Source organism: Collinsella sp. AM10-26 (genome assembly GCF_003472525.1).
Lineage (GTDB): Bacteria > Actinomycetota > Coriobacteriia > Coriobacteriales > Coriobacteriaceae > Collinsella.
The window spans coordinates 115,343-230,120 of sequence record NZ_QRMC01000003.1; the positions used below are offsets into that span (position 1 = coordinate 115,343).

Annotated in this window: 107 protein-coding genes, 6 tRNA genes, 1 pseudogene and 1 riboswitch (2 of these 115 cut by a window edge); of the genes and pseudogenes, 87 read left to right on the forward strand and 27 right to left on the reverse strand. The window is 58.9% G+C overall.

What is annotated here, in order from left to right:
- The 3 genes in view from coaE to uvrB are tightly spaced (at most 51 nt apart) and all read left to right on the forward strand, a layout consistent with a single transcriptional unit that may run on beyond the window.
- Positions 1-253, forward strand: partial view of a dephospho-CoA kinase gene (coaE, locus tag DW123_RS03490; protein WP_118273462.1) — the final stretch only. Its footprint begins 389 nt before the window's first position; only the last 253 of its 642 coding nucleotides appear in the window; its start codon lies off the left edge, out of view; it ends in the stop codon at positions 251-253.
- Positions 246-827: a lytic transglycosylase domain-containing protein gene (locus DW123_RS03495; protein ID WP_117763877.1), complete on the forward strand. Its 582-nt coding sequence runs from the start codon at positions 246-248 to the stop codon at positions 825-827. Before coaE ends, DW123_RS03495 begins: the two co-directional genes overlap by 8 nt.
- Positions 828-878: 51 nt before the next feature.
- Entirely contained in the window at positions 879-3,119 is a 2,241-nt protein-coding gene (uvrB, locus tag DW123_RS03500) for an excinuclease ABC subunit UvrB (protein WP_118099047.1), read from the forward strand.
- Between the two features lie 65 nt (positions 3,120-3,184).
- Here the strand turns inward: uvrB and DW123_RS03505 are convergent, their stop codons facing one another.
- From DW123_RS03505 to DW123_RS03515, 3 genes are all read right to left on the reverse strand, one after another.
- A complete protein-coding gene (locus tag DW123_RS03505) occupies positions 3,185-4,825 on the reverse strand; it encodes an NAD(P)/FAD-dependent oxidoreductase (RefSeq protein WP_117743844.1) in 1,641 nt (546 codons plus the stop codon).
- An 80-nt stretch (positions 4,826-4,905) separates the two neighbouring features.
- Complete coding sequence (locus DW123_RS03510; protein ID WP_118273463.1) at positions 4,906-6,177, reverse strand: NAD(P)/FAD-dependent oxidoreductase; 1,272 nt, start codon at positions 6,175-6,177, stop codon at positions 4,906-4,908.
- Complete coding sequence (locus DW123_RS03515; RefSeq protein ID WP_117763873.1) at positions 6,178-7,008, reverse strand: Mrp/NBP35 family ATP-binding protein; 831 nt, start codon at positions 7,006-7,008, stop codon at positions 6,178-6,180.
- Positions 7,009-7,268: 260 nt separating this feature from the next.
- Here DW123_RS03515 and uvrA point away from each other — a divergent pair, with 260 nt between their 5' ends.
- The 47 genes from uvrA (at position 7,269) to folB (ending at position 56,561) form a co-directional block, all read left to right on the forward strand.
- Entirely contained in the window at positions 7,269-10,148 is a 2,880-nt protein-coding gene (gene uvrA / locus DW123_RS03520; RefSeq protein ID WP_118273464.1) for an excinuclease ABC subunit UvrA, read from the forward strand.
- A gap of 134 nt (positions 10,149-10,282) precedes the next feature.
- On the forward strand, positions 10,283-10,783 hold the full coding sequence (ybaK, locus tag DW123_RS03525; RefSeq protein WP_117735354.1) for a Cys-tRNA(Pro) deacylase: 501 nt from the start codon (positions 10,283-10,285) through the stop codon (positions 10,781-10,783).
- 3 nt (positions 10,784-10,786) lie between these two features.
- On the forward strand, positions 10,787-12,469 hold the full coding sequence (murJ, locus tag DW123_RS03530) for a murein biosynthesis integral membrane protein MurJ (RefSeq protein ID WP_233540157.1): 1,683 nt from the start codon (positions 10,787-10,789) through the stop codon (positions 12,467-12,469).
- Positions 12,470-12,475: 6 nt separating this feature from the next.
- Complete coding sequence (uvrC, locus tag DW123_RS03535) at positions 12,476-14,416, forward strand: excinuclease ABC subunit UvrC (protein ID WP_118273465.1); 1,941 nt, start codon at positions 12,476-12,478, stop codon at positions 14,414-14,416.
- 364 nt (positions 14,417-14,780) lie between these two features.
- Positions 14,781-16,394, forward strand: coding sequence for an ABC transporter substrate-binding protein (locus DW123_RS03540; RefSeq protein WP_117735352.1), 1,614 nt, complete (start codon positions 14,781-14,783; stop codon positions 16,392-16,394).
- Positions 16,395-16,551: 157 nt separating this feature from the next.
- On the forward strand, positions 16,552-17,508 hold the full coding sequence (locus DW123_RS03545; RefSeq protein ID WP_022094871.1) for an ABC transporter permease: 957 nt from the start codon (positions 16,552-16,554) through the stop codon (positions 17,506-17,508).
- Positions 17,509-17,511: 3 nt separating this feature from the next.
- Positions 17,512-19,527, forward strand: a complete 2,016-nt coding sequence (locus tag DW123_RS03550; RefSeq protein ID WP_117735351.1) for a dipeptide/oligopeptide/nickel ABC transporter permease/ATP-binding protein — start codon at positions 17,512-17,514, stop codon at positions 19,525-19,527.
- Positions 19,528-20,355, forward strand: a complete 828-nt coding sequence (locus tag DW123_RS03555) for an ABC transporter ATP-binding protein (protein WP_006236159.1) — start codon at positions 19,528-19,530, stop codon at positions 20,353-20,355.
- Positions 20,356-20,435: 80 nt separating this feature from the next.
- The gene (locus DW123_RS03560) at positions 20,436-21,413 is read left to right on the forward strand and encodes an acetylxylan esterase (protein ID WP_118273466.1); all 978 of its coding nucleotides are present in this window, start codon (positions 20,436-20,438) and stop codon (positions 21,411-21,413) included.
- Positions 21,406-22,257, forward strand: coding sequence for an acetylxylan esterase (locus DW123_RS03565; RefSeq protein WP_117794686.1), 852 nt, complete (start codon positions 21,406-21,408; stop codon positions 22,255-22,257). Before DW123_RS03560 ends, DW123_RS03565 begins: the two co-directional genes overlap by 8 nt.
- Positions 22,258-22,325: 68 nt before the next feature.
- Positions 22,326-23,246: a dihydrodipicolinate synthase family protein gene (locus DW123_RS03570; RefSeq protein ID WP_035138887.1), complete on the forward strand. Its 921-nt coding sequence runs from the start codon at positions 22,326-22,328 to the stop codon at positions 23,244-23,246.
- A gap of 171 nt (positions 23,247-23,417) precedes the next feature.
- Entirely contained in the window at positions 23,418-24,383 is a 966-nt protein-coding gene (locus DW123_RS03575) for an ROK family protein (protein WP_117735347.1), read from the forward strand.
- 70 nt (positions 24,384-24,453) lie between these two features.
- Complete coding sequence (locus DW123_RS03580; protein WP_022094877.1) at positions 24,454-25,140, forward strand: N-acetylmannosamine-6-phosphate 2-epimerase; 687 nt, start codon at positions 24,454-24,456, stop codon at positions 25,138-25,140.
- A 101-nt stretch (positions 25,141-25,241) separates the two neighbouring features.
- Positions 25,242-26,162: an RNase adapter RapZ gene (rapZ, locus tag DW123_RS03585; RefSeq protein WP_117735346.1), complete on the forward strand. Its 921-nt coding sequence runs from the start codon at positions 25,242-25,244 to the stop codon at positions 26,160-26,162.
- 6 nt (positions 26,163-26,168) lie between these two features.
- Positions 26,169-27,098, forward strand: coding sequence for a DNA-binding protein WhiA (whiA, locus tag DW123_RS03590; protein WP_117735345.1), 930 nt, complete (start codon positions 26,169-26,171; stop codon positions 27,096-27,098).
- A gap of 193 nt (positions 27,099-27,291) precedes the next feature.
- Complete coding sequence (gap, locus tag DW123_RS03595; RefSeq protein WP_117735344.1) at positions 27,292-28,317, forward strand: type I glyceraldehyde-3-phosphate dehydrogenase; 1,026 nt, start codon at positions 27,292-27,294, stop codon at positions 28,315-28,317.
- Between the two features lie 140 nt (positions 28,318-28,457).
- Positions 28,458-29,648, forward strand: coding sequence for a phosphoglycerate kinase (gene pgk / locus DW123_RS03600; RefSeq protein WP_117735343.1), 1,191 nt, complete (start codon positions 28,458-28,460; stop codon positions 29,646-29,648).
- Positions 29,641-30,408: a triose-phosphate isomerase gene (gene tpiA, locus DW123_RS03605; RefSeq protein ID WP_022094882.1), complete on the forward strand. Its 768-nt coding sequence runs from the start codon at positions 29,641-29,643 to the stop codon at positions 30,406-30,408. The genes pgk and tpiA overlap by 8 nt, the downstream gene beginning before the upstream one ends.
- Before the next feature lie 5 nt (positions 30,409-30,413).
- A complete protein-coding gene (gene gpmI / locus DW123_RS03610) occupies positions 30,414-31,967 on the forward strand; it encodes a 2,3-bisphosphoglycerate-independent phosphoglycerate mutase (RefSeq protein ID WP_118273467.1) in 1,554 nt (517 codons plus the stop codon).
- Positions 31,968-32,122: 155 nt separating this feature from the next.
- On the forward strand, positions 32,123-32,377 hold the full coding sequence (gene secG, locus DW123_RS03615; protein WP_117735340.1) for a preprotein translocase subunit SecG: 255 nt from the start codon (positions 32,123-32,125) through the stop codon (positions 32,375-32,377).
- Between the two features lie 290 nt (positions 32,378-32,667).
- The gene (locus DW123_RS03620) at positions 32,668-34,344 is read left to right on the forward strand and encodes an ABC transporter substrate-binding protein (protein ID WP_117735339.1); all 1,677 of its coding nucleotides are present in this window, start codon (positions 32,668-32,670) and stop codon (positions 34,342-34,344) included.
- Between the two features lie 155 nt (positions 34,345-34,499).
- Complete coding sequence (locus DW123_RS03625) at positions 34,500-35,537, forward strand: ABC transporter permease (RefSeq protein ID WP_117735338.1); 1,038 nt, start codon at positions 34,500-34,502, stop codon at positions 35,535-35,537.
- A 14-nt stretch (positions 35,538-35,551) separates the two neighbouring features.
- Positions 35,552-36,487 (forward strand): ABC transporter permease, encoded by a 936-nt coding sequence (locus DW123_RS03630; protein ID WP_117735337.1) that lies wholly within the window; start codon positions 35,552-35,554, stop codon positions 36,485-36,487.
- A gap of 2 nt (positions 36,488-36,489) precedes the next feature.
- Positions 36,490-37,581 carry an ABC transporter ATP-binding protein gene (locus DW123_RS03635; protein WP_117564867.1) on the forward strand — a complete coding sequence of 364 codons (1,092 nt, stop codon included), beginning with the start codon at positions 36,490-36,492 and terminating at the stop codon, positions 37,579-37,581.
- A complete protein-coding gene (locus DW123_RS03640; protein ID WP_022094888.1) occupies positions 37,581-38,609 on the forward strand; it encodes an ABC transporter ATP-binding protein in 1,029 nt (342 codons plus the stop codon). Before DW123_RS03635 ends, DW123_RS03640 begins: the two co-directional genes overlap by 1 nt.
- A gap of 590 nt (positions 38,610-39,199) precedes the next feature.
- Positions 39,200-39,289 (forward strand) — tRNA-Leu (locus DW123_RS03645).
- A gap of 59 nt (positions 39,290-39,348) precedes the next feature.
- On the forward strand, positions 39,349-41,694 hold the full coding sequence (locus tag DW123_RS03650; protein ID WP_118273468.1) for a GAF domain-containing SpoIIE family protein phosphatase: 2,346 nt from the start codon (positions 39,349-39,351) through the stop codon (positions 41,692-41,694).
- A gap of 81 nt (positions 41,695-41,775) precedes the next feature.
- Positions 41,776-42,522, forward strand: a complete 747-nt coding sequence (locus DW123_RS03655; protein ID WP_117735335.1) for an anti-sigma factor antagonist — start codon at positions 41,776-41,778, stop codon at positions 42,520-42,522.
- A gap of 105 nt (positions 42,523-42,627) precedes the next feature.
- Positions 42,628-42,703, forward strand: a tRNA-Gly gene (locus DW123_RS03660).
- A 35-nt stretch (positions 42,704-42,738) separates the two neighbouring features.
- Positions 42,739-42,812, forward strand: a tRNA-Cys gene (locus tag DW123_RS03665).
- 42 nt (positions 42,813-42,854) lie between these two features.
- Positions 42,855-42,930 (forward strand) — tRNA-Gly (locus DW123_RS03670).
- 130 nt (positions 42,931-43,060) lie between these two features.
- Positions 43,061-43,136, forward strand: a tRNA-Gly gene (locus DW123_RS03675).
- 3 nt (positions 43,137-43,139) lie between these two features.
- Positions 43,140-43,214 (forward strand) — tRNA-Val (locus tag DW123_RS03680).
- A gap of 156 nt (positions 43,215-43,370) precedes the next feature.
- A complete protein-coding gene (locus DW123_RS03685) occupies positions 43,371-44,000 on the forward strand; it encodes a 4'-phosphopantetheinyl transferase superfamily protein (RefSeq protein ID WP_147326617.1) in 630 nt (209 codons plus the stop codon).
- Positions 44,001-44,028: 28 nt separating this feature from the next.
- Positions 44,029-44,646, forward strand: a complete 618-nt coding sequence (locus DW123_RS03690; protein WP_118273469.1) for a TetR/AcrR family transcriptional regulator C-terminal domain-containing protein — start codon at positions 44,029-44,031, stop codon at positions 44,644-44,646.
- 321 nt (positions 44,647-44,967) lie between these two features.
- Positions 44,968-46,254 (forward strand): thiolase family protein, encoded by a 1,287-nt coding sequence (locus tag DW123_RS03695; protein WP_233502238.1) that lies wholly within the window; start codon positions 44,968-44,970, stop codon positions 46,252-46,254.
- A gap of 38 nt (positions 46,255-46,292) precedes the next feature.
- Entirely contained in the window at positions 46,293-46,715 is a 423-nt protein-coding gene (locus DW123_RS03700; protein ID WP_117583871.1) for a Zn-ribbon domain-containing OB-fold protein, read from the forward strand.
- A 105-nt stretch (positions 46,716-46,820) separates the two neighbouring features.
- Positions 46,821-47,054, forward strand: a complete 234-nt coding sequence (locus tag DW123_RS03705; protein ID WP_055251381.1) for an acyl carrier protein — start codon at positions 46,821-46,823, stop codon at positions 47,052-47,054.
- Positions 47,055-47,059: 5 nt separating this feature from the next.
- The gene (locus DW123_RS03710; RefSeq protein WP_117735332.1) at positions 47,060-48,067 is read left to right on the forward strand and encodes a phosphate acyltransferase; all 1,008 of its coding nucleotides are present in this window, start codon (positions 47,060-47,062) and stop codon (positions 48,065-48,067) included.
- A gap of 3 nt (positions 48,068-48,070) precedes the next feature.
- Entirely contained in the window at positions 48,071-49,183 is a 1,113-nt protein-coding gene (gene buk / locus DW123_RS03715; RefSeq protein ID WP_117735331.1) for a butyrate kinase, read from the forward strand.
- A 74-nt stretch (positions 49,184-49,257) separates the two neighbouring features.
- Positions 49,258-50,457, forward strand: coding sequence for an MFS transporter (locus tag DW123_RS03720; protein WP_117743879.1), 1,200 nt, complete (start codon positions 49,258-49,260; stop codon positions 50,455-50,457).
- A 100-nt stretch (positions 50,458-50,557) separates the two neighbouring features.
- Positions 50,558-51,028 (forward strand): hypothetical protein, encoded by a 471-nt coding sequence (locus tag DW123_RS03725; RefSeq protein WP_117763796.1) that lies wholly within the window; start codon positions 50,558-50,560, stop codon positions 51,026-51,028.
- Positions 51,029-51,593: 565 nt separating this feature from the next.
- On the forward strand, positions 51,594-53,816 hold the full coding sequence (nrdD, locus tag DW123_RS03730) for an anaerobic ribonucleoside-triphosphate reductase (RefSeq protein WP_118273470.1): 2,223 nt from the start codon (positions 51,594-51,596) through the stop codon (positions 53,814-53,816).
- A gap of 426 nt (positions 53,817-54,242) precedes the next feature.
- On the forward strand, positions 54,243-54,824 hold the full coding sequence (gene nrdG, locus DW123_RS03735; protein WP_117735327.1) for an anaerobic ribonucleoside-triphosphate reductase activating protein: 582 nt from the start codon (positions 54,243-54,245) through the stop codon (positions 54,822-54,824).
- A gap of 66 nt (positions 54,825-54,890) precedes the next feature.
- Complete coding sequence (gene folE / locus DW123_RS03740; RefSeq protein ID WP_117735326.1) at positions 54,891-55,448, forward strand: GTP cyclohydrolase I FolE; 558 nt, start codon at positions 54,891-54,893, stop codon at positions 55,446-55,448.
- 2 nt (positions 55,449-55,450) lie between these two features.
- Positions 55,451-56,032: an HD domain-containing protein gene (locus tag DW123_RS03745; protein WP_199406644.1), complete on the forward strand. Its 582-nt coding sequence runs from the start codon at positions 55,451-55,453 to the stop codon at positions 56,030-56,032.
- A gap of 43 nt (positions 56,033-56,075) precedes the next feature.
- A complete protein-coding gene (gene folB, locus DW123_RS03750) occupies positions 56,076-56,561 on the forward strand; it encodes a dihydroneopterin aldolase (protein WP_117735325.1) in 486 nt (161 codons plus the stop codon).
- Positions 56,562-56,567: 6 nt separating this feature from the next.
- Here the strand turns inward: folB and DW123_RS03755 are convergent, their stop codons facing one another.
- Positions 56,568-57,344: a M48 family metallopeptidase gene (locus DW123_RS03755; protein WP_158570737.1), complete on the reverse strand. Its 777-nt coding sequence runs from the start codon at positions 57,342-57,344 to the stop codon at positions 56,568-56,570.
- A 74-nt stretch (positions 57,345-57,418) separates the two neighbouring features.
- Positions 57,419-58,432: a dipeptidase gene (locus DW123_RS03760; RefSeq protein ID WP_117735323.1), complete on the reverse strand. Its 1,014-nt coding sequence runs from the start codon at positions 58,430-58,432 to the stop codon at positions 57,419-57,421.
- 120 nt (positions 58,433-58,552) lie between these two features.
- Between DW123_RS03760 and DW123_RS03765 the strand changes: the two genes are divergently transcribed.
- The 3 genes from DW123_RS03765 (at position 58,553) to DW123_RS03775 (ending at position 60,444) form a co-directional block, all read left to right on the forward strand.
- Positions 58,553-58,981 (forward strand): peptidylprolyl isomerase, encoded by a 429-nt coding sequence (locus tag DW123_RS03765; protein ID WP_117735322.1) that lies wholly within the window; start codon positions 58,553-58,555, stop codon positions 58,979-58,981.
- A gap of 3 nt (positions 58,982-58,984) precedes the next feature.
- Positions 58,985-59,563 carry an urease accessory protein UreE gene (locus DW123_RS03770; RefSeq protein ID WP_117735321.1) on the forward strand — a complete coding sequence of 193 codons (579 nt, stop codon included), beginning with the start codon at positions 58,985-58,987 and terminating at the stop codon, positions 59,561-59,563.
- Between the two features lie 83 nt (positions 59,564-59,646).
- Positions 59,647-60,444 carry an HAD-IIB family hydrolase gene (locus DW123_RS03775; protein WP_158550237.1) on the forward strand — a complete coding sequence of 266 codons (798 nt, stop codon included), beginning with the start codon at positions 59,647-59,649 and terminating at the stop codon, positions 60,442-60,444.
- A gap of 75 nt (positions 60,445-60,519) precedes the next feature.
- Here the strand turns inward: DW123_RS03775 and DW123_RS03780 are convergent, their stop codons facing one another.
- From DW123_RS03780 to DW123_RS03800, 5 genes are all read right to left on the reverse strand, one after another.
- A complete protein-coding gene (locus DW123_RS03780) occupies positions 60,520-60,900 on the reverse strand; it encodes a Fur family transcriptional regulator (protein WP_117799023.1) in 381 nt (126 codons plus the stop codon).
- A gap of 61 nt (positions 60,901-60,961) precedes the next feature.
- Entirely contained in the window at positions 60,962-61,363 is a 402-nt protein-coding gene (locus tag DW123_RS03785) for an acylphosphatase (RefSeq protein WP_117735319.1), read from the reverse strand.
- Between the two features lie 2 nt (positions 61,364-61,365).
- Positions 61,366-62,472: a Gfo/Idh/MocA family protein gene (locus DW123_RS03790; protein WP_117763795.1), complete on the reverse strand. Its 1,107-nt coding sequence runs from the start codon at positions 62,470-62,472 to the stop codon at positions 61,366-61,368.
- A 75-nt stretch (positions 62,473-62,547) separates the two neighbouring features.
- Entirely contained in the window at positions 62,548-63,033 is a 486-nt protein-coding gene (gene rnhA / locus DW123_RS03795; RefSeq protein WP_118273472.1) for a ribonuclease HI, read from the reverse strand.
- Between the two features lie 63 nt (positions 63,034-63,096).
- On the reverse strand, positions 63,097-64,035 hold the full coding sequence (locus tag DW123_RS03800; protein WP_117743872.1) for a LysR family transcriptional regulator: 939 nt from the start codon (positions 64,033-64,035) through the stop codon (positions 63,097-63,099).
- Between the two features lie 277 nt (positions 64,036-64,312).
- On the opposite strand from DW123_RS03800, the gene DW123_RS03805 reads away from it, so the two are divergent.
- The 3 genes from DW123_RS03805 to DW123_RS03815 all read left to right on the forward strand — a co-directional run bounded on the left by DW123_RS03805 (position 64,313) and on the right by DW123_RS03815 (position 67,106).
- Positions 64,313-65,623, forward strand: coding sequence for an O-acetylhomoserine aminocarboxypropyltransferase/cysteine synthase family protein (locus DW123_RS03805; RefSeq protein WP_117743871.1), 1,311 nt, complete (start codon positions 64,313-64,315; stop codon positions 65,621-65,623).
- 312 nt (positions 65,624-65,935) lie between these two features.
- Positions 65,936-66,712, forward strand: a complete 777-nt coding sequence (locus tag DW123_RS03810) for a hypothetical protein (protein ID WP_118273473.1) — start codon at positions 65,936-65,938, stop codon at positions 66,710-66,712.
- A gap of 187 nt (positions 66,713-66,899) precedes the next feature.
- On the forward strand, positions 66,900-67,106 hold the full coding sequence (locus tag DW123_RS03815) for a hypothetical protein (RefSeq protein WP_117735313.1): 207 nt from the start codon (positions 66,900-66,902) through the stop codon (positions 67,104-67,106).
- A 108-nt stretch (positions 67,107-67,214) separates the two neighbouring features.
- Here the strand turns inward: DW123_RS03815 and DW123_RS03820 are convergent, their stop codons facing one another.
- Together DW123_RS03820 and DW123_RS03825 are read right to left on the reverse strand one after the other, a co-directional pair.
- Positions 67,215-68,129: a ketopantoate reductase family protein gene (locus DW123_RS03820; RefSeq protein ID WP_233540159.1), complete on the reverse strand. Its 915-nt coding sequence runs from the start codon at positions 68,127-68,129 to the stop codon at positions 67,215-67,217.
- Positions 68,130-68,254: 125 nt separating this feature from the next.
- A complete protein-coding gene (locus DW123_RS03825) occupies positions 68,255-69,025 on the reverse strand; it encodes a cyclase family protein (protein WP_117794480.1) in 771 nt (256 codons plus the stop codon).
- A gap of 162 nt (positions 69,026-69,187) precedes the next feature.
- On the opposite strand from DW123_RS03825, the gene DW123_RS03830 reads away from it, so the two are divergent.
- From DW123_RS03830 to DW123_RS03850, 5 genes are all read left to right on the forward strand, one after another.
- A complete protein-coding gene (locus DW123_RS03830) occupies positions 69,188-70,378 on the forward strand; it encodes an aldo/keto reductase (protein ID WP_118273474.1) in 1,191 nt (396 codons plus the stop codon).
- Between the two features lie 95 nt (positions 70,379-70,473).
- Positions 70,474-71,343 (forward strand): deoxyribonuclease IV, encoded by an 870-nt coding sequence (locus tag DW123_RS03835; RefSeq protein WP_117735309.1) that lies wholly within the window; start codon positions 70,474-70,476, stop codon positions 71,341-71,343.
- A gap of 143 nt (positions 71,344-71,486) precedes the next feature.
- On the forward strand, positions 71,487-72,347 hold the full coding sequence (locus tag DW123_RS03840) for an ABC transporter substrate-binding protein (protein ID WP_118273475.1): 861 nt from the start codon (positions 71,487-71,489) through the stop codon (positions 72,345-72,347).
- A gap of 167 nt (positions 72,348-72,514) precedes the next feature.
- Positions 72,515-73,825 (forward strand): ABC transporter permease subunit, encoded by a 1,311-nt coding sequence (locus tag DW123_RS03845; protein WP_118273476.1) that lies wholly within the window; start codon positions 72,515-72,517, stop codon positions 73,823-73,825.
- Between the two features lie 12 nt (positions 73,826-73,837).
- A complete protein-coding gene (locus DW123_RS03850) occupies positions 73,838-74,590 on the forward strand; it encodes an amino acid ABC transporter ATP-binding protein (protein ID WP_117629740.1) in 753 nt (250 codons plus the stop codon).
- Between the two features lie 155 nt (positions 74,591-74,745).
- Here DW123_RS03850 and DW123_RS03855 read toward each other — a convergent pair.
- Together DW123_RS03855 and DW123_RS09850 are read right to left on the reverse strand one after the other, a co-directional pair.
- Positions 74,746-74,844: pseudogene (locus DW123_RS03855) on the reverse strand (flavodoxin domain-containing protein); the annotation flags it as partial.
- 46 nt (positions 74,845-74,890) lie between these two features.
- The gene (locus DW123_RS09850; RefSeq protein WP_199570182.1) at positions 74,891-75,070 is read right to left on the reverse strand and encodes a DUF3793 family protein; all 180 of its coding nucleotides are present in this window, start codon (positions 75,068-75,070) and stop codon (positions 74,891-74,893) included.
- A 33-nt stretch (positions 75,071-75,103) separates the two neighbouring features.
- Between DW123_RS09850 and DW123_RS09855 the strand changes: the two genes are divergently transcribed.
- A complete protein-coding gene (locus tag DW123_RS09855; protein ID WP_118273478.1) occupies positions 75,104-75,373 on the forward strand; it encodes a heavy-metal-associated domain-containing protein in 270 nt (89 codons plus the stop codon).
- 134 nt (positions 75,374-75,507) lie between these two features.
- On the opposite strand, the gene DW123_RS03870 is transcribed toward DW123_RS09855, so the two are convergent.
- Together DW123_RS03870 and DW123_RS03875 are read right to left on the reverse strand one after the other, a co-directional pair.
- Positions 75,508-75,933: a hypothetical protein gene (locus tag DW123_RS03870; protein ID WP_233540162.1), complete on the reverse strand. Its 426-nt coding sequence runs from the start codon at positions 75,931-75,933 to the stop codon at positions 75,508-75,510.
- A complete protein-coding gene (locus DW123_RS03875) occupies positions 75,926-77,431 on the reverse strand; it encodes a DNA repair protein (protein ID WP_233502232.1) in 1,506 nt (501 codons plus the stop codon). Before DW123_RS03875 ends, DW123_RS03870 begins: the two co-directional genes overlap by 8 nt.
- Positions 77,432-77,669: 238 nt before the next feature.
- Between DW123_RS03875 and DW123_RS03880 the strand changes: the two genes are divergently transcribed.
- Entirely contained in the window at positions 77,670-78,194 is a 525-nt protein-coding gene (locus tag DW123_RS03880) for an iron-containing alcohol dehydrogenase (RefSeq protein WP_233540166.1), read from the forward strand.
- Positions 78,195-78,393: 199 nt separating this feature from the next.
- Entirely contained in the window at positions 78,394-80,088 is a 1,695-nt protein-coding gene (gene pgi, locus DW123_RS03885) for a glucose-6-phosphate isomerase (RefSeq protein ID WP_117763779.1), read from the forward strand.
- 141 nt (positions 80,089-80,229) lie between these two features.
- On the opposite strand, the gene DW123_RS03890 is transcribed toward pgi, so the two are convergent.
- The 3 genes from DW123_RS03890 to DW123_RS03900 all read right to left on the reverse strand — a co-directional run bounded on the left by DW123_RS03890 (position 80,230) and on the right by DW123_RS03900 (position 83,098).
- Complete coding sequence (locus DW123_RS03890; protein WP_117763778.1) at positions 80,230-81,534, reverse strand: VirD4-like conjugal transfer protein, CD1115 family; 1,305 nt, start codon at positions 81,532-81,534, stop codon at positions 80,230-80,232.
- Positions 81,527-82,144 (reverse strand): ATP-dependent Clp protease proteolytic subunit, encoded by a 618-nt coding sequence (locus DW123_RS03895; protein WP_117763777.1) that lies wholly within the window; start codon positions 82,142-82,144, stop codon positions 81,527-81,529. The genes DW123_RS03890 and DW123_RS03895 overlap by 8 nt, the downstream gene beginning before the upstream one ends.
- A 63-nt stretch (positions 82,145-82,207) precedes the next feature.
- Positions 82,208-83,098 (reverse strand): hypothetical protein, encoded by an 891-nt coding sequence (locus tag DW123_RS03900; protein ID WP_118273480.1) that lies wholly within the window; start codon positions 83,096-83,098, stop codon positions 82,208-82,210.
- An 866-nt stretch (positions 83,099-83,964) separates the two neighbouring features.
- On the opposite strand from DW123_RS03900, the gene deoC reads away from it, so the two are divergent.
- The 3 genes from deoC (at position 83,965) to DW123_RS03915 (ending at position 86,355) form a co-directional block, all read left to right on the forward strand.
- Complete coding sequence (deoC, locus tag DW123_RS03905; protein ID WP_117743505.1) at positions 83,965-84,639, forward strand: deoxyribose-phosphate aldolase; 675 nt, start codon at positions 83,965-83,967, stop codon at positions 84,637-84,639.
- 149 nt (positions 84,640-84,788) lie between these two features.
- Positions 84,789-85,631 carry a Cof-type HAD-IIB family hydrolase gene (locus tag DW123_RS03910; RefSeq protein WP_118405612.1) on the forward strand — a complete coding sequence of 281 codons (843 nt, stop codon included), beginning with the start codon at positions 84,789-84,791 and terminating at the stop codon, positions 85,629-85,631.
- A 64-nt stretch (positions 85,632-85,695) separates the two neighbouring features.
- Entirely contained in the window at positions 85,696-86,355 is a 660-nt protein-coding gene (locus DW123_RS03915) for an HAD family hydrolase (RefSeq protein WP_369831507.1), read from the forward strand.
- A gap of 263 nt (positions 86,356-86,618) precedes the next feature.
- Here the strand turns inward: DW123_RS03915 and DW123_RS03920 are convergent, their stop codons facing one another.
- Positions 86,619-87,401: a TatD family hydrolase gene (locus DW123_RS03920; protein WP_117743502.1), complete on the reverse strand. Its 783-nt coding sequence runs from the start codon at positions 87,399-87,401 to the stop codon at positions 86,619-86,621.
- Positions 87,402-87,414: 13 nt separating this feature from the next.
- Positions 87,415-88,212, reverse strand: a complete 798-nt coding sequence (locus tag DW123_RS03925) for a ThiF family adenylyltransferase (RefSeq protein ID WP_118273482.1) — start codon at positions 88,210-88,212, stop codon at positions 87,415-87,417.
- Between the two features lie 298 nt (positions 88,213-88,510).
- On the opposite strand from DW123_RS03925, the gene DW123_RS03930 reads away from it, so the two are divergent.
- The 3 genes from DW123_RS03930 to ettA all read left to right on the forward strand — a co-directional run bounded on the left by DW123_RS03930 (position 88,511) and on the right by ettA (position 91,350).
- On the forward strand, positions 88,511-88,789 hold the full coding sequence (locus DW123_RS03930) for an autorepressor SdpR family transcription factor (protein ID WP_022094448.1): 279 nt from the start codon (positions 88,511-88,513) through the stop codon (positions 88,787-88,789).
- Positions 88,782-89,486 carry an SdpI family protein gene (locus tag DW123_RS03935; protein ID WP_117763770.1) on the forward strand — a complete coding sequence of 235 codons (705 nt, stop codon included), beginning with the start codon at positions 88,782-88,784 and terminating at the stop codon, positions 89,484-89,486. Before DW123_RS03930 ends, DW123_RS03935 begins: the two co-directional genes overlap by 8 nt.
- 184 nt (positions 89,487-89,670) lie before the next feature.
- Positions 89,671-91,350, forward strand: a complete 1,680-nt coding sequence (gene ettA / locus DW123_RS03940; RefSeq protein WP_117763769.1) for an energy-dependent translational throttle protein EttA — start codon at positions 89,671-89,673, stop codon at positions 91,348-91,350.
- 214 nt (positions 91,351-91,564) lie between these two features.
- Here ettA and DW123_RS03945 read toward each other — a convergent pair whose 3' ends face one another.
- Together DW123_RS03945 and DW123_RS03950 are read right to left on the reverse strand one after the other, a co-directional pair.
- The gene (locus DW123_RS03945) at positions 91,565-92,872 is read right to left on the reverse strand and encodes a hypothetical protein (RefSeq protein WP_117763766.1); all 1,308 of its coding nucleotides are present in this window, start codon (positions 92,870-92,872) and stop codon (positions 91,565-91,567) included.
- Positions 92,873-93,011: 139 nt separating this feature from the next.
- Positions 93,012-93,974 carry a hypothetical protein gene (locus DW123_RS03950; protein WP_118273483.1) on the reverse strand — a complete coding sequence of 321 codons (963 nt, stop codon included), beginning with the start codon at positions 93,972-93,974 and terminating at the stop codon, positions 93,012-93,014.
- Positions 93,975-94,148: 174 nt separating this feature from the next.
- Here DW123_RS03950 and DW123_RS03955 point away from each other — a divergent pair, with 174 nt between their 5' ends.
- The 12 genes from DW123_RS03955 (at position 94,149) to DW123_RS04010 (ending at position 106,205) form a co-directional block, all read left to right on the forward strand.
- Positions 94,149-94,418: a hypothetical protein gene (locus DW123_RS03955; RefSeq protein WP_117735274.1), complete on the forward strand. Its 270-nt coding sequence runs from the start codon at positions 94,149-94,151 to the stop codon at positions 94,416-94,418.
- Positions 94,411-94,689 (forward strand): DUF4160 domain-containing protein, encoded by a 279-nt coding sequence (locus tag DW123_RS09860; RefSeq protein ID WP_117735273.1) that lies wholly within the window; start codon positions 94,411-94,413, stop codon positions 94,687-94,689. The genes DW123_RS03955 and DW123_RS09860 overlap by 8 nt, the downstream gene beginning before the upstream one ends.
- A 240-nt stretch (positions 94,690-94,929) precedes the next feature.
- Complete coding sequence (locus tag DW123_RS03965) at positions 94,930-95,766, forward strand: PRD domain-containing protein (protein ID WP_117794494.1); 837 nt, start codon at positions 94,930-94,932, stop codon at positions 95,764-95,766.
- Between the two features lie 281 nt (positions 95,767-96,047).
- Positions 96,048-97,472: a PTS transporter subunit EIIC gene (locus DW123_RS03970; RefSeq protein WP_158570739.1), complete on the forward strand. Its 1,425-nt coding sequence runs from the start codon at positions 96,048-96,050 to the stop codon at positions 97,470-97,472.
- 72 nt (positions 97,473-97,544) lie between these two features.
- Positions 97,545-98,426 carry a Nif3-like dinuclear metal center hexameric protein gene (locus tag DW123_RS03975; protein WP_117794496.1) on the forward strand — a complete coding sequence of 294 codons (882 nt, stop codon included), beginning with the start codon at positions 97,545-97,547 and terminating at the stop codon, positions 98,424-98,426.
- Between the two features lie 173 nt (positions 98,427-98,599).
- The gene (locus tag DW123_RS03980) at positions 98,600-100,603 is read left to right on the forward strand and encodes an NAD(+) synthase (RefSeq protein WP_118273485.1); all 2,004 of its coding nucleotides are present in this window, start codon (positions 98,600-98,602) and stop codon (positions 100,601-100,603) included.
- Between the two features lie 118 nt (positions 100,604-100,721).
- Complete coding sequence (locus DW123_RS03985; RefSeq protein WP_118273486.1) at positions 100,722-101,885, forward strand: pyridoxal phosphate-dependent aminotransferase; 1,164 nt, start codon at positions 100,722-100,724, stop codon at positions 101,883-101,885.
- 201 nt (positions 101,886-102,086) lie between these two features.
- Positions 102,087-103,037 (forward strand): L-lactate dehydrogenase, encoded by a 951-nt coding sequence (locus DW123_RS03990; protein ID WP_089573042.1) that lies wholly within the window; start codon positions 102,087-102,089, stop codon positions 103,035-103,037.
- 114 nt (positions 103,038-103,151) lie between these two features.
- Positions 103,152-104,312 carry a DUF2974 domain-containing protein gene (locus DW123_RS03995; RefSeq protein WP_117735269.1) on the forward strand — a complete coding sequence of 387 codons (1,161 nt, stop codon included), beginning with the start codon at positions 103,152-103,154 and terminating at the stop codon, positions 104,310-104,312.
- A 111-nt stretch (positions 104,313-104,423) separates the two neighbouring features.
- The gene (locus DW123_RS04000; protein WP_118273487.1) at positions 104,424-105,428 is read left to right on the forward strand and encodes a nucleoid-associated protein; all 1,005 of its coding nucleotides are present in this window, start codon (positions 104,424-104,426) and stop codon (positions 105,426-105,428) included.
- Between the two features lie 85 nt (positions 105,429-105,513).
- On the forward strand, positions 105,514-105,864 hold the full coding sequence (locus DW123_RS04005) for a hypothetical protein (protein WP_117794499.1): 351 nt from the start codon (positions 105,514-105,516) through the stop codon (positions 105,862-105,864).
- Positions 105,861-106,205 (forward strand): type II toxin-antitoxin system RelE/ParE family toxin, encoded by a 345-nt coding sequence (locus DW123_RS04010; RefSeq protein WP_117794500.1) that lies wholly within the window; start codon positions 105,861-105,863, stop codon positions 106,203-106,205. The genes DW123_RS04005 and DW123_RS04010 overlap by 4 nt, the downstream gene beginning before the upstream one ends.
- Before the next feature lie 118 nt (positions 106,206-106,323).
- On the opposite strand, the gene dapD is transcribed toward DW123_RS04010, so the two are convergent.
- Genes dapD through dapA form a run of 3 tightly spaced genes read right to left on the reverse strand, consistent with a single transcriptional unit; the run spans position 106,324 to position 110,125 of the window.
- Positions 106,324-107,043 (reverse strand): 2,3,4,5-tetrahydropyridine-2,6-dicarboxylate N-acetyltransferase, encoded by a 720-nt coding sequence (dapD, locus tag DW123_RS04015; protein ID WP_117763758.1) that lies wholly within the window; start codon positions 107,041-107,043, stop codon positions 106,324-106,326.
- Positions 107,044-107,082: 39 nt separating this feature from the next.
- Complete coding sequence (dapB, locus tag DW123_RS04020) at positions 107,083-107,823, reverse strand: 4-hydroxy-tetrahydrodipicolinate reductase (protein ID WP_199406643.1); 741 nt, start codon at positions 107,821-107,823, stop codon at positions 107,083-107,085.
- Positions 107,816-110,125 (reverse strand): 4-hydroxy-tetrahydrodipicolinate synthase, encoded by a 2,310-nt coding sequence (gene dapA / locus DW123_RS09730; protein ID WP_147336100.1) that lies wholly within the window; start codon positions 110,123-110,125, stop codon positions 107,816-107,818. The genes dapB and dapA overlap by 8 nt, the downstream gene beginning before the upstream one ends.
- 65 nt (positions 110,126-110,190) lie before the next feature.
- A riboswitch (Lysine riboswitch) is annotated at positions 110,191-110,359 on the reverse strand.
- A gap of 144 nt (positions 110,360-110,503) precedes the next feature.
- On the opposite strand from dapA, the gene DW123_RS04030 reads away from it, so the two are divergent.
- From DW123_RS04030 to DW123_RS04050, 5 genes are all read left to right on the forward strand, one after another.
- On the forward strand, positions 110,504-111,691 hold the full coding sequence (locus tag DW123_RS04030; protein WP_233540163.1) for an N-acetyldiaminopimelate deacetylase: 1,188 nt from the start codon (positions 110,504-110,506) through the stop codon (positions 111,689-111,691).
- A gap of 2 nt (positions 111,692-111,693) precedes the next feature.
- A complete protein-coding gene (locus tag DW123_RS04035; protein WP_147351606.1) occupies positions 111,694-112,017 on the forward strand; it encodes a hypothetical protein in 324 nt (107 codons plus the stop codon).
- 164 nt (positions 112,018-112,181) lie between these two features.
- Positions 112,182-112,625: an FxLYD domain-containing protein gene (locus DW123_RS04040; protein WP_117735262.1), complete on the forward strand. Its 444-nt coding sequence runs from the start codon at positions 112,182-112,184 to the stop codon at positions 112,623-112,625.
- Between the two features lie 48 nt (positions 112,626-112,673).
- A complete protein-coding gene (locus DW123_RS04045; RefSeq protein WP_117735261.1) occupies positions 112,674-113,096 on the forward strand; it encodes an XRE family transcriptional regulator in 423 nt (140 codons plus the stop codon).
- 71 nt (positions 113,097-113,167) lie between these two features.
- Complete coding sequence (locus DW123_RS04050) at positions 113,168-114,559, forward strand: protein kinase (protein WP_118273488.1); 1,392 nt, start codon at positions 113,168-113,170, stop codon at positions 114,557-114,559.
- A 56-nt stretch (positions 114,560-114,615) separates the two neighbouring features.
- On the opposite strand, the gene DW123_RS04055 is transcribed toward DW123_RS04050, so the two are convergent.
- On the reverse strand, positions 114,616-114,778 hold the 3' portion of the coding sequence (locus tag DW123_RS04055; RefSeq protein WP_118099004.1) for a glucosaminidase domain-containing protein. The gene runs 971 nt beyond the window's last position; 163 of the gene's 1,134 nt are visible here — the last part of the coding sequence; its start codon lies beyond the right edge, outside the window — the gene reads right to left on this strand; the stop codon is at positions 114,616-114,618.

Here is a 114,778-nt window from a genome sequence, read left to right on the forward strand (position 1 = left end):
CTTGGCTGATGAAATTCTGGTCATCAGCGCTCCTTTGTCAGTTCGTCGCGAGCGTGCTATACAACGTGGCATGGAGCCATCTGATTTCGATGCCCGCTCTGCTTGCCAGCCCGATGAGTCTGCGCTGTGCGATCTTGCCACAACGGTTATTGATAATGCGGCAGGCGATAACTCGCTCTTTGATCAACTGGATGCATGGCTTGCGCGCCATGGGTTCGGGGATGTTGTGGATAAGGAGGAGACCGTTGCCTAAGACACGTTTCCTTACTTGGTATCGCCTTATACCGCTGGCTGCCGTTTTTGTCTTTGGCCTTATCTCATTCGTTTACTCGTATGCTCCTGCTGCTTTTTTTAAACCGCTGTATCCGATTGACTACGAGGCGTATGTAAAGCAATCCAGCATTTCGCATAATTTGGATCCGTATTTGGTGTGCGCTGTCATTAAGTCTGAATCGAATTGGGATCCCGAGGCCGAGTCGAATCAAGGTGCTCAGGGATTGATGCAGCTGATGCCCGAGACTGCCCAGGATATGATCGCCAAGGGCCTTGTCGACGGTGGCGAGTATTCGGTCGACAACCTTAACGATCCGGCAACGAATATCGAGTTTGGCTGTGCGTATCTTTCGTATCTTCTAGCGTATTTTAACGGGTCGACTGACAGTGCCATTGCCGCCTATAACGCCGGCATGGGCAATGTCGACGGATGGGCGCAGCAGAGTACGTCGCTTCATAATGCAATTACCTTTCCCGAGACGCAGGCGTATCTGATTCGTGTCAATAATGCCTGGGTTCGCTACAAGACCCTCTATCCCGATCGGTTCGTATAGGACTATGCCTGCCGCCTGCGTATGCTGCAGATATATGAGTTAGGAGTATCCATGGCGGAATTTGAAGTAGAACGCGTTGGTGGTGAACTTAAGCGCTTTGGCGTTGAAGGCTCTGACGTGCCGTTTAAGGTCGTGTCTCCCTATGACCCTGCAGGCTCTCAGCCTAAAGCCATTGAGTCGCTTGTGCAGGGTGTGAGGGACGGAGACCGCTATCAGGTTTTGCTGGGCGTGACTGGTTCGGGCAAGACCTTCACGATGGCAAAGACTATTGAGGCCCTGGGAAAGCCGACGCTGGTCATGGCTCCGAATAAAACGCTCGCCGCTCAGCTTGCGAGCGAGCTCAAAGAGTTCTTTCCCAACAACGCTGTGGTCTACTTCGTCTCGTACTATGACTACTATCAGCCCGAGGCGTATGTGCCGCAAAGCGATACCTATATCGAGAAAGACTCCTCGATTAACGAAGAGGTCGAGATGCTGCGACATCAGGCGACTGCATCGCTGCTCTCTCGACGAGATGTGATCGTCGTCGCATCGGTCTCGTGTATCTATGGCATTGGCTCTCCTGAGGACTATGCGGGCCTAGCCCCGAACGTCGACAAGAAGGTGCCGCTCGAGCGTGATGACTTTATCCATGCACTTATCGACATTCAATATGATCGCAATGACTATGACCTTGCACGCGGCACGTTCCGCGTGCGCGGCGATGTTGTCGACGTGTATCCGCCTTATGCCGAGCATCCTTTGCGGTTTGAGTTCTTTGGTGACGAGGTCGAACTGATTGCCGAGATCGATGAGGTCACCGGTGAGATGCTTCGTGAGTACGAGGCCATCCCCGTATGGCCGGCCTCGCACTATGTGACCGAGAAGCCGAAGGTCAAGGCGGCTCTGAAATCGATCAGCGAAGAGTGCGAGAAGCGCGTGGCGGAGCTCAAGGCGACCGACAAGTTGCTCGAGGCGCAGCGTCTGCAGCAGCGCACCGATTATGATCTTGAGATGCTCGAGACGATGGGCTTTTGCAACGGCATCGAGAACTACTCACGTCATCTGGACGGTCGCAAGCCGGGTGAGCCGCCGTTTACCCTGATCGATTACTTTCCTAAGGACATGCTCTGCATCATCGATGAGAGCCATGTGACGGTGCCGCAGATTCGCGGCATGCACGAAGGTGACCGCTCGCGTAAGGTGACGCTGGTGGAGCATGGTTTTCGCCTGCCCTCGGCGCTCGATAACCGCCCGCTTCGTTTCGATGAGTTTGAGGCAAGGATCCCCCAGTTTATCTATGTTTCGGCCACGCCGGGTGACTATGAGCTGCGAGTGAGCCAAAATGACGTTGAGCAGATCATTCGTCCGACCGGTCTGCTCGATCCCAAGATCGACGTTCGTCCGGTCCGAGGCCAGATTGACGATCTTGAGGACGAGATTCGCGAGCGCGTTGCCCGCAAGGAGCGTGTGCTGGTGACCACGTTGACCAAGCGCATGGCCGAGGACCTGACCGACCACCTGCTTGATGCGGGCATTAAGGTCAATTACATGCACTCCGATACGGCGACGATGGACCGTGTCGAGATCCTGCGAACGCTGCGCGAGGGCAAGATCGATGTTCTCGTTGGCATCAACCTGCTCCGCGAGGGTCTAGACCTTCCCGAGGTCTCGCTGGTGGCAATTCTCGACGCCGATAAGGAAGGCTTCTTGCGCAACCGCCGTTCGTTGATTCAGACGATTGGCCGCGCGGCCCGTAACGCCGACGGCGAGGTCATCATGTATGCAGACGTTGTGACCGATTCGATGAAAGAAGCCATCGAGGAGACGCAGCGCCGTCGCGAGATTCAGATGGCATATAACGAAGACCATGGCATTGTGCCCAAGACGGTCCGCAAGGCCATTAACGACATTTCGAGCTTTATTGCCGAGGCCGAAAAGACTGTGGGCTCGAAGGGACGCTCGAGAGGCGATTCACTGGGTCACGGTGCGTTCTATACACCCGACGAAAACGGCGAGGGCGCCGCGCCGGAGACGTCGGCACCCGAGCAGACGCTTGCCGAGCAGCTGGAAGGGCTACCGCACGACGAGCTCGTGCGGATCGTCGAGACCATGGAGGAAGACATGCGTAACGCCTCCGCCGCCATGGACTTTGAGGAGGCGGCGCGCCTGCGCGATGCCGTCGTTCAGATTCGGGCGATGCTCGAGGGTGCGTCTGAGGACGAGACGATCGAGCGCTTACGTTCGCAGGCCCGCAAGGGTTCCACGTTCGCATCGGGCAGAAAACGCCAGGGTGCACGGTTTAAGAAATAGCGAACAGGCCCCGAGTTCCCTGTGGAGCTCGGGGCCTGTATCCTTTGCGCGCTGGAATTCGTGCGCTAGAGGTCAGCGATCAGGGCTTCGGCACAACGGATGCCGTCGGTGGCCGCGCTCATGATGCCGCCGGCATATCCAGCTCCTTCACCACAAGGGTAGAGGCCCGGGGTCGACACGGCATGGCACGCTCGGTCTCGGGTGACGGTAACCGGTGAGCTCGAACGAGTCTCCACACCGGTAAGAACGGCATCGGGGCGGTCGTAGCCTCGTAGCTTTTTTCCGAGTAGGGGAAGTCCCAGGCGGAGCGACTCGACGATATGCTGCGGGAGGGCATCGTCGATCGCCGTCCAGGTCACGCCAAGTGGATAGGTTGGTTTTACCTTTCCGGGTGCCGTGCTGGCGCGTCCTGCGAGGAAATCTCCGACGAGCTGTGCCGGTGCGTTCCAGTTGGATCCGCCCAGGCGATAGGCAGCCGCCTCGCAGGCACGCTGGAGCTCGATGCCGGCGAGCGGGTCATCGTTGGGAAGGTCCTCAGGCGTGACGTTAACGAGCAGAGCGGCATTTGCGTTGCGTCCGTCGCGGGCATTGAGACTGGCCCCGTTGACGCACAGATGGCACGGTTCTGAAGAGGCGGCAACAACCTGTCCGCCGGGGCACATGCAAAACGAGAACACGCTGCGGCCGTTGGGAAGATGGGCAACAAGTTTGTAAGGGGCCGCCCCGAGCGCTGGATGTCCCGCCGAGGCTCCATATTGGGCTCGGTCGATGTCGCGCTGCGGATGCTCGATGCGAACGCCCATGGCAAAGGTCTTTTGTGCGAGGGTCACGTTGTGGTCCTTAAGGAGCTCAAAAATATCGCGAGCAGAATGCCCGCAGGCGAGGATGAGGTGCTTTGTCTCGATTGGCTCGCAAGCGGCGTCTTGGGACGATTGGACATCAATACCGGTGATGGCGCCAGACACGTCGATGCGAATGTCGACGAGCCTCGTTCGATAACGGACGACACCTCCGAGCTGCTCGATGCGCTGGGATATAGCGGTGACAACCTTGGGAAGGATGTCGGAGCCAATGTGCGGCTTGGCATCCCACAGAATATCGCGGGGTGCACCCGCTTCGACGAAGGTTTCGAGGATAAGGCGATGGGCGGGATTTTTGGTTCCCGTATTGAGCTTGCCGTCCGAGAAGGTTCCCGCGCCGCCCAGGCCAAACTGGATATTGCTCTCGGGGTCGAGGATGCGCTCCTTTAGAAAGAGGTCGATCGCCTGCGAGCGGCGAAATGCCGGGTCGCCGCGCTCGATGAGCAAGGGCTTAAGACCTGCTTCGGCGAGCGTAAGCGCAGCGAAAAGGCCGGCACATCCGGCGCCGACAACGACGGGGCGTTCTTTGGGTGCGCCGGAAACGGGGGAGGGGAATGAAGGCCCATCGTCTTCTATCGCGCGTACGCGCGAGCGGTCGCGCTCGGCAACGTTGCCGACCGCTTCTCGCTCGAGGTGGGGACTAGTCAGCTCAACACGAAAGCTCAGGATAAAATGGACGTCTCGTTTTTTGCGAGCGTCGATTGACTTGCGGTGGAGCTCGATGGACTTGATCTCGGAGTCCTTGCAACGTAGGACGCGCTTGGCGACTCGCTTGCCAACAATGAGGCAGGCATTTTCATCGCCGGCTTCATCGAGCGACGCGTTGACTTGGGTGATTTCGATCATCGAGGTCTCCTTAGAGGCAAGAAAGAGGCCGTCCGGTATCCCAGACGGCCCGAATGCGTTTTTGATTATAGACTGCGCGGCTACAGGCTGCTTGCAGCGCGAATGCCCGAGAGCCAGGCCCACGCAAGGTTAAAGCCTCCACAATCGGCGTCGATGTCGAGCGCTTCGCCGCAGACGTAAAGCGGGGCGTCGACAACGCTGCGCGCGCGTAAACTGGGTGTTGAGATGCTCTCGACAGATACGCCACCACGCGTGACCTGCGCAGAGCGTTCCTCGGCTGTTCCCTCGACGAGCAACTTAAAGTGCTTGAGGATCGAGACCAGGTGGATGACATCATTGGAGCCTGGATGGCACTGCTCGAACGCTGTGCAGACGACGCGGGAGAGTTGCGGGGCGAGCATGCCGTCGAGCCAACGGGGATTGCGGGGCGAAAAGCTAGCGAGCAGCTCAACGCGCCGGTTGAGCGTATCGAGCAATTCGTCTTTGGAGAGGTCGGGGAAAACGTCGAGCAGGATCGTATCGCCGCGCTGGATACGACGGGAGAGGTTGAAGGCAGCGACGCCCGAGATGCCGAAGGTTCGAAACAGCACTTCACCGTCTTCGTGCCAGAGCTCACTATGGTTACGGGCGAGCGTCAAGCGGGCGCGGACGCGCAGGCCATCCAACGTCTTGAGTGCCGCCCGATCGCCAACGACCGTTGCCGAAACGGGGCAGAGGATGGGGCGCAGCGAAGTGAGGGGGAGGCGAAACGTATCGGCGATACCGGTGGGGCTGCCGCCCGTGGCGATAATTACGGCATGTGCCTGCAGGATCTCGTTCTTGCGAGGGACATCGGCGAGCGCTTTCCGAAGCGAGCGGAGCTCCGATTTTCGGTCGTCGTGCCTTTTTGCCTTGAGCGCCCGCGCTGGACGGTCTATTTGGAGTACCCAGCCTTCGGAAGCTTCGTGCGCCGAGGCAACGTTGGCTCCGCAGATTAAGGTGATACCTAGGCGGTCGCAAACGTTGAGAAGCGCGTCGCGAACCGATTCGGCGCGAAGGGAGCGCGGGTACAGTCGGCCTTCCTCGGAGGTTGTCATGATGCCCAGCGAGGAGAAGAAACCCATAAGCTCTTGTTCGGGCTGGGGGCCCATGACGGATTCAACGAATGCGGGGTGGTTATACCGCTGAGGATCAATCGATTCGTTGGAGAGGTTGCAGCGGCCGTTACCGGTCGCAAGGAGCTTAAGGCCGCAGGCGACATCGCGCTCAACGATGCAGACGCTTTTGCCAGCGCGTGCGGCCGTAATAGCAGCGGCGAGGCCTGAAGCCCCGCCGCCGATTACCAGGACGTCATAGAAGGCGCTCGCGTTCACTTAGGCCTCGTCGGTCTCGTGCGGGGTAATGGCCTCGACGGCAGAGACTGCCTTAGGCAACATGCCATCGGGCAGCGCGGTCTCGACCTCGCCCTTATCGCAGGCCTCGGCGAGTGCCGGATTAATGGGAAGCTGGCCCAAGATGTCGAGTTTATAGCGATCTGCGACCTCGGGGAGCTTGCTCTTGCCAAAGACCTCAATCTTCTTGCCGCAGTCAGGGCACTCAATATAGCTCATGTTCTCGACAATGCCCAGAATGGGGACGTTCATCTTCTCGGCCATGTTGACCGCTTTGGCGACGATCATCGAGACCAGATCCTGCGGGCTCGTGACGATGACGATGCCGTCGACGGGCAGCGACTGGAAGACGGTGAGCGCGACGTCGCCTGTTCCCGGAGGCATGTCGACCAGCAGGTAGTCGATGGGGCCCCACGAGGTCTCGCTCCAGAACTGCCTAATGGCGCCTGCGATGACCGGACCGCGCCAAAGGACGGGGTCGGTCTCGTTTTGGAGCAGCAGGTTGGAGCTCATGACCTTGACGCCGTGCTCGGAGATTTCGGGCAGCATAAGGTTGCCAAGGGCATGGACGTGGCGTCCGCTCATACCGAACATCTTGGGGATGGAGGGACCGGTAATGTCGGCATCGAGAACGCCGACCTTGTGACCGTGGCGGGCGAGCTCGGTGGCGATGGCACCGGTGACAAACGACTTGCCGACACCGCCCTTGCCGGAAAGCACGGCGATGACGCGCTTGACCTCGGACAGCGTGTTCTCCTCAAATTGCGACGGCGACGTTTGTCCGCCGGCGGCCTGTGCGTGTTCGCAACCCATGTATGACTCCTTTGTATATGTTGGGGACGGGGCCCCGCGATGTGACACGAGCGTCATTGTACCCTCGTTTGCGAGCGGGAGTCATTTGTGATGCGCGGCGGGCGATCGATGGCATTCGAAAGCATGGGTCGGGTATGCGACGTGCGCGTGTCAGATAAAGCAAAAGGTCTGAGAATCTTGTATTACGAACATCTGTGCGCGTTGAGTGCGCTAAACTCATCGACGGTGTGATTTGAAGTTATAGGAGGCAAGGAGCTTCCATGTCTGATTCCTCTATCGTTATTCGCGGTGCGCGTGAGCACAACTTGCGCGATATCGATGTATCCATTCCGCGCGACCAGCTCGTGGTCATTACCGGCCTTTCCGGCTCGGGCAAGAGCTCGCTGGCGTTTGACACAATCTATGCCGAGGGCCAGCGCCGTTATGTTGAGAGCCTATCGAGCTATGCTCGCCAGTTCTTGGGCCAGATGGACAAGCCCGACCTGGATTCGATTGACGGTCTGTCGCCTGCCGTGTCGATTGACCAAAAGACGACATCCAAGAATCCTCGATCGACGGTGGGTACCGTAACCGAGATTTATGACTACCTGCGACTGCTGTTTGCTCGCGTCGGTACGCCGCACTGCCCCGAGTGCGGTCGCATAATCGAGCGCCAGACGACCGATCAGGTTGCCGATAAAGTCCTGGCTGCGGGGGAGGGCCGCCGTGCGTTTGTGCTGGCACCGGTGGTGCGCGGGCGAAAAGGCGAGTATACTAAACTGTTTGAGGACCTTCGCGCCGAGGGCTTTAGCCGCGTGCGTGTCGACGGTGAAGTGCGCTCGCTCGACGATCCGATCGATCTGGACAAGAAGTTTAAGCACGATATCGAGGTCGTGGTCGATCGTATCGTGATCCGCGAGAACTCTCTGGGCCGTATCGCCGAGTCTGTTGAGCAGGCGACCGCGCTGGCTCACGGCAATGTAAACGTGTACATGCTGCCCGATCGTGATGCTCCCGAGGGGACCGAGGGCGAGCTGCTGGAGTATTCGTTGGCCTTGGCGTGCCCGGAGCATGGACACTCCATTGACGATCTTCAGCCGCGTGATTTTTCGTTCAACGCGCCCTATGGCGCGTGCCCCGAGTGCGATGGCCTGGGCTTTAAGAAGACGGTCGATGCCGAAGCGCTAATCGAAGACCCCTCGAAGTCGATCGCCGACGGGGTCTTTGGCAGCCTGTTTGGCAACTCTAACTACTATCCGCAGATTTTCGCTGCGGTCTGCAAACACTTTAAGGTGAGCGTCGGTACGCCGTGGGAGGATCTGCCTCCGCGGGTGCGTCGCGCGTTTTTAGACGGCATGGGCGACCAGAAGATTTCGGTCGACTATCAAAAGCTCGATGGGCGTCGCAGCCAGTGGGACACCAAGTTCTCGGGCGTGCGCAATATCCTGTACGAGCGCTATAACGAGACGACGAATGAGAACACCAGGGCGCGCTTGGAGAAGTACATTCGCGAGGAGCCGTGCTCGAGTTGCCATGGTGCTCGTCTGCGCCCCGAGATGCTCGCCGTTACCGTAGGCGGTAAGTCCATTTACGAGGTCTGCTGCCTGTCGTGCCGCGAGTCGCTCGAGTTTTTTGAGGGCCTGGAGCTTACCGAGCGCCAACAATTTATCGGCGGGCGCATTGTTAAGGAAATCCTGGAGCGCCTGCGCTTTCTGGTCGATGTCGGACTCGACTATCTGACCCTCGACCGTGCCTCGGCGACGCTTTCCGGAGGCGAGGCCCAGCGCATTCGCCTGGCAACGCAGATCGGCGCCGGTCTCATGGGTGTCCTGTACATTTTGGACGAGCCATCGATCGGCCTTCATCAGCGCGATAACGAGCGCCTGATCAAGACACTTGAGCGCCTGCGCGATATCGGCAACACCGTCATCGTCGTCGAGCATGACGAGGATACGATTCGTGCTGCCGACTATGTGATCGACATGGGCCCCGGCGCGGGCGTGAACGGCGGACACGTGGTCGCCGCGGGAACGCCTGCCGATATCATGGCGTGCCCCGATTCGATGACGGGTGCCTACCTGACTGGCAAGCGAATGATTCGGGTTCCCGACAAGCGCCGCAAGCCCGGTCGCGGCTGCCTTAAGATCACGGGCGCCCGTGCCAACAACCTCAAAAACGTTACCGCCAAGATTGAGTTCGGTACGCTTACGGTCGTTACCGGCGTGTCGGGATCGGGCAAGAGCTCCCTGGTTACCGACACCATCGCGCCTGCCCTTACGAATGCCATTCATCGCTCGACGCGTCCCGTGGGCCCGTACAAAAAGCTCGAGGGTATCGAGTGCATCGATAAGGTGATCGACATTGACCAGTCGCCGATCGGCCGCACACCGCGTTCCAATCCCGCTACGTACATTGGCCTGTGGGATGATCTGCGCGCGCTGTTTGCGAGTACACCGGAGTCGAAGGCGCGCGGCTACTCGCCCGGACGTTTCTCCTTTAACGTGAGCGGCGGCCGCTGCGAAGCATGCAAGGGCGACGGACAAATCAAGATCGAGATGCACTTCCTTCCCGATATCTATGTCCCCTGCGAGGTCTGCGGCGGCAAGCGCTATAATCGCGAGACGCTTGAGGTCACCTACCGCGGTAAGACCATCTCTGACGTGCTCGACATGAGCGTCACCGAGGCGCTGGCTTTCTTTGGCAATATTCCTCAGATTAAGCGTAAGCTCCAGACTCTGTATGATGTGGGCTTGGGTTATGTGAGCTTGGGCCAGCCGGCAACGACGCTTTCGGGTGGCGAGGCACAGCGCGTAAAGCTCGCCAAGGAACTCCACCGCCGTCAGACGGGTAAGACGTTCTACATTCTGGATGAGCCGACGACCGGTCTCCATTTTGAGGATGTCCGCCAGCTACTCGACGTGCTGCAGCGCCTGGTCGATGCGGGCAACACGGTTCTGGTGATCGAGCACAATCTCGATGTCATCAAGGTTGCCGACCGTCTGATCGATATGGGCCCCGAGGGCGGCAATGGCGGCGGAACTGTCGTGGTCTCGGGTACGCCAGAGCAGGTCGCGGCATGTTCACAGAGTTACACGGGCAAGTTCTTGGCCCCGCTGCTCGAGCGCGACCGCGAGCGTCAAGCACAACTCGACGCCCAGTAAAGAGACGCCGTCATGCGAGAAGCGCCACCGATTCCTTTCGATTCGGTGGCGCTTCTGTGTGTCGAGATGACGTATGCGGCTACATTGGACATATACTTAGGCGTTACGTTCGAATGCGAGGGAAGGGACATGCCATGGCAAAGGCTGCAAAGACGCCGAAAACCAATGCGATGCGCGAGCTGGAAAACGCCGGCATCTCCTATATTCTCCATACGTATGAAGACGATGGCGATGAGTCGGCGGGTTTAGGCGTTGCAATTTCGGAACAACTTGGCGAGGAGCCTGGCCAGGGTTTTAAGACCTTGGTTTGCGTGGCGCCGTCCAATGAACACGTTGTGTGCTGTATTCCCGTTGCCGACGAGCTTGACCTAAAGGCCGCCGCGCGCGCCGCTGGCGAAAAGTCGCTGACCATGATGCATGTTAAGGACTTGCTTGCCGCGACGGGGTATGTCCGGGGCGGCTGCAGTCCAGTCGGCATGAAAAAACGCTTTCGGACGCTGATCGATGAGACATGCGTCCTTTGGGATACCATTTTTATCTCAGGCGGTAAGCGTGGCTATCAGCTTGAGCTTGCCCCCGACGACTTAGTTGCATTTTGCGGGGCGACGGTTGCCCCGATCACGAGAGAGGACTGAACGATGCCGCAGGAAGAATCGAAGCGCGGGGCTCACTTTGCAAAGCGTTCGGCTTCTCAGACGCCCGCGCCTGAGGCTTCTTCGTCGCGAGATGACACTGACGACATGGGCTCGTCGGACTACTCCACGGTTGGTCGTTCCGCCGGGCTTATGACCATCCTGACCATCGTGTCTCGCGTCACCGGTTTTATCCGCACGTGGGCAATGGCGGCAGCTATCGGCATGTCGCTACTCTCGTCCTCCTATCAGGTCGCCAACAACCTGCCCAATATGCTCTACGAACTCGTGATGGGCGGCATGCTCGTGACGGCTTTTTTGCCCGTGTACATGGGCGTGAGGCGTGAGCAGGGTCGCGAGGCCTCGAACGAGTACGTGGGCAACCTGCTTGGCATTCTGCTTTTGGTGCTGGGTGGCATTTCGTTGCTGGGGACTGTGTTCGCCCCGGGCTTTATCTGGACGCAATCGTTCCTTTCGGGTGACGGCGGCAGCATGGATACCGCTGCGTTCATGTTCCGTTTCTTTGCCATCCAGATTCTGTTTTATGGTTTGGGCTCGGTGTTCTCGGGCGTTCTCAACGCACACCGCGACTACTTCTGGTCGACGTTTGCCCCGGTCCTCAACAATGTGATCGTCATTGCGAGCTTTATGGGTTTTGCGCCCGTGTCCGCACAGTTTGGCGAATGTGCCGGCATCATCTTGATTGCGGCCGGTACGACCCTCGGTGTCTTTGTTCAGATGGCATGTCAGATCCCCGCGCTTGGTAAGCACGGCGTGCATCCCCATATCCATATCGACTTTAAGGACCCCGCACTGCGCCAGACGATTGCGCTCGGTATCCCGACGCTGCTCGCCACGGTGTGCATGTTTGTCTCGACTTCTATCACCAACGCTGCCGCGCTGGTGGTCCAGCCCGAGACTGGTCCTTCCGTCATCGCCTATGCGCGTCTGTGGTACACGCTGCCCTACGCGCTGATTGCCGCCTCGCTTTCGACGGCGCTCTATACTGAGCTTTCTCACGACGCACAGGAGAAGGATTACGACAGCGTTCGCACGGGCATTTCGCGTGGCGTCGCCCAGATGCTGTTCTTCCTGATTCCGTTCACGCTGTACCTGATTGTCTTCGCGCGTCCGCTCAACATGATTTACTGTGCCGGCAAGTTTGATGAGTCCGGCGTGGCGCTGGTGTCCGAGTTCCTTGTCTACCTGGCGTTCTCGCTGCCGCTCTACGGCGTGGTCGTATTGATGCAGAAGAGCTTCTCTGCCTTGCTCGACATGAAGCCCTATAGCCGCTATTGCCTGTATTCCGCCATCGGCCAGGCCGGCTCGGTTCTGCTGTTTGGCGTTGTGCTGGGCTTCGGTATGCCGGCAATCGCGCTTTCGTATGTCGTTGACTACGTGATCTTGGTCGGTTGTTCGCTGTGGTGGCTGCGTCGTCGTCTGCGTGGCCTTCAGGTCAAATCTATCCTGCATGGCGGTTTCTTTGGCCTTTTGCTCGGTGGCCTGGGTGCTGCCGCAGGCGCCGGCGTCATGTGGGCGCTTGAGCACTTTGTCGGGGCACTTGGCGGCTCGATTCTGATTACTCTTGGCTACGTTTGCGTTGCGGGTGTCGTCTCGCTTGCTGTTACCTTTGGCCTTGCCGTCGTTCTTAAGATGCCCGAGGTCTCGGCGCTGCTTCGTCGCAAGTAGGTGCGCATGGTCGGTCACGACAACATTCCAACGCTTGCCGAGCAGGTTTCGCGCGTTCCCACGCAGCCCGGCTGCTACCTTTGGAAAGACGCCAAGGGCGATGTCATCTACGTGGGCAAGGCGAAAAACCTACGCGCCCGCATGCGTCAATACGTGACACTGCGGGATGAGCGTCAAAAGATCCCGCTGATGATGCAGCTGGTGGCGAGCTTTGACTATATCGTGGTGGAGACCGAGCATGAGGCGTTGGTGCTCGAGCGCAATTTGATTGGTCAGTACCATCCGTACTTTAACGTCGACCTCAAGGATGACAAGAGCTACCCCTTTATCGCCATTACAAAGGGCGACCTGTATCCCGCTATCAAATACACGCGTGAGCGTCATAAGCCGGGAACGCGCTATTTTGGACCCTATACCGATAGCCGTGCGGCACGTGAGACGATAGATACGCTGCGCAAGGTTATTCCCATTTGCTCCGCATCCTGTGCGGAGTGGCGTCGTTGCCGCCGTATCGTCGAGTCCCACAAGGGCGAGGAAGACATCGTCAATATGATTTGCGCGCAAAACGGGCGCCCCTGCTTTGACTACCATGTCGGGCGCGGACCGGGTGCGTGTGTCGGTGCGATTTCCCCGGCAGACTATGCCAAGAACGTCAAGCGTGTCGAGCGCTTTTTGTCGGGCCATCGCAAGGATGTCGTCGATGAGCTGACCTCCGAGATGACGGATGCCGCCGAGGCGCTCGACTTTGAGCGCGCGGCACGCGTCAAACGTCGTTTGGAGGTCATCAGGGGTCTGGACGATCGTCAGCAAGTCGTTTTTCCCTCCAGTGTCGATATCGATGTCATCGGTTTCTATCGCGAAGAGACCATCTCCGCCGCTTGCGTCTTCGTCGTTCGCGAGGGCCGAACAGTTCGCACCTGCGAGTTCATTCTCGACAAGGGTCTTGATGTTGACGAGGAAGAGCTCCAGTCGGGCTTTCTTAAACGCTATTACGATGAGACGGCTGATATTCCAGCTGAGGTCAACCTCTCCGTCGAGCTTGAGGATGCGGAGGCGCTGGGGGAGTGGCTTGCAGGCAAGCGCGAGCGTTCCTGCCATCTCCATAGGCCGCAGCGTGGCGAAAAGCACCGTTTGCTCGCTATGGCATCCAAAAATGCGCGCCATGCCCTCATGCGCTACATGATGCGAACGGGGTACGCTGACGACCGCACCAATCAAGCGCTCCTGGAGCTCGAAAGCGCGCTGGCGCTGCCGGCGCCGCCGATGCGTATCGAGTGCTTCGATATCTCGACGCTGCACGGAACCTTTACCGTCGCCTCGATGGTAGTGTTTACCAACGGGCGCGCTGACAAGAGCCAGTACCGTCGTTTTAAAATTCAGGCCGAATTGGACGAGGCAAACGACTTCGTGTCGATGTCCGAGGTTTTGGGACGACGCTACGCTCCCGAACGCATGGCCGATGAGCGCTTTGGCTCGCGGCCCGATCTGCTTGTTGTCGACGGCGGCAAACCGCAATTGACGGCTGCGATCAAACAACTTGAGGCCCTGGGGCTCGATATACCAGTTTGCGGCTTGGCAAAGGCCGATGAGGAGGTTTTCGTGCCTTGGGACGAGACGCCCGTCGTGCTGCCGACCGGGTCTGCTTCGCTCTATCTAATCAAACAGGTTCGCGATGAATCGCACCGTTTTGCAATTACATTCCATCGCGAGCTGCGCGATAAGGCCATGACGGTTTCGATACTCGATGACGTTCCAGGGGTGGGACCCACCAGAAAACGTGCCATTATGCGTCATTTTGGCTCGATGAAGCGTTTGCGCGCGGCGAGCGAGCAAGAGATCGCGGAAGTTCGAGGCATTCCTGCCGATGTCGCCAAAGCGGTTCACGAGACGCTCGTTGCGTGGGATGCCGAGCGTTCCGGGGCGGCGGCAAAGCAATCCGAAAACTAAACACGAGCCTAAACAGCTGATATACATGATTGCGCGATTTTCAACCATTTATTTCGCCATGATTGCCTGCTGGTTTCGGGTTTTATTAACGGTAAAACGTTTGACTAACCCAAGTGAAAACCCTGATATCCTGCGGGTTGACGAAGACTGATATCTCACCTCGTCGATACATACTGTCTGGCGAATCATTTGTCAATGAATTCGGTGAACGGTAGTAAATACCGTTCAAGCGGATGTATGTATCGGTCGCCGAGCGCGGCACCTCAGTTGGGTTCGTCGGTAGGTAAGGTATATATCGTCCGCAAGTTGCGCGGGGGCAAGTCTAGGTGCTCCCGAGTAAGATTCTCTATTGATAGGAGAAGAGATGGCCATCATCAACAAGGGTATGTCCAGGCGTTCGTTCCTCGGCCTCACCGGCAGCGTCGCTGCTGTCGCCGGCCTTGGTCTCACTGGCTGCGGTGGCAGCTCTAGCGACGAGGGTTCCGCTTCCGGCTCCACCGATTCCGCCAACCGTGGCGGCGGCGTGATCACCGCTGGTTCCGCTTACGCTCCGTCCAGCTTCGATCCCGCCACCACCGGTTCCGCTGTTGGCCTGGGTGCCAACTGGCATGTCATCGAGGGCCTCTACGGCATCGATTACCACGACTACAGCACTTTCAACGAGCTCGCTACTGACGATCCCAAGTCTGTGGATGACACCACCTTCGAGGTCACCATCCGTAAGGGCGCCAAGTTCTCCGATGGTACTGAGGTCACCGCTGACGACGTTGTGGCTTCCTACAACGCTTGCGCCGCTTCCGCTACCTATGCTCCGTTCTTCCAGCCTTTCGAGTCCATCGAGGCCAAGGACGCCAGCACCGTGACGGTCAAGACCAAGGTCCCCAACTTCTCCCTGCTCAAGGATCGTCTGGCCATCATCCGCGTTACCCCGGCCACCCAGGCCGAGGAGGATCGCGCCAAGCAGCCGATCGGCTCCGGCCCCTGGATGTACGATGCCATCTCCGACACCGAGATCACCCTGGTTCCCAACCCCGAGTACAACGGTGAGTATGCTGCCGAGGACGAGAAGATCCAGTACAGCATCCTGACCGACCCCACCGCTCGCGTCACTGCTCAGCAGGAAGGCTCCACGCTCGTCATGGAGCTCGTTACCGCTGACGCCGTCGATCAGCTCGAGAGCGCTGGCTGCAAGATTGACAACGTTCAGGGCTTCGGTACCCGCTTCATCATGTTCAACGTCGCCAAGGCGCCTTGGAACGACGTCAAGGTCCGTCAGGCCGTTATGTATGCGCTCGACACCGAGAAGATGATCAGCAACACCTTCGCCGGCCTTGCTACCGCCGCCAGCTGCTACCTGCCCAAGAGCTTTACCAACTATCATGAGGCCTCCACGGTGTACAAGACCGACGCCAAGAAGGCTAAGAAGCTCATCGAGGAGTCCGGCATCACCCCGGGCGCCATCACCCTGCGCACCACCGATAACGAGCAGATCAAGGGCATGGCTGCCCAGGTCAAGAACGACCTTGACGCTCTCGGCTTCGATGTGACCATCCAGACCGATACCTCGCCGGCCACCTACGCTGCCATCGACGGCGGCGAGGCTTACGATATCCTCCTTGCCCCTGGCGATCCTTCCTGCTTCGGCGCTGACCCCGACCTGCTGCTCAACTGGTGGTTTGGCGACAACGTCTGGATGCAGACCCGTTGCCCGTGGAAGGAGTCCGCTGAGTGGGAGAAGCTCCACGGACTCATGGACGAGGCTCTTGCCGCCGAGGGCGACGAGCAGCAGAAGAAGTGGAACGAGTGCTTCGACATCATCGCCGACAACGCCGTTCTGTACCCCGTTGTCCACGTCAAGACCGTCTCCGCTTCTTGGGACGATCCGTCCACCGCGCCCAACGGCGAGGCCCTCGATGGTTTCAAGGGCATCGGCACGACGAGCATGTCCTTTAAGGGCGTCGCGACCGTCAAGGCGTAAGACTCGCTTGAGTCTATATGCAGGATACCGGTCGTTGAGACCGTATCCTCATAGTTGAAACAAAGACCCGGGCGGCAACGATGTCGCTCGGGTCTTGTAATGAGTATCCGTACTCATATACCAGTTGGTCCTACCGACAAAAGAAAGGGGAGAGAACGTGAACAACTTTCTACGTTTGATTGGAAGGCGTCTTGTCGCGCTGCCGATCATGGCATTGGGCGTCACCGTCCTGGTGTTCTTCCTTATGTCGTTCTCCAAGACCGACCCCGCCTACACGGCGTTGGGTGACGGTGCCTCGCCCGAGGCGGTTGCCGAGTACCATGAGAAGTATGGTCTGGACGACCCCTGGCCCGTGCGTTATGTGCGCTATATGGGTGACTTGATCCACGGCGACATGGGCACCTACGGCGCTGCTCGCAACTCTGTTGCCAAGCGCATCTCCACGGCCCTGCCCGTCACGATGCAGCTGACCTTTATCGGTCTTGCCATCGGCGCGGTCGTTTCGTTTTTGCTCGGCGTCATCGCGGCGCTGTATCGCGATAAATGGCCGGACCAAGTGATCCGCGTCTTTTCCATTGCCGGCTTGGCAACCCCGTCGTTCTGGCTTGCCGTTCTGTTGATTTTGCTGTTCTCTTCCTACCTTAAGGTGCTCCCAGCATCGGGCGCCCTGCCTCACTTCACCACGAATCCGGCTGGTTATCTGGGACGCATGATCATGCCCGCCATCGCCTTGGCATTTCCGCTGACGGGCCAGATGACTCGTATCGTGCGTACCGCCATGGTTGAGGAGCTCGATAAGGACTATGTCCGTATGGCTCGCGGTGCCGGCGTTCCCGAAAAGGTCGTCGTCGGTATCAACGTTCTTCGCAATGCGCTGATTACCCCGGTCACCACCCTCGGCCTTAAGATCGGCTACCTCATGGGCGGTGCCGTCGTCATTGAGGTTATCTTCAACCTCCCGGGCATGGGTACCGCGATTCTGCAGGGCGTTCAGGGCAACGAGGCGAACTTGGTTCAGGGCGTCGTCATCGTCGTTGCTCTTGCCTTCATCATCATCAACATCGTGGTTGACATGCTCTACCTGCTCATCAACCCGCGCATCAGGACGGTGTAGATTATGGTAAAGATTCGAGAGAAGCAAACCGAACAGCTCGAGAAGGCTGCTTCCAAGGGGCTCAAGCTCGGTGGCTGGAAGAAGATGGCGCTATCTTCTAAGATTGCCGCCGTCGTGCTGGTGCTGGTCGCCCTGACTGCGATCCTGGCACCCCTGCTTGCCCCCTATAGCCCGGTCGATATTTTCACCGCGCGCCAGGCGCCTGGTGGCGGCTTTATCTTCGGTACCGACGACAAGGGCCGCGACATCCTTTCGCGTATGCTCTACGGCGGCCGTTACTCGCTGATCATCGGCTTTGGTGCTACCGCCATGGCTTTGGTCTGCGGCTCTGTTGTCGGCGCTCTTGCGGCGGTTTCGCGCAAGTCTGTCTCTGAGGCGATCATGCGTATCCTGGACATCATCATGTCCATCCCGGGTATCGCCCTCGCAGCCGTCTTCGTTTCCATCCTGGGCAATTCCGTGCCGTCGATCATCTTTGCGATCGGCTTTATGTACACCCCGCAGATCGCCCGTATCGTGCGCGCCAACATCGTGTCCGAGTACGGCGAGGACTATGTCCGCGCGGTCATCGTGTCCGGCGCCAAGGCTCCGTGGATTCTGATCAAGCATGTTCTGCGCAACTGCATCGCCCCGATCATGGTCTTTACCGTCACCCTGGTCGCAGACGCCATCATCTTCGAGGCTTCGCTGACCTTCATCGGCGCTGGCATCCAGGAGCCCACCGCTACGTGGGGCAACATTCTTGCCGACGCCCGCGGTGGCGTGCTCGCCGGCCGTTGGTGGCAGGCGCTGTTCCCGGGCCTGGCCATTATGATCACCTGTCTGGCGCTCAACATCCTGTCCGAGGGCATTACCGACGCTATGGCCGCCGCTCCCTCCGCTGCCCTGGATCCGACCGATTCTTCCAAGCGCCGCGAGGCCGACCTGCTGGTCTCCGACCCCGTTCGTGCCTACAAGGAGCAGGCTCAGTCCCTCTCCGCTCGCCTTGGCGCCCTGCGCGATGTCGAGCTCAAGCGTAACGACCGCCACGTGCCCGATGAGTCTGTCGAGCCGATCCTTTCGGTCCGCGATTTCTGCATCCAGTTTGAGCACCACGGTGATATCAACGTCGTCGACCATGTCAACTTTGATGTCCGCCCCGGTCAGACCATGGGTCTGGTGGGCGAGTCCGGTTGCGGTAAGTCCATCACCACGCTGGCCATCATGGGCCTGACCGATGAGGACGAGCATCTTTCCGGCGAGGTCCTCTGGGAAGGCCGTGACCTGCTCAAGATGAGCAAGAAGGAGTGGTTCGGCCTGCGCGGTACCGATATCGCCATGGTTTATCAGGACGCTCTGTCCTCGCTCAACCCCTCGATGCTCATCTCCGCTCAGATGAAGCAGCTCACCAAGCGCGGCGGCACCCGCAGCGCCGAGGAGCTCCTGGAGCTCGTTGGCCTCGATCCCAAGCGTACGCTCGAGAGCTATCCGCACGAGCTTTCCGGCGGCCAGCGTCAGCGCGTCCTGATCGCTATGGCCCTTACCCGCGACCCCAAGCTGGTTATCTGCGACGAGCCCACGACCGCTCTGGACGTTACCGTCCAGAAGCAGGTCATCAAGCTGCTCAACGATCTTCAGGCCAAGCTCGGCTTTGCCATGATCTTCGTCTCGCACGACTTGGCTCTGGTCGCCGAGGTTGCCCATAACATCACGGTTATGTACGCCGGTCAGGTTATCGAGCAGGCGCCCACCAAGGAGCTGCTCACCAACCCGATCCACGAGTACACCCGCGGTCTTCTGGGCTCCGTTCTGTCCATCGAGAGCGGTTCGGGCCGCCTGCACCAGGTGCCCGGCGCCGTTCCGAGCCCGCGCGATTTCCCCAAGGGCGATCGCTTCGCGCCCCGCTCGAGCCATCCGCGCATTGGCCTGGACACCCGTCCGGTCTTCAAGCGCGTACCTGGCACCGAGCACTTCTATTCCGAGCTCCCCGACGAGGTGCTCAAGGCAAATGGTTTGACCCCTCACGCGGAGGTGATGTAGATGAGCGAGACCGCAGTCAACGGCGTCGAGCCGATCATCTTCCTTGATGATGTTCACGTCACCTTTAGGACCCGTACCGGCTCGATTCTGCACCCCAACCTGGTTCACGCCGTCCAGGGTGTAACGATTAAGCTCATGCCCGGACAGACCATCGGCATCGTCGGCGAGTCCGGTTGCGGCAAGTCCACCACCGCCAACGTCATGTGCGGCCTGCAGGCCCCCACGAGCGGCAAGGTCTACTTTAAGGGCAAGGACGTTACCAAGCGTACCGCCGAGGACCGTCGCCACATGGGTCGCGTCATCTCGGTCGTGTTCCAAAACCCGGCCACGGCGCTCAACCCCCGCATGGTCGTTCGCGAGCAGTTGCTCGACCCCATGCGCGTCCACAACCTGGGCACCGAGGCAGAGCAGGAGAAGCGCGTCAAGGAGCTCCTGGAGCTCACCGGTCTGCCCAGCTCTGCCGCCGAGGTTCTTCCCGGCCAGCTTTCGGGTGGTCAGCGCCAGCGCGTGGCAATTGCCCGTGCCCTGTCGCTGAACCCCGACGCTATCATCGCCGATGAGCCCACCTCGGCTCTGGATGTTTCGGTCCGCGCGCAGATTCTCAACCTGCTGACCGACCTTAAGAAGGAGCTCGGCCTAGCCATGGTGTTCATTAGCCATGACATCCAGACGGTCCGCTATATTTCCGACGACATCATCGTCATGAATGGTGGCAAGATCGTCGAGCAGGGCGAGGCCAAGCAGGTCTTCCAGCACCCCCAGGACCCCTACACCAAGATGCTGCTCGGCGCTGCGCCGTCGCTGCTGCACCCCAAGCTCGGCGAGTAAGTTCGCTTTCCCTCCCGTGCGCCCGGTTCCCTTGCCGGGCGCACCTCCGTTGCGATTTCGAAAGGTTGGGTTCACGAGCCATGCCAAGTGCTCAGGAGCTACAGCAGCAATTTGGTGAATATCGAGGCGCCATGCCCCGTCCATCAGATTTCGATTTCTTTTGGAAAGATCGCATGGCCGAGGCCGACGCCGTTGGGCTTGACTATGCGATTGAGGCGGCATCGGTCGCCGATGCTGTGACTTGCCAGCTTTTCGACCTCTGGTTTACCGGTATGTGCGGCGCCCGCCTGCATGCCAAGTACCTTAAGCCCGTCTCGGACGAGCCCGTGCCATTGGTGCTTCAGTTCCATGGGTATCCGGGTGCAAGCCGCAGCTGGTTTGAGCAGGCGTCGTTTGCTGGTATGGGCATGGCGCTGATCGCTCTCGATTGTCCTGGCCAAGGAGGTCCCTCCGAGGACATTGGTGGATTTGAGGGCACAACGGTCGCGGGCCATATCGTCGCCGGTATCGACGGCGACCCGGCCAACCTCTACTATGTCCGCTTGCATCAGGACATCCGCATCCTATGCCGTATCGTTCGCGAGCTCGAGGGCATCGATTTTGCCCGCGTATTTGTGAATGGCGCATCGCAGGGCGGCGGCTTGGGTATTGCGACCTGCGCGCTTAACAGCGAGCTTATCAATCGCGCCGCCATCCTCTATCCCTTCCTGTCGGATTTCCGCCTGGTCTGGGATTTGGATGCCGATGATATTGCCTACGAGGGCCTTCGCTATTGGTCGCGCTGGTTTGATGAGGACTCGATTCGTATTGATGAAGCCTATGCAAAGCTTGCGTACTTCGACTCCAAGAACTTCGCCCCCATGGTCAAATGCCCTGTGCTGTTTGGCACGGGAACTGCCGATATCGTTTGCCCGCCGGCAACGCAGTTTGCGGTCTACAACAACCTGACCTGCGAGAAACGCCATGAGTTCTTTGAGGGCTTTGGCCACGAGGAGATTCAGGACTTTGACGATCTGATCATTCCGTTTTTCTGCAAGGGAGGGGAGGCTCATGTCTAAGTGCGAAAGCAATGTCGATGAGCTGATTGTCCCCGAGCTTACGGGGATTCCCGGGACGGTTTCGTCAAAGCTCTCCGATTTCCGGGATTGGCGCGGCGATACTTCGGTGGATATTTCCGATTTGTGTACAGCCGTATCGAATCCTGAGGTTTGCGGGTTGACCGTTACGGCGATTGATTTCGCCAATCCGTGCGCGTGCTACTCCGAGGTCTCCTTTGAGGTCGGCGGGGATGTCGTACACGGCCGCTTGATTGAGCCCGCTGGTCGTGCCCGAGTATCTGAGCGTGTGCCGTTGTGCCTGATGTTCCACGACATCGATCGGCCTGTGCGCGGCTGGCATCACATGACGAGATTTGCCGCCATGGGGTATGCCGTCCTCGCGCTGGATGACGATGTTGCTGGTGCGGACGACCTGCAGCGGGGGATTTCTTCGCCCGCTTTTGTCGAGCGCGTCCGTTGGGGTTGCGCGCTGGCGAAGGTGGCGCGCAATCTTGATGGCATGGACCCCGACCGCATCTTTGCATGGGGCGAGGGTCTTGGCGGCGGAGTCGCGCTGGCGGTTTCTGCTCTGGACGAGCGGGGCCTCGCCTGCACGGCGGTTGCCAATCCGCTTCCTGGCGGTCTCGAGGCGCTGTCGTCTCGGGTGCGCGGATCGGTGCTCATGGGCACGTCGCTTATGGATACCGTGAGCGATCCCAAGGATCAGTTTGCCGTATTCAACGGTCTTGAGTGTGACCGGAGGCATATCATCTATGCAAAATACGCTCACGAGCGCATCAATGCGTTCGAAAACGAAGTCGTCGACTTTTTTAACCAAACGTTCTACTCGTGTTCTTTGGCCTAGACGGCCTGGACACTGCCAACAAGAGTGGGTGGCATAGGGCCGCCCGCCAGACAACTAAGGAGATTCTTGTGGCAACTCAGAAATTCACCGGCGTTATCCCTCCCGTCGTTGTTCCCGATACCGAAGATCACCAGCTTGACGTTGCCTCCTTTGAGCGCAGCATCAACCGCATGATCGATGCTGGCGTCGATGGCCTGTTCTTCTTGGGATCCTCGGGCGAGGTCGTCTTCTCCACCGACGAGCGCCGTCGCCAGATTATCGCCGAGGCCGTCCGTATCGTCGACCATCGCGTTCCCGTTCTGGTCGGCATCATCGATACCGAGACCGAGCGCATGATCGAGCACGGCAAGGTCGCCCAGGAGCTGGGCGCCGATGCCCTCGTCGCCACCTGCCCGTTCTATGCCCTGCAGGGCATGACCGAGGTCGAGGAGCACTTCCGCATCCTGCACGAGGAACTCGACCTGCCCATCTTTGCCTATGACATTCCCGTCTGCGTTCACACCAAGCTCCCCTGGAAGCTCCTTGCCAAGCTCGGCGCCGAGGGCGTTCTGGCCGGCGTCAAGGATTCCTCGGGTGATGACATCTCGTTCCGCTACCTCGTTCAGGAGAACGAGAAGAACGGCCATCCGATGAGCATTCTCACCGGCCACGAGGTTGTTGTCGACGGCGCCTACCTCGGTGGCGCCGACGGTTCCGTCCCGGGTCTCGCCAACGTTGAGCCCGAGGGCTACGTGCGTCAGTGGAAGGCCGCTCAGGCTGGTGACTGGGCTACCGTCAAGGCCGAGCAGGATCGCCTCAATGAGATTTCGCACATCTGGGATGTCACCTCGGGCGTCCAGGGCTATGCCGGTGGCGTCGGCGCCTTCAAGACCGCTATGAACCTCATGGGTATCTTCGACAGCCCGACCATGCCGCGCCCGGTGAAGGCCATGACCGGCGAGAACGTCGAGGCGATTAAGAAGGTCCTCCAGGACAACGGTCTCCTGTAAAGCTTTCCCAGGCACCCGATCTTGGGGCTCAAGTGGTCGGGCGTGACCCATTAGGTCAACGCCCGACCACTTTCACCCCAACCTCGGGCACCTGGGAAACCTTTACTAAGTTGCGGCGATAACACCGCCTTCATTTCCTGTAGTTGTTTTTTATCTCCTAAGGAGAGCGACATGGAGAACAAGTACGTTTGCTCCGTCGATATCGGCGGCACCAAGATTGCGACTGCCATTATGGAGTATCCGACTGATGGCGGCGTGCCCCATCCGGTCTTTGAAGCTGAGGTTCCCACCGAGGCCCAAGAGGGCGGCGAGGCCGTCTTCCAGCGTATCGAGGCGTCCATCAAGGCTGCTCTCGAGGCGAATCCCGATGTCGAGGTCCTTGGCGTCGGTATCGGTGCCGCCGGCGTCGTCGATCCCAAGACGGGCGCCATCGCGTATGCCAATGAGATCATGCCCGGCTGGTCCGGCGTTCAGTTGGGGCCACGTCTGCGCGAGGACCTCGGTCTTCCCGTTGCCGTTGTAGGCGACGTGCAGGCTCATGCTCTGGGCGAGGCCCACTGGGGCGTCGGCAAGGGCAAGTTCTCCGTCTTGTGTCTTGGCATCGGTACGGGCATCGGCGGCGCATATGTCGAGAACGGCCGCGTGATGCAGGGCTTCCATGGTGCTGCTGGCCATATGGGCCACATCGAGTGCTCGGCTGCCGCCGGCATTCCCTGCGCCTGCGGGCGTTCTGGCCATCTGGAGTCGGTTGCTTCGGGCACTTCCATTGGTCGAATGTATGACGAGCGCTTTGGTCGCGTTGACCCCAGCCGTCCTTCGGTCGGCCGCGACGTAAACGACCTGTGCCGTGCGGGCGACGCAAAGGCGACCGAGGTCATCCATGACGCCGGCTTTGCGCTGGGTGCCAGCTTGGGCTCGCTCGCTAACATCCTGGACCCTGAGGTCATCGTGCTTTCGGGCGGCGTGATTCACCAAGGTCCCGATTGGCGTTCGCAGACATGGAAGGATTCGGTGCACGAGGGCTATGCCAGCCAGGCGCTCGATCCGCTTCAGGACACGCCGATCCTCATCGGTTCTCTGGAGGGCGATGCTCCGCTCATCGGTGCCGCTGAGCATCTTCTCGCCTCGTTGAAGTAAACGTATCTGCTGTAGGAGCCTCCCGAGACAACACGCCTCGGGAGGCTGTTCTGAGAAAGGTTGCAGCCTTATGACCGTCGATCCTTTGATTCAATCCCTGAAGGGCAAGCTCGTCGTGAGCGTTCAGGCGTATATGGGCGAGCCGCTTCGTACGCCCGAGACCATGGCGCAAATGTCTCGCGCTTGCGAGCTCGGCGGAGCCGCCGCTATTCGCTGCCAGGGCCTTGCCGACATTGCCGCCATTAAGGGTCGCTGTGAGGTTCCCGTCATCGGCCTGTGGAAGGATGGGCACGAGGGCGTCTACATCACGCCGACGCTGCGTCACGCCCGCGCCTGCGTCGCTGCCGGTGCCGATATCGTGGCGATCGACGCCACCGATCGTCCGCGCCCCGATGGCAAGACGGTCGAGGATACCTTCCGCCCGCTGCACGAGGAGGGTGTGCTCCTGATGGCGGACTGTGCCACCATCGAGGACATTCGCCGTGCGGTTGATATGGGCTTCGACCTGGTATCCACCACGCTCTCTCATGGTGTCGCCGCCATCGACTGCACCATGGCCGATGGCCCCGATCTGCCACTCCTGCGTCAGGCGACCGAGGAATTCCCCGGCCTTCCCATCATTTGCGAGGGTCGCGTGCATACGCCCGAGGAGGCTCGCGCCGCGATCGATGCTGGCGCCTGGGCCGTTGTCGTCGGCACCGCCATCACGCACCCCACGAGTATTACGAGTTGGTTCAAGGCTGCGCTTGAGGCGTAAGACAGGCCTCGTATCCGCTCGGGGCGGTATACTCAATATAGGCAATTGACCGCGCGGGATCCGGGTTGCTGGGTCCCGCGCTTGTTTTTAGGAGGCAGCACATGCAAAAGGGAGATGCCATGGATGCGGCGGAGCGCTCGGAGCGCATCCCCGATATCGTCATCATCACCGGAATGTCCGGATCGGGCCGAACGCAGGCCATGCATGTGTTCGAGGACATGGGTTACTTTTGCATCGACAACTTGCCTCCGCGTCTGATCGCCCAGCTTGCCGAACTCGTCGGCATCAATACGGGCGTGGGCAGGCATCTTGCCGTCACCTGCGATTTGCGTAGCCAGGGACTGTTTGACGAGTTACTCGATGCGGTCGCTGCGCTCGAAGAGCGCGAGATGAGCTGCGACATCGTGTTCCTGGAGGCTTCTGACGAGGTGCTGATCCGTCGTTATAGCGAAAACCGCCGCCGCCATCCCATTGCCAAGCCGGGGGAGACTACGGCCGACGCGATTCAGCGCGAGCGCCTGCAGCTGCAGGGTGTGCGCGATCGAGCCGATATGATCATCAACACGAGCCGCCTGCGCACCTCTGCCCTGCGCAACAAATTGCGCATGGCGTTCTCCGAGTTGTCCGACCAGCAGCTCATGGACGTTCACGTGTTCTCGTTTGGCTTTAAGCACGGTATGCCCGTCGAGGCAGACATCATGATCGACGTTCGCTTCCTGCCCAATCCGTTCTACGATCCCGAGATGCGCACCATGACCGGTCTCGATAAGAAAGTCTCCGACTTTGTTCTGGACCATCCTAAGACCCAGGAGTTCTGGAAGGCCTGGACGCAGCTGCTCGATACGGTCATGCCCGGCTATATCGCGGAGGGCAAGCCGCAACTTTCTATTGCCATCGGTTGCACGGGCGGCCAACACCGCAGCGTTGCCATCGCCGAGGCCACGGCACGTTATTTGGAAGGCGCCCAGTATCACGTGAGCATTTCCCATCGCGACCTGTCGCGCGCGAACACGAAAGCATAGGCCTGCATGTCGTTTACCGCGGAGGTGCGTGACGAGCTCGCGCGCTGCGAACCCGAATGTGAATACTGTGATTTGTCGACGCTTGCCGCCCTGACGCGTGTGAGCGGTACACTTTCGCTGGCCGGCTCCGGGCGGTATCGTTTGACGGTCGCGACCGAGACGGGCGCCGTCGCGCGCACGATGATCACACTGACGCATCGCATCCTTAAGCTCAAAACGGAATTCACCGTTCGTAAATCGGTCTTGCATAAGGTCCGTAACTATCTCATTACCCTGCCCGATCAACCCGACCTGGACAAGGCTCTGGTGCTGCTGGGCATTCTCGACCGCAGGGGAGGGCTCGTCGCCGGTGTTCCCCGGCACATCGTTGCCCGTCCCTGCTGCAGGCTTGCCTACATCCGCGGCGCGCTCATCGCTGGCGGTTTCGTGGCCGATCCCCGCGGCGACTTTCATTTGGAGATCGCGGTGCAGGGCGAGCAGTATGCCCGGGGACTCTGCGATCTATTGGAGCAGATCGGGGTCCATGCGCGCGTTAACGCGCGGCGCGGATCCTTTGCTGTCTACATTAAGAGCGCCGAGGAGATCGAGCATCTTTTAAAGCTGATTGGTGCCAAGCGCAGCGTTGCCGAGATTGAGGAAGCGCGCGCGGTCAAGTTGGTTAAGAACGATGTGAACCGTCGCGTGAATGCCGAGCTCGCCAACCAGACCAGAAGCGCCGGTGCTGCCCAACATCAGCTTGCGTTGATCGATGAGCTCGAGCAGCGTGGCCTTCGCGATGAGCTTCCGGATGCATTGGCGGTCTTTTGCGACCTGCGCGAGCGCTACCCCGATCTGTCGCTGCGTGATTTGGGGGAGATGGCTGACCCTCCCTTGTCGAAGTCGGCCCTCTACCATCGAGTTTTGAGGCTTGAAAAGCTCATTGAAGCAAACAGGTAGTTTAAAGTATCGACTTATATACGGATTTAGCTGCTATTTTATTCTTTAAAACGTTTTAACGTAAATTTGATTTTCAATTTCGACCATTCTCGTGAAATTCAAGTCCAAAAAAAGGTATATTAGGCGAGTGGTTAGTTTGTGGGCCTCAACGGCAGGCGCTGTAGCTTGCGGGGGCCTTACGAAAGGAGACACAATGGCAGTAAAGGTTGCTATTAACGGCTTCGGTCGCATCGGTCGTCTGGCCTTCCGTCAGATGTTCGGTCATGAGGGCTCCGAGATCGTCGCTATCAACGACCTCACCTCTCCCGACATGCTCGCTTACCTGCTGAAGTACGACTCCACGCAGGGCAACTACGCTCGCGATCACGAGGTCGTTGCTGGCGAGGATTCCATCACCGTTGACGGCAAGGAGATCAAGATCTACAAGGAGGCCGACGCCAACAACCTGCCTTGGGGCGACCTCGACGTCGACGTCGTTCTCGAGTGCACCGGCTTCTACACCAGCAAGGCTAAGGCTCAGGCCCACATCAACGCTGGCGCCAAGAAGGTCGTCATCTCCGCTCCGGCTGGCAGCGATCTGCCCACCATCGTGTACAACGTCAACCACGAGACGCTGACCGCTGAGGACAACATCATCTCTGCTGCTTCCTGCACCACCAACTGCCTCGCCCCGATGGCCAAGGGTCTGAACGACTTCGCTCCCATCGTGTCCGGCATCATGACCACCATTCACGCCTGGACTGGCGACCAGATGCCGCTCGACGGCCCGCAGCGCAAGGGCAACAAGCGTCGTAGCCGCGCCTGCGCCGTCAACATCGTCCCCAACTCCACCGGTGCTGCCAAGGCTATCGGCCTGGTTCTCCCCGAGCTCAACGGTAAGCTCATCGGTGCCGCTCAGCGCGTCCCGACGCCGACCGGCTCCATCACCAACCTCTACGCTGTCGTTGACAAGAAGGTCACTGTCGACGAGGTCAACGCTGCTATGAAGGCCTACGCTGCCACCATCTCTGAGACCTTCGGTTACAACGAGGACGACATCGTCTCCACCGACATCATCGGCGAGACCCACGGCTCCATCTTCGACGCCACTCAGACCATGTGCTCTGACCTCGGCAACGGCCAGACCCTCGTTCAGGTCACCTCTTGGTATGACAACGAGAACTCTTACACCTCTCAGATGGTCCGCACCATCAAGTACTTCGAGAAGTTCGTTGCTTAATTTAGCTTTTAGCGAATAGCTCGTTGAGCGTCTAAAGAAGGGCGCGGCCTTATAGGGCTTACACCCTAAGGTCGCGCCCTTTTTATAGGAAATCGTCTGCCGTAATGGAAGGCAGACACGTACGAAAGGTAGAAGCAAACATGGCCTTTACCAAGAAGACCGTCCGCGACATCGATGTCGACGGCAAGCGCGTTCTCGTCCGCGTTGACTTCAACGTGCCTATCAAGGATGGCGTCGTTGGCGACACCACCCGCATCAAGGCTGCCCTGCCCACCATCAACTATCTCGTTGAGCACAATGCTCGCGTCATCCTCATGAGCCACCTCGGCCGTCCCGAGGGCACCGGCTTCCAGCCCGAGCTGTCCCTCGAGCCCGTCGCCAAGAAGCTTGCTGAGCTCTCTGGTCTCGACGTTGCCTTTGTCGCCGACACCTACGGCGAGAAGGCTGCTGAGGCTGTCGCCGCCGTCGAGCCGGGCAAGGTCCTCGTTCTCGAGAACGTCCGTTTTGACAAGCGTGAGAAGAAGAACGATCCCGAGATCGCCAAGATCCTCGCTTCCTATGGCGACGTCTTCGTCCTCGATGCCTTCGGTACCGCTCACCGCGCCCAGGGTTCCGTTGTGGGCCCCGCCGCTTACCTGCCCGCAGTCGCTGGCTTCCTGCTCGAGAAGGAGGTCGACACGCTGACCGGCATCTTCGCCGAGCCCGAGCGCCCCTTCGTCGCTATCGTCGGCGGTTCCAAGGTTTCCTCCAAGATTGGCGTTCTCGATCACCTCATCGACTCCGCTGATACCCTGATCATCGGTGGCGGCATGGCCTACACCTTCTTCCTGGCTCAGGGCCTGACCGTCGGTCAGTCCCTCAAGGAAGAGGACTGGGTCGAGCGCGCCGGCGAGATGCTCAAGAAGGCCGAGGAGAAGGGCGTCAAGATCCTGCTCCCCATCGACAACCGCGTTGCCGATCACTTTGGCGAGGACGCTGTCCCCGAGGTTGTCGCTTCTGACGCTATCCCCGATGACCGCGAGGGCATGGACATCGGCCCCAAGACCGAGGAGCTCTACGCCGAGGCCGTCAAGGGCGCCAAGACTGTGTTCTGGAATGGCCCCATGGGCGTCTTCGAGTTCGACAACTTCGCTCACGGCACTCAGGCTATCGCCGAAGCTGTCGCCGAGGCCGACTGCACCTCGATCATCGGCGGCGGCGACTCTGTCGCAGCTGTCAACAAGTTCAACCTGGCCGACAAGATGAGCTGGATCTCCACCGGTGGTGGCGCTTCCATGGAGCTCGTCGAGGGTAAGGCCCTGCCCGGAGTGGAGGCGCTTCTCGATGCCTAATCGCACCCTTCTTATCGCTGGTAACTGGAAGATGAACAACGACGTCGCCGAGGCCGCCAAGCTCGCCGACGAGCTGGCTCAGGCTCTGCCCGAGGTTCCGGCTGGCGTCGAGGTGCTCGTGTGCCCTCCGACCATCGACATCACCACGGTTCATGACCGCATTCAGGCTGCCCCCATTGCCCTCGGTGCACAGAACGTGTACTGGGAGGCCAAGGGTGCCTTCACCGGTGAGTCCTCTTGCGATATGCTCAAGTCCGCTGGCTGCACCTACTGCATCATCGGTCACTCCGAGCGTCGCGACTACTTCCACGAGACCGATGAGGACCAGAACAAGAAGGCCAAGGCTCTCGTTGCCGCTGGTCTTGTTCCCGTCTTCTGCTGCGGCGAGTCCCTCGAGGTCCGCGAGGCTGGCACCTATGTCGAGCACGTCGTGAACCAGGTCAAGGCTGGCCTTGCTGGTCTTGAGATCACCTGCCCCAAGCAGGTCGTCGTCGCTTACGAGCCCATCTGGGCCATCGGCACCGGCAAGACCGCTACCGCTGAGGACGCCCAGGAGGTCTGCGGCGCTATCCGTGAGACCCTCAAGGAGATGTTCGGCGAGGAGCTCGCTAACGGCATCCGCGTTCTCTATGGTGGTTCTGCCAAGCCCGGCAACATCGCCGAGCTCGTCGCCAAGCCCGACGTTGACGGCGCCCTCGTGGGCGGCGCTTCGCTCAAGGCTGCCGACTTCGCCTCTATGGTCGTCAAGGCAGGCGAGTAGGACATATGGCACAGCGTCACCTTCCTGCACTCCTGATCATCATGGATGGCTGCGGCCTGGCTCCGGCCGATGGCGAGAACGCCGTCGCCGCTGCCAAGACGCCCTTCCTTGATAGCCTGTACGAGAAGTATCCTCACACCACGCTCGGCGCTTCGGGCGAGGACGTGGGCCTTCCCGACGGCCAGATGGGCAACTCCGAGGTGGGCCACCTCAACATCGGTGCCGGCCGCATCGTCTTCCAGGAACTTTCGCGCATCAACAACGCCATCAAGGATGGCTCCATCGCCAAGAACGAGGTTTTCGTCAAGGCTATGGACGATGTCAAGGCCGAGGGTAAGACCCTTCACCTTATGGGCCTTATGAGCCCTGGCGGCGTTCACTCCCACATGAACCACGTCGAGGCTCTGGTCAAGATGGCTGCCCAGCATGGGATCAAGACCGTTCGCGTTCACGCCTTTATGGATGGCCGCGACGTCGATCCGCAGTCCGGTGCCGGCTACATGAGCGAGTTCTGCGCCTTCCTGGCTAAGATCTCCGAGGAGACCGGTTGCGACGCTCGTGTTGCCACCGTCTCGGGCCGTTATTGGGCCATGGACCGCGATAATCGTTGGGAGCGCATCCAGCGCGCCTACGACGTCATGGTCAACGCGTCCGATGCCGATACCGACCCCGTTGCCGGAATCAAGGCCTACTACGAGAAGGACCCGCGCGGCGACGAGTTCGTCGAGCCCTTCGCTGCCCACAACGAGGGCATCCACGAGGGCGACGCGGCCATCTTCTTCAACTTCCGTCCCGACCGCGCCCGTCAGATGACCCGCGTTTTCACGGACAAGGAGTTCGACGGCTTTGAGCGTGAGCAGATCAAGCTTTCGCACTTTGTGACGATGACCGAGTACGATCCGACGTTTGACGTTGAGGTCGCCTTCCCCAAGACGTTCCCCGAGAACGTCCTGGCCGACGTCATCGCAGCCAATGGCTTGAAGCAGCTGCACACCGCCGAGACCGAGAAGTACGCCCACGTGACGTTCTTCCTCAACGGTGGCATCGAGGAGCCCAAGGAGGGCGAGGAACGCGTGCTCGTCGCTTCCCCCAAGGTTGCTACCTACGATCTGCAGCCCGAGATGAGCGCTCCCGAGGTTACCGAGAAGCTCGTCGCCGCTATTAACGAGGATCGCGCTGACTTCTACATCGTGAACTTCGCGAACTGCGACATGGTTGGTCACACCGGCGTGTTCGATGCTGCCGTCAAGGCTGTCGAGGCCGTTGACGAGGCTCTCTCCAAGGTTGTCCCGGCGATTCTCGCCAAGGGCGGCTTTGCGCTGATCACCGCCGACCATGGCAACGCCGACCACATGTTTGACGTCGCTACCGACGGTTCTAAGCATCCGTTTACGGCTCACACCACCAACCGTGTGCCGTTCATCATCGTTGATGAGAAGGCCAAGCTTACCGGTATCGAGGACGGTCGTCTCTCCGATATCGCTCCGACCATGCTCACCATTGCTGGTCTTGAGCCTTCCGCCGAGATGACGGGTCGCGTGCTCGCCACCGAGGCCTAAAGAAAACAACTAACGTTTTCTTGTAAGGGGGTTGTCCACGTCCGGGCAACCCCCTTTTGCGCTATTTCCACCCCGTCCCCAAATGGCAGATGGGGGAGTGCTTGAGGTTGTGGTACAGTACTGGAGTTTGAATTGTTCTATTAAGGAGCTTATCTATGGGTCCGTTCCAGATTCTTCTGTTTGTCGTTTGGGCTGTGTCTGCCGTGGCGCTGACGATTCTCGTTCTGATGCACTCCGGTAAGGGCACCGGTGTTTCGGATATGATCGCTAGCTCTCTGTATAATTCCACCTCTGCCACGGGCGTTATGGAGCAGAACCTGGACCGCCTGACCGTTATCATGGCTGTCGTGTTTGCCGTGTGCGTCGTGCTGTGCATGTTCTTCTTCCCCCAGGGCATCGTGGGCTACTAAGCTCGAGTTGCATATACGCTTGAAAAGGGTTCCGCAAGTGCGGGACCCTTTTTGTTTACATGTTTGTAACAGGGTCAAAATATCCCCACATACTTCGCCTAACTAAAGAAATTCTCGACCGTTAACCGGAATCAGCGCCAAATTGTGCATAAAATGCGCTACTGTATTGCAAACGTTGGCCCGCATTGCATAACCAGCCATAACGGCGGACCGCGTTTGAATGGTTCGATCGGGTTGTCTCGACGTTGCCCAATCGAATTCACTTTGTCCTATCTCATAAGGAGGATGGCATGGCTGATTCTATGTTCCACCAGCCCGTTATGGGTCGTCGCGCCTTTGTTGGCGGCACCCTTGCTGCGAGCTCCATGGCTTTTCTTGCCGCATGCGGCAAGAAGGGCGGCGACGCTTCCGGTTCTGAGTCCGGTTCGACGCTGAACTTCTACATTAACAACCCGGTTTGCATCGACCCCTACAACGTCCAGGAGGATCAGGGCACTCAGGTCAACTACCAGCTGTTCGACGCTCTGACCACCTACGACAACGAGAAGGGCGAGATTGTCCCGCTGGCTTGCGAGTCCTTCGAGGCCAACGATGACGCCACCGAGTTCACCTTCAAGATCAAGAAGGCCAAGTTCCACAACGGTGACGACGTTACCTCCAAGTCCTTCAAGCTCGGTTGGGAGCGTCTGGTCAACACCAAGTCGGCCATCGCTACCGAGTATGGTCCTTCCGAGGTCTCCTATCACCTTTCCATGGTCGAGGGCTATGACGATCTGCTTGCCGGTAACGCTACCGAGCTCAGCGGTGTTACTTGCCCCGACGATGAGACCCTCGTCGTCAAGCTGTCTTCCGCTTACGCCGACTTCCCCTTCGTCGCCTCTCACCCGGCTCTGGCCCCGGTTCCCGAGTGCGCCGAGTCCGATGTCAAGAGCTTCTACCTTGCCCCGATCGGTAACGGCCCGTTCATGATGGACGGCAAGTGGGAGGATGGTCAGGAGATCAACCTCAAGAAGTTCGACGATTACTATGGCGACAAGGCCAAGATCGATGGCATTCACTTCCAGGTCATCAAGGACATGGAGACCGCTTACAAGGAGTTCCAGGCCGGTAACCTCGATGTCTGCGACGTTCCCGTTGCTCAGATCGACGCCGCCAAGAAGGATCGCGGCGTGTCCAAGGACGGCTACACCATGGGTGACGGCGAGCGCATGCTGCTCGGCGCCGAGCCTTCCACGTACTACCTGACCTGCAACAACACGGCCGAGCCGTTCAACAACGCTGACCTGCGTAGGGGCATCTCCCTGGCCATCAACCGTGAGGCCATCTGCAAGACCATCTTCAAGGGCACCCGTACCCCCGCTGACGGCATCGTTCCTCCGGGAATCGCCGGCTACAAGGAGGGCGCATGGGAGTTCTGCGAGTACAACGTTGATAAGGCCAACGAGTACCTCGACAAGGTTGCTCCTGCCGGCGCCAACGGCGACCGCGGCATCAACGTGACCCTGTCCTACAACCAGGACGGTGGACACAAGGAGATCATGGAGTCCATCATCGGTGACCTCGCCAAGGTGGGCGTTACCGCTACTTCCGATACCCCTGAGTGGTCTGCCCTGCTCGAGCAGTATCAGAACTTCAACTATCAGTTTGGTCGTCTGGGCTGGATCGCCGACTACCCGATTATGGACAACTTCCTGTACCCGTTGTTCCACTCCGACTCCCTCGGCGGCGACAACCGTTCCGGTTACAGCAACCCCGAGTTCGACGCTAAGGTTGACGAGGCTCGTACCACGGTTGACGACGATGAGCGTATCGCCAAGATGCAGGAGGCCGACGCTATGGTCGCTGCCGACTGCCCGGTCATCCCGGTGATGTTCTACACGCACACCATCGCCGGCTCCGATCGCATCAAGCACCTCTATGTTGATCCGCAGAAGCACGCCGATCTGGGTACCGCTGAGCTCGCCTAAGAGTTGCAGCTTCCGTGAGGGTCAAGTATTTACGTAGACCTCATGGGAAACATACAGTTCCCCCTAACCTGGGGTAAACTGGCTGATGGTAATTTTGGGATGCCGGTCTGGCGATCGGCATCCCATTTAGGTTAATCCCTAGATAGGGGAGTGGTATGGGTAAGTACATCGTTAAACGTGTGCTTCAGTTCATCCCGGTGTTTTTGGGCGTCACGCTGATTCTGTTCGCCCTCCAGAATATCGTGCCGGGAGATCCGATCAAGCTGATCGGTGGAGACAAGGCTCTGTCCCCCGAGGTGGAGCTTCAGCTTCGCGTTCGCTATCACCTGGTCCAGTCGGACGAGGATGGCAACGCGATTCTTGACGAGAACGGCGACCCCGTTCAAACGTCGCTCGTGGACCGTTACTTGTATTACATGAACGGCCTGCTTCATGGCGATCTGGGCAATTCGTATCAGCGCAAGCTGCCGGTTACGGAAATCTTTGCCCAGAAGTATCCGTATACGGTCAAACTTGCCGCGTGCGCCATCGTGCTCGAGGCAATCATGGGTATCGGTGCGGGTATCATTTCGGCAGTAAAGCGTTACTCCTTCTGGGATATTTTGGTAACGCTGACCACGTCGATCCTCGTTGCCGTTCCTGCCTTCTGGCTCGGCATGTTGTTGCAGCTGTTCTTTGGTGTCATCCTCAAGGATGCCACCGGCGGCGCGTTCTCCATGCCGATCTCGGGTGCTGGTGGTTCCAGCTCTCAGTATCAGGATTGGATGCACTATGTGCTTCCGACCATTACGCTGGCTTCGGTTTCGACCGCCTATGCTGCCCGCATCATGCGCTCGCAGCTGCTCGACGTCATGAACCAGGATTACATCCGCACAGCAAAGGCCAAGGGTCTCTCCAATCGTGCGATCATCATCAAGCATGCGCTTAAGAATGCACTCATCCCCGTCGTTACCTATATTGGTGTCGACTTCGGCGCCATGCTTTCGGGCGCCATCCTGACCGAGACGGTCTTTAACTGGCCCGGTATTGGCTATGAGGTCTACCGCGCCATCAGCATGCGCGACTGGCCCATCGTTATGGGCGGCGTTACGCTCATCGTTGTCGTCGTTATGGTGATCAACCTGCTCGTCGACATTAGCTATGCATTCCTCGACCCGCGCATCCGCCTTGGCGGTCCGTCGGATAAGGCTTAAGGGAGGTACGTCTCATGCAGGAAACTGATTCTCAGTCTCAGGGGCAGGCTACCGCCACCAAGGCCGCATCTGCTCCCGCCAAGTCCCGCACGCTGTGGGGCGACGCTTTCAAGCGTCTTCGTAAGAACAAGCTCGCCGTTATCGGTGTCTGCTGGATCATCATCGTTGTTGTGGTTGCCCTGACCGCCGATTTGTGGGCTAAGCCCTGGCTCGGTTCGCCGACGGCCTCCGACTCGACTACCATGGCCGAGACTTCGCTGTTGGCTCCGTGTGCCGAGCACCCGTTTGGCACCGACTCCCTTGGTCGTGACATTCTCGTCCGTGTTATCTACGGTGCACGCGTTTCGCTTTCCGTCGGTATTATGGCCACCGCCATCTCCACGGTGATCGGTCTGGTCATGGGCGCCCTCGCCGGTTTCTATGGTGGCATCTGGGATACGATCATCATGCGCTGCGCGGACATCTTCCTGGCGTTCCCGTACGTCCTATTCGTTGTCGCCATGATCGCCGTTATCGGCCGTGGTCTTCAGAACGTCTTTATCGCCATCGGTATTCTCGGCTGGCCTTCGATTGCGCGCGTCTTCCGATCCGCGATCCTGACGGTCAAAGAGAACGACTATGTTGACGCCGCTCGCGCTATGGGTGCATCCGATGCCCGTATCGTTATGCGCCATATCTTCCCGAACTCCGTTGCTTCTATCGTGGTCTATGCGACCATGAACATTGGTGGCGCTATTCTGACCGAGTCCGCTCTGTCCTTCCTTGGCATGGGCGTTATCCCGCCTACGCCTTCGTGGGGCTCCATGATTCAGGACGGTCAGCAGTATCTTCTGACTGCTCCCTGGATGATGATCATGCCCGGTCTGGCAATTCTCTCGACGGTGCTCGCCTTCACTCTGCTTGGTGACGGTCTGCGCGACGCCCTCGACGTCAAGATGAAGGACGCATAAGGATGAAGAAGAACAAGAACTATGTGGACCTGAAGGACCAGCCGGTTCCCGAGGGCCAGCATCTGCTCGAGGTCGATGACCTTAAGATGTATTTCCACACCGAGGATGGCGTCGTTCGCGCCGTCGATGGTGTGTCCTACACGCTCGATCGCGGTGAGACCCTGGGTGTCGTCGGTGAGTCCGGCTCTGGTAAGTCCGTGACCGCCATGACCATCATGGGCCTTATCTCGATGCCTCCGGGAAAGATTGAGGGCGGTGACGTTCGCTATCGCGGTCGTTCCATCCTCGAGATGACCGAGGAAGAGATGCAACACATTCGCGGTAACGATATCGCGATGATCTTCCAGGATCCTATGACCTCCCTTAACCCGGTCTATAAGATCGGTAAGCAGGTGGGCGAGGGCCTTCGTCTGCACCGTGGCTACTCCAAGCAGGAGGCGCTCAAGCGTGCCACCGAGCTTTTGGACCTCGTTGGTATCCCCGAGCCCGAGAAGCGCGTCAACGAGTATCCGCACCAGTTCTCCGGCGGCATGCGTCAGCGTGTCATGATCGCTATGGCTCTTGCCTGCGATCCCGATATTCTGATTGCCGACGAGCCCACGACTGCTCTGGACGTTACCATTCAGGCTCAGATTATCGAGCTCATGCAGGAGATGCAGGAGAAGAACGGCAACGCCATTATCATGATTACCCATGACCTAGGTGTTGTCGCCGATATGGCCGATAAGATCATGGTTATGTACGCCGGTCGTCCCGTCGAGTTCGGTACTGCTGAGGAAATCTTCTACGAGAGCCGCCATCCCTACACCTGGGGTCTTATCCGCTCCATCCCGGAGCAGGCTATCGATGAGAAGAAGCCGCTTACGCCGATTCACGGCAACCCGCCCTCGCTCATGAACCTGCCCGAGGGTTGCGTGTTCTCGCCTCGTTGCCCCTATGCGACGGACAAGTGCCGCAAGCAGCGCCCCGAGCGCGTTGTTACCGAGTCTGGTCATTACTCTGCGTGCCACTACTCCGGTGACCCCGAGTTCCTCAAGAACGCTCCTGAGACGTCCCGTACCCGCAAGGATTCCAAGAAGGGAGGCGAGGCGTAATGGCAGATACCAACGAGCGTACTCCGCTGCTTAAGGTCGAGCACCTCTCTAAGGAGTTCCCCGCTGAGTCCGGCATGTTCGCCAAGCGCTTCTCCAAGCGTGTCGTCTCTGCTGTGAATGACATTTCGTTCGAGATTTATCCGGGCGAGACCTTTGGCCTGGTCGGCGAGTCTGGCTGCGGTAAGTCCACCACGGGCCGCACCATCATGCGCCTGACCAAGCCGACGGCAGGCAAAGTGTTCTTCCAGGGCAAAGACGTTGCCGAGATGAGCAAGCACGAGATCAAGGATATGCGTCGCGAGATGCAGTTCATCTTCCAGGACCCCTATGCTTCGCTCAACCCTCGCATGACCATCGGCGAGATTGTTTCTGAGCCCATGACCATTCATGGCGTGGGTACCAAGGAAGAGCGTATCGAGCGCGTCCGCGAGCTGCTGGACGTCGTCGGTCTGAACCCCGAGCACATCAACCGCTATCCGCACGAGTTCTCGGGCGGCCAGCGCCAGCGTGTCGGCATCGCCCGCGCGTTCGCTCTGAAGCCCAAGCTGATCATCTGCGACGAGCCCGTCTCTGCACTTGACGTATCCATTCAGGCCCAGGTTCTGAACCTTCTTAAGGAGCTCCAGGACAAGTTCGGTACGGCTTATCTCTTCATTGCTCACGACCTCTCTGTCGTGCAGCACATTTCTGATCGCGTTGCCGTTATGTATCTGGGCAAGATGGTCGAGGTTTCGGACTGGAAGACGCTCTACAGTGAGCCGCACCACCCGTACACGCAGTCGCTGCTGTCTGCTGTGCCGGTGCCCGATCCGGATATCCAGAAGACCCGCAAGCGCATCATTCTCGCTGGCGATCCGCCGTCGCCGCTGGATCCGCCGACCGGATGCCGTTTCCACACGCGCTGCCCGATCGCGCAGGGCATCTGCTCCGAGAAGCTTCCTGAGTTTAAGGAAGTTGCCCCGGGTCACTGCTGCGCGTGCCACTTCGCCGAGCCGTTCCCGATCAAGGAATCGCACATCGACCTGTAGTCGGTTGTTATTGTCCGGGCCCGCCCTGGTGTTACTTTTCAGAACGTCCTCGGACATGTCGGAAGCCCCGCTGCGCGCTACGCGCTGCGGGGCTTCCTCCGTCCTGCGGAGTGTTCTGAAAAGTAACACCAGGGCGGGCCCTACGTTAACTCGGCAGGGGGAGTGCGATTCCTCGCTCGCTCACTTAATCTAATGGGAAAGTTAGTGAGGCCGGAGCTTTAGCTCCGGCCTCCCCATATAACGGCTCGGCAAAGCCGAGCCACTAAATTTATACCAGCCCCAGAACATGTTTGAGAACTGTGCTTGAAGAACGTGGACATAGGTCCCGAATCGGTGTTGCCTCCCGGCGCATTCCGCAGGGGGAGCGATATTTTGCAGCACGAAGTGCAAAGCAAAATATCGCTCATGCCCGAGGACGCGCCGGGAGGCAACACCGATTCGGGACCGGACATACGAATCTACCTGCGCATTTACAAATTTGTAAACTTTTTTGAAAAAAGTGCTTGCGCAGCTCTCGAAACATAGGTTATTATCTTCCTCGTTGAACGCGCGGGTCCAACAAAACGAACCGCGAATCAACAACATAGCATGTCGGAGTGGCGGAATTGGCAGACGCGCTAGCTTGAGGTGCTAGTGACCGCTTTTTGGTCATGCGGGTTCAAGTCCCGCCTCCGACACCATCGCATTTGAGGAGCCTCTTCGGAGGCTTTTTTGTTACCGATAGACGGTGAGGTTCACGATGGAAACGCTTGAGCGCAACGAGTGGGCAGACGTTGCCCAGTTGGTCGAGATCACGAGCGATGCGGTCATCATCTGCGAGCTCGACGGAACCATTTTGCATGTGAATAATCGATTGCTCGACCTGATGTGTGAAGAGCGTCCCGATGTGATCAATGGCGACGTTAAAGATCTCTTGTACTCTTCGGCATTTGAGCGCGCGACAGAGCACCGTCTTCCGTTTGAGATCAATGGAACCGAGAGCGAGTTGATGCTCAAGCTAAGCGACGGTTCCTTTATTCCCGTCCTCGTTCGTGCCGGCTCGGTTGCACCGCCTCGCATCTTTGGCCGCCGCGCGCCGCGCGTCCTGGTGGCGCTCCATAGCATCGAAGAACAGTATTCGCACGATCGTCAGCTCAAGCGCGCACTTTCGGAGCTCAGGGTGGCGAATAAGCGCCTCTCGGGCACGTTGTCGGTCATTATGAGCACGGTGGGCTCCGATGAACTACCTAGTTTGCTGGATACCGTTTTGAATCAGCTCGTGGGGACGCTCGATGCATCGGGTGCTGCTATTTATTTTTCTGAGAGCGGCGGGTTTAAGCTTCGCGGCGTTTCTAAGGAGCTGCATGACAGCTACCTGCCCGAGTTTATGCCGTATGGCGCAGGCATCCCGACGTATGTGCTTCGCGAGTCGCGTGCGTGCCGCTTGTCGATTCAACAGGACCTGGAGGGCGATCGAGTCGCCTCGGGTATGTTCATGGACTTGGACAATCGTTCTAAGCACCTGCTACGCGTGCAAGATATGCCCCCATATCGTAGCGAGATCTGCCTTCCCGTGTTTTACGGCACTCAGGTTCTTGGCGTATTGGAGGTCGGTTGGAAACGTCCGCAGGCGCCGCTTGCCTATGACGTCAACGTGCTCGAAGTCATTTGCGATTACCTGTCCATTCAGCTGGTCGGCATGGCATCGAGCCTGCGTTCGCGTCGTACGGCAGAGCTCGGCCGCTCGCTCAATGTGCTGCGTGATGAGTTGTTTGCCTATCTTGATGATCCTGTTGCCGCCTCGCGTGCCGTGTCGTCGGAAATCTGCGCCGTGCTCAATTGTCATTTCTGCCCCGTGGAGTATGATGCGGGCCTCGAATCCTATGTCATCGATTTTGAGGGCGGCAGTCGTGTGGCGTTGCCGGGCAATCCGGAGTCGCTCTTCTTTTCTGTCACGACGCCAGCGGCGCGCCTGGGGGCAACTTCTGATGGGTTCGAGACATCGGTGCTGGGCGGGACGAGCGCTGACGATCTTAAACACGTGCGTCTAACGCGTGTGGACGAATCCACGCCTATGGGTACATGGCTGAGGGCTCACGGCCTGCCGTGCCAGGGACTATATGTCGACTCTGGTATCGAGGCGGGGCGCTATCGCTTGGAGGCGGATGGCAAGCGAAGCAACGATGCGATTGTTCCCGCTGATGTCGCCAAGGGACCGACGACGCGCGCCTTGCTGCTCCGCGATGGCAGCCAGGAGCCAATCGACGATCTCGAATACGACTACATGGTGCATTTGGCGCACGACTTTGAGTTGATCTATGAGGGCGAGTCTCAAAAGCGCGAAGAGCGCCATATCGCTCAGACGCTTCAGATTGGCATGAGAAATTCGCTTAGTGACGTTCCGGGTATCGCAACCGATTCGGTATACCTATCGGCAACGAATTCGGCGTTGGTCGGCGGCGACTTCTATACGCTTGTTCGTCTTCCCGACGATTGCGCCGTTATGATTTTGGGTGATGTGTCCGGCAAGGGAATCGAGGCGGCGTCGATGTCGGCGCTCGTTAAGACAGCGTTGACGGCTTATGCCTGGGAGGGCGCGGGGCCCGCACGCATGGCCCGCTCGCTCAATAGTATGCTCATGGGCTTTTCGAGGGTCGAGACGTTTGTGACGGCGTTTATCGCCAAGATCGATCTTAAAGCGGGCCGAGCTACCTATTGCTCGGCGGGACATCCTCCCACCATGGTCATCAGACCGTCGTCGACGCCGCTTGGCGGCACGGAAGCCCGAGGGGGAGAGGTGGAGCTCCTTGGGTGTCAATCGGGCGTAATCGGTGCCTTTGAAAGCATGGTGTACGAGACGGGCGCCTTTACGTTCGCTCCTGGTGACATGCTCTTTATGTATACCGACGGAACGATTGAAGCACGCGATCGCTCGGGTGCTTTCTTTGGCGAGCAGCGCCTTCGCGACCTTCTGCTCTCTGTCTCGGGTGAGGGCGTATCGGGAATCTGCGGTAAGGTCTTGGGCGAGCTTGACCGCTTTACCGAGTCGGCGCTGGACGATGACATCGCGCTGGTTTCCCTTGAATTTTTACGAGGTCGATCGTAGACCGCGACGCTTGACGGGCAAAATCTTCGCAGTTACAGATACGTATGCATCGAGCGAACTCTTTTGGGGAACCATGGTCGTATGAATGAGTGGAATGACATAGCGGTTTTGACGCCACCGGGCGATATCGACATCGCCTCGGTGACCGCGTTGCGCCGACGGTTGGATAATTTGATCGGCCGGGGCGTGCGTCGTGTTGTCATCAATTGCCAGACTGTGAGCTTCATCGATTCGACGGGCTTGGCGTTTTTGCTCACGCGTGCCAGGGAGCTCATGAGGCGCGAGGGCTTGCTTTCGCTTGTTAATGCGTCCGATGAGGTTGTTCGCTTTTTGGAGATTGCCCGACTTGTCGACATCCTCCATGTTGCAGGGCCGCCGCGCGAGTCAATTCCTGCCATTCCGGTGGGGGAGTTGCCGCGCTGGAGCAAGAGCGTCGAGGTGCGCCAGGGCATCGAGAATCTTCCGTACTACCGACACCGTATTGCCGAGCTGCTTGAATCGCTTCCGCTGCGTCGTGACGAGCGCTATGACGTCGCATTGGCATCGGGCGAGGCGCTGGGCAACGCGTATGACCATGCGGACGGTATCGGATGCATCCTGACGGTTCAGGCCTACGGCGATCGCGTCGTGATTGAGGTCGTCGACCGTGGGGCGGGCTATTCGATCGACGGGTCGAGTGAGCCGGTTACGACTGAGGAACGCGGGCGTGGAATCAAGCTCATGCGCATGTTGGTCGACAACGTGGAGGTTGCCCGTCGTACGGATGGTGCCGGTACGCGCGTTCGGATGGTCAAGCTGTTTAGCGGAACGTTGGAATCGTGCGCCTAGTAAATCGTTTTGACATGTTTATCTGCCAAGAGCATGTGGCGGACAACTTTTTTGAAAAAAGTACTTGCGTCTTTTGGGCAACTCGCGTAAATTAATAACCCGCAAGCGGACATGGCTCAGTTGGTAGAGCACAACCTTGCCAAGGTTGGGGTCGCGGGTTCGAGCCCCGTTGTCCGCTCCATTGCATTTCCGGACCGTCTCAAGCGGTCCTTTTTCGGCGAAGTGGCCAAGTGGTAAGGCAGAGGCCTGCAAAGCCTTTACCCCCGGTTCGAATCCGGGCTTCGCCTCCAGGCAACATCCGGGCGCTCCGGCGCCCGTTTTGTTTTACATATGCGGACATGGCTCAGTTGGTAGAGCACAACCTTGCCAAGGTTGGGGTCGCGGGTTCGAGCCCCGTTGTCCGCTCCAAGCGCAACAGCCCGACTACCACGGTAGCCGGGTTTTTTCGTACCCGTTGTTTGGCCTCGAACTTTTTCCAAATTATTCGAAAATAGTTCTTGCATTTGGGTGGATCATCCCGTATATTAAATCCTCGCAGGCGGACATGGCTCAGTTGGTAGAGCACAACCTTGCCAAGGTTGGGGTCGCGGGTTCGAGCCCCGTTGTCCGCTCCATTTGGGCGTTTAGCTCAGGGGGAGAGCGCTTCCCTGACACGGAAGAGGTCAGAAGTTCAAATCTTCTAACGCCCACCAAATGTTCGCAGCTCAGAGGCTATGTCCTCTGGGCTGTTTTGTTTTGGTCGCCAAATGGGTCGCCAAATCGCCGGCAAAAGGTACCTCGATTCATGAAAGAGCGGTTCTGAGCGTCTGTTTAGCCTTGTCATCTCAATCGAGTGGGGGTTGACCATTTTGAATATAACCGTACATCTCGTTGATGTTTCTGCGATCGATCTCGGCGAGACCGTTGATATGGCATTAATCGCGGGACGCTATGCCTTACGTGCTTCCAACGGTGATCTCCCAATTGCGTCTCGGAGGGAAGCTGCAGGCGTGGGTCTGCTGCTTCGCGACGCCCTGGGTGTCTTCGACGACACCCAGCTTGCGCGTTCTGCTTTCGGCAAGATCGAGCTTGCGGATGGGGAGGCGCCCTCTATTTCCATTTCACATGGTGGAGGCATGGTTGTCCTCGCTGTTTCCGATGTTGCTCGGTCGGTTGGAGGACCTATTGGCGTGGATATCGAGGCGATCGATGAGATTGCTCCCGTTGCGGTTGGGCGTATGGTGAACGATGACGAGCGCGCGTGGATTAACGCTGCTCCCAATTTGCAAGAACGCAATCTTCGCATGAGTCAGACGTGGACGAGCATCGAGGCCATCCTCAAGGCTGAAGGCGTGGGGTTTTCGATTGACCCTCGCAAAGATGGCATGCCCGGCGGATGGAATACTTCGTCGGTGACATACGGTCGCTGTCTCATCTCTTGTGCGGCACGCTCTAAGCCTCGTATCGTCGTCAAGGAGCATGCCTTTCGGGTAGCATAGGAGCCAATCGCCAATAGGGAAGGCCGCCATGTCACTGAACGCTCAAAACGATATTGCTTCACGGATCGAGGATGCCGTCTTTGAACTTATGGCGACAACTCCGGTGCAGTCGATTAAGGTGGCCGAGGTACTTCGCCTTGCCCATACATCCAAATCGACGTTCTATCGCTGTTATCGCTCTGTCGATGATGTGGTTAAACGTTTTGAAGATGAGCTGCTCCAGAATATGCAGGACATCAATGATGTTGCGCTGGAGGCTCGCTTTGGCGATGCGCAGCTGGACCCTACGCCCACGATGATCAAGCGCATGGAGATCCTCAAGACTAATCGCTCGAAAGTTTTGGCGCTTAACAGCGATAACGGCGACCCCGTGTTTGCTCACAAGGCAACGATCTTTATGCATGACTATTTTCGCAATCGGCTTCGCTCGACATTTTCCGATGAAACGGACCTCGACCTGTATCTAGCATTTGCGCTTGCGGGCCACCATAACCTCATTCAGTATTGGCTCGAGGCCCGGCCCGACCTTGAGGCGCGCACCGTTGCCGCCGCCCTCAATCGCATGTTCTACGCACCGCTCTTTGTCGACGATGCATCGCGTCATCGACACCCACGTATTCCCGATTTTGAAAGGCCAGTCGCGTGAGCGGTCGATATTTGGGGATAAACGGTTGTATTCAGGGCTAGTTTTAGATATCTCTGATCATTAGCTCAAATAATACGAGTCCGTTTATCTGCTATTTGGAACGCTTAGCCCCGATGCGTCCCATATGATGGGACACATCGGGGCTTTTTGTCTCACGTGTCTCGTTTAACCCCTCATAAACTAAAGCTACGTTCAAAAGAACCACTGCAGTAGTTCAACGTGTGACGGCACAGAAAAGCCGCGAGCGCTCTCTCACCTTCGCTCGCGGCCGGACTGCGCCATCACTCCGTACACCTTCACATGATTAGGATGTGATATTCAGTGGTTACGCTCGGAAAGAACATGCGCAGCGTCTCGATTGTAGGCGTGGGCTGCACCCCGTTCAAGGATTTTGAGGAGCATCCCGAGACCCAGGGTATTGGCGAGGGCGAGGCGTTTGGCTATGCGGCCCTCGAGGCAATTGCCGATGCCGGTCTTGAGCCCCGCGATATCGACTTTTTCTATCACGGCAGCGCCAATCCGTATCTCGTTGGCGATTGCATTACCCCCAACATGCAGGTTGCCGATTGGTTTGGCGTTCGTGCCAAGGGCTCCGTCCATCATTCCGAGGCTTGCTGCACGGGTTACGTCGCCCTTGAGCAGGCCGTGATGGCGGTTGCTTCCGGTGCTTACGACGTTGTCCTTACGGGTGCCTGCGATTTGGCTTCGACTCTTCCCGTCGAGCATATGCCCTCCCATATTCGTCAGGACTTTACGCTCGACGTCATGATTCCCTCGCTCGATAAGATCTATGACCGCGCGTATGGTCGCCCGCTCGACGGCGCCTTTGGCGTGTCGTTCGACAACTGGATCAACGAGTATTCGATGCAGTACGACCTTACCGCCGATCAGATTGATGACGCCCTGAACGGCCTTACCAAGAGCCTTCGCCGCGGTGCCGTCCTGAATCCCCTTGCCTGGTACGAGACTACGGTCGAGGAGGACGCGAAGGCAGCCGGGTTCGATACCGCCGACGAGTATCTCAAGAGCATGTATAACCCGCGCGTTACGCAGTACCTGCGAGTTACCGGCTTTGAGAAGAAATGCGACGGTGCCGCAGCTGTTGTCGTGATGCCCACGGAGAAGGCCAAGGCCATGGGCGTGCCGTATGCGCCTATTGAGGTTTTGGGTACGGGCGCTTCTGCGGTCGAGGCCGGCCTGCTTCACAACGAGCACTGGGCTACCGAGCTTGCCGCCAAGCAGGTCTACGACCTTACCGGCGTGAGCCCCGACGAGATCGACCTGTTTATGTGCAATGACTTCTTCCTTGCTTCCGAGATCGTCTCGGCTGAGGAGTGCGGCTATATTCCGCGCGGCGAGGCTTGGAAGTACGCGATCGATGGTCGCACCGCTTTTGACGGCGATAAGCCCATCAACCCGCACGGTGGTCGTTGCAACTTCGGTCACGCCCATGGTGCATCCGGCATCGCCGATATCGTTGAGGCCGTCAAGCAGATGCGTGGCGTCGCCGGTGCTACCCAGATGAAGAAGGTTCCCGAGACGGCGTTCCTGCGCGGTTTTGGCGGTTCTCAGAACGTGCGCTGCCAGATTCTTCGTACCGTCGCCTAAGCGACCGCGGTTTTCGATTTCCCATAAGGAGTATTCTCATGCAACTCAAAGATATGGAGCCCGTGGTCAAGAAGTTCTACACGGGTCTTGAAGAGGGCATCTATTGGGCGCGCCAATGCCCCGAGTGCGGAGCCGTCGAGTTTCCGCCCCACCTTGCCTGCAATGCCTGCGGCTATCACAAGACCGATTGGGTCCAGGTTTCCGGTCACGGCCATCTGATCGATTTTACCTTGCCTGGTCCGCAGAACGACAAGCCCTACCTTAAGGAGTATGGCAAGTACGCCTACGGCGCCGTTGATATCGACGAGGGTTCTCAGTACACCTACGTCATCTACGGCATTACCAAGAAGAAGGCCCCCGAGATTCGCGCCAAACTCATGGCGGGCGAGACCGTTGGCGTCCATGCCAAGGTCATCGACCGTCCGGGCTACAAGGAGCTTACGTTCGAGCTTGACGACTAAGTTTTCACCCTTGTAACAATTCGATTCCTCTCTTAGGCCACGGCGGGACCCATGTCTCCAGCCCGCCGTGGTCGCCCCTCTTTTTTATCTTAGAAAGGCTTTGCCATGAACGAAGAACTCACTCAGCAGATCTGCGATTTTGCCAAGTCCGCCTACAACTATGACGGCGATGTGACCCCCGAGACGACGTTCGAGACCCTGGGCAAGGGCTCGATGAAGATGATCGCCCTGACGTCCATGATCGAGAACGAGCTCGATGCCGAGGTTCCCGTTCGCGAGGTCATGGTCATGAAGACCATCGGCGAGCTTATCGAGCGCACTGCCGAAGAGATGGAGTAACTGCCATGGACCTGATGCAGACCCTGCGCGAGCAGGCTGCCGCCAAGCCTATGCGCGTTGCTTTTCCCGAGGGCGAAAACGAGACCATGATGCAGGCGGTCGCAAAGATCGCCGCCGAGCATCTTGCCGAATGCGTGCTGGTTGGCGACGGCGGTAAGCTCAAGGAGCTTGCCGACGAGCGTGGTATCTCCCTTGACGGCATCGAGATTGTCGATGTGACCGACGAGGAGGCGAACGCCGCTTGTTGCGAGCGCTACCTTTCTCATCCGGATTGCAAGTTTAAGCCCAAGGGCGCTGCGCGCCGTATGACGCGTCCGCTTGAGCGCGCCCTGATTTTGCAGGTGCTCGGCGATGTCGACGTTATGTTCGCCGGTATCGATAACGCTACGGGCGATATCATCCTGGCGGGTCAGGCCATCGTCGGTCTTGCTGACGGGGTGGACACTGTGAGCTCGTGCGGTATCGCCGACATTCCCAACTGGAACGGCGGCGAAGGTGGCCTTTTGGCTTTTGGCGATTCTGCCGTTTGCGTTGACCCCACGAGCGAGGAGCTTGCCTCGATCGCGATTTCGTCGAGCGAGACGGTGCGCTCTCTGACCGGATGGGATATCCGTTGCGCGTTGCTTTCGCATTCGACTGACGGTTCGATGGACAATGAACTTGTCGACAAAGTGCGCCGTGCTCGCGAGATTGCCAACGATCGCCGTCCCGATCTTGCCATCGACGGCGAGTTCCAGTTTGATTCGGCAATTAACCCCAAGGTTGCGGCCAAGAAGGTGCATCGTGAGTCCGCTGTTGCGGGCCAAGCCAACGTGGTCATCTGGCCCGATATCAACGTGGGCAATATCGGCGTCAAGATCATCCAGAATCTGACCGGCGCCAATGCTTACGGTCCCATGCTTCAGGGCTTCAAGAAGATCGTGTGCGATTGCTCGCGCTCTGCGCCCGTCGATGAGATCGTCGGCAACGTGGTGATGAGCTGCGTGCGCGCTCAGGCGCTTAAGGAGGCTTAAGGTATGTCCGATAAAAAGACTCCCTGGCGCATCCTGGTAATCAACCCGGGTTCCACTTCCACGAAGGTGGGCGTTTTTGAGGGCGATGAGTGCAAGCTCAGTAAGAACGTTGCGCACGATGCGAAGGACCTTGCCCAATTCGACGGGGTTTCGGCTCAGATGCCGTATCGCTGCGATCTGATTCTCGGGGCACTGGAGGAGGCGGGCCTAAAGCTCGAGGTCTTTGATGCTTTTGTCGGTCGCGGCGGTGGCTTGCTTTCGCTGCCCGGTGGTACGTATGCCATCAATGAGGTCATGCTCGAGCATGCTCGCGTTGGCGCAAATGGCATTCAACACCCGGCGCAGCTGGGACCCCAGATTGCCTACGAATTTGCCGTGAAATGTGGCAAGCCCGCCTTTGTGGTGAATCCTCCCGATACTGACGAGCTGTGCGACCTCGCACGTATGACGGGCATTAAGGGCGTGTATCGAAACGTGCATCTGCACGCCCTTAATCTCAAAGAGACCGCCATCCGCCATGCGGCAAAGCTCGGTTGCCCCTATGATGAGTGCAACTTCATCGTTTGCCATATCGGCGGCGGCATCTCTATCTCGGCTCATCTTAAGGGCAAGATGGTGGACGGCAACGACATCGTCGGCGGCGAGGGCCCCATGGCACCGACGCGCTGCGGATCGGTTCCCGCGATCGAGGTCGCAAAGTACACCGCGGAACACGGCCTTGATGTCGCCCGTGCCCATTGCATGAAGACCGGCGGTTTTGTCGATCTTTTGGGTACCTCCGATGCCATCGAGGTGTGCGAGCGTGCCGCTGCGGGCGATAAGGCTGCAGCTCGCGCCTGGGATGCAATGGTTTACCAAATCTGCAAGTGGATTGGCGAGATGGCCTGTGTGCTGAAGGGCGACGTCGACGGCATCTTGCTCGGAGGTGGCATGGTCCACAGCAAGGAGCTCGTTGCCTCGATTGAGGAATGCTGCTCTTGGATCGCCCCCGTGTCGGCTTATCCCGGCGAGTTTGAGCTCGAGGCGATGGCGTCTGGCGCTTGCCGCGTGCTCGATGGTGTCGAGGAAGCGCTCGTGTACAGCGGAGAACCCGTGTTCACCGGATTCAACGACTAATAGTGCTGTGTTTGGGGCGGCCGCTGGTGATGCCTGGCCGCTCCGACCCTTTTCTTTAAGTGTAAGGATGGATCATGGATAAAAGCAAGATCAAGTACCTGGTGGGCATTTATGCTGCCGCCATGTGCATTATGGGCATGTTGGTGCCCGTCCCCATCGTGGCCTCTGTCGCGGCGGCGTTTCCCAACGAGAACATCGCTGCCGTTCAGATGATTATCGGCATCATCCCGTTGATGATGGCGCTGTCCGCCATGCTCGTGTCTTCCCAGCTCGCTTCGCGCGTGTCCAAGAAGAAGACGACGCTCGTCGGTCACGTTATCGTGATGCTGGCAGGCGTCTCGGTGCTGGTGTTCCACGACTCGCTCGGCCAAGTCTTAGCGGCTTCTGCTGTCATGGGCCTTGGTCTCGGTGCCGTGCAGAATTCAACGGACGCTCTTATCGCGGATTACTTTGGCGGAAAGCAGCGTTCGTTTGTCATGGGCATCTACTCCACCTTTGTTGCTCTTGGCGGCATTATCTGGACCATGGTGTCCGGTATTTTGGGTTCCGCCGAATGGTTTCATAGCTATGCGGCGTACTTCATCATGATCATTTTCATCGTGATTGAGGCTGTTTGTCTTCCCGAGGGTCATCTTGAGCCCAAGCGCAAGGTCAATGTGTTTGCCAATATGCCTAAAGAGGTCGCGATTATCACGCTCATGAGCTTTGTGTTCGTACTCACGTTCCAGCTCTTCAGCTCCAACGTTTCGCTGCTTGTTGTGGGTCGCGGCTTTGGCGGTACCGTGGAGGCCGGTCTTGCCTCTACCGTTATGACCGTTGCCGGTATTGCGGCTGGTCTTTTGGTCGGTCCGCTGTTTGCCAAGTTTAAGAACCTGGCTATGCCGATTGCGTGGGGCGTGACGCTCGTTGGCCTGGGCCTGACGCTGGTTGCGCCCGCCTTTATGGTGCTGTGCGTTGCGGGCTTTGTCGTTGCGCTAGGCAAGGAGACCTACGTGCCGCTGGAGGGCAATTTTGCCGCCGGCAACTCTGCCCCCGAGGGACGTGCGTTTAACCTTGCCATTGGCATGGCCGGCATCAACTTTGGCATGGCACTGTCTCCCATTGTGTTTGAGGCCGTGACGTCGCCGTTTGGTGCGACGATTGACCAGAAGTTCATCGCCGGCATGATCGTCTGTGCGGCTTGTGTCGTCTTTGGCGCCATCAAGTATCGCAAACTCACCCCGGCCCAGCTTGCCGAGGCCGAGAAGATGGCGGCCGGCGGCGAGGCGGAGTAGCCGTTCGAGTAGTTGCTTTGCCGCACATCATGTTTTATCGGGGCCGCCGACATATGCCGGCGGCCTTCTTTCTATCAATGACTTTGAAAGGCTTACGGCTATGAAGTTACCTGTCAACCGCGTTACCGGTATTCTCAACGGCTTCTTTAACCCGCTATTGCTCTGCGCGTTTCTCCCCATCATTGAAGGGGCGCCCGGCTTGGATCTGACGAGCCCCACGGGCTTTTGGGGACAACTCATCGTGGCCACGGTGATCGCCGAGGTTCTGAGCGCACTCCCGCTGTTTGGCAAAACGGTTGGTATGTGCCTGGACTTTTTTGGTTTTGAGCGGGGGAGTGCGTCACACAAGATCGCCGGTACGGTCATCGGTGCCACGCTCCTTTTTATGGTAATCGGTTTTGGCGAGATTGCCTTCCGGGGAGGATTCGGAACGATTGAAGGCCGTACGTTCTTCGCGCGTTGGGCAGGTCTTGTCACAAAGGGGTGGGCTTTTGTGGTTATCGCCGGCGTGCTGCTCGATCCCTTTACAGCGGCTCTCGGCCGCATGGCAGCTCGCGAAGAGAAGAAATAGTTCCTCGTCTATCGAATGCCGGCGGACGGGGTGCCGGGGCTGCAGTCTTCCGAGCGTTTGCAGTCCTGTCACTCCGTCCGCCGGCATTCGACCGCAACATGTTGGTCAAGCATAATCTTTTGGATTCTTTTGGCGTGAGCGGCTTGGTTTTGGTAGGATTTGTCGGCGGCTTGACTAAGGGGGTTTTATAACTGCCATGCAGGTAGCCGTGTTGGTAACGTTTTACCGACTTGCCAAGAGCCCCTCATAATTTATGTGTCTGCAAAATGACCAATTGCTTTGACCTGCTAAAACACTATATGTTGTGTTTGATCTAAAAAAAGAATACAGGATATAGATGCGTCTTTGTCGTATGATAGATGGCGGACAGAGAACGAAGACCTTAACTGCCTCTTTTGAACGTGTCCCTGAGCCGCTTGATCGGCTCCTGGGCATGTCCGCATGGAGGCATATGGTTTATCGAGAACACAGATTGCGCGACGGCGCCGCAAGACAGGGGCACGCCCTGCCGGGCATCGTTTGGCTCTGAAGCGCAATGAGACTACGACGCGAAAGAGGCAAGAGGATGAAGATCATCAAGCGCAGCGGCACCGAGGTCGTCTTTGACATCGAAAAGATCGTCAATGCCATCCGCGCCGCAAACTTGGAGGTCGAGGAGAGCTCTCGTCTAACCGACCGTCAGGTGGTTTATGCGGCACAAAACGTTGCCGAGGCATGTGAGAATGCCGGACACACCGTTTCGGTCGAGGAAATCCAGGATTTGGTCGAGGACGAGATCATGCGTCTCGACTGCTACGAGGTTGCCCGCCACTACATCATCTATCGCTATGTTCAGAGCCTGAAGCGCCAGAAGAACACGACCGATGACAAGATTCTGTCGCTCATCGAGTGCAACAACGAAGAGGTCAAGCAGGAGAACTCCAACAAGAACCCGACCGTCAATTCCGTCCAGCGTGACTACATGGCCGGCGAGATCTCCAAGGATCTGACTCAGCGTGTGCTGCTGCCCCAAGAGATCGTGGATGCCCACAATGAGGGCCTGATCCACTTCCACGATTCCGACTACTTTGCCCAGCACATGCATAACTGCGACCTGGTGAACCTGGAGGATATGCTCCAGAACGGTACTGTTATCTCGGGTACGCTGATTGAGAAGCCGCACAGCTTTTCGACGGCCTGCAACATCGCGACGCAGATCATCGCCCAGGTTGCATCCTCCCAGTATGGCGGCCAGTCCATCTCGCTGACCCATCTCGCCCCCTTTGTTGAGGTGAGCCGTCAAAAGATTCGCGGCGAGGTCGCCCGCGAGCTCGAGGAGCTCGGCGTTTCCGCATCCCCCGAAAAGGTCCGCGAGGTTGTTGAGGACCGTCTGCGTGACGAGATCCGTCGCGGCGTCCAGACGATTCAGTATCAGGTCGTGACCCTTATGACCACCAACGGTCAGGCGCCGTTCGTGACGGTCTTCATGTATCTCAACGAGGCTCGTTCAGCGCAGGAGAAGCACGACCTTGCCATGATTGTGGAGGAGACGCTCCGTCAGCGCTATGAGGGCGTTAAGAACGAGGCCGGCGTGTGGATCACTCCGGCGTTCCCCAAGCTTATCTACGTGCTCGAGGACGATAACGTTTACGAGGATTCCCCGTACTTCTACCTGACTCAGCTGGCTGCGAAGTGCACCGCCAAGCGCATGGTGCCCGACTACATCTCCGAGAAGAAGATGCGCGAGCTCAAGCTGTCGAAGGGCGAGACCGCGGGCAACGGCGACTGCTATACCTGCATGGGTTGCCGCAGCTTCCTGACGCCCGACCGCTCCGGTAACGGATTTAACAACGTGGCCAACGCGCTTAACTATGACCCGAACAAGCCCAAGTACTACGGTCGCTTTAACCAGGGCGTTGTGACCATCAACCTGCCCGATGTCGCGTTGAGCTCGCATCAGGACATGGATAAGTTCTGGAAGATCTTCGACGAACGTCTTGAGCTGTGCCATCGCGCCCTGCTGTGCCGTCATGAGCGTCTGATGGGTACGCTTTCGGATGCCGCACCGATTCTTTGGCAGTACGGCGCCCTGGCGCGTCTGAAGAAGGGCGAGACGATCGACAAACTGCTCGTGGGCGGATACTCCACCATCAGCCTGGGCTATGCCGGCCTGTATGAGTGCGTCAAGTACATGACGGGCCACAGCCACACCGAGAAGGAGGGCACGCCCTTTGCCATGGCCGTCATGCAGCGCATGAACGACAAGTGCGCCGAGTGGAAGGCGGAAAGCGATATTGACTTCTCGCTGTACGGGACCCCGCTTGAGTCGACGACCTACAAGTTCGCCAAGTGCCTACAGCGTCGTTTTGGCATCATCCCAGGCGTGACGGACAAGGGCTACATCACCAACAGTTACCACGTCCACGTGTCCGAGGAGATCGACGCATTCGACAAGCTCAAGTTCGAGGGCATGTTCCAGCAGCTTTCGCCGGGCGGTGCCATCTCCTATGTCGAGGTTCCCAACATGCAGGACAACCTCAAGGCTGTCATCCGCGTGATGCAGTACATCTACGACAACATCATGTACGCCGAGCTCAACACCAAGAGCGACTACTGCCAGGTGTGCGGCTACGATGGCGAGATCAAGATTGTCGAGGATGACGGCAAGCTGGTGTGGGAGTGCCCCAGCTGCGGCAACCGCGACCAGGAGAAGATGAACGTCGCCCGTCGTACGTGCGGCTACATCGGTACCCAGTTCTGGAATCAGGGTCGAACCGAGGAGATCCGCGACCGCGTGCTGCATCTCTAATAACCATCCCAGGCTGTCCCGTAGCGATGCCCCGGACCTTTACTCGCTATTTCGGACAGTCCTGGCTCACGACGGAGGCGCCACTGGCGCCTCCTGTTCGTGCGGAACTCATATCGAGCAAAGGTCCGGGGCCTCGCTACGGGACAGCCAAGTTGATGTAGCTGAGATGCAGCATGCGGTCTGCTCACCCCTCGAAGTTCTTAGCGGAAATGAGTTGACTTGCAACAACGCTTTGCTTGCGATGACGGTTGAGCTGCAACCCAGTTTTTATTGGACCTCGAACCCTATGCTCGATGTTCGCTTCGTTCATTGAGTTACCCTTTGCATGAGGCCGGGACATATCGTCCCGCCCGCAGTTTCGCAGGCCGCAGGCCGAGAATGTTTGAGGACGGGATGATATGTCCCGGCCTCCCGGGAGAGTTACCTATGAACTATGCGAACATTAAGTATTTCGACATTGCTGATGGGGAAGGCGTCCGCACTTCTCTGTTTGTGAGCGGGTGCCGTCGTGGGTGCAAGAATTGCTTTAACTCCGTCGCGTGGGACTTTGCCGCGGGCGAGCCGTTCGATCGTGCCGTCGAGGACAAGATTATCGAGAGCCTCGATCATCCCTTTATTGACGGCCTGACGATTCTGGGCGGCGAGCCTATGGAGCCCGAGAATCAGGCGGGGCTCGTTGAGTTTGTTGAGCGTGTTCGTGCCGCTTATCCTGCGGGGTCAGGAAAGACCATTTGGTGTTTTACCGGCGACGTGCTCGAGGAGCTTATGCCGGGCGGTCGCCACCATACCGAGGCAACGGATCGTATCCTTGCCTGCCTCGATATGTTGGTGGATGGCCCGTTTGTTCAGGATCTGTACGATATCTCATTGCGCTTTAGGGGTTCGAGCAACCAGCGCGTGATCGATATGAACGCTACGCGTGCCCGTGCTGAGCGCGAGGGCGTTGCGCTTTGTGATGCGGTTGAACTTTGGCGTGATGATCCGGTCTATTCGACCCATACTATGTAGCTTGTGGTCGATGCCGGAGGGCGTGGTACCATAGCGCGAACGTGAAATCGGAAAAGTGAGGCCCAGATGGTCGATCAGGAAAAAGTCGAGGCCGCCATTAAGCTGTTGCTTGAGGGCATAGGCGAGGACCCAACTCGTGAGGGCCTGCTGGAGACCCCGGCGCGCGTTGCCCGTATGTATGGCGAGATTGCCGGCGGTATGGACCAGAGTGCCGAGGAGCATCTGTCCAAAACTTTTGCCGTCGCTTCGAACGATTTGGTTATCGAGCGCGACATCACGTTTTACTCGCTGTGCGAGCACCATCTGCTGCCGTTTTGTGGCAAGGCTGCGATCGGCTATATCCCTAACGGTCGCGTGGCTGGGCTTTCTAAGCTTGCTCGCACGGTTGAGGTCTACGCCCGCCGTCTGCAGCTGCAGGAGCAGCTGTGCGCGCAGGTTGCCGATGCCCTCATGGATTATCTCGCTCCCCAGGGAGCGATTGTGCTCATGGAAGCTGAGCATATGTGCATGACCATGCGCGGCGTGCAAAAGCCTGGCACCAAGACCGTGACGCTCGCTCGCCGCGGCGTCTTTGAGACCGATCCCGCGCTCGAGGAGCGGTTCTTTAGGATGCTGGGCCGCTAGCCATGAGAGTCGTCAACGACTTTACATCGAAGACCGATGAGGGAACGTCGCGTCGCGGCTTTATGGCTTCGGGCCTGGCCCCTTTTGGATCCATGCCTCGCATCGATTACATTTGTGCCAACGGGCTGTTCCGGCGGCACCTGGGCAATATTGCACAGCTGGAATCGGGGCGCATCTTCTGCCGCCACGGTATTGACCATCTTCTCGATGTCGCTCGCATTATGTGGATCAAGAATCTCGAGGAACAGCTCGAATTTGACCGCGAGGTCATCTACGCCACGGCACTTCTTCACGATATCGGCAAAGATGAACAGTATGAATCGGGTATATCCCATGATGTTGCAAGCGAGCGCGTCGCTGATGCAATACTCGCCGGCATGCCCGGTGACGTGGCGTTTGAGCCGGCCGATACCGCAGCCATTAAGACGGCCATTTTGGGCCATCGAAAGTTGCGCGTGAACAGCCAACCGCTTGAGCGTCTGCTCTATGCAGCCGACAAAGCGTCGCGTGCCTGCTTTGCATGCCCCGCGCGCAATGCTTGCAATTGGAGCGATGATAAAAAGAACCTGTCGATTCGCGTGTAGTTAGTTTGCGCGGTCGGGGTTCTAAACGAAGGAGACGATCGCGATGAGTAACAAGAAACTGCCCGAGAATGCAACCAAGGTTGAGGGTGCCGAGCTCGCCCGCCGTGGAAGGGGCGAAATATCCACCGCAACGGCGGTGCCTCACGTGAGCTATGACGATTTGCGCCATGCCGATCGTATTGTCATTGACGGCCTTGAGGTTTTTGCCAACCATGGCGTGTATCCCGAGGAGAACGCGCTGGGTCAGAAGTTCATCGTTTCTCTGGTGCTCTATGCCGACCTGCGCGCGGCGGGGGAGCACGATAACCTGGATGCCTCGATTGACTATGGCTCGGTGTGCCACGATGTCGATGGCTATCTGCGCGAGCATACGTTTAAACTCATCGAAGCGGCAGCCGAGGGGACAGCCCAGATGCTGCTACGTCGTTACCCCCTGCTGCTTGGTGTGCGCATCAAGCTCGATAAGCCGTGGGCTCCTGTTGGCCTGCCTCTGGCAAGCTGCGGCGTCGAGATCGAGCGCGTGCGCTAACCGGTTCTAATACGTCTCTATGGGTGGCTGCTTGAGCCGCTGCGACAGGGCTCTATTGTTGGGGCAGTACGTGTCGAGCAGGGTGTGGAACCGCTGGTTGTGGCTCGGCTCGAGTAGATGGACGAGCTCGTGGGCAACAACCATGTCGAGGCATTCGACAGGGTAGGCGGCGAGCTCGCGCGCGATGCGAATGGCGCCGGATTTGGGCGTGCAGGAGCCCCAGCGCGTCTTCATACTGCGCACGGAGGCGCGGGAGACGGCGACGCCCATTGCGATTTCGTATGCGTGCACAATATCGCGCAACGCTGCGGTGACCTCGGACGTATAGAGCTGGTCGATGTGGGTTTGGAGCTCGTCGGACGTTAGGCCGTCGAGGATTGCGCACCGCTTGGCCTGTGGGCCTTCGTTCGATTCGTCGGTACCCATAAAACTTGCGAAGGTGGCCTGCTTGGGCCGCGGTGCGGGTGATGCAAAGTTATGATCGAGCGCGTCCTGTACCGTGATGGGCTTGCCCCAAAGCGCAATGATGGACGAGGGACTGCGCGGCTCTCGCGCCGTCGCCTGACGTTGCTCGCGCTGGACAGGTCGGCTGATAATCCAGGCGCTGTTGCGCTTCACAAACGCTTCGATACGCTCGCGGCTGGCGCCGATCGGTGCGCTGGCGTGGACCTCGCCGCTCGATGTGACGCGTAGGTTGAAGTTCTTGACGCGCTTTTTGGTAACGACGACGGGGATGGGCGTCCCATCCGGTCGGGATACGGAAATCGTAAACTGCTGCGTCAAAAGCGGTCCTTCAGATTGGGGACGGGCTGGCATGTCGACCGTTCGGCATGCCGGCCCGCTCAGGGGATGTGAAATTAATAACGCTCAAAGAAGGCAAGTGCGTTGTCGCTGCAGAGCTTCTGCATCACGGTCTTGCCAAAGTGCTTGGAGAGCATGTTCTGGAATTCTGGCATCTTGCTGGCATCGGAGAGGAAGGCGGGTACCTTGGCGCCGTCCCAGTCGCCGCCGAGCGCGATGACGTCCTCGCCACCCAGGTCAAGCCAGTGTTCGATATGCGCCGCCAGCTGGTCGAAGGTGACGTCCGCGGCGGTCTCGTCGGTTGCGCTGTTGGATAGGAACTCGCTGCAGTAGTTGAGGCCGACGATGCCGCCCATGTCGCGAATGGTGCGGAACTGGTCGTCGGTGAGGTTGCGCTTGACGCCGCAGACGGTGCGGGAGTTGGAGTGGCTGGCGACGAAGGGGCGCGTGGCGCGGGCGACAACCTCGTTAAAGCACTCATCGTTGAGGTGGGAGACGTCGAGCACCATGCCGGCGTGCTCCATCTGCGTAAGCGCCTCGATGCCGGCGGCGGTGAGGCCGGCGTGGGTGTCGTGGCCGCTCGCGAGCGGTCCCTGCGCGTTCCAGCTAAGCGAGGACATGAGTACGCCCAGGCTCTTGAGCACCTCGATCAGCGCGGGGTCCTCGGCAAAGAACGTGGCGTTTTCGATGGTATGGATGCAGGCGACCTTGCCGTCTTTGAGCGCGGGGCGAATGTCTGCGGCGCTGCGCACGTTGACCATACGGTCGTGATTGAGCATGGCCTGGCCGCTCATGTGCGCCATGATCTGCGCCTGGAAACGCGCTGCGTGGGCGGCGGGAATCTCGTCGGGGACAAACGTGGCGAAGCACTGTGCCCACGGCGTGTTGCCGATCTTTGCGAGCGAGATGGCGCAGGCGTTGCCCTCGATGAGGTCGAAATCTTGCGGATGCGTTTCGTCGCCGGGGAAATAACCGTCGGTGCCGGCGGTAAAGCGCAGGTCGAGATCGAGCGTGGCCCAGCCGATGCGGTCGGCGGTGTCGCAGTGTAGGTCGAATACGGGATATGCCATGGTTCCTCCGGTTGCAGCGTTTCTTTGCAAACTGTCTTTGAATTGTATGACTAGGGTATAGTTAGCGCCATATGTTCACGGCGGCCCGCGTTGTGCGCCGCCCTTATCACGGAGGTTACCATGTCCAACCAGGGCAAGAAGGTCAAGACCCATTATCGCGGCACGCTCGACGACGGCACGCAGTTCGATAGCTCCTACGATCGCGGCGAGCCGCTGGAGTTCACCTGCGGCGCCGGTCAGATGATCAAGGGCTTCGACGCCGCTGTTGTCGACATGCAGGTGGGCGAGAAGAAGACCGTGCACATTCCTGCTGCCGATGCCTACGGCGAGCACAACCCCGAGATGGTTCTGACCTTCCCGGCCGAACAGGTTCCCGACATCGAGCAGATCGAGAAGGGCATGAAGCTCTTCCTGTCCACGCCGAGCGGTATGCCCGTCCCCGCCGTGGTCATCGACGTAACGCCCGAGGCCGTGACGCTCGACGCCAACCACGAGCTCGCCGGCAAGGACCTCAACTTTGATATCGAGCTCGTCGAGGTCGAGGACTAGTTGATGCCCGCGGACCTGGTAGCTACGGAGCGCTTGGGAAATCTCAACGACCCGTCCTATGAACTTTTGCTTCGTCGGGAGCTGGGCGGTGTCTTTGAGACTGACGAGCTGCTGCTCGATTGGGACCAGGCTGACACACGCGCGTTTGCGGGCATGACGGAGCTGGGGCGCACGGTGAATGTCCAGCTGGATGCCGCCGACGTTGAGCGCCTTGCCGACGGCGACGTGCTCGCTGTCGACCGCACGGGTGCGTTGCCCGTGGCGGTTGTCGTGCGTCTGCGTAGCGCCGAGGTCTATTTGGTCGAAGTTGACCGCATGGACCCGATTGCGCTCGCGCATGCGTGCTGGGAGATCGGCAATATGCACGCGCCGCTTTTCCGAGGCGACTCGGACGAGCATACCGTGCGCATGTATACGCCGGTGCAGCCTGTTTTGGGCCGCATGCTCCGGGGTATTGAAGGCGTTCGGCTCTCGGTGGTTACCCGTGAACTCGATGCGGGCCGGCGCTTTGCGTCGAGTGCGGCGGATGCCGTTGTGAGTATGGCTCCAGACTTTACGATCGTAAAAAAGGCGCGCGATTAACGTGTGTATGAGTAAGACGGACTTTGAGAGGCAACTATTCAAAGTTCGTCTTTCTGTTGATGAGATGCTGTGGGGGAAAGCATATGGGTCTTGAAGGAATCAAGCTGATTGCATGCGATTTGGACGGCACGTTGCTGCATCCGGGGGAGCGCGAGCCGCGTTCCGAGGCCTTTGAGCTCATCGACGAACTGCATCGTCGCGGTATCGTGTTTATGCCGGCGAGCGGCCGTCAATATGCGAGCTTGCGCTATCTGTTTGCCCCGGTGGCCGATGAGCTCGCCTATGTATGCGAAAACGGAGCCCTGGTGATGAGCGAGGGGCGTGCCGTTGTCAAGCGTTCCATGGAGCGTAGCCTTGCTATGGATATCGCGAATGCCGTGGTTGCGTATCCCCATGCCGACGTGACCCTTTCGTGTGAGGGACACCTCTACACCATGAGCGGCAACGATGCGTTCGTCGACCATTTGCGCTATGAGGTCCACTGCGATGTGGCGGTGGTCGACCGCCCCGAGGACATCGACGAAGACGTCATTAAGATTGCCTTCCAGACGCCCGAGGCGGAGCAGCCGGCGGCGCTGGAGTATTTCGTGCGTCGCTTTAGCGACCGGGTCGATGTGATGACGTCGGGAACCGAATGGACGGACTTTATCGGCTTTGATTCGGGCAAGGGGTCCGCGCTTGCCGATTATGGCCGTGCGCTGGGGATCTCATCCAACGAGATGATGGCATTTGGCGACAATGAAAACGACCGCGACATGCTCAACGTGGTGGGTCATCCCTGCCTGATGGAGAACTGCAACCCCACTATGCGCGGTATCAATGACCGCGTCCGCTATGTGCGTACGGTCGAAGAAGAGCTGCATCGCTTGCTTGCTGAGTAGATATTTGGGACATGCCTAGAAATCTACTTTTGCCGTAATCGGTGGAAAGGTAGATTTTAAGGCATGTCCCAAAAACTACCTACAGTTAGGGCAGAGGCCCTCGAAGATCGTGTAGTGCGAGGTGACGTTCCAACCGATTTGTTCGGATGCCTTGGTATCGAGCTGGGCATCGAAGGGGAGCGGCACATCGATGACGCGGCCGCACGAGGTGCAGATGATATGCGCATGCGGCTCGATGGTGCGATCGAAACGGCTGCCGCCCGGCGTCTTGATGGAGAGAATCTCCCCGGCATCGGCCAAGAGGTTGAGGTTGCGGTACACCGTGCCGCGGCTGATCTTGTCGTCCTGTTCGCGCACGGCGTTGTAGATCTCATCGGCGGTGGGATGGTTATAGCTTTGGCGCACGGCATCAAGAACCAGCTTCCGCTGCTTGGTGTTTCTTCTTTGCACGGCCATGCGCCTCACCTCTTTTCCGTCACGGTAGGTAAGTAAATGATACCGTATTTAGCACACAATACTAATAGTGAGGGTCGAAACCATCTTCACCGGTAAGCGTGGCGCGGGCTTGTGCGTCCTCGAGGCGAAAACGAATGCCCATTCGCTCGTAGGAGGCGTGGAGTGCTTCGAGGTGAGACAGGATATTCGCAGGCGCGCCTTGTACCTCCATTTCGACCGAACCGTCTTCCATATTGCGTACCCAGCCGGTGAGTGTGTGTGCCTGTGCGAGATTGGTGTTGGTAAAGCGAAAGCCGACGCCCTGGACTTGGCCCTCCCACCGAAGAAAATAGCGCTGAGGGGCGTTTTGAGTGGCCGTGTCGCTTACCAACACCGTAAGCCTGCGCCGCAGTTCGAGCTCAACGCCGGACGGTTTTTGAGGCTCTCGATTGACGCCGGAGAAGAACTTGTCAAGAAAGCCCATCGCTAGGCCTGCTTCTCAGAGTCTGCGGGGAAGGCGATGCCGGCCTGCTGGCGCACGGCATCCATGATACGCAGCGAGACAAGCGTGACATCGCGATAGTGGCCAAGTTCATGGCGCCCGGCCGGCGTTTCCCAAATCTCTTCGTTGACGTTGTCGATGCCGCTGATGGCGGTGATAAAGTCGGCGAGCTCGTACTCCATGGTGTTATTCGATTTGGGCAGGTCGAGCACAATGCCGCTGTCATCCTGCTCGCGTGGGGCCTCGGTCGCCGATCCGCGCACGACGTCACCGCGATAGTCGATGCGTACGTTGCGGGGCGTGGACAGATGGTCGATCTGGATGGTGCCTCGCTCGCCTTCGATTTGCGAGGGCAGCAGGTCATTCGTGATCTTGGAATGCGCGAGTTCAACCGAGATGCGACCGCCGCCGTAACTGGCAAGGATGGAGCCGCAGCCGTCAATGGGCCCGTGCGTGAGCTTTTGCGTGGCAGGGTCGAGCAGCGTGGTCATGCTGGCGATGCCGGAGGGCATGCCGAAGATCTCGACCATGGGCTCGACGGTATAGACGCCGATGTCCATAAGGGAACCCGATGCCATGTGGCAGTCGAAGATATTGGTGGCGCGTCCTGCGAGAATCTCGTTGTAGCGCGAGGAGTACTTACCAAAGCGCAGCGAGGCGCGGCGAATGGGCGCGATTTCGCCCAGGGCGTCCTCGATGGCATGGAAGGCGGGGTCGTGGAGCGGGCGCATAGCCTCGAGGGCAACGACGCCGGCGGCCTCGGCGGCACGGAAGACCTCGAGCGCCTGTGCCTCGGTGGCGCAGAAGGGCTTTTCGACGATGACGTGCTTGCCACCGGCGATGCAGGCGAGCGCCTGTTTGTGGTGAAGTGCGTTGGGACTGCCAATATAGACGGCGTCGACGTCGTCGGCGGACGCAAGCTCGTCAAGTGCGGTGAAGTTACGCTCGCCGCCGTGCTTAGTGGTGAAGGCGGCGCCGCGATCTGCATCGCGCGAAAGCGTGCCCACAAACGCGGCTTGGTCGTTGGCGTTGACGACCTGGATAAAGTCGTCGGTAATCATGGATGTGCCGATGGTCGCTATACGCAGCATGTATCCCCCTCGTGCCGTTCGGTTTACAGGATGAGTGTAGCGCGAGGGGGCAGGAAATAGCGTGCGAAAACGCCGTTACAGGCCGCTCTCGATAAAGCCGGCGTCGATATCGAGGTTGCTGCCGTCGGCCGCCGTGGTGGCAAGCTCGTCGCAGCGCTCATTGAGCTCATGGCCGGCGTGGCCCTTAACCCAGATGAACTCCACTTTGTGCTTGCTCTTTGCGGTGAGCAGGCGCTCCCACAGATCGCGGTTCTTGACAGGCTGCTTGTTGGCGGTCTTCCAGCCGCGTTTTTTCCAGCCGTCGATCCAGTGCTTGTTAAAGGCGTTGACGACGTACTGCGAATCGGAATGGACTTCGACGTCGCAGGGGCGGTTGAGCGCCTCGAGTGCCACGATGACTGCCATGAGCTCCATGCGGTTGTTGGTGGTCTTGGCGTAGCCGCGTGAAAGCTCGGAGGTGAAGGTCTTGCCGGCGGGGTTGGTGTATTTGAGCACGGCGCCGTAGCCGCCGCGTCCCGGATTTGATCGGGCCGAGCCGTCGGTATGGATGATGACCTTCACATGGTTCCTTTCGTTAGGCGCTTCTCGCGTGGGTGTCCATTGTAGCGCCGCGTTCGGCGAGGGCTAGCAATCTATGATATCTATCCCGTCTCCAGATGGCTGGCTTTCGTGGATGATGCGGCCGAGCTCGTTGAGGTATTGCTGCAAGAGGGGAGAGGGCTTGCGCTCGTCGTGCATGATATAGCCCACATGCATCGTCGGGGCGTCTGCCAACGGGATCGATGCCATGCCCCATTGCATTTCATTGGAGAGGACGCCGGTCGACAAGGTGTAGCCGTTCGACGTGATGAGCAGGTTGGTGAGCGTTCCGCGGTCCGAGATGCGAATGTTTCGATCGCAGGGGATATAGCTAAACGGTTCCTCGGCGTAATAGAAGGAATTTGAGGTTCCCTGCTCAAAGCTGTAGCGCGTGTAGGGCGTGAGGTCGGCAAGCGATAGCTGGGCACGACGTGCGAGTGGGTGGCGTTCGCTCACGAAGACGTGGACTGTTGCATCGAAGAGGGGATGGAAGCTCGCGCGGGCGTCGGTAAAGGTCTTCTGCAGGACGCGGGCATTAAAGTCATCCAGATACAGAATGCCGATATCGCTGCGAAATGCGCGGACGTCGTCGATGATTTGCGACGTGGTGGTTTCGCGCATGATGAACTCGAACTTGCTGTCGCGGCAGCGCTCGACGACGTTGATAAAGGCCTCGACCGAAAAAGCGTAGTGCTGGGCCGAGATGGCAAGGCGCGCCTGGGGTGTGCCGCCGTCCTCGTAGCGGGCCTCGAGCATATCGGCCTGCTCTACGACCTGGCGCGCATAGCCCAAAAGCTCGGTGCCGTCGTTGGTGAGCGTGACGCCGCGGCTGGAGCGCGTGAAGATCTCCAGATGGAGCTCCTGCTCTAGGCTTTTGACGGCGTTGGAGATATTGGACTGCGCGGTATAGAGGCGCTGGGCTGCGGCGTTAATTGAGCCAGACTCCGCCACGGCGATAAGAAAACGAAGCTGCTGGAGGGTCATCGGCGCCCGTCCTTTCGATAGCTATCTAAAAAACCGATAACAGGTTAGCGCTTTTAAGTGATTGACCGAGCGATGCAACGCTCGTACTATTCAAAACACACAAATGCGGTAGGTAATTAAGACGACCACGGAACCGGGACGTCAAAAAGGGGGACCGCATATGCACTGCTTACCAAGACGAATGCCGGGCTCCTGTTTGCGCCCGTTGGCGTGATCAGGAGGCAGCGACTAACTTCTCTCACTCTTAGTTACTTTTTATTCGATCAAGGAGATCGTCATGAGCCAGTTCATCAACAACCCCGAGCACACCTTTGGTTTCGACACCCTGCAGCTTCATGTTGGCCAGGAGAGCGCCGACCCCGCATCCGACGCCCGCGCTGTGCCTATCTACCAGACCACGAGCTATGTGTTCCGTAACTCCCAGCACGCCGCTGACCGCTTTGGTCTTGCCGACGCCGGTAACATCTACGGCCGTCTGACCAACTCCACTCAGGGCGTCTTTGAGGATCGCATCGCCGCGCTCGAGGGTGGCGTGGCTGGTCTCGCTGTCGCTTCGGGTGCTGCCGCCATCACCTATGCCCTGCAGGCCCTCGCCCAGGCCGGTGACCACGTGGTCGCCCAGAAGACCATCTACGGCGGTTCCTATAACCTGCTGGAGCACACGCTCTCCCAGTTTGGTGTCGAGACCACCTTTGTCGACGCCCACAACCTGGACGAGGTCGAGGGTGCCATTAAGGACAACACCACGGTTATCTACCTCGAGACGCTCGGCAACCCCAACTCCGATATCCCCAACATCGACGCCATCTCCGAGATCGCCAAGAAGCATGGCCTTCCGGTCGTCGTCGATAACACCTTCGGCACCCCGTATCTGTTCCGTCCGCTGGAGCACGGCGCCAACATCGTCGTTCACTCTGCGACCAAGTTTATCGGCGGCCACGGCACCTCGCTGGGCGGCGTGATCGTCGACGGTGGCAACTTTGACTGGAAGGCGAGCGGCAAGTATACACAGATTGCCGAGCCCAACCCCTCCTACCATGGCGTTTCGTTTGCCGAGGCTGCCGGCCCTGCCGCCTTCGCGACCTATGTCCGCGCCATCTTGCTGCGTGACGAGGGCGCCTGCATTAGCCCGTTTAACGCCTGGGTCCTGCTCCAGGGCACCGAGACCCTGTCGCTGCGCGTTGACCGTCATGTCGAGAACACCAAGAAGGTCGTTGAGTTCCTGGCTGGTGACAGCCACGTCGCCAAGGTAAACCACCCGAGCCTGCCTGAGCACCCCGATCACGAGCTCTATCAGAAGTACTTCCCCAACGGCGGCGCTTCGATCTTCACCTTTGAGATTAAGGGCGGCCAGGAGGCCGCCTGGAAGTTCATCGATCATCTGCAGGTGTTCTCGCTGCTCGCCAACGTGGCCGACGTTAAGTCGCTCGTCGTGCACCCGGCTACCACCACGCACTCCCAGCTCTCTGCCGAGGAGCTCGCCGAACAGAACATCACGCCCTCCACGATCCGTCTTTCCATCGGTACCGAGAACGCCGAGGATATCATTTGGGATCTGAAGCAGGCTTTCGCCGCGCTGGACGAGTAAGGCGACTTGTGCAAGGACCCCTTGCGACTCGATAGGTATAACTGCATAAAATGCCTGCTCAAGGCGCCTGCGCAAGCAATGGTTGCGCAGGCGCCTTTTTTGCATAGGGAAGGCGATATTACAGGGTTTTTGGCATGCTTTATGCATTCGAGTTGTGGAAAACTCCTGTTGAGAGGATGTGAGTTTTACGCAATTGACGTGCGCCTTTTGAGTAAAACCGCAGGTCGCGATTTGCTCGGGGTACTATGCAGCGCGATCGAATCACACACAGCTCAAACGCAGCAAAAACGCACTACGGAGGTTTCCAGCTACATGAGGATCGATTCACGAAAACCGAAAGCCGCCGCCCTTTCCGCCGCTCTGACCGTGGCACTTTTGGTGGGCGCCGGCGCAACCGATGCCCACGCCGCAACACTGTCCGATACGGTTGGATCTACGCCGTCCGAGACGACACTGGTACAGCCCGTTGACTATCGCGGCGATGGTTATGGCTCTATGCAGGAGTGGAACGCCTCGATGGAGGCCAAGCGCGATTCCTTGGAGATGCGCGCTCAGATCATTATGAATATGTATGGCGACTATGCTACCGATGACGAGCGCGCTGTGCTGCAGGGTTGCATCGACGGTGCGGGTAGCCTTTTGACGATGGGGGAGGTCGACGCCAGGTCGACCGAGCTCGATGAGCTGCGCACTGCGCTTGAGAATGCCAAGTGCGAAGCGCTCGAGGCTGCCGCGGCCGAAGCCGAGGCTGCCGAGGTCGCCCAGGCTTCGTACTACAACGCCGGTTACAATCCGTCCTACGCGTCTGCCGCGTCTTACGCGAACGGATCGGGCCTGACGCGCTCTGCGGGTGTAAATTACTACAACGGGCGTCGTGAGACCTATTACAGCAGCAACGTGCTTTATCACTATCGCACGGGCGAATGGACTCAGGATTCTGAGGGCTTTTGGCGCGATTCCGACGGCTATTACGTTGTTGCCGCGGGCGATATGGCCCAGGGCTCGACCTTTACGGGCTCCAAGGGTGATTGCAAGGTCTATGACTCCGGCTGCGCTGCCGGAACCACCGACTACTACACCGGTTGGTAATTATTCTGCATCACGGATATTTGGCGGATGGGCGTCTTTACCGAGCTTTAGGGCAACGTAAGGACGCCCGTTTTTTTGTGCGTGCTTGAGTTAACAGAGCGCTTACCGTGGCAGTACACCGCGCATATGGGAGCGGGGCACACTAAGTCATGAGAAGCAAGGTCTTTCCCGTGGAGGAAGTGGTCTCATGAACGCTCGAGATATCGCTATTGCCGCCGTTGCACTTGCGCTGGGTTGTCTTGGTCCTACAGCCGCGCTTGTCGCGGGCATGCAGGGCTTGTGCGGAGCTGCTCCTATCGTTGTGGGGGCCCTGATTGCTGTCGCTGCGCTGGGAAGCGCCGGCGTCGTCCTTTGCCGTGAGGATGAGGACGAGATGCGGGGCTCGCAACTCTAACAGCCGTGAAGCTGGTTTTAGCTATAGATGAAGCAGGAAACCGCCGCAAGTGGAATGTCCCTTGCGGCGGTTTTGCCGTTGAGTCTGTTGGCTGCGGTATGTCGAGCGCTACCAGCTGGCCTCGATTTCGCGGATGCGCGAATAGAGCCATTCGTTTTGCGGCACTTGGATATCATGCTTGGCCGCGAGGTGACAGATGGTACCCGCAAACTCCTCGACCTCGGTCTTGCGTCGTGCGATGCGGTCCTGTGCCATCGAGGGCATGCCGACGGGATCGAGCCCTTCGATGAGGTGCACCATCTGCGTCAGATCCGCTTCGGTGAGCTCGATGCCCTCGGCGTTGGCGACCGCAAGCGTCTCGCGCATGGCGGAGACAAAACTGCGGAGCTGCTCGGATCCCTTCTCCGTGGCGCTTCCGTAGGTGCCGCCGTAGGCCATGCAGGTTTGGTTGATGCCGTCGTTCAGCATGAGCTTGGCCCACATACGATGTGATATGTCGTGCTCGACGGTGTGGGCGATACTGCAACGCGTGTAGAGCTCGTCGATGGCGGTGACGGTTGCGAGCTCGGTGCCTGCTGCCGCGCCAAAGCAGATTTCGCCGGCATTGGCATAGGTGAGCTCTCCGTTGAGGAATACGGCGTCCATGCCCTGGCAGATGCCCAGGACGGTGTGCTTCCAGCCAAAGCGTTCGGCAATCTTTTGTTCGCTCGTGATGCCGTTGCACAGTGACGCAATCAGCGTGTCGGGACCCACGACGCTTTCCATGGTTTTGAGTGCCATATCGAGCCCGGTTGTCTTGACAGTGAGAATGACCAGGTCGACGGGCGTCGCCTCGCTCGCGCGGACGGACTTGAGCGCGCAGGGCTTGCCGTTGATATTGAGCGCATCGCCCGCGTGGCGCTCAAAGCGTGCGTCGTCCATGACATATTCAACAGCGTCGTTGCCGAGCGCTTGGGCGATCATGCTGCCGTAGAGTAGGCCGACACCGCCCTTGCCGATGAAGGCGACCTTGTTGATCTGCATATGAATCATCTCCCCATAAAAAGGCGCCCACGTACGGGGCGCCTGATGGATTGTATGCTGTCGGGGTATGTTGTGTGCGCCGGATAGCGGTATTTAGAAGAACGAACGCATGGGAACACGGGAACTTATGACGCGGGGCAGACCGCAAAGACGCGTGCGGGGTATCCGACGCCATCACGCACTTTGGGGAAGGTGCAGAAGATGACAGCACCCGTGGCGGGAAGCTCATCCAGATGATCCATGACTTCGATTTGGTAACGGTCGACCGAAAGGATGTATTGCTCGCCCGGGTAAGGGTAGGCGTCCTCGCGCGTGGTCACGGTCGCGGGGTCGGTGTCTGCCGGTTCGTGGCCGATGGCGCCGATGTTGCGCTCTCCCACGAGCCATTTGATGGCGTCGAGGTCCCAGCCGGGGTAGTGAGGCTGGCCAGCTTCGTCCTTGTTTTCGAGGTCGGCGAGCTTGGACCAGTCGGAGCGGAAGGCGACAAAAGCGTCCTCGGGAATGCGGCCGTGCTCGGCCTCCCAAGCCTTGAGGTCATCGACGGTCAGGATAAAGTCGGGGTTTGCGGCGCACTCCTCGTGCTTGTCGATTACGCAGAGCGGATGCATAAACTCGATAGGTTTAATCTCGCCAAGGGAACGGCCATCGACATGGAAATGCCGCGGTGCGTCGACGTGGGTGCCGTACTGCGAGGCGACCGAATACTGGAAGCATCGCATGGGCGCGAGCATGTCTTCGGGCGTATCGGGCAGGTAGTCGAAGAGCTTGGTGGACTCAAACGGCTTAAAGCCAAACCAGTGTGGGGTGTCGCACGAGAGCGTGTGGGTGAGGTCGACCCAGCGATAATCGGTGCTTTTGAGCTGGGATGCGAGGTTCCAAAGGTCGAGCGCGGGCATGGGTGGCTCCTTTCATCGGGCTTTTTGCTGATGTTAAAGCGGTGCCGTGACGGCTCGATTTCTGCTGCGTTACGATACGTTCTCGATTGCGATTCCGATGTGTTTCGATGACGTGACGGGTTTGTTTCGCCTTGTCAGGACTTCGATGGGAGGGGAGGGGCCGTGCAATATCGCGTTGACCCCAAAAGCGGCAACCGTATCTCGGCGTTGGGACTGGGCTGCATGAGGTTTCCCGGTGCGCCGGGACGCCCGGATGCGAAGACCGCCGACGCCATCATCTCCCGTGCGGTGGAGCAGGGGATTAACTACCTGGACACGGCCTATCTCTATCCCGGCAACGAGGCTTGTGTGGGCGCTTCGCTTGAGCGCCTAGGCCTACGCGACCAGGTTTTGCTCGCGACCAAGCTGCCGCATGCTTCGTGCAAATGCGCGGAGGATTTCGACCGGTTCTTCGACGAGCAACTGCGCCGCCTGCGGACCGAACATATCGACTATTACCTCATGCACAACATTACCTCGCCCGCCCAGTGGGAACGTGTGGTGGCGTTGGGCATCGAGGACTGGATCGCGCGTCAAAAGGCGGCGGGGCGCATTCGCCAGATTGGTTTTTCGTACCACGGCAGCGCGGCGGACTTCCTTACGATGCTTGACGCATATGACTGGGATTTTTGCCAGATCCAGTACAACTATGCCGGCGAGTATTACCAAGCGGGAACGGCGGGACTCATGGCGGCTGCGGAGCGCGGGCTCGCGGTGTTTGTGATGGAGCCGCTGCTGGGCGGTCGTCTAGCGGGTAAACTGCCGCCGCGGGCCCGCGCCGTGCTCGATAGTGCCCGTGACCCGCATTTGCGCACTCCTGCCGCCTGGGGTCTTTCGTGGGTGTGGAATCATCCTCAGGTGACGATGCTGCTTTCGGGTATGACCGATACCGTGCAGGTGGATGAGAACGCAGTGTTGGCCGATCGGGCCCTGCCGGATTCGATGACAGCTACTCAGCTCGATGCCATCGCGCGCGTGCTGACGGAGTTTGAAAAATCGAACCGTGTGCCCTGCACGGGATGCGGCTACTGCATGCCGTGTCCCAAGGGTATCAACATTCCCGGCTGCTTTGCCGCCTACAACGCGAGCTATGCGCACAGCTGGTTTACGGGTCTATCGCAGTACTTTACGGCGAGCGCGGTGCGCACAAGCGAGCCCAAGTTGGTGAGCAATTGCGTCAAATGCGGCAAATGCGCGCGGCATTGTCCGCAGCACATCGATATCCCCGGGCGCTTGGACGCCGTACGCCGCCGTTTTCAGCCCGGCCCCGTGACGGCGGCGCTTAGGGCCTTCGGCAAAACGCGCTCCTCATGACCCTTTTATAACGTGCGGTGGAATACGGTCTGTTTGCGCCAAAATAAGGCATCAATAGACCGTATTTCACAGCAACTGATGAGGGGGAGCTGGGGATGCTGACGATCGGGTGTCACCTATCCACGACGAAGGGCTATCGGGCAATGGGGGAGACGGCGCTGTCCATTGGCGCCAATACCTTTGCATTCTTTACGCGCAACCCGCGCGGCGGCAAGGCGAAAGACCTTGACATGGATGACGTGGCAGCCCTGCGCGAGCTTATGGAGCAAAACGATTTTGGTCCGCTCGTGGCACACGCCCCGTATACCTATAACCCCTGTTCTGCCAAAGAGCGGGCGCGCGAGTTTGCCTTGGAGGCAATGGCCGAGGACTTGCAGCGCCTGGAAGCGCTGCCCGGCAACTACTACAACTTCCACCCCGGCGCGCATGTGGGGCAGGGGACTGATGCCGGCATTCAGATGATCGTCGACACCTTGTGTCAGGTGATGTTTGAGGGGCAGCAGACGACGGTGCTGCTCGAGACCATGGCGGGAAAGGGTACCGAGGTGGGCCGTAGCTTTGAGGAGCTGGCGCTCATCATCCAGGGCGTTGCCGGCAAACGCCCCGAGCTGTCGGTCAAGTTGGGCGTTTGCCTAGACACCTGCCATGTGAGCGATGCCGGCTACGACATCATCCATGATCTGGACGGCGTACTCGACGAGTTCGACCGCGTGGTGGGTATCGACCGCTTGCGTGCCGTACACATCAACGATTCGAAGAACCCCTGTGGCGCCCATAAAGATCGTCACGAGTGCATCGGTAAGGGCTACCTTGGTAGCGAGGAGCTTGGCGGCGGTATGCAGGTTATGCAGAATATTGTATCGAATGACCGTCTGCGTGCGTTGCCTTTCATTTTGGAGACACCGAACGAACTTGCAGGTTATGCGGCTGAAATAAAACTCTTAAGGTCTTTGCGCAGTAATTAACAGCCACAAAGTGGGTGTTTCATTCACGTTATGGGCTTGTTTCAATCAGTTTTCTCATTGCAGATTCCTACAAGCGGGTGCATAATAGCCAACAGTTTTTGCAGACCTCTGAATCAAACGGGGTCACTGGAAGGAGACTGATTATGAAGCTCAAGAAGCTTGGCGCGTTTGCAGCCACGGGCGCCATGGCGCTCGCTCTTGCACTGACGGGCTGTGGTTCGTCCAACGCCACCTCTGGTTCCGATGCCGGTTCCAGCAGCCCTGACAACGCGAAGGTCGAGAAGGTCGACGGCTCCAAGGAGTATGCGCTCGTCAAGGACGGCACGCTGACCGTCGGCACCTCTGCCGAATACGCTCCGTTTGAGTATAAGGACGACAACGGCGACTATCAGGGCTTTGACCTTGAGCTCATCAAGGCTATCGCCGACAAGCTGGGCCTGGATGTCGAGTACGTCAACAACGACTTCGACACGCTGGTTCCGGGTGTCGCTTCGGGCGCCAAGTATGACGTCTCCATCGCGGCTATCACCAACACGCCCGAGCGTGAGAAGGAAGTCGCTTTCTCCGACTCCTACTACATGGATGACCAGGCTATCGTGACCAAGGTCGATAACACCGACATCACGGCTGACAATTACAGCGAGAAGCTCAATAACGCCGACGCTACGATTATCGTCCAGTCCGGCTCGACCGCCGAGGCCTTTGCCCAGGAGAACTTCCCCAAGGCCAAGATTGTTCCCTACAAGGACGCCACCGAGTGCTTCAGCGCCCTGCAGTCTGATAAGGGCGATGCCGTAGTCACCAACCGCTCCGTCGCCAGCCAGCTGACCGCCGAGCAGTTCAACACCTGCCAGACCATCAAGCAGATCAGCACTGGCGAGGAGTACGCCATCGCCGTCAATCAGGGCAACACCAAGCTCAAGGACGACATCAACCAGGCCATCAAGGACCTGACCGATGACGGTACCGTTGACGCTCTCATGGCTAAGTACAACATCAAGTAAATTAATGCTTGATTGCGTGCGGGCCCTTTCCGTTTTGCGGAGAGGGCCTTTGCGCTTCTCTCGACGGAGAGCGTTTCCGTCTTGTTTTGCAGGCAACTTCTACGATAGGAGCCACCTTGTCTCGATTGAACAAAGGGACCGCGGAGCAGCGTTCTCCACGGTCCGCCTTGCTCCAAAAGCTAGCCTGCGCCATGGCCGTGGCGCTCGCGCTGGTGTGTGCGGGGGCATATGCACCCTCGACCGCCCAGGCGCTTGAGACCGCAAAGATCACTGCCCGACCCAACACCGGCTCGGGCAGCGATGTGGTCGGCGGCACCGAGACACGCATTACCTGGGAAGTTCAGGCCGATGCCGACGAGGAGCTGAGCGGTCTTTCGCTGACGTTTGTCGACGGCACGACGTTTGGTACCGATGACACGCGATTGACGATGCTCTCGGGCGAGGACCTCATGGATCGCACACCCATGAAGCCCACGTGCACGGCTGATGGCCAGACGCTCAAGATCGACTTTGGCGAGACGGCGCCTGCCGGCGGCTTTTTCCGTGTCGAGGTGTACGGCGTGACCTTCCCCGTCGAAGGCGGCGACGAGGCCTTTAGCGGCACCTATACGCTCGCCGACAGTTCGACCAAGAAGATTTCCAAGATTCCTTCCGTCGAGATTAAGGGCGTGACGGCCTTCGATAACTTCCAGGCCGATCTTAAGGAACAGCCGTGGGTCGAGGCTTGGAATTCCAATATGTTCCTGCGCCTGTTCTTGAACCCGGTCATTTTGGTCCAGAGCCTGCCGGTCGTATTTAAGGGCTTCCTTATGTCGCTCTCGATCGTGCTTGTGGCGTTTCCGCTGGCAATCCCCTTTGGCTTCGCCTTGTCGCTCATGCGCATCTCCAAGTCGCGCATCCTGCGCTGTCTTGCCGGCATCTACGTGAATATCATCCGTGGTACGCCGGCGTTCCTGCAGATCTATATCGCGTTCTTTGGCCTGCCACTTGCCGGCGTCAAGGTGGACGACTACGTCTTGGGCGTTATCGTCATGGCCATGAACTCGTCTGCGTACCTGTGCGAGATCTTCCGTGCCGGTATTCAGTCGATTCCCAAGGGCCAAAACGAGGCTGCCCGCTCGCTGGGCATGAATGCCTTCCAGACGTTGCTCTACGTTATGATTCCGCAGACGTTCCGCAATGTCCTGCCTACGCTGACCAGCGAGTTTATCCTGCTTTACAAGGATACGTCACTGCTCGCCGCCGTGGGCGTGGTCGAGATCGTCATGAATGCCCGCACCATCGTGGCGACGACGGGCTCCATCACGCCGTATGTGGTTGCCGCTCTGTTCTATCTGGTCATTACCCTGCCGCTTGCGCGCTTGGTGAGCGGTCTTGAGGCGAGGCTTCTGGGGACGGCCGAAACCAAAAAGAAGCGTCCCACCAAGAGCGCCGGACAGGTTGTCGCGACACCCGCCGATCATATTGCAGGTCTGTAAGGAGGTTCTATTATGAGCGAAACCAATAACTCGAACGAGGTCGTCGTCAGCATCAAGAATCTCCAGAAGGCCTTTGGCGATAACGTGGTCCTGCGCGACATCGATCTGGATGTGCACAAGGGCGAGGTCGTCGTGGTCCTGGGCCCCTCGGGCTCGGGTAAGTCGACGATGCTTCGCTGCATCAATCGCCTGGAGCATCCCACGAGCGGCTCGATTGTCGTTGAGGGCGTGGATGTGTGTGCCAAGGGCGTCGACCTCAATAAGGTACGCACGCACTTGGGCATGGTGTTTCAGCAGTTCAATCTGTTCCCGCACCTGTCGGTCAAAAAGAACGTCATGCTTGCGCAGCAAAAGGTGCTCAAGCGCAGTAAGGAAGAGGCCGAGAAGATCGCCATCGAGGAGTTGACCAAGGTCGGTCTTGCCGAGCGCATCGACTTTATGCCGAGCCAGCTTTCGGGCGGCCAGCAGCAGCGCGTGGCGATCGCCCGCGCCCTGTCGATGAACCCGCACGTGATGCTCTTTGACGAGGCTACGTCGGCGCTTGACCCCGAGCTCGTCCGCGACGTCCTTGGCGTCATGCGCGATCTTGCGCGTGACGGCATGACGATGATCGTGGTGACGCACGAGATGGGCTTTGCCCGCGACGTCGCCGACCGCGTCGTCTTTATGGACGGCGGCGTTATCGTGGAGGAGGGCACGCCGAGCGAGGTCTTCGACCATCCCAAGAGCGAGCGCACTAAGGCGTTTTTGGGCAATATCTCGTAGCTGTTTTATGTGGCTGACATAGCAGAAAACGGGGCTGGATCTGGATCCAGCCCCGTTTTTGTTGGGATGCGAATGTGTTTTGGTGCAGAGCCGCGTATGGGCGGAGCTTATCGCCGTTAGGCGAGCTCGGCTCCAAGGGCGCGACAGGTGGCCTCTGCCTCGGCGCCGGCTGACGCCGCGCCCTCGGCAACGAGGTTTGCCATGGCTTCGGTGTTGCCTGTGCCGCTCCAGTAGACGACTGCGATCTTACTCATATGTTTTCCTTTCGGTTGTGCGGCGTGCGGCCGCGGTTTGTATGTTCTATCGGGTTGCCTGGGCAAGTTTTGCGAGGCTGTGGCCATGCTGATAGATATGGGTGAGGCGCTGCGTGCAAGCGCGGTAGGATTCGAACGTCGCAAGCGCTTGCCCGACATTTGTGTAGACCTTCCAGGCTCCAAAGACCTTGTAGTTCTCGCCATGCTGGACGATAAACTCGTGCACGTCGTCGTAGGGATATCCCAGGAAATAACCAATATGGAGGATTTGCTCAACCCTGCAAACATCATTGTGCTTGCCGTAATTGCCGCCGGCTTATTTTTTGGATTCCGGCGTATTGTCGCATCGACGCATGGCACATGCTGTTGCGGCGATGGGGCGGGCAGAAAGAAGGTCAAGAGGGTCGCGGTCGCGGACACCGATGTGTCTCACTACCCCTATAGCGATGAACTGCTTATTGGCGGTATGAGCTGCGGCGGCTGCGCGCAAAATGTGACGAACGCCCTCAACGCTCTCGATGGCATTTGAGCCACAGTGACGTATACAGACCACACGGCGTACATCCGCTCTAAAAACCCGATCGATCGTGAGGTGCTTGAGGCTGCCGTGAAGGATGCGGGCTATTACGTCATGGAGCCGTAGGGCCGGGCGTACGCTTGCGCTTAGGCTCGACCGCGCAGCTCGATGTCTTGGATATCGTCGAAGCCGATGGCGATGTCTCGGAGTTTGAGCAGCTTGAATGCGGGGAGCACTTCATCGAGAATGCCGGTACGGCTACGATAACCGTACGTATCGTAATAGGTGACGCGAACCAAGTCGCCGCGTTTGAGGCCCTCGAGCTTTTTCGAAAGCTCGAGGGCTTTTTCTTCCGTGAGTTCGCATTTGGGCTCGACAGTGATTTCTTGCTTGCGTACGAGCTCGTAGTATCCCGTGAGAGCGGCGAAGGGCATAAACTGCGCGGCGCGCCCGGCGCGAACGGCGCCGTTGGCGGTGAGTTTGGGGTCGGCGGAACGACGTCTTCCCTCGGGGTCCGCCAGGCGCTCAAATGGTGTCGGCGGCCGCATCGGTTGTTGTTGGGGCTTAGGCACGATGTCCTCCTACCTGATCGTTGCGCTCGCGTGCGGTGGCGCCGGCGGTAAAGCTCAATCCTTTGACCAGGGCGTTCTTGCCGTACTTGCCTTTCACGGCCAACACGGCGCGCGCCAGATCGCGTTCGCGCTCGTCGGCCTCGACGTCGCTGAACAGATCGACGGTAGCGAATTCCTCGGGCATGAGATTGCCAAAGCCCAGGTTGATGCGCTTGATCGGTCGTTTGGGGTCGACAGTCTGCGCCCAGAGCTCATCGAAGTAACCCATGATCTTCTTAAATGAATTGGTGCGCTCGGGCAGTTTTCGCGAGGCGTTGGAGTGCGCGAAGAGTGCGGCATAGCCACCGCGCGGTTTGCCGCCGTGTTCCCCCACAAAGATGCCGTCGATTGCCTGCGCCTCGCGCACCAGGCGACGCCGTTCGTCATCGCGCTGGACGGGCTTGGGCGCACGGGGCGCGAGTTCTGGGCCGGCGGTCGCGGTAGGCTCGATACCTGACGTGCTCGAGCGCAGGTGTCCGCATCCGTCTACATATTGCGCCGTGCCGCTGGCATCGAGTCGGCGTATGTCGGCTCGCTCGCTCGCGTAGCCCACGAAGAGCGAGATGCTGTCACACACCACGTGCTTATCGACCAAGTCCAGTACGGCGTTGTCGACCATCTCGCGCAAGACGGTGTAGGCCTGCTCGTAGGCATAGCCCTTTGAGAGCACCTGTCCTGTGGTGGTTGAGGTTGCCTGCGGGCGATAGGCTTGGATATCGGCGATGGTTGTCGGCTCGCGCCCGAAGGCGTGGTCGATGAGATACTCGGCATTGACGCCGAGTTCATCGTAAAGCAGGTTTTCGTCGAGCGCGGCTACGCCCATCAGGTCGTAGACGCCGTACTTTTCGAGCCGGGCCGCCACACCGGGGCCGATACCCCAGATATCGGTGATGGGTCGATGCGGCCAGATCTCCTTGCGAAAGGTTTCGTTATCGAGTATGCCGATGCGGCTGGGTACGTGCTTTGCGGTAATATCGAGCGCCACCTTAGCCTGGAATAGGTTGGGGCCGATACCGACGGTGGCCGTGATGCCGGTGCGCGCGAGGACCTCGTCGCGCAACATGCAGGCGAACCCTTCGGCATCGGTGTGGTAGAGGTCTAGATAGGGCGTCACGTCGATAAAGCACTCGTCGATTGAATAGACGTGAATGTCTTGCGGGCTCACGTATTCCAGATAGATGCCGTAGATTTTCGCCGACACCTCCATGTAGTGCTGCATGCGCGGTACGGCCTTGATGTAGTCGATGCCGTCGGGAATCTCGAACAGACGGCAGCGGTTGTGTATCCCGAGGTCTTTCATGGCCTGCGTGATGGCAAGACAGATGGTCGTGCGTCCGCGCGATTCGTCGGCAACGACCAGGCACGTGGTGAGTGGGTCGAGCCCGCGGTCGACACACTCGACGCTGGCGTAGAACGTCTTAAGGTCGATGCAGATATAGGTATGCTGCTCGTGCTCCACGCGTGCCCTCCCATCAAACACATGTTCTTATCGAATACCTGTTCGATAATACCTGCTTGCGCGGACATCGTCAAAACCTGCCAAAAAGGGACTGGTTTGTTTTGGTAGGTATGGTCGTGCGGCTGCATCGGGTTTTTAACGCGGCTCTAAAGAGTGCGAAACAGCTCGGAAAACCTCGCTTCGTAGCATGGGCCTAACGATTGATACCGCCTATACGCACGGAGGGGTTGTGGGAAAGATGGTCAATTATGGGTTTGGTATGCCGACGCGCCTTGTTGCGGATGGAGACGTGGCTCGCTGGTGCGGACGATTGGTCGCTCACTACGGTGGCACCAAGGCGTTGGTCGTGCTGGGTGGCGACAAGCATACGCGCGATGAGCTTGTCTCGGCGGCACTCGGCTCGCTTGATCGAGCTCTGCTCGAGCGCGTGCTTTTCCGCTGCGGCTCGGTTGAGGGCGACGGGGGAGACGAGCCGATCGACGAAGCCGTGGCCCTGGCGACCGACGAAGGCGTGGACTTTGTCTTGGCGATTGGCGATGCCGATACTGCCGGCTTTGCACGCGAACTCGCCCGTCGCATGGCGACGCTCGATGCCGGCGAAGACGGCTTTGTGCCTTATGGATGCATTGTCTCGGAGGGCAAGGTGCCTGCTGTCGTGGGCACCGGTGAGGTTCCGGTTTTTGCCATTATCGCGCCCGAACTGCTGGAGGGCATTGGGTCTCCTCTGCGTGAGTTGCTCGGTAGCGTCTGCGCCGCGGCCTAATATTTGCCAGGAAGGAACAGGTTAATTTTGGTAGGTAAAGCGTTTGACCTGCCAAAATAAACCTGTCCCTATTTGGTCGGTTGCCGTTTGGGGGCCGATTGGCAACGCTCGCTGATTGTAGTCTTGACCTGCGTTAGAATAGTGGAATCTGAATGTCCGGGCGCATGGAGGCGTGCGCCCGTATGCCGAGGAGGACTTTATGGCAACTGTTGCCGCACCTATCGATGCTACGTCGACTGACGCTTGGAAGGCGCTCGAGGCTCATCAGGAGAAGCTCGAGGCCGAGGGTATCGACCTCAAGGCCTGGTTCGCCGCCGATCCCGAGCGTGTGAACAAGCTGAGCTTTGACGCCGGTGACCTGCACTTCGACCTGTCTAAGAACCTGGTGACCGACGAGACCGTCAAGCTCCTGTGCGACCTTGCCCGCGAGGTGAAACTCGAGGAGCGCCGTGACGCCATGTTCTCCGGCGAGCACATCAACACCACCGAGGACCGTGCCGTCCTGCATACCGCGCTGCGCCGCCCGGCCAGCGAGAAGGGCCAGCTCATCGTCGACGGCCAGGACGTTGTCGCCGACGTGCACGAGGTCCTTGACCGCATGTATGCCTTCGCCGAGCGCGTGCGCTCCGGTGGGTGGAAAGGCGTTACCGGCAAGAAGATCGAGCACCTGGTGTCCATCGGCATCGGCGGCTCCGATCTGGGTCCGGTCATGGCTTACGAGGCCCTGCGTCCCTATGCCGACGCCGGTATCGATTGCCGCTATATCTCCAACATCGACCCCAACGACCAGGCCGAGAAGCTCAAGGGCCTCGATCCCGAGACCACGCTCGTGATCATCGTCTCCAAGACCTTCACCACGCTCGAGACCCTCACCAACGCCCGCGAGGTCAAGACCTGGATGCTCGAGCAGCTCAAGGCTCAGGGCGCCATCGATGGTTCCAATGAACAGAACGCCGAGGCCGTGGCAAAGCACTTCGTCGCCGTTTCCACCGCACTCGAGAAGGTTGAGGCCTTCGGTATCGACCCGGCCAACGCCTTTGGCTTCTGGAACTGGGTCGGCGGCCGCTATTCCGTTGACTCCGCCGTGGGCCTGTCGCTGATCGTCGTGCTCGGCCCCGAGCGTTTCCAGCAGTTCCTCGAGGGCTTCCACGCCATCGACGAGTACTTCTGCAACACCCCGCTCGAGAACAACGCCGTCGCGCTGATGGGCCTGCTCAACGTCTGGTACGTTAACTTCTTTGGTTCCAAGAGCCACGCCGTGCTTCCGTACTGCCAGTACCTGCACCGTTTCCCGGCCTACCTGCAGCAGCTCACTATGGAGTCCAACGGCAAGCATGTCCGCTGGGACGGCAGCGCCGTGACCTCCGACACCGGTGAGATCTTCTGGGGCGAGCCCGGCACCAACGGCCAGCATGCCTTCTACCAGCTGCTGCACCAGGGCACCGTGGTGGTCCCGGCCGACTTCATTGCCTTCGCCAACACTGCCAACCCCGCAACCGACAGCGGTCAGGATGTCCACGAGCTGTTCCTGGGCAACTTCTTGGCCCAGACCAAGGCGCTCGCCTTTGGCAAGACGGCCGACGAGGTGCGCGCCGAGGGCACGCCCGAGCAGATCGTTCCGGCTCGCTGCTTTGAGGGCAATCGCCCGACGACCTCGATCTTCGGCGATACGCTGACCCCGTTCGCACTCGGCGAGCTCATCGCCCTGTACGAGCACATCACGTTTGTCGAGGGCACGGTCTGGGGTATCGACTCCTACGACCAGTGGGGCGTCGAGCTGGGCAAGCAGCTTGCCAAGCAGATCACTCCGGCCTTCCATGACGACGCCGCCAAGGCCGAGCAGGACGCTTCGACCCAGGCGCTCATCGAGTTCTATCGCGCGCATCGCAAGTAGTCGCTGCTGTTAACGCATCGCGTCTTATAGTCAGGGGCCCGTATCCTATCGGATGCTGGCCCCTTTGCTTTGCCGTGGTCCCGGGGCGCACGGCCTTTGTGGAACATCGCCGGGGCGCCGCGCGCCGCGAGAACCCTGCGCCTAGATCTCGGCCTCCGCATGGCCTCGCTGCGCCTCGGGCAGCTCCCCGTAGAGCGGATGGTCTTCGAGCCTAAAGCGCTCGACCTGTTCGGGAGTGCGACCGCGTACAAAGAGCCACGAGCGATCAATCGGCGTCGCCATGAGCGTGCTGGGCAGCGCGTCGGCGCGGTCGGAAAACGCCCGGGCACTCTCGGGATCCTGGAACGCCAGCACCAGATGCGTGTCGCAGTTGCCCATGATGGAGCGTGCGCGTGCCTCGCCATAGAGCGCATCGAGCTGGTTGGTCGACTGCAGCAGCAGCGTTGCCCAGATGTTGCGGCTTCGGATAATCGAGAGCACGTTGTCGATCTGGGGGATCTGCAGATTTGCGAAGTCATCGAGCATAAAGCGCACGGGCACGGGCAGGCTGCCGTCGGGCTGCCTATCGGCCTCACGAATGAGGCCCATAAACGCCTGCGAAATAAAGAGGCCGGTCAGCGGATCGAGATTGCGGTCAATATCGCTCACGGTTACAAACAGGGCGCAGGGGGTGTGTCCCATGGAAGCGAAGTCCACCTGGTGGCACTCACGATAGAGCTGTGCCGCACCGTCGAATCCCAGACACATGACCTTTTCGGCAAGGATGCCGACGATGCTTGCGTGCATGCGCTCGGCATTTTGCGTAATGGCGTAGCGCCGCCATAGCGAGAGGGCATAGCTTTGGGGGTCGGTCGTGATCAGGTCGTCAAACAATCGACCCGTGGCACCGTCCTGCAGGTGCTCGATCAGCTTGATGACCGAGCTGATCGTCTGCTCCTCGGCGGGTAGCTGTTCGGTGACGTAGGCGATAAGACACGACAGCAGGTTTGCCGCCGCATGATCCCAAAAAGGCTGGTTGTTGTCCTCGATGGGGCAGATGGCCTTTGCCACCGAGAGGATGTCCTGCTGGTTGGGCCTGCCGTCCGCCTTGCGGCGAATGTGCCTTAGGGGGTTGTAGCCGCAGCGCTCGATGCCGCATGCAAGGACCGGGACGGTGTTGAGGTCGGCGAAGTTGAGACATTGCACGCGGTAACCGTGGGCTGCCAGCACGGGTCCCACTTCGCGACAGAGCGTGCCTTTGGTGTCGAGCACGATGTAGCTTGCGTTCATTTGCAGCAGGTTGGGCTTGAGGACGTTTCGGGTCTTGCCGGCTCCCGAGGGGCCGATCACAAGTGCATTGTTGTTGAGTCCCGTTTGGCGGGTGTCGCAGGAAAGCGTTCGATCCTTGGCGAGGATGGTGGACGATGCGGACTCAGATGCGGCGAGGCGGCTGGCGAGGTTAGACATGGGCGACCTCCTTGGTGGTCGAGAGGATTTCGTGGGCAAAGCCGAGTTCGACGGCGCGCTCGGCCGAAAGGTAGGTGTCTTTTGCAGTGAGGGACTGGATACGCTTGGGCGTGAGACCGCTGCGGTCCGAGAGGATTTGCGTGAGGGTCTTGCGGGTCTGCATGAGACGCCGGCTGGTTTCCTGCAGCGCAAGTGCCGAGCCGCCTGCCCCCTGGGGGATCAGCGGGTCGTGAATCATGAGCTCCGCATGGGGCGCCATACGGCGATCGTCGCCGCCCATAAAGATCACGGCGCCCATGGACGCGGCGAATTCCAGACAGACGGTGCGGATGGGGCACGATGCGAGGCGCATGGCGTCATAGATAGCAAGACCCGATCGAACGCTTCCCCCGGTGCTGGCGACAAATATGGTGATGGGACGGCTGGGGTCGGTGGCATCGAGCAGGCGGATTTGCTGGCACAGGTCGTGGGCCATCGGGGTTTCGATGTTTCCCATGACGGAGAGCTCGCGACGGGCGAGCATCTCATCGTAAATGCTGGTGAGCGTGATACCTCGGGCGGATTCACGCATGGTGAGGGGACTGATGACGGGGGAATGATTGGTGTCCATGGGGACTCCTTTCTGTTGGTGGTGTTGTGGAATAGGGCCGCTGCCCGCGGAGGGGCTGGCGGGCTACAGGGTTCGTCCGAGCCTAAGATCGAGCTCGGTTGCGGGGCAGACTGCCTGTCCGTGCGGCTCGCAAGCGCCAAGGGCTCCAAAGCGATAGAGCGTTGCGACGGGCGTGGTGTAGGCGAGCTGCAGCTGATGCTCGACGGGGGTGCATCCGTCATTTTTGTAATGAGCCGCGTAGTACTGCGCGATGCTGGCGTTCATCTCGCTGCCATTGCGATGACGCTCAAACTGGCGTCTGCAGGTCTCGATGATCTTTGCTACCGACTTGGGTGCCGTCGCGGGAACAAGGGCGAGATAGCCCTCAAATAGCTCGTTGATGCTCAGGAGGCACAGCAGGTCGATCAGCGTCCTTATGGCTGCTCCCTCGGCGGAAAAGTGCGCGGTCATGCGGTTATATCGGTTGCGGTCGACGACGGCCGCATGGGGTCTTGGAGTTTTCTGCCCCGCGGTGCCGGGCTTTTGCCGTACCTGTGTATTGAGCTCGACGTTGCAGCGCTTGAGGCCGTCCAACGGAAGGAACAGTGCGGTGCGCAGGGTGTTCCGCTTGCTTTCGAGTTCATGACGCTCGTCGGGTTCCCATTCGAGCTTGAGTTTCGTGTCGAGCGCCGTAAGCATATGGGCTAGGCAGCCTACGGTAAGAACGTACGAATCGTTGTCGCGTTTTGGGGCATAGGGGTCTGTCAGCTTGCGAATGTCGGGGTCGCCCATGATCTTTGTGCAGCGCTTCAGCAGTTGAGGGTGGTCGGCCAAGATCGTCGCGAGCGGTAGCGACGCGTAGTTCTTGATGGTCGCGGCGGCAAAGGCGGCGTCATATTCGTTTGCATATGCTCGCTCAATGCGGGCATCCAGAATGCTTTTCTTATCGCCGCCTTCGGCGTGGTGGTTTGTCATAGCTTCTCCAATCGGTTGATGTTCGTGCTGTTTGTTGATGTGTTGGTTGTCGTGAGTGATGTGCTTGCCGTGGGTGATGTGCTGACGTTGGGGTGCTATGCGGTTTTCAATGAGCCCGTGAGGCAGTTGCTGCAGGGGCGGGATGGAACGGCCCACGCAAGGCGGAAGGCATCGTGCTCAAAATCGAGACAGCAATGCCCTGGGTGCCTCACATGTGGCAGTTACCTCATTAAGTTGTCATTGCGTTCGGGGCTGTACTTTGCCGATCTTCTTTCTCTTACACGATAAAAACTGAAACTTCATATGCTCGATCTACTTAAAACCGCAACGGCGGTCTTTTATCAACTTATATGTCGGAACGTGTCTTTGCAAGTACTTTTTTGCGTTTGTTTCAAATGGGGTGGTTTTGCAACCGTCACGCGCGCGCTGTGCGAACGTGCCCCGGCTCGGATAAGATAGTGCGATCGAGTTCTACCGCGCTCACCGCAAGTAGTCTTTGTTGCTGAGATAGGTCATGGCCGAAAGGGGCCCGTATCCGTTGGGATACGGGCCCCTTTTCTGTTGTCGGCCAGATACGATGGGTCGCGTGACGTCGTCAGAGGTCGAATTCGACCGCTAACGACGCTGTGCAGCCCATCATTTCTGGTCGCAAACAGTAAAGGGGCATGAGGGTGTATTGAGGGGGGATGTCTTGCTGTCGGCATCCGCATGCGGCGCCATTCGCTTTCCGTAGATATACTTCTACAGCTAATTTCATACCGCTTGCCGGAATGCGGACGCTGTCCTTGCGTATCGGGCGTACATTGGACGTGGTATTTCGCGTGAAACCACAAATCGGTTGTCGGTCCTGAACAAGGAGGCCCAGCATGACGCTTGCCAAACCCATCAATAAATACATCGACTATATCGACGCTCCCGAGGACACATTTGAGCAGTATGTCGAGAAGGCGCTAAAGTACAACTTCCGTTGTGTATTTGCGAACCTGCAGGAGTACGAGACGGGTCGCGCAATGCTCGAGGGCTCTGACATTATCCTTGCCGGTGCTATCGACTTTCCCCAGGGCACTATGACGCTTGAGGAGAAGCTTGCGAGGTTTGAGGAATACGCTGCGTGCGGCTTTACCGAGATTGACTACGTTTTGAATCAGGAGTCGGTCGAGAACCGCGATTTTGATGCCATCGAGCGCGAGATGACTGCCATTGCTGATTTTTGTCGCGCGCATGGCATCACTGAGAAGGTGATCGTCGAGATGTGCAAGCTGGACGGCGACGATGCCGCCAAGCACCGTGTGTGTGAGATTGCGCTGGAGGCTAAGCCGGGATTCCTTAAGACATCGACTGGTAGAAGCTTTGGCGGCGCTAAGCTCGAGGACGTGCGGCTGATGCACGAGGTGCTCGGCGATTCTGTGGCAATCAAGGCGGCGGGCGGTATTCATAATTACGAAGAGGCTTGCGCATTCATCGAGGCCGGCGCTAGCGCGTTGGGTGCATCGGCGGGCATTGCGATCGTCGAGGGTGCACCGACGGAGGAGCGTCGTTAGCAGGCGTATTTGACCTGAGCGATAAAGCTTCACGACCACGCGTCGTTCATGTTCGGGACAATATGACTTTTTACCCGTTGCAGACAGAGCTGCCGTGGGCGTTCTGTATGATGGCTCAGATAAGGTTGTTCAATGACAGGGAGGCACATATGGCAATTAAAGCCATCGCAATGGATATCGACGGTACGCTTACCAACGATAAGAAGGTGATCAGCCCGCGTACGCGCGAGAAGCTGCTTGCGGCGCAGGAGTCGGGCATTAAGCTCATTTTGGCTTCGGGCCGTCCCGCATGGGGGCTGCACGCCTTGGCGCAGGAGCTCGACCTCCAAAACCATGACGGTCTGCTAGTTGCCTTTAACGGCGCGCATGTGGTCGACGCTCAGACCGACGAGGTACTGTTCGATCAGGCCATGCCGGTCGACGAATTGCATCGCCTAATTGACCATCTTCGCAGCTTTGACGTGATCCCTATGATTTCGCTCGGGCGTGACCTGCATGTAGAGGACTCGTATCGCTGCATGATTACGCTGCCGGACGGCTCGCAGAAGAATATCGTCAAATACGAGCGCGACGCCTGCGATCTTAAGATTCGCGAAGTCGAGAGCCTTCATGAGGTGGCGGATGCCTATCCGGTGGACAAGCTACTCACCGCGGGCGATCCGGCCTATCTGCAGGCGCATCACGAGGAGATGTACGCGCCCTTTACCCAGACGCTGTCGGGTATGTTTACGGCTGACTGGTACTTTGAATATACGGCGCCCGGCATCGACAAGGCTCGTGCGCTCGAGGGTGCCCTGCCCAAGCTCGGCATCGATGCCAGCGAGGTCGTATCGTTTGGCGATGGCCAGAACGACAAGTCCATGATTGAGTGGGCCGGCACCGGTGTTGCCATGGGCAACGCCGTCGATGAGGTTAAGGCTGTAGCCCAGATGGTGACCGCCAATAACAACGAAGACGGTATTGCGGTAGCGCTGGATAAGCTGCTGGGTTAGAATCGCCGATTAATGCATGGTTCGGGCGCCTGCTCGCGGGCGTCCTTTTGTTAGGGAGGGTGCCGTGTCCGCATTTCCGTTCGACGCCGTTATCTTTGACATGGATGGCGTCATCGTCGATACCGAGTATTACTACCTGGGGGAGACTGCCGCGTTTGCCAAGGAGCTTGGGTTGAACCTGACCCAAGAGGAGCTGAACGGGCAGATTGGCACCTCGCATCAGTTCTTCCTGCATATGCTGGTCGATTGGTTTGAACGCGCCGGTAAAGGGCACTTCACTGGCGAGGAAGCGTTGGCCCGTTGGGACGAGTGGGCGCATAAGCGTCCGCGTGACTACCAGGCTTTGATTAACCCGGGCGCTGTGGATACGATTCGAGAGTTGCCGCGCCGCGGCGTTCGCGTGGCGCTGGCGAGTTCGTCTCCCATGGACAGCATCGAGGAAGTGCTCGATGCATGCGGGCTGTCGGATGCCTTTGAGTATGTGGTGAGCGGCGAACAGTTTAAGGAGAGCAAGCCCGAGCCCGACATCTACCTGCATGCGCTGGATCTGTTGGGGCTGCCTGCGGACCGTTGCTGCTGTGTTGAGGATTCCGTTCCGGGCATTACCGCGGGTAAGCGAGCCGGCCTGACGGTCATTGCCAAGCGCGAGGAGCGCTTTGGCTTTAGCCAGGATGCCGCGGACAAGATTATCGACCAGCTGCCGGAACTGCTCACGCTTTCTTAGGGGTCTGTTGGGGGCTTTCTAGGAGCGAGTGGGCAAAAAATGCCAAATATGAGTACTGTCACTATTTTGGCAACAGCAAAATCAAGCCTTTGAGGCCTTAGTTGAGTGTCTGGGGACGATTAAAACCTGTTAAATAGCACTCAAGCATGCTAAAAACACCTCGATAATGAACGGTTGTACATTATCGAGGTGTTGTTTTATCGCAAAATAATGTGACTAGCTTTGCAACAGTACTCATATTTGGCATTTTTTGCTCACCGGGATCAGCGGAAGTCAAATATGGAGCGCGAATTTCTTAAAACGGTCGATTCGACGCTCTCCTCGGCGCAGTTTTTAAGTTCGGCGATGCGCCGGGAGACGCTTTTTAGCGATGTGATGAGCTGCCGCGCGCTTGTATCTGCTTGCGGTTCGGCAGGAGCGTCGGTTTCGAGCAGCAGACAATCGAGTGGGATCTGTCTGGCATATTCGCGACCGCGCTTGGTGGCGAGCATGCGTTCGTTGACGGAGAAATAGCAGCCTGCATCGCTCGCGCGGACGAGTTCGTCCGAGGTACCGCTAAACCAGTGGAAGGTGATAACGGGGGAGTCGGGCCTTGGGGTGAGCAATCCGTGCGACTCGAGGACGTCCAGTACGGTTCCTGCCGAACGAACGGCGTGAATTGATATCACGCGCCCGGTAAGAGGATGATGCACAAGTGCATCGCAGAGCCGTTCAAGTGCCTGTATTTGTAACGGCTCGCTTCCAACAAAGCGTGCGGAAAAGTCGAGCCCGATCTCGCCGATAAAACGCTCTTGTGCAGCGACTTCGCAAAGTAGATTGATTTCGGCGGTTCCGCATCGGCCGTCGGCGAGCCACCAGGGATGGAGCCCTACGCCCGCGATGATGCTCGGGCGGTGACTGGCGCGTGTTTTTGCTGCCGCGAAGTCGCGTGGGTCGACGCCGCAGTCAAATAGACCCAGGCCCAGTGCCGTCGCCTCATCGGCAACGGTATCCGGGCAAGCCATCAAATCAAGATGACAGTGTGCATCAAACAGCTGCGGCTCCATCGCGGCATCCCTGCTAGTCCAAGCGCTGGCCGTCGGCGCGCACGCGCTCGGTGCCGCGTCCGCTGATCTGGCGGATAACCTCGCCGGCGATCATCTGGCCCATGATGGGCGGCATAAAGCTCGCGGTTCCCAGCTCGGTACGCTCGTGGATGTTGGAAGGGTCGCGAGGCTGTGTCTTAACCGATTCCTCGCAGCTAAACAACACGCGAAGGCTCTTGATGCCACGCTTTTTGCACTCTTTGCGCATGATGCGGCTCATAGGGTCGCGCACGGTGTCAAAAATGTCGGCAAAACGCAGGCATTCGGGGTGGAGCTTGTTGGCCCCGCCCATGGAGCTAACCAAATGAATGTCGTGGTCCTGAGCATATTTGGCAATGGTGAGCTTGGCCGAGATGGTGTCGATGGCGTCGACGACGTAGTCGAGCTTGCCGTCCGTCTGCTCCAAAACACTTGCGAAGAACTCATCGATGTTGTCGCTCAACAGGTATTCGGTACGTTTGATGACAGCGGCGGCGGGGTTGATGTCGTTGATCATGGCTTCCATTACATCCACTTTGCGCTTGCCGATGGTGCTGTGAAAGGCGATAGCCTGGCGGTTGATGTTGCTGGGCGCGATGATGTCCTTGTCCAAGATCACAAAATGACCGATGCCGCCACGGGCAAGTGCCTCGCAGCAGTTGGAGCCCACGCCGCCGCAGCCGAGCACCAGCACCGTGGCGCTGGCGAGTTTATCGAGCGCCTCGCGGCCCATGATGATCTCGAGCTTGGTGTCGCGTGTCTCGACGGGAGCTGCAGCTGCGGATTCGGTCATAGATATCCTCCGATGGGGAAGCGGGTCGTGTTTAGCTATCGTCATTATAGGTATTATCGCGATTCCATTTGAGACCTTGAGGCTTGTTGAAATGGGGCCGGGATTCGCATAAGATGAAGCAGATGGCACCCGTTGCAGCGGGTTGGCCAACTCCAAAACACGTTTATGGCGTGAGAAGTGGCCGTCTTCGCATTACGCGGGGGCGGCTATTTTTTTGAGTACAAGATTAGATAGTTAGACAAACATCTAAATATCGAGTATAGTGTGCGCGTCATGAGAGATGATGAGAGGAGGTCTTATGCCGGGAGAGGGTTTTAAGGCGCTTGCCGATCCAACGCGACGGCGCATTTTGGAGTTGCTGCGCGAGGGCAATTGCACGGCGGGGGAGCTTGCCGAGCATTTCGATATCAGTAAGCCGTCGCTGAGCCATCACTTGGCGACGCTCAAAAACGCCGGGTTGGTGACCGACGAGCGCCATGGCCAAAACATCGTATACAGCTTAAACACCACCGTCATGCAGGATTTGATTGGCTGGTTTATGGGTTTTACAAACACGGAAGGTGATAAGGATGAATAACGAAAACAAGGGCATTCACCCCACGGGGGTATCGTCGCGCGTGTGGATTGCGCTGGTCGCTCTGTGCGTCGCCAATGTCGTAGCGCACCTCATGGTGATGCCGAGCTTGCCTGCGCAGATTCCCACGCACTGGGGCGCGAACGGCGCCGTCGACGGTTGGGGTCCTAGCTGGATGGCCTCCGCGCTCGGCGTGCTGCCTCTGGCGCTTCTCGCAATGTTCTGCGTGGTGCCGCGCATCGACCCCAAAGGTGAGGCATATCGAACCTCGGGCAAGTTCTACCAGGGCTTCGTAATCGCCTTCACCTTGTTCATGTGCGCCATAAGCTGGCTGGGAGAGCTTACGGTCTGGGGCGTGGTGCCGGCGGTCGGTTCGGTTAACGTGCTGATTTCCGGTGTTGTCGGTTTGCTGTTCATCGGCGTAGGCAACTACTTGCCGCGTGTGAAGCAGAACTATACGCTCGGTATCAAGACACCCTGGGCGCTTGCCGATCCCGAGAACTGGCGCCGTACGCAGCGTTTTGGCGGCGCCTGCTTTATGGTGCTGGGTATTGGCCTGATTGTGATGGGCGTGGCGGGTAGCGTGCTTTCGAGTGAAGTCGTCGCCGCGGTGATTGCGGTTCTGGCGCTTGGTTCGGCCGGAGCTGCCTACGTCTATTCATATCTGTTGTGGCGCAAATCGCAGCGAGCCGCTCGTTAAGGTTGCGGAAAACTAGCGTACGCAGTTCATAGTATGTTCCGGGGGACTTTTCCCAGGTAGTATTAGGGGGTGTGGGCAACCATGCCCCTTTTTCGTTACGTTTCAGAGCTGGTTCCCTCATTTCGTTTCCACTAAGGCGAATCAAGAATAGGGAAACAGCAGGTAGAAAGGATAGAACAGGCAAATGGCAGAGTTTATCTACCAGATGTATCAGGCTCGCAAGGCCCATGGCGACAAGGTGATCCTTGACGACGTGACCCTGAGCTTCTACCCCGGTGCCAAGATCGGCGTCGTGGGCCCCAACGGTATGGGCAAGTCGACCCTGCTCAAGATCATGGCCGGCATCGAGGAGGTCTCCAACGGCGATGCCAAGCTCACCCCCGGCTACACCGTGGGTATCCTGCAGCAGGAGCCGCCGCTCGACGACGACAAGACCGTCATCGAGAACGTGCGCATGGCGTTTGGTGACATGATCGCCAAAGTCGATCGCTTCAACAAGATCGGCGAGGAGATGTGCGACCCGGATTGCGACATGGACGCCCTCATGGCCGAGATGGGAAAGCTCCAGGACGAGATCGACGCCGCCGACGGCTGGGATATCGATTCCAAGCTCGGCCAGGCCATGGACGCCCTGCAGCTGCCCGATTCCGACATGCCGGTCAACGTACTTTCCGGCGGCGAGCGCCGTCGCGTGGCCCTGTGCAAGCTGCTGCTCGAAGCTCCCGACCTGCTGCTGCTCGACGAGCCCACGAACCACCTGGACGCCGAGTCGATCCTGTGGCTCGAGCACTTCCTGCACAACTACCAGGGCGCGGTGCTTGCCGTCACGCACGATCGCTACTTCCTGGATAACGTTGCCGAGTGGATCTGCGAGGTCGACCGCGGTCACCTTTATCCCTACAAGGGCAACTACTCCACGTATCTGGAGACCAAGGCCGCCCGTATCGAGGCGCAGGGCAACCGCGACGCCAAGCTCGCCAAGCGCATGGAGGCCGAGCTCGAGTGGGTACGCAGCTCGCCCAAGGCTCGCCAGGCAAAGAACAAGGCCCGTCTGGCTCGCTACGAGGAGATGGAGGCCGAGGCCCGCGCAAGCCAGAAGCTCGACTGGACCGATATCCGCATTCCCGTTGGACCGCGTTTGGGTAACAAGGTGCTCGAGGCCCATCACCTGCACAAGGAATTCGACGGTCGCGTACTCATCGACGACCTTTCTTTCACCCTGCCGCGTAACGGCATCGTGGGCGTCATCGGCCCCAACGGTGTGGGCAAGACTACGCTCTTCAAGACCATCGTGGGCCTGGAGCCGCTGACTTCGGGCGAGCTCGAGGTGGGTGAGACCGTCAAGATCTCCTATGTCGATCAGAACCGTTCTGGCATCGACCCCGACAAGAACCTGTGGGAGGTCGTCTCGGATGGCCTGGACCACATGATGGTCGGCGAGACCGAGGTCCCCAGCCGCGCGTACGTGGCGAGCTTTGGCTTTAAGGGCCAGGACCAGCAGAAGCGCGCTGGCGTACTCTCCGGTGGCGAGCGCAACCGTCTGAACCTGGCGCTCACGCTCAAGCAGGGCGGCAACCTGCTGCTCCTCGACGAGCCCACGAACGACCTCGACGTCGAGACACTGTCCTCGCTCGAGGCGGCGCTGCTCGAGTTCCCGGGCTGCTCGGTGGTCATTAGCCACGACCGTATGTTCCTGGACCGCGTCGCCACGCACATTCTGGCGTGGGAGGGCACCGACGAGAATCCGGGCAACTGGTATTGGTTCGAGGGCAACTTTGAGGCCTATCAGGCCAACCGTATCGAGCGCCTGGGTGAGGACGCAGCCCAGCCGCATCGTATTCACCGTAAGCTGACGCGCGACTAGATCGTTACGCGGTTTTCCAAACCGCGTAACTGCTCGACGCTGCGCGGGCCGCAAGCACCCCATCTTGCCGTTCAAGCCGTCGCTCGCGTATCGAAGTACGCGTCGCTCCTCTTTCACGGCAACCTGGGGCACTTGCGGCCCGCTCGCTGTTGGTTACGCAACATCAACAAATAAAAACGGCTCAAATCCTGATTTGGATTTGAGCCGTTTGTCGTTACTGCCCGGGTTCTTCGACTTTATCGATGGCCCAGGTGGATCCGAGACCACCGGTGGTGTTGCGGCGGATGCGCACGGTAACCTCGCGGCGCTCGCCGGCCTGCGTGTAGCGCAGGGGGAAGCTTGCGCGGTTTCGCGCGACCTCGATGGTACCTCGCTCGCGGGCGATCCAGTAGTACTCGCCGACGATGCCGAGGGTGTCGGCGCCGTAGGGGAGATAGGTTGACAGCTGGTGCAGAAGCGGGCCGGGGCAGAAGACCTCGGTTGTGAAATCGACGGGGAAGTCCTTGGGGATGGCGGGCGCTGCAGGTGCGGGGGTTGGGGCCGCTGCGGGTGCCGAAGCCGGTGCCGGTGCGGGAATTTGGTCGCATGCGGAGGTGGGCACGGACTCGATGACGGGTGCGGACTCCGGCATCGCTTCCGGCTTGATCGTGGAATCTGCGGGCTTCACGGTGACGGGTGCGTCTGCAGCTGCAGTTTCAACCTCAACCTGCGTCGCGTTCTCGTTCTCGACGCTCGACTTTGCCTCGATGGGCGTGGATGCCATGGTGGTGATGCCGGCGTTGGCGTTCTCGGGGTCATAGACGACCGTGAGCGAGATGGCGGGCTGCGGCGTCTCGGGCTCCGGCGCCGACTCGGTAGCGCCTTGATCGGCGGGCTCATCGGACTGATCGTCCTCGGCCTCGTTGCCAAAGACATCGCTGTTCTGGAACGCAGGCGTCTCGGGTTGGTTAGCGGCTTCTTCGGTTGTCGACTTGGGCGCTTCGTTGAGCTCCACAGTGGCTTCCTGCTCGGATATGACTTCGGGATCGGTCGTGGCGGCGATTTCGGTTTCGGCTTCTGCTGTTACCTCAATAGCGACTTCGATCTCTGTCTCGGGGTCGGGCTCTGGAGCGACTTCGGCCACAGGCTCGGGCTCGGGACGCTTAACGTGCTTGGGGCGCACGGCCTTGAGGTCCTTCTCACCGCGTTTTTTCTTTTTGTAGGACTGCTTGGCACCCTTGGCTGCCTTGGGCTTGTCCTCGCCCTTGGCAAGGGCGGTATCCCAGGCCTCGTTGGCGATGACGGTGGCATACAGGCGACCGCCCTTAAAGACGGTCAGCTTAATGCAGTCGTCGAGCTCCTCGAGCAGCTCGCGCGTGGTCTCAAACCCCAGGTCATAAGCGGCCATGTCGCCGGCGGCGAGTACCTCCTCGACCTGCGTCATAAACGTTTGCTTGCCGCATCCGATTGCATCGCGCAGCAGGCGATACAGATAGATGTGGTTGCCCAGCGATAGCGTGGGCTTAACTATTGTCTTGCTCATGGCAAATCTCCTCTTTACACACCAAAGCATCTTACCATCGCGCGGGACTTGCTACCTCGGCGCCCAAGGCAAACGGGCGCGAACCGCTGTCGATTCGCGCCCGTTATACAGGTCGGTTATCTATGAGAGGCAAATGTGCTTAGTTGCCCGATGCCGTGCCTTGGCTCGAGTTGTCGGATGCCGTGCCGGACGCGGTTCCGCTCGAGCTGTTCGAGCTGTTGGTGTTGCTGCTGTCTGCTGCGCCCGTTCCCGAAGTGCTGTCGCTCGTCTGGCCGCCCGTGCTCGGCTGCGAACCGTCAGTCGTTTGGCTTGAGTCGGTCGTGCCGGACGGCGTGCTGCTGTTGGCCGTAGAGGAATCGGTGCCCTGCGATTGGTTTTGGGTGTTCGAGGACGAATTGGCAGAGGTAGAACTGTCTTGCGTATCGTCCGTCTGTGCCTGTTGATCCTGCGACTGGGTGTTGCCATTTGCATCGCTCTCGGTCGTGCGCGACGAAAGGATCGGCTCGGGACGCTCGCCCAGACCCTCACCGGCAGTGGTGATAAGGATGGCGCCGACGCAGGCGATGACCGCGACGATGGCGATAGCGATCGAGAAGATGATGACCTTCTTTTGCGTCTGGCTGCGCTCAGCCGCCGCCTTGGCGCGCAGGCTGTTGGGAGCGACGCGCGCCGTGGTCGCGCGTCCCGCAACCTGGCGCATCTCCTGCGTGGTTGCGGCGCCACCTAGGTGCTCCTCGACATTGGGCTCAACGGGCTCGTAGGCGCCGGTAGGGTAGTCGACAGCGGCATGCGTGCCCTTGATTGCTTCGGCGCTGGCAGAGATAAAGTGGCGGTAGATCTGCGAGGACACAACAGTGATGACCGAGCTCACAGCGGCACCAATCACCGAGCCGGCAATGCCGATCTTTGAAGCAAGCGCCACGCTCGTGGCGGCAGCTGCGGCGCCGGCGATGATCTGGGGAATGGAAATGTCATCGAACAGGCCCTTTTTGGGCGCGATGGCCATGGTCTGTCCGATGGAATGGTTCTCGTGCACGCCGTTGTTGAGCGATGCCGGCGTCATGACGCGCGTGCGCGGCGCATCGGTGTACTTGGTTGTCATACGGGGTCCTCCCGGTGTAAATCTGCTTCGTTTCGTGTAGCCATCAGGGTACCCACCAGATGTGAATCGTACGTGACATTTAACAGATACCATCAACTCATCAAGGGGGCATGCTGTCTTTGGTGCAACAGCTTGATGCTAAACTGATTTCATGATTGCGAGGTGGTTTACGTGATGTACCCGTATATGACATTCGAAGATGGTACCGAGGTCATTCATTCTGACCTGATTACAGATGGCGATATCGAAAAGGTTATCGTGCATTTTGAACGGCCGACGGCAGAGGGCTTCGACTCCGCTCGTTGTGAGTTGCCTTCTTACAATTGGACCATGTGGGAGGGGCGTTTCACCGACGAGGAGAAGCGAGGCTTTGAGACTTTTCTGAGCAATAACGCCCATCTGCTGTATCGCTACGCCGCAAGCGGAGGAGCAAAAGTTGCCTAGCTTATTTCTTATTGGCGGCTATCGAGTCTTCTTTTGGTCCAATGAAGCGGGCGAGCCAATCCATGTCCATGTTTGCAAGGGGGCGCCTTCGGATAGCTCGGCCAAAATCTGGCTGACTCGCAGGGGCGGTTGCATTGTCGCTAATAACAAAGCGAAGATCCCCCGGAGCACGCTTGACGACCTCTGTGAAATTATCGCCGCTCAGCATGAATTGATTTGCTCTAAATGGAAGGCGTTTTTCCTTGTGGATGAGATCTCGTTCTACTGCTAAACGCTATTCTGACTTCTCTTTTCCAATTTTAATCATGAGCCCGCCCCATCAGCACTGATTGAACTTGACAGTACAATGGAGGCGACCGTCGCCCGCGCCCTCTTAGCGCTGTGGGATACCCTGAAAATGAGAATCGAGACTCGCCTTGCAAGGGCTTTTCCTAACGGTGCCTGTTGACCGATTTTGATTCTGCATGAAATAATCAACCACGTGGCACTCCCGTGCCAAGTGGGGAGCAGCATGAAGATTCTTAAGCGAATAAACAACAATACGGTTATCTGCGTCAACGCTAAGGGGCGCGAGCTTGTGGCGCTCGGGCGTGGCATCGGGTTTCCCGACGGCCCCGACGAGGTCACGCTCGACAAGATCGAGCGCACGTTCTACGGCGTCGACTCTCGCTATCTGGCGCTCCTCGACGAAATTGATCCGCAGGTGATGGAGTTTTCCGCTCAGATCGCCGATATCGCGCGCTCCAACATCTCGCGTGAGCTCTCGGCCAACCTGCCCTTTACCATGGCCGACCACATCGCCTTTGCCATCAAGCGCTGCCGCGAGCACATGTTTGTTCAGATGCCGCTTTCCTATGACGTGCAGCAGATGTATCCCATCGAGTACAAAATCGCAAAGTTTGCGCTTGGGGGCATCAATCGCGAGTTCAACATCAAGATGCCGCCGAGCGAGGCGAGCGGCATCGCACTTTGCATTGTCAACAGCGTGGTGGCATCTTCCTCCAAGGCCAAGTCCAACACTGTCCGCAAGGATGAGGCGCTCCTTGAGAAGTTTACCAAGATTATTGAATCTCAGCTTGGTGTGAGCGTCGACCGTGACGGCTTTGACTTCTGCCGTTATGCCACGCACGTGCGTTACCTGCTTGAACGCGTGCAGAGCGGCGAGCCCCTCAATACTGAGAACGGCTCGCTCTATGGGCCGCTCTGCGAGCAACATCCCGATGTGGCCGTGTGCGTGGACCGCATGGCCGAGCTTATCGCCGAGCGCTTTGGTGCCGAGCTCACCGACGAGGAGAAGGTCTACCTGATGCTCCATGTCAACCGCGTCTGCGCGGGATCGCGTATGTAGGGCACCGTTTGCCGCCGTATTTTGACCGTTTGCCGGATTGGACAACCTTTTTGGTGAACGCCTTGGAGATTCCGGCCTTAAAGTAAGCCACACATAAGGTGTTATTCGAGAAGAGTCTCGAAGCATGACGTAGACAGTTCCCTGTCCGTATTGTGCTTCGGGGCTCTTCTGTTTTTGTCATTCTTCCTTCTTTTTGAATCGCCTGGTGTCAGGCCTGTCGTTATTGACGTGCCCCGCAAATGCGCAAACGTGGGGTGCCGGAAAAGCAAGGGAGTTCAGCTATGGCTGACAACAAGAAGATCGCGGCCGATGTGCTCGAGGCCGTCGGCGGCAAGGAAAACGTAACGTTTGTTGCGCACTGCATGACGCGTTTGCGCTTCAATCTCAAGGATATCGATGCCCCCGATATCAAGGAGATCAAAAAGATTAACGGCGTGCTTGGCGCCCAGATTTCGGGAACGCAATTCCAGGTGATCGTGGGACAGAACGTGCCCAAGGTCTACGATGAGCTCTGCAAGCTCGGCGGTTTTGCCAAGCAAGACGCCATCGACGAGAACCTTGATAAGCCCAAGGAAAAGCTTACACCCAAGGTAATCGGCAACAATATCCTTAACTACCTGTCGAGCTCCATGGTCCTCATGATTCCTGTGCTCATGTGTTCCGGTCTCTTCAAAACCATCGCCGTGGTGCTCGGTCCTACGATGGCAAACGCCATTTCCGAAACAAGTGACCTGTATGTTCTGATGAACATGCTCTATAACTCCGCGTTCTACTTCCTGCCGATCTATCTGGGCTATAACGCTGCCAAGAATATCGGCGTGACGCCGGTGCTCGGTGCGTTTATGGGCGGTATTCTCATTAATCCGACGATGATTCAACTGGCTGCGGACGGTGCTCCGTTTTCCGTCTATGGCATTCCCTGCGTTGCGGGCAACTACACACAGTCGGTGATCCCCATCCTGCTCTCCGTTTGGGCAATGAGCTATATCGAGCGCTTGTTCAAGAAGGTCATGCCCGATACTCTCTCCACTGTGTTCACCCCGTTCTTTACAATGCTCGTAACGGTGCCGGTGTCGCTTTGCGCTCTTGCGCCACTTGGCTCTTGGCTCGGTAACGGTTTGGCGGCATTCTTCGAGATGTTCGGTTCCACGGGTGGTGTTGTCGCGATTCTCGGTGCCGGCTTGTTGTCGGCTGCTTGGCTTCCCATGGTAATCTCGGGCATGCACGTGGCTGTCATCATGATCGCCATCGCCAACTTTATGGCCACTGGTGTCGACTCGTTTATCCTGCCTGCCACCACGCTGAGCCTCTGGGCAGCATACGGCGTTGAGGTCGCATCTTGGTTCAAGCTCCGCAACAAAGACGAGAAGGCCCTCTGCCTGGGCTACGTGATTGCCAACATGGTCGGCGGCGTGGGCGAGCCCTTTATCTACGGTGTGATGCTGCGCTATCGCCGCACTTTTGCCATGGCTATCGCTGGCGCGTTTGTCGCGGGCGCCGTGGGCATGTCTCTCGGTGTGAGCGTCTACGTTGCCGGTGCTGCCTCCAATGTTCTCAATCTGCTCGCCTTTGTGGGCGGTGACGTGCAGAACTTCATCAACGCCTGCATCGCCGGTGCTGCAGGGTTTATCGCGGCCTTTGCCCTTACGTTCTTCTTTGGGTTTACCGAGGACGAGCTCGAAAATGGTCCTGTTTCCGAGCGCTAGTATCAACTCAGTGGTGTTTAAACTTGGAAAACGGCCCTGCGGGGTCGTTTTCCACTATCGATAGGAGCGCATATGACCATCAACGATGTTATCGAGGCCGTGAAGGGGTATTGTTCCAGTACGGATGCCTTTACCGGCAAGCCCATCGATCCGGCGACGACGCGCGATCAAGTGACCTTTGGCGCCGGGGCGCTCGGCTGCGACTGCACGGGCGTTGTGACCTGCATCTGGCCTACGGTCGAGGTGGTGCGCCGTGCGAAGGAGCTGGGCGCCAACCTGATTATCTCGCACGAAGCGATCTTCTGGAACCATGGCGATCATCGCGATGTCGTGGCTGGTAATGCCTCTTTTAAGGCTAAGGTTGCTCTGCTTGAAGAGTGGGACGGCGCGGTTTGGCGCTGTCATGACTACATTCATGCCGGTGTGCCGCTCGAGGCGGACGGCTCCCTTGCTGATGGCATCTTCTACGGGCTTGCCGATAAGCTCGGCTGGCTCGATTGTCGCATCGAGCGTGATTGCATGGATTTCGAGATTCCCGAGATGCCGGCGCGCGAGCTAGCGGCATATGTTGTCGAGCGTTTGGGGCTTGCCGGTACGCGTGTGATTGGCGACATGGATGCTCCCGTGCGCCGCGTGCGCATTCCCATGCATATCTTGGGACATCCTGCGGGTGATACCGAGACGCTCAACAAGATGGACGCCGAGGGCATCGATTGCCTGCTTGCCATGGAACTTATCGATTTTACGGCGAGCGAATACGTGCGCGACGCCGCGATGCTCGGCCAGGGCAAGTGCATTATTCACATGGGGCATTTCAACGGCGAGGAACCAGGCATGGAATACATGGCAACCTGGGTGCCGCGTGCGCTCGAGGGGGCGGGATTGGATTCTGCCAAGGTGCCGGTGAGCTTTGTACCCATGGGGGATACCTATCAGTACGTGCTGGCACGCTAGCTGAGAGTGGGGAGGCGGCTTTTGTGGCCACCTCCCGCTGTACGTATTTCAGGTAACTATTCGTGCCCCATCCTGCTGTCCTAGATATGCGCAGCGCGCCTAAAACGACGGCGCGCAGGCAAGGCGCTACAATGGTGCCCATAAGAATCGCCTTTATGCGCAAGGAGCATGCTATGGATACAGAGCTCAACCAGACGGGCGCCGTGTGCGCGAAAGCAAGCGACGGCTTTTTGCGTGTGGCGGCGGCGTCGCCGCAGATTCGCGTGGCCGATGTCGAGGGCAATGCCGAGGTTGCGCTGGCGGCTGTTCGCGAGGCTGCCGAGCGCGGCGTTCGTGCGCTCGTGCTGCCCGAGCTTAACCTGACTGGTTATACCGCGGCTGATCTATTCCATAACCGCACACTGCTGCATGCCTGCGAGGCGGCGCTTGAGTTTATCCTCGATGAAACCCGTGAGCTGCCGATCGTCTTTACCGTCGGCCTTCCCGTTGCAGTGGCCGAAAACATCTACAACTGCGCCGCCGTGTGCTGCGCGGGCGAGCTTTTGGGCCTTACGGCTAAGAAGTATCTGCCCAACTATGGCGAGTTCTATGAGCGCCGTTGGTTTGCTCCGGCACCTACCGATCCCGTTTGGCTTGAATTTGCCGGTCAGGGTCCGGTCCCGCTGGGCTCGGGGCTTGTCTACCGTTGCTGTGATGAGGGCGCCGAGGACCTGGTGTTGGGCGTTGAGGTCTGTGAGGACCTGTGGGTGCCGGTGCCCCCTTCGACGGGGATGGCGCTTGCCGGCGCCACGGTGATCCTTAACCCGTCGGCCTCGGACGAGATTATCGGCAAGGCAGATTACCGACGCAGCCTCATCTCCAACCAGAGCGCACGCCTGTACTGCGCCTATGCCTACGCAGACGCGAGCGAGGGCGAGTCCACGACCGACATGGTCTTTGCGGGCGAGAACCTTATCTACGAAAACGGCTCCAAGCTTGCCGCGACCAGGCTTCTCACCTGTGGCATGGCCATCGCCGACGTCGATCTTGACCGTCTGGTTGCCGAGCGCCGTCGCTCGACGACGTGGACACGCGCGGGCGATGCGCCGGAGGCCACGACTGTTGAGTTTTCGTTTGAGGGCGTGTTGGCCGAAGAGCCTGTCTTGCGCGATGCCTGCGATATCGACCGCGTTTTCCCGCGTGCGCCCTTTGTGCCGGTCGACCACGGCGATCTGGCCGAGCGCTGCGAGACCATCCTCGACCTGCAGACTGCGGGCCTCAAGACGCGCCTTGCCCATACGGGCACCAAGGCAGCTGTTATCGGTCTTTCGGGCGGCTTGGACTCCACGCTGGCGCTGCTTGTGACTGTGCGTGCTTTCGATGCACTGGGGCTGCCGCGCACGGGTATCACGGCGGTCTCCATGCCCGGCTTTGGCACGACGCACCGCACCAAGTCCAATGCCGAGTCGCTCGCCCGCGACCTGGGTGTCTCCTTCCGCGAGGTCTCGATTCATGCGGCCGTGGAGCAGCATTTTAAGGACATCGAGCACGATCCGGCCGTCCAAGACGTGACCTACGAAAACAGCCAGGCGCGCGAGCGTACGCAGATTCTGATGGACCTGGCCAACCAGGCTGGCGGCTTTGTCATCGGCACCGGCGACCTGTCGGAGCTGGCGCTCGGCTGGGCTACGTACAATGGCGACCATATGAGCATGTACGCCGTCAACGCGAGCGTGCCCAAGACGCTCGTGCGTCATCTGGTTCGCTATGCGGCCGATGTCTTTGGCGGACGCATCGCCGAGGTGCTGCTCGATATCCTCGATACGCCGGTGTCTCCCGAACTTCTGCCGCCCACGGGCGACGGCGAGATTGCGCAGAAGACCGAGGATTTGGTGGGCCCGTACGAGCTGCACGACTACTTCCTCTACTACCTGCTGCGTTTTGGCTTTGAGCCGGGCAAGATCTACCGCATGGCGCTCAAGAGCTTCGAGGACGTCTACGACGCCAAGACCGTCCACACGTGGCTGCGTACGTTCTACCGCCGCTTCTTTGCCCAGCAGTTTAAGCGAAGCTGCCTGCCCGACGGCCCCAAGGTGGGCTCGGTGACGCTCAGCCCGCGTGGCGATTGGCGTATGCCGAGTGACGCCAGCTCGCGTCTGTGGCTTGCGCAGATCGATGCGCTCAATCCGATTGACTAAGGTTGGCTAAATTGAACCAATACGGGGGTTGCAAGCGTTACACTTTTGCAATCTGATGGCCCGTATCGCGCGGCGCTCTTGTCGGAGCGCCGCGTTTTTTATATCGAAAGGTGGCACCATGCAGGCATCGCAGCGTCTCGACCGCTTTGGCGCGGAGGTCTTCGCCTCGCTCAACAACAAGCTTCTCGCGCTGAAGGCTCAGGGCAAGACCATTTACAACATGAGCGTGGGCACGCCCGACTTTAAGCCGTACGACCACGTGGTCGAGGCGCTCACGCATGCAGCCCAAGATCCCGAGATGTGGAAGTATGCCCTGCGCGACCTGCCCGAACTCAAGCAAGCCGTGTGCGATTACTATGAGCGTCGCTTTGGTGTCTCCGGCATTACGCCGTCTATGGTGCAGTCGTGCAACGGCACGCAGGAGGGCGTGGGCCATTTGGGCCTGGCCCTGCTCGATCCGGGTGACTCCATCCTGGTTCCCGATCCGTGCTACCCGGTCTTTGAGGCGGGCGCCAAGATCGCCGATGCCAAGCTCGAGTACTATCCGCTGGTTGCCGAGCATAATTACCTGCCCTATGTGGCGGGTATCGATCCCGAGGTGGCCGATCGCGCCAAGTATATGATCGTGTCGTTGCCCGCAAACCCGGTCGGCTCGGTGGGTACGCCCGAGGTCTATGAGGAGATTATCGCTTTCGCCCGCGAGCACGACTTGCTCATCGTCCATGACAATGCGTACTCCGATATCGTGTTCGACGGCGAGCCGGGCGGAAGCTTTTTGCAGTATCCCGGCGCGCTCGAGGTGGGCGTGGAGTTCTTCTCGCTTTCCAAGTCGTTTAACGTTACCGGTGCGCGTATCGGCTTTTTGGTCGGCCGCGAGGACGTGGTCTCTGCCTTTGCCAAGCTGCGCGGTCAGATCGACTTTGGTATGTTCTTCCCGATCCAGAAGGCTGCTATCGCCTGCCTGAACGGTCCGCGCGATGAGGTCGAGGCGCAGCGTCTGAAGTACCAGGAGCGCCGCGACGCCCTGTGCGACGGTCTTGAGGGCCTGGGCTGGGAGCGTCCCAACGCGCATGGCTCTATGTTTGTGTGGGCCAAGCTTCCCGGTGGTCGCACCGATTCCATGGCGTTTTGCGAGGAGCTCATGGAGAAGGCCGGCGTTGTGGTGACGCCTGGCGCGAGCTTTGGTCCTTCGGGCGAGGGACACGTGCGCATGGCGCTGGTCCTGCCGCCCGATCAGATTGCTTTGGCTGTCGAGGCCATTCGCGAGGCGGGCCTGTATTAGAAAGCTATTTCGCCTCGTCAATAGCTCGAAACCGATTTCGTGCAGTTATTTTACGAATTCTGCAAACAATTTCGGTAAACGGTCGATTTTTGGCTGCGAATAGGAGCATAATCAAAGTCCCGATTGGATGTATTGGGATTACGGCAAGCCGCTCGGGTCGTTCCCGGGCGGCTTGCTTGTGGAGAGAGATGGGAGTTTCTAATGGTTAACGAGAAGAAGGTCGCTATTGTCGGCTGCGGTTTCGTCGGTTCGTCGTCGGCGTTCGCACTGATGCAGAGTGGTCTGTTCTCCGAGATGGTCCTCATCGACGTGGACAAGAACCGCGCCGAGGGTGAGGCTCTGGATATCGCGCACGGCATGACGTTTGCCGAGCCGATGAAGATCTACGCCGGCGATTATTCCGATGTCGCCGATGCTGCCATGATCGTCGTCACCGCTGGCGCTGCCCAGAAGCCCGGTGAGACTCGCCTGGACCTGGTCAACAAGAACGTCAGCATCTTTAAGTCCATTATTCCCGAGATTAAGAAGTCCGGCTTCGACGGCATTCTACTAATCGTCTCCAACCCGGTCGACGTTCTGACCTATGCCGCCATCAAGATGTCCGGTCTGCCCGAGGGCCACGTCATCGGATCCGGCACCGTGCTCGACACCGGCCGTCTGCAGCAGATGCTCGGCGCTCACGTCGAGGTCGATCCGCGCGACGTTCAGGCCTACGTCATGGGTGAGCACGGCGACTCCGAGTTTGTCGCTTGGTCCAGCGCTCAGGTTGCCGGCGTTCCGCTGAACACCTTCTGCGAGCTTCACGGCCATCTGGAGCATGAGGCTGCCGAGAAGCGCATCGCCGAGGACGTCAAGAACTCCGCTTACACCATCATCGAGAAGAAGCACGCCACCTACTATGGCGTCGCCATGGCCGTCAAGCGCATCTGCACTGCCGTCATGCGCGATGAGCAGACCGTTCTGCCTGTCTCCTCGCTTATGGTGGGCGAGTACGGCCTGTCCGATCTTGCCATCTCCATGCCGACCGTCGTTGGCCGCGACGGCGTTGTCTGCCGCGTCCCCGTGCCGCTGAACGATGACGAGCAGCATGAGCTTACCGCCTCCGCCAAGGCCCTCAAGGACATCATCGACAGCGTCGACTTCTCCTGCTAAATCAAGCTCGCTAGAGCGAAAAGCTACAATGAAGGCGTCCGAGCCCACACGGCCCGGGCGCCTTTTTGGTGCAAAGTAACCTGACCCCAATGCGCCATTGTTGATGGGAGAGCCATGTCGGATTCGCCTAATTTTTTGACCTATGCCCAGACGGCGTTTGATCCGTTTGAGGAACGGTCGTTCTGCGCTGTGGATAGCCTGGTCTTTGCGTGGCTGTCCTATTTGCGTTTGCCGGGGGATATGCCGGAGCTTACCGGCTGGCAGGGTCTTGACGTACGCGAGCTGCTGCGTGCCGAGTGCTACCGGGACATGATTGGCGACCTGTGGGATCCGGAGGGGAGCAGGGCCTTGTTGGAGGCCGTGGCAGCAAGCCCTCGCTACCGTGGCGTGCACGTTTGCGGCTATCGTGCCGTGAGCGATGTGGTGGTGACAGAGCAGTTTGCGGCTATGACGTTCCGATTTCCGGCGGGGTTTAGCTATCTTTCCTTCCGGGGGACCGACAGCACGATTGTGGGCTGGAAAGAGGACTTTAACATGGCGTTCCGGTGTCCTGTGCCGGCCCAGGAATCCGCGGCGCGTTATGTGGACGAGGCAGCGGATACGATTGACGGGCCGCTTTTGTGCGGAGGTCATTCCAAGGGTGGAAACCTTGCGGTGTACGGTGCGGCGATGTGCTCCGATGTCGCCCGTGAGCGAATCGAACGGGCGTATTCCCATGATGGTCCGGGCTTCGTCGAGGAGTTTCTGAACGGCAGCGCCTTCGCTGATCTATCCAGTCGAATCGACAAGACGCTACCTCGGTCGTCGATTTTTGGCATGATGTTCGAGACGCAGGAGGACTATGCCATCGTTGAGAGCACCGAGTTCAGCCTGCTGCAGCACAATCCCTTTAGCTGGGTGGTTGATGGTCGCGACTTCGTGTACTGTGAGCGCCTGTCCGCCGGTGCTCGATACGTTGATGGCTCCATTCGCGAGATGCTGCTTGCGGTGTCGCCTAGCGAGCGCGAGCGTTTCGTAGATGCGTTGTTCTCCGTGCTTGAGGCTACGGGTGCTGAGCGGTTTGCGGATATCGCCGGGAATCTGCGCGAGAGCCTGCCCGTGATGCTCCAGACTGCGCAAGGCTTTGACAAGGATACGCGACGCTTTGTCTCGCAGACCATCGCGGCAATCCTTAAATGCGCACTGCTGCCCAAACGACCCCAGATCGACATGCCCGCTGCCGGCAAGAGTTTGGCAGAACAGCTCGAGGCTTGGCAGTCCGAGCTCCTGCGCTAGCCATTGGTGCAAAGCAACCTGTCCCCGATGCACCAATCTTCGATGCGCCTGGGGCGGGCTCGACCGCTATACTGGTTCGTGCTCAATTCGATCTAGAACGGAATGCCGTATATGAAAATCAATCACGCGATTCTGCATATCCTGGACTTTGACTCTGCCGTCAACGTCATGAGCCAGCGAGAGCTCGATATCGAGAGCCGCACCGTGCGCAACTTTGTGACCACACATTTGCGCCGTGCCCGTACATCGGCCGATAACAAGCGCGCCACGTTTGCCGAGAACTCCGCATTCGGCGGCGAGCTCAAGGGCTATTTCTTTGGCGAGCGCGAGTTCGTGGACCTGTCGCAGCAGATTGCGGAGTTCATTTCCTCCGAGCTCGCCAAGGCCGAAAAAGCCGAGTCCACCGATGTGCTCGTGGCCGACTTTGACGACGACGAGGATGCCCGCTGGTTTGCCGTGATGTTGCTGGACTCCAAGCAGGCTTTTATGCACGAAGTGGGACGCGAGGAGGGCGAGGTGCGCAACGACATCACGCGCCACTATGCTATCCTGCCGAATCCTTCACAAAAGGTGCCAAGCTATGCCATCGTGCGCGCGAGCACCATGGAGATCGGTTATGTGGACAAGAAGCGCAAGATTGCCGGCGAGGACCGTATGCTTATCCCCGATGGCCTGCTGCAGTGCGACACGGGCGTATCGGGCAAGGAGGTCATCGATACGGTGACCCGCGTGGTCGAGGAAGTTGCCGAGGAGCACGGTGCCAATACGGCCGTGGCGCTCGCCAAGGTTAAGGCAGCTGTCGCCGAAAAGGTCGAAGACGACGAGGAGCTGCCGCCTTGGGATATCGTCGACGAGGTCTTTGAAGACGAGCCGGTCATCAAGGAGAGCGTGCGTGCGGTGCTGACCGAGGAGAAGGTACCGGAGCGCGTGCCCGTGGAGCGCAAGCAAGTCGAGCGCGCGGCCGTACGCAATCACAAGATTCGTACCGACACGGGTATCGAGATCAGCTTCCCGGCAGAGATGGGCTCAAACTCCGAGTACATCGAGTTCGTCAACGAGCCTAACGGCCTCATCTCCATCGAGCTCAAGAACATCGGCAGCATCGAGAATCGATAAAGCTTTTTCTTTTGAATAAAAGTCTGGATTATATTTCGATGTATACTTGGAAATATAATCCAGACTATTTTTTTGGAGGTCAATAATGTCCCCACTTGTTCTGGAAAAACCGGTGTTTACGAAAGACCAGGTTGTTTCTGCTACCGAAGCAAGCAAGTCTTTATCCGCCATACGCAAGCGCGCCAAGCGTGCCCCGCAATTCATTGCAGACCATAACGATATCGATACCGTGATTGTCGATTATGCCGCCTATGAGGAAATGTACGGCGCGCTGCAGTATCTGCGCGAACTTGAGATTGATCGCATCGCGGCGGACCGAATCAAGAACGGTCCGCACGAGTTTATTCCGTTTGAGGACGCCTTAACTCCTGAGGAGCTCGCAGAGTTTGAGTCAATGGATCCCGACGCGATTTCCGACGAGGACCTTTTCGAATGAGTGGACATTTTGTCATCGGCTTTTTGAATCGAGATGTCGAGAAGGAATATCAAAAGCTTGATGGTTCTCAGCGAAGACTCGTGCGCATTGCAATAGAAAAATTAAAGACGCGCGCCGATGAAATCGGAACGCCGCTTCACGGTGAGCTTGCCGGCTGCAAAAAGATCAAATGGCGAAACGCGGGACTCCGAATGATTTTTCGAATTCGAGAGGACGGAACAGTTGAAATTGCCGAGATTGTAGCAATTGGGCGGCGTGACCGTTCCGAGGTCTATAAGACGGCCGCAGGGCGCCTGTCAAAGCGACCCGCCATGGTTGAATACGACGGAACTCTGAGATGATGAAGGCCGAAGCCCCGATGGTGCTTCGGCCTTTTTTGTTTTCGGCTTGGTTGCTGACACTGCGCCGCAGGTTGAGCATACGTCAGTGAAAACGCGGTTTGTCAAAACCGCGTAACTTTTAAAGCTGGCGCAGGCCTTCCTCGAGGCCGGTCTTGCTGTCGGTCTTCTCGTCGCGCATCTTGATGACGCGGGCGGGGACACCGGCCACGACGGCGCCGGCGGGGACATCCTCGACACACACGGCACCGGCGGCCACGACGGCGCCCTTGCCCACGCGCACGCCCTCCAGGACCACGGCGTTGGCGCCGATCATGACGTCGTCTTCGATGATGACGGGCGTGGCGCTGGCGGGTTCAACGACGCCTGCCAACACGGTTCCAGCGCCGATGTGGCAGTTCTTGCCCACGGTGGCGCGGCCGCCCAGCACGGCGCCCATGTCGATCATGGAGCCCTCGCCAATGACGGAGCCGATGTTGATGATGGCGCCCATCATGATGACGGCGCGATCGCCGATCTCGACGCGGTCACGGATGATCGCGCCCGGCTCGATGCGGGCGTTGATGCCCTTAAGGTCGAGCATGGGCACGGCGGAGTTGCGGCAGTCGTTCTCTACGTCGTAGTAGTCGATGGAGTCGGCGTTGGCGTCGAGGATTGCCTTGAGCTCGTCCCAGTCGCCAAAGACGGTCTTGCCGCGACGGCCGCCGTAGACATGCGCGTCGCCCCAGGCAACCTCCATGCCGGGCTTTTCGCGCACGTACAGTTTGACGGGCGTCTTCTTGGGCGCGGTGGCGATGTAGTTGATAATCTCCTGTGCATCCATCTCGGCTGCGTTGCTCATATGCTGTCTCTCCTTTGGGTGGATCCGGTTGATACCTGGTTAGGCAAACATGATCTGGTCGAACGTGTAGAAGCCGGGCTCGCGGGTGACGAGCTTCTGGGCGGCGGCCAGGGCGCCGTTGACGAAGATCTGGCGGCTCGTGGCACGGTGCGTGAGCGTGACCTCCTCGTCCTGGCCAAAGAAGCTCACCTCGTGCACGCCGGCGACGGTGCCGCCGCGCAACGAGTGCATACCGATTTCCTTGGGGTCGCGCGCGCCGCACATGCCCTCGCGTCCGTAGACGGGGTGGTAGCCTGCCTCGGGCTCGGCCTCGACTACGGCGTCGAGCAGCAGCTTGGCGGTGCCGCTGGGGGCGTCAACCTTTTGGTTGTGGTGCGTCTCGACAATCTCGCAGTCAAAGCCGGGCAGCTCGCGCGTGGCCTGGGCCACTAGATGACGCAGGGCGGCGATGCCGATGGAGTAATTGCCCGAGTGCATAACGCGGGCGTTCTGGCCCAGCTCACGCAGGCGGTCCATCTGCTCGGGAGTGTAGCCTGTGGTGCCCGAGACCAACGCCGTACCCGTGCGCTCGACATAGGCGACGACGGCGTCGAAGGTCACGACGTTCGAGAAGTCGATAATCACATCGGCAGCCGGTGCGTTCTCGAGCTCGCTCAAATCGAAGCCAATCTGGGCCACGATATCAAAAGCGGGCTGCCCGGCGGCGTCGACAATTCCTTCGGCGGTAGTGCGGATGAGCGAGCCCATGCGGCCCGTTCCCATAATGACGGTCTTAATCAAGCAGACCAGCTCCCTTCAGAGTATCGGTAAGTGCGGCTCGCGTGTCGTCTGCCATGGGGCATAGCGGCATACGGTAGTTTGCCTCGATCATGCCCATCTGGGCGAGCGCTTCCTTAACGGGGATGGGGTTGACCTCGCTAAAGAGGGCGTTGATGAGCGGCTGGCCGGCAATCTGGATATCGCGGGCGCGCGCTACGTCGCCGTCCAGATAAGCGCGGCACATGTCGTGCACGAGTTGCGGCTGTACGTCGGCCCACACGCTGATGGTACCCGAAGCGCCTAGGCTCATGAGCGGCACGGTGAGTGCATCCTCGCCCGAGTACATGCGGAAGTCATCGGACAGCAGGTGGGCGATCTTGGCCGCGTAGGCGACGTTGCCCGAGGCCTCCTTGATGCCCATGATGTTGGGGTGCGCGGCCAAGCGCTCTACGTTGCGCTCGCTGATACCGCAGCCACAGCGGCCTGGGATGTTGTACAGAATGCAGGGGATGTCCACGGCGTCGGCCACGGTCTTAAAGTGCTGGTAGATACCCTCTTCGTTAGACTTGTTGTAGTAGGGGGTAATGAGCAGCAGACCATCGGCACCCAAGCCCTGGTAAGTGAGCGACTTAGTGAGCATGGTTTGCGTGGAGTTAGAGCCCGAGCCGGCAATAACGGGGACGCGGCCCGCAACCTGCTTGACCACTGCGGCGACAACGGAGTTGTCCTCGTCGTCGGTCATCGTGGCACTCTCTCCGGTGGTGCCCAGGGTGAGGATGGCGTCAGTGCCATTTTGCAGGTGGAAATCGATAAGGCGCTCAAGCGCGTCAAAGTCGACACTGCCGTCCTTTTTAAACGGCGTGACAAGGGCGACGATTGAGCCCTCGAGATTGCGGATATCCATGTTCTTCTCCTTCGCTTCCGCGATCTGGACGCGTTTGTTCCATTGGGCGGCGACTGCTAGGCGCTCGTCTTGAGCGCGACGGCGGGCGGCATCGGCGCGCGATTTGGCCAGCAGCTCGCGGCCGCACGGCAGCACGTCGAGCGTGGCAAAGTAATCGCCCGGGCGCTCGGCGCGGCGGATGAGGTCTGCCGAGCCATCGGGGCGCAGCAGGACCTCGGCGGAGCGCAGACGGCCGTTGTAGTTGTAGCCCATGGAGTAGCCATGCGCGCCGGTGTCGTGAATCACGAGCAGGTCGCCCATGTCGATATGTGGCAGCTCGCGGTCGATGGCGAACTTGTCATTGTTCTCGCACAGATTGCCCGTGATGTCGTAGGTGTCCGTAACGGGCGTTGTGGTCTTGTCGTCGCCACCCGGCTGGCCCATCACCGTGATGTGGTGGTAAGCGCCATACATGGCGGGACGAATGAGGTCGACGGCGCTGGCGTCCACGCCGATATAGTCCTTGTAGATTTGCTTCTCGTGGATGGCCTTGGTGACCAGGCACCCATAGGGGCCCATCATAAAGCGGCCCATCTCGGTACAGATCGCCACATCGCCCATGCCGGCGGGAACCAGAATCTCGTCGTAGGCCGTGTGTACCCCTTCACCGATGGCGTGGATGTCGTTGGCCTGCTGCTCGGGCAGGTAGGGGATGCCGACGCCACCAGATAGATTAATGAAGGCGACGTGTGCGCCGGTCTCGCGCTCCAGGCGTACGGCAAGCTCAAAGAGGATGCGCGCGAGCTTGGGGTAGTAGTCGTTGGTGACGGTGTTGCTGGCAAGGAATGCGTGGATACCAAAGTCCTCGGCGCCCTTGGCCTTGAGCATGCGGAAGGCCTCGAAGAGCTGCTCGGTGGTCATGCCATATTTGGAGTCGCCCGGGTTGTCCATGATGCCGTTGGAGAGCTGGAACAGACCGCCCGGATTAAAGCGGCAGCTGACCGTCTTGGGGATTGGCCCCGCAACGTGCTCAAAGAACTCGATGTGGCTGATGTCGTCAAAGTTGACGATGGCACCCAGCTTGTCGGCGAGCTCAAAGTCGGCCGCCGGCGTGTCGTTGGACGAGAACATGATGTCGTGGCCGGTGATGCCCAGTGAGCGGGCGATCATGAGCTCGGTATAGCTCGAGCAATCGCAGCCGCAGCCGTATTCGTTGAGGATGGAGATAAGTGCCGGGTTAGGGTTGGCCTTGACGGCAAAGTATTCCTTAAAGCCCGGGTTCCATGCAAAGGCGTCGCGCACTTCTTGCATGTTGCGGCGGATGCCCGCCTCGTCGTATAGATGAAACGGCGTGGGGAACTGCTCAACGATATGCTCGAGCGTTTCCTTGTCCACAAACGGCTTCTTTGCCACATATGCCTCGTTGGGAGTCAATGACATGTCCCGTAAACCTCGCTATCCAGACGGCGCTACCTGCGCATCGAATCCGCATAGCGTGGACCCAATGTCCGGATAGCGCTCCCGCATTGCTGCAGACAGTCCTGCGGGTGTTTCCCGCAGGCCCACCAGGCTGTTCGTGCCCGAAAAACCCAGTTCGGCGGGTTTCGCCTCCCCACGGGGTCAAAGTCTGCCGACTCGCCCGCGGCTCTTCGTGCCCGCGCCTCTATCAAGTGGTAAAGACCCTACCACGTTGCACTTTACCAAACAAGAGTATTCGTATATAACGTTTAAAAAATGCAGGGATATGCTGGAAACATGTGTGCCACAATCCTGTATCACAATAAGTTGCAACAGATGTGCCTTACGAAGGGATTCTCTATGACCGAGCTCCAAGAACTCCGTCGCTATCGGCGCGACTTGCACAGGATTCCGGAGCTCGATTTCGATCTTCCGCAGACGATCGCTTATATCGAGGGCGTGCTGGCGCCGCTCGACTGCGAGCTGACCCATCCGTGCCCCAGCTGCGTCTGCGCTTTCTTTGACGCTGGCGTTGGTGCCACGCATGCCACGGCGATTCGCGCGGATATGGATGCGCTGCCCATTGCCGAGGCGACGGGTGCGGCCTTCGCCTCGTCTCATCCCGGTAAGATGCACGCTTGCGGGCACGACGGGCACATGGCCACGGCGCTTGCCGCCGCGACGTATGTCAACCGTACGATTCGCGAGCAGCCGGGCACCATTAAACGTAACGTGCTCTTTGTGTTCCAGCCTGCCGAGGAGACAACCGGTGGTGCCAAGAATGTGTGCGAGAGCGGCGTCTTCGAGCGCTACGGTGCTGACCGCATCTTTGGCTTTCACGTGTGGCCCGACCTTCCCGCCGGCACGCTGGCGAGCTGCCCCGGTCCGCTGCTGGCACGTTCGAGCGAGACGCATGTGCACATTCACGGGACGAGCATCCATATCGCCAAGACCTATGGGGTTCCGGTCGAGGAATCGCACGATGCGGCGCTGGCGGCTGCCAAGTTCTTGGTTGCCGAGCGCGAGCTGATGGACGAGCTAGGCGCTGATGAGCCCTGTATCGGTAAGTTCGGCCTGCTGCAGGCCGGCACCGTTTGTAACGCCGTGGCGGGGGAGGCCCATGTTGCCGGTAGCTTGCGTGTGTTTACGGACGCCATGTTCGACCGTGCGCGCGAGGGCGTACGCCGTGTGCTCGACGAGGCGTGCACCGCAACGGGCTGCACGTACGATCTCAATTTTGCCGAGGGCTATCCGCCAGTCGATAACGACCCCGAGCTGTTCGCCCATATTGCGCCCGCCTTGTCCGAGCTGCAACTCGTGGATGAACCGCTGTTAATTGCCGAGGACTTCGCCTTCTATCAGCGCCATCTGCCGGGCGTGTTCTTCTTGCTGGGCACGGGCGTGCCAGAGGGACAAGAAAACCCGATCGATGCTGATGGCTGCCCAGCCTATACGATGAGCGCTCTGCATACCGATACCATGCTCTTTGACGAGGAAATCCTACTCAAAGGCCTCAATGTCTACAAACGATTGCTTGTGATGGAGTGACGATGAGGCGACGCCGACAATCTGTCGTGTACAGTCCTGGTGGGTGCGGGTGCGGCTTGCTGCTGCTCCCGGTTATTGCTGTGGGCATTGGCGTGATGTTTGCGCTTGCCGGGCTAGCCGCAGCGGCGCTCGTGCTGCTGATTGTCGCTATTGGCGTGACGATCTGGCTGTGTCGTTCTCGCGAACAGCGCCGTGCCGAAGGCAAGAGCAATGTTGGATGGACCATCTTTTTGGTTATTGCCTACCTGCTGAGCATCAGCTATTTGGCCTTCTTTATCCTGTTGGTTGTGAGCACCTTTACCGGGGAATCCGTCACGGTGGGTTGATGCACTGCCAGCAGACGGTCGCGTAAAGTGCGTTTGCTCGGCGTTTGGATAACTGCATTGGCCGTTTACCGCAGCCTTAGCTCTCAGCTAATGAATCCAAGTTCAATCCTTTCTACGATGTGCTGTGTGCCGGCACGGTAGCCGGATAGTTGGAAGGATGCATAATGGCAAAAGAGGGAAAGAAACCGATCGGCAAGATCATTTTGGGCGTCATCGTGGTGCTCGTTGTTGTCGGGGCCGTAGGTTCTATGGGTGGCAACTCGTCTGGTTCTTCTACGGGTGATGCGGCAAAATCTGCTGAGCAGACCCAGCAGGTCGAGGAACAAAAAGAGGCACAAGAGCCCTATACGGTTTCGGATGAGGCAGGGGATACGTCTAATCAGTTCGCATATAAGATCACCGGCACGTTGACCAATAATACGGATAAAGAGCAAAGCTACATTCAGATTGAGTATGTTCTGTATGACGCGGACGGCAATCAGGTGGGAACGGCTCTTGCGAACACTAACCATCTAAAAGCGGGCGGCACCTGGAAGTTCGAAGCGTTGAGTACGGTATCTCCCGACCAGGTTGCTAGCTGGGAGCGTTCTGATGTGAGCGGCTTTTAACTAGAATTAATAACATGATTACTGTGCGAGCTGGGGAGGCGAAGCCGCGTGCCCGATAAAAAACTGACCGAGGAGCTGCTCGACGAGCTTCTCGATGCGCCAAGTATCGATGGCTACATAAGGGAACACGACTTTGCCGCCCCATCGCTTTCTGATTACCTAAAGCAGCTGCTGCAGGAAAAGGGACTGGAGCGTTCGCGCGTGGTCCGTATGGCCGACCTCAACGAGACGTTTGGCTATCAGATTTTTACCGGCACGCGGCATCCGAGTCGCAATAAAGTGCTGCAGATTGCCTTTGCCATGGCGCTGACGCTCAAAGAGGCCAACCGCGCCTTGACGGCGGCGGGCGCCAACGTCCTCAACTGCAAGGACCGCCGTGATGCGATCATCATTTTCTGCATCGATCGCGGCTGCAGCTTGCAAAAGGTAAACGAGGAGCTATACCGCTTTGGCGAGGAGACGGTGAGCTAGCGGCTGTCTGCCGGCGGAAGAGTCGGTCACGATATTTCGAACGTGCAGGGCATGGGCGTCATGGGGCGCCCGTGCCCTGCGTTATTATGGACGCTATGGATACTCAGAGCCCAACATATTCCGATGATGAGCTGACCGCCGCGCTCGCCGGCCACCTGGCGTCACTCGAGCGCGATGATAGCTATCGCGTAGACCGGGTGCTCAAGCGCTCGGATGTCGAGACGACCGAGCTCGTGTACTTTGAGGGCTCTGGCGGAGGGTCTCTCGGCCCCTTTGTTCGTAAGCGTATCGACGCATCGGCCCAGATTGGCGGGGTATATGAGCGTCTGTTTGCGGCCCAGCGCGCCGGACGACGCTATGAGCACTTGCCCCGGATTGTCGATTGCCGCCGCGTGGGCGACGAGCTTTGCGTGGTCATGGAATATATCGAAGGCGAAACGCTTGAGGCCCTGGTGGGACGTTTGGGCGCGACACCCGATTATGCGTGCGATCTGTTTGGCGCCCTTTGCGATGCAGCCGCTGAGCTCCATGCCGGCTTTGCGGCGGCCGGAGAGCGTCCGGTGCCGGTGATTCATCGTGATTTCAAACCCTCGAACATTATCGTCTCGGGTGTGCGATATACGGCCGACGCGGGTATGACCTTTTCGTCACTGGTGATTATCGATTTGGGGATTGCGCGGGTATGGCGTGACGGAGCCGATGCCGACACGGTTAAGTTTGGAACGCGACCCTATGCGCCGCCCGAGCAATATGGTTTTGGGCAGACGAGCGTGCGTAGCGATGTCTATGCGCTCGGCGCACTCCTGTTCTTTTGCTTGACGGGGATCGATCCTAAGCCGGGACGGAACATGCGCGAGCAATGCGAGGCGCGTGGCGTTCCCGCCCCGCTTGCCGATGTTGTCTGCATGGCGATGGCGCTCGATCCGGCCAAGCGCTTTGCAAGCGCGGAGGCGCTCGGGCACGCTGCGCGCGCGGCATATGAGCTGTGCCTGCCTGGGCCTGGCTCGATTGGCGAGACGGAGCCTTCAGCGACGCAGACTGCTCCGCAAACGGCGGCATCCACCGCGCGACAGTCCCAAGATGTCTCGATGGTGGCCCCTTGCCACAAGGGCCTGCTTTCGCGGATCCCGGAGCCCATCGGGCGTATATGGAACGGCTTTATCTATGCAGCAACCTTGCTGCTGCTCGTCGGAAGCCATTTTGCCGTGTTCCAGCCCACGGGAGCCAACCGTAGCTATCCAACGTGGTTTTTGGCCCTTGAGTATTTTCTTATGGTCGATGGCATGGTGGTGCTCATTGCGTTTGGCATGCTCGACCGCCGCAGGCTTCGGCGCCGCTTTCCCGTGCTCGATCGCTATCGGGGTCGCGAGTTTGTCACGCTGTGGCTCAAAGCGCTGGGGATTCTGGTCGCCATCATGATCGTGGTTGTTGCCATCGGCAATGCGACCGGCATCGTCGCCTAATGTGGTGTACTGCTTAAAGAAAAAAGGGCCCCGATGGGGGCCCTTCGACGTTGAGTTTAGATGCGGTTCATCTGGCTGGCGACCTTGTTGTACCAGTCCTGCCAGGTGGGCGGGCAGTACTTTTTGGCGGCTTCCGGGGTAAGCGTGGAGCCGTAATTGCGACCAAGATAGGCAACGTGGGCTGAGATGCCCTCGCTCCAGCTGCCGAAGCTGCGCCAA

What these genes read in the sequence shown, in the direction of transcription:
- DW123_RS03515 (WP_117763873.1), bottom strand. Translation starts at nt 7,008, where the DNA reads ATGGGTTGCGAACACGCACAGGCCGCCGGCGGACAAACGTCGCCGTCG.
- gap (WP_117735344.1), top strand. Translation starts at nt 27,292, where the DNA reads ATGGCAGTAAAGGTTGCTATTAACGGCTTCGGTCGCATCGGTCGTCTG.
- DW123_RS04005 (WP_117794499.1), top strand. Translation starts at nt 105,514, where the DNA reads ATGTCCCCACTTGTTCTGGAAAAACCGGTGTTTACGAAAGACCAGGTT.
- DW123_RS03920 (WP_117743502.1), bottom strand. Translation starts at nt 87,401, where the DNA reads ATGGAGCCGCAGCTGTTTGATGCACACTGTCATCTTGATTTGATGGCT.
- nrdD (WP_118273470.1), top strand. Translation starts at nt 51,594, where the DNA reads ATGAAGATCATCAAGCGCAGCGGCACCGAGGTCGTCTTTGACATCGAA.
- DW123_RS03825 (WP_117794480.1), bottom strand. Translation starts at nt 69,025, where the DNA reads ATGCCCGCGCTCGACCTTTGGAACCTCGCATCCCAGCTCAAAAGCACC.
- DW123_RS03580 (WP_022094877.1), top strand. Translation starts at nt 24,454, where the DNA reads ATGACCGTCGATCCTTTGATTCAATCCCTGAAGGGCAAGCTCGTCGTG.
- buk (WP_117735331.1), top strand. Translation starts at nt 48,071, where the DNA reads ATGTCCGATAAAAAGACTCCCTGGCGCATCCTGGTAATCAACCCGGGT.
- DW123_RS03985 (WP_118273486.1), top strand. Translation starts at nt 100,722, where the DNA reads ATGCAGGCATCGCAGCGTCTCGACCGCTTTGGCGCGGAGGTCTTCGCC.
- DW123_RS03800 (WP_117743872.1), bottom strand. Translation starts at nt 64,035, where the DNA reads ATGACCCTCCAGCAGCTTCGTTTTCTTATCGCCGTGGCGGAGTCTGGC.
- rapZ (WP_117735346.1), top strand. Translation starts at nt 25,242, where the DNA reads ATGCAAAAGGGAGATGCCATGGATGCGGCGGAGCGCTCGGAGCGCATC.
- DW123_RS03620 (WP_117735339.1), top strand. Translation starts at nt 32,668, where the DNA reads ATGGCTGATTCTATGTTCCACCAGCCCGTTATGGGTCGTCGCGCCTTT.
- DW123_RS03925 (WP_118273482.1), bottom strand. Translation starts at nt 88,212, where the DNA reads ATGACCGAATCCGCAGCTGCAGCTCCCGTCGAGACACGCGACACCAAG.
- pgk (WP_117735343.1), top strand. Translation starts at nt 28,458, where the DNA reads ATGGCCTTTACCAAGAAGACCGTCCGCGACATCGATGTCGACGGCAAG.
- DW123_RS03780 (WP_117799023.1), bottom strand. Translation starts at nt 60,900, where the DNA reads ATGGCCGTGCAAAGAAGAAACACCAAGCAGCGGAAGCTGGTTCTTGAT.
- DW123_RS03540 (WP_117735352.1), top strand. Translation starts at nt 14,781, where the DNA reads ATGGCCATCATCAACAAGGGTATGTCCAGGCGTTCGTTCCTCGGCCTC.
- DW123_RS03765 (WP_117735322.1), top strand. Translation starts at nt 58,553, where the DNA reads ATGTCCAACCAGGGCAAGAAGGTCAAGACCCATTATCGCGGCACGCTC.
- DW123_RS03785 (WP_117735319.1), bottom strand. Translation starts at nt 61,363, where the DNA reads ATGGGCTTTCTTGACAAGTTCTTCTCCGGCGTCAATCGAGAGCCTCAA.
- DW123_RS03840 (WP_118273475.1), top strand. Translation starts at nt 71,487, where the DNA reads ATGAAGCTCAAGAAGCTTGGCGCGTTTGCAGCCACGGGCGCCATGGCG.
- DW123_RS03970 (WP_158570739.1), top strand. Translation starts at nt 96,048, where the DNA reads ATGGCTGACAACAAGAAGATCGCGGCCGATGTGCTCGAGGCCGTCGGC.
- DW123_RS03710 (WP_117735332.1), top strand. Translation starts at nt 47,060, where the DNA reads ATGGACCTGATGCAGACCCTGCGCGAGCAGGCTGCCGCCAAGCCTATG.
- DW123_RS03880 (WP_233540166.1), top strand. Translation starts at nt 77,670, where the DNA reads ATGGTCAATTATGGGTTTGGTATGCCGACGCGCCTTGTTGCGGATGGA.
- whiA (WP_117735345.1), top strand. Translation starts at nt 26,169, where the DNA reads ATGTCGTTTACCGCGGAGGTGCGTGACGAGCTCGCGCGCTGCGAACCC.
- DW123_RS04040 (WP_117735262.1), top strand. Translation starts at nt 112,182, where the DNA reads ATGGCAAAAGAGGGAAAGAAACCGATCGGCAAGATCATTTTGGGCGTC.
- DW123_RS03930 (WP_022094448.1), top strand. Translation starts at nt 88,511, where the DNA reads ATGCCGGGAGAGGGTTTTAAGGCGCTTGCCGATCCAACGCGACGGCGC.
- ybaK (WP_117735354.1), top strand. Translation starts at nt 10,283, where the DNA reads ATGGCAAAGGCTGCAAAGACGCCGAAAACCAATGCGATGCGCGAGCTG.
- DW123_RS03980 (WP_118273485.1), top strand. Translation starts at nt 98,600, where the DNA reads ATGGATACAGAGCTCAACCAGACGGGCGCCGTGTGCGCGAAAGCAAGC.
- DW123_RS03850 (WP_117629740.1), top strand. Translation starts at nt 73,838, where the DNA reads ATGAGCGAAACCAATAACTCGAACGAGGTCGTCGTCAGCATCAAGAAT.
- DW123_RS03965 (WP_117794494.1), top strand. Translation starts at nt 94,930, where the DNA reads ATGAAGATTCTTAAGCGAATAAACAACAATACGGTTATCTGCGTCAAC.
- DW123_RS03640 (WP_022094888.1), top strand. Translation starts at nt 37,581, where the DNA reads ATGGCAGATACCAACGAGCGTACTCCGCTGCTTAAGGTCGAGCACCTC.
- DW123_RS03550 (WP_117735351.1), top strand. Translation starts at nt 17,512, where the DNA reads ATGGTAAAGATTCGAGAGAAGCAAACCGAACAGCTCGAGAAGGCTGCT.
- DW123_RS04035 (WP_147351606.1), top strand. Translation starts at nt 111,694, where the DNA reads ATGAGGCGACGCCGACAATCTGTCGTGTACAGTCCTGGTGGGTGCGGG.
- DW123_RS03900 (WP_118273480.1), bottom strand. Translation starts at nt 83,098, where the DNA reads ATGACAAACCACCACGCCGAAGGCGGCGATAAGAAAAGCATTCTGGAT.
- DW123_RS03805 (WP_117743871.1), top strand. Translation starts at nt 64,313, where the DNA reads ATGAGCCAGTTCATCAACAACCCCGAGCACACCTTTGGTTTCGACACC.
- uvrA (WP_118273464.1), top strand. Translation starts at nt 7,269, where the DNA reads ATGTCTGATTCCTCTATCGTTATTCGCGGTGCGCGTGAGCACAACTTG.
- deoC (WP_117743505.1), top strand. Translation starts at nt 83,965, where the DNA reads ATGACGCTTGCCAAACCCATCAATAAATACATCGACTATATCGACGCT.
- DW123_RS03560 (WP_118273466.1), top strand. Translation starts at nt 20,436, where the DNA reads ATGCCAAGTGCTCAGGAGCTACAGCAGCAATTTGGTGAATATCGAGGC.
- uvrC (WP_118273465.1), top strand. Translation starts at nt 12,476, where the DNA reads ATGGTCGGTCACGACAACATTCCAACGCTTGCCGAGCAGGTTTCGCGC.
- DW123_RS03555 (WP_006236159.1), top strand. Translation starts at nt 19,528, where the DNA reads ATGAGCGAGACCGCAGTCAACGGCGTCGAGCCGATCATCTTCCTTGAT.
- pgi (WP_117763779.1), top strand. Translation starts at nt 78,394, where the DNA reads ATGGCAACTGTTGCCGCACCTATCGATGCTACGTCGACTGACGCTTGG.
- DW123_RS03955 (WP_117735274.1), top strand. Translation starts at nt 94,149, where the DNA reads ATGTACCCGTATATGACATTCGAAGATGGTACCGAGGTCATTCATTCT.
- DW123_RS03770 (WP_117735321.1), top strand. Translation starts at nt 58,985, where the DNA reads ATGCCCGCGGACCTGGTAGCTACGGAGCGCTTGGGAAATCTCAACGAC.
- DW123_RS03835 (WP_117735309.1), top strand. Translation starts at nt 70,474, where the DNA reads ATGCTGACGATCGGGTGTCACCTATCCACGACGAAGGGCTATCGGGCA.
- secG (WP_117735340.1), top strand. Translation starts at nt 32,123, where the DNA reads ATGGGTCCGTTCCAGATTCTTCTGTTTGTCGTTTGGGCTGTGTCTGCC.
- nrdG (WP_117735327.1), top strand. Translation starts at nt 54,243, where the DNA reads ATGAACTATGCGAACATTAAGTATTTCGACATTGCTGATGGGGAAGGC.
- folB (WP_117735325.1), top strand. Translation starts at nt 56,076, where the DNA reads ATGAGTAACAAGAAACTGCCCGAGAATGCAACCAAGGTTGAGGGTGCC.
- DW123_RS03815 (WP_117735313.1), top strand. Translation starts at nt 66,900, where the DNA reads ATGAACGCTCGAGATATCGCTATTGCCGCCGTTGCACTTGCGCTGGGT.
- DW123_RS03895 (WP_117763777.1), bottom strand. Translation starts at nt 82,144, where the DNA reads ATGGACACCAATCATTCCCCCGTCATCAGTCCCCTCACCATGCGTGAA.
- uvrB (WP_118099047.1), top strand. Translation starts at nt 879, where the DNA reads ATGGCGGAATTTGAAGTAGAACGCGTTGGTGGTGAACTTAAGCGCTTT.
- ettA (WP_117763769.1), top strand. Translation starts at nt 89,671, where the DNA reads ATGGCAGAGTTTATCTACCAGATGTATCAGGCTCGCAAGGCCCATGGC.
- DW123_RS03690 (WP_118273469.1), top strand. Translation starts at nt 44,029, where the DNA reads ATGTCACTGAACGCTCAAAACGATATTGCTTCACGGATCGAGGATGCC.
- DW123_RS04000 (WP_118273487.1), top strand. Translation starts at nt 104,424, where the DNA reads ATGAAAATCAATCACGCGATTCTGCATATCCTGGACTTTGACTCTGCC.
- DW123_RS03575 (WP_117735347.1), top strand. Translation starts at nt 23,418, where the DNA reads ATGGAGAACAAGTACGTTTGCTCCGTCGATATCGGCGGCACCAAGATT.
- DW123_RS03990 (WP_089573042.1), top strand. Translation starts at nt 102,087, where the DNA reads ATGGTTAACGAGAAGAAGGTCGCTATTGTCGGCTGCGGTTTCGTCGGT.
- DW123_RS03505 (WP_117743844.1), bottom strand. Translation starts at nt 4,825, where the DNA reads ATGATCGAAATCACCCAAGTCAACGCGTCGCTCGATGAAGCCGGCGAT.
- DW123_RS03890 (WP_117763778.1), bottom strand. Translation starts at nt 81,534, where the DNA reads ATGTCTAACCTCGCCAGCCGCCTCGCCGCATCTGAGTCCGCATCGTCC.
- DW123_RS03630 (WP_117735337.1), top strand. Translation starts at nt 35,552, where the DNA reads ATGCAGGAAACTGATTCTCAGTCTCAGGGGCAGGCTACCGCCACCAAG.
- folE (WP_117735326.1), top strand. Translation starts at nt 54,891, where the DNA reads ATGGTCGATCAGGAAAAAGTCGAGGCCGCCATTAAGCTGTTGCTTGAG.
- gpmI (WP_118273467.1), top strand. Translation starts at nt 30,414, where the DNA reads ATGGCACAGCGTCACCTTCCTGCACTCCTGATCATCATGGATGGCTGC.
- DW123_RS03565 (WP_117794686.1), top strand. Translation starts at nt 21,406, where the DNA reads ATGTCTAAGTGCGAAAGCAATGTCGATGAGCTGATTGTCCCCGAGCTT.
- DW123_RS03745 (WP_199406644.1), top strand. Translation starts at nt 55,451, where the DNA reads ATGAGAGTCGTCAACGACTTTACATCGAAGACCGATGAGGGAACGTCG.
- DW123_RS03655 (WP_117735335.1), top strand. Translation starts at nt 41,776, where the DNA reads ATGAATGAGTGGAATGACATAGCGGTTTTGACGCCACCGGGCGATATC.
- murJ (WP_233540157.1), top strand. Translation starts at nt 10,787, where the DNA reads ATGCCGCAGGAAGAATCGAAGCGCGGGGCTCACTTTGCAAAGCGTTCG.
- DW123_RS04030 (WP_233540163.1), top strand. Translation starts at nt 110,504, where the DNA reads ATGACCGAGCTCCAAGAACTCCGTCGCTATCGGCGCGACTTGCACAGG.
- DW123_RS04010 (WP_117794500.1), top strand. Translation starts at nt 105,861, where the DNA reads ATGAGTGGACATTTTGTCATCGGCTTTTTGAATCGAGATGTCGAGAAG.
- DW123_RS03950 (WP_118273483.1), bottom strand. Translation starts at nt 93,974, where the DNA reads ATGACAACCAAGTACACCGATGCGCCGCGCACGCGCGTCATGACGCCG.
- DW123_RS03820 (WP_233540159.1), bottom strand. Translation starts at nt 68,129, where the DNA reads ATGCAGATCAACAAGGTCGCCTTCATCGGCAAGGGCGGTGTCGGCCTA.
- DW123_RS03975 (WP_117794496.1), top strand. Translation starts at nt 97,545, where the DNA reads ATGACCATCAACGATGTTATCGAGGCCGTGAAGGGGTATTGTTCCAGT.
- DW123_RS03705 (WP_055251381.1), top strand. Translation starts at nt 46,821, where the DNA reads ATGAACGAAGAACTCACTCAGCAGATCTGCGATTTTGCCAAGTCCGCC.
- DW123_RS03720 (WP_117743879.1), top strand. Translation starts at nt 49,258, where the DNA reads ATGGATAAAAGCAAGATCAAGTACCTGGTGGGCATTTATGCTGCCGCC.
- DW123_RS03625 (WP_117735338.1), top strand. Translation starts at nt 34,500, where the DNA reads ATGGGTAAGTACATCGTTAAACGTGTGCTTCAGTTCATCCCGGTGTTT.
- DW123_RS03810 (WP_118273473.1), top strand. Translation starts at nt 65,936, where the DNA reads ATGAGGATCGATTCACGAAAACCGAAAGCCGCCGCCCTTTCCGCCGCT.
- DW123_RS03700 (WP_117583871.1), top strand. Translation starts at nt 46,293, where the DNA reads ATGCAACTCAAAGATATGGAGCCCGTGGTCAAGAAGTTCTACACGGGT.
- DW123_RS03995 (WP_117735269.1), top strand. Translation starts at nt 103,152, where the DNA reads ATGTCGGATTCGCCTAATTTTTTGACCTATGCCCAGACGGCGTTTGAT.
- DW123_RS03910 (WP_118405612.1), top strand. Translation starts at nt 84,789, where the DNA reads ATGGCAATTAAAGCCATCGCAATGGATATCGACGGTACGCTTACCAAC.
- DW123_RS03945 (WP_117763766.1), bottom strand. Translation starts at nt 92,872, where the DNA reads ATGAGCAAGACAATAGTTAAGCCCACGCTATCGCTGGGCAACCACATC.
- DW123_RS03775 (WP_158550237.1), top strand. Translation starts at nt 59,647, where the DNA reads ATGGGTCTTGAAGGAATCAAGCTGATTGCATGCGATTTGGACGGCACG.
- tpiA (WP_022094882.1), top strand. Translation starts at nt 29,641, where the DNA reads ATGCCTAATCGCACCCTTCTTATCGCTGGTAACTGGAAGATGAACAAC.
- dapA (WP_147336100.1), bottom strand. Translation starts at nt 110,125, where the DNA reads ATGTCATTGACTCCCAACGAGGCATATGTGGCAAAGAAGCCGTTTGTG.
- dapD (WP_117763758.1), bottom strand. Translation starts at nt 107,043, where the DNA reads ATGAGCAACGCAGCCGAGATGGATGCACAGGAGATTATCAACTACATC.
- DW123_RS03635 (WP_117564867.1), top strand. Translation starts at nt 36,490, where the DNA reads ATGAAGAAGAACAAGAACTATGTGGACCTGAAGGACCAGCCGGTTCCC.
- DW123_RS03650 (WP_118273468.1), top strand. Translation starts at nt 39,349, where the DNA reads ATGGAAACGCTTGAGCGCAACGAGTGGGCAGACGTTGCCCAGTTGGTC.
- DW123_RS03760 (WP_117735323.1), bottom strand. Translation starts at nt 58,432, where the DNA reads ATGGCATATCCCGTATTCGACCTACACTGCGACACCGCCGACCGCATC.
- DW123_RS03935 (WP_117763770.1), top strand. Translation starts at nt 88,782, where the DNA reads ATGAATAACGAAAACAAGGGCATTCACCCCACGGGGGTATCGTCGCGC.
- DW123_RS09855 (WP_118273478.1), top strand. Translation starts at nt 75,104, where the DNA reads ATGGAGGATTTGCTCAACCCTGCAAACATCATTGTGCTTGCCGTAATT.
- DW123_RS03790 (WP_117763795.1), bottom strand. Translation starts at nt 62,472, where the DNA reads ATGCTGCGTATAGCGACCATCGGCACATCCATGATTACCGACGACTTT.
- DW123_RS03725 (WP_117763796.1), top strand. Translation starts at nt 50,558, where the DNA reads ATGAAGTTACCTGTCAACCGCGTTACCGGTATTCTCAACGGCTTCTTT.